The sequence below is a fragment of the Streptomyces sp. NPDC046465 genome (genome assembly GCF_040646035.1).
GTDB lineage: Bacteria > Actinomycetota > Actinomycetes > Streptomycetales > Streptomycetaceae > Streptomyces.
On sequence record NZ_JBEYZK010000006.1, the window covers coordinates 254,388 to 335,398 of the forward strand.

Consider the following 81,011-nt stretch of genomic DNA (forward strand, 5'->3'; position numbering starts at 1 on the left):
CTTCGACGCATACTTCGGCTGATCACCACCAGCATCACCTGCAGCAGCGCCACGGACAGACACCAGCCCGCCACCACGTCCAGGGGCCAGTGGTAGCCCCTGCGCACCAGCCCGAACCCGACCGCGACGTTCAACAGGCAGCAGGCGATGACCAGTTCGCGGCGGCCGTACGCGCCGCGCAGCCAGGGCAGGACGAGCAGGACCGCCGCGCCGTAGGCGACCGTGGCCGTCACCGCGTGGCCCGAGGGGAAGTAGCCGTCGTGACCGGTCGAGCCGGGTGGCCCCGGGCGGTCGATCAGTGCCTTCAGCGGGGCCACGAGCGCGGGCACCGCGGCCATCGCGACGAGCGCGGCGGCCGCGGGCAGCCACCAGCGGTACGCACCGGACCGCCGCCCGCGCCAGGCCGTGTACGCGAGGACGGCGAGGAGCACCGGCACGGCCACCGTGACGTTGCCGAGGTCGGCGAGGAACTCGGCGGCACGGTCCGGCAGGCGGCTGCCGGTAAGGGTGCGCGCCGCGCGCTCGTCGGCGCGGCGCAGCGGCCCGTCGGCCACGACCTGCCAGCTGAGGAGCGCGAAGAGGAGCGCGCACAGGGAGAGGGTGAGGACGGGCCGCCGCGGCGCGGGGGCCCGGCTCTCCGGCGAGGCAGGCACGCCCCGGGGGCTCGGGGGCGGGGATGCAGACATGGGCCCCAGCCTGGCAGGAATGATCGCCCACGCGCGCGTGCGGGGCACGGCGCGCGGGCGAGGGCGGGATCAGTGCCCGTGGTCGCAGCACTGGCTCCGCAACTTCGCACCCGTACGGTCCCAGTGCGCCCGGTCCTTCGCCGCGACCCGCACCGCGGGCACGGAGTCGACCAGGTCCCGCTGCTCGTACGGCACGCCGCCCCGCATCACCGACACCGTCCGCACCAGCGAGTCGAAGTCGGTGAAGGGGTCGCCGTCGATGACTGCGAGGTCGGCGAGCTTGCCCACCTCAAGGGTGCCGAGGTCGCGGTCGAGGCCGAAGACGCGCGCGGGCGCGGAGGTCGCCGTGCGCAGCGTCCCGGAGACCGACATGCCGCCGCGCCGCAGGGCGCGCAGCCCGATGTGCACGCCCAGGCCGGTCGGGATGCCCGGGGAGTCCGTGCCGATGGCGATGAGCCCGCCGGCCGCCGAGATCCTGCGGTAGATGTCGATCTCCCGCGTGAGGGTGGCCAGTTGTGCCTCGGTGGGCGGCTGCGCCGCAAGGCCCTGAACCTGGGAGGTCTCCCACGGCGGCATGAGCCGGGTGACCCGCGGGTCCTTCGCGAGGCCCGGTGCCGCGCCGATCAGCGGGGTGGCCGAGAACGGCGTGGCGACCAGGTGGAAGTCGCCGGTGGCGGTGTAGATCTCCGTCACGTCCTGGTAGGCGAGCTCGCCCGCGGTGGTGGCGTGGCCGAACTCGGCCCGCTGCGTAGCCTGGAGGTGCGTCGTCAGGTCGTGGCCGAGCTGGATGCCGGGGGAGAGGTTGTGGCTGCCGCAGCGCACGCCGAGCTCCTCGTGCGCGAAGCGCGCGGCCTCCTCCATCACCCAGCCCGGGGCCCGGACGTAGGTCTTGACGAAGTCCCAGTCGAGGGCCTTGCCGCGCGAGAGGGTCCGGCGCAGGCCCTCGCGGGTCGCGTGGACACGGTTGTCCCAGGCGACGCGCGTCCCGTCGAGCACTTCGCTCGCGGTCACGAGCCGGGGCCCGGCCAGCTCACCGGCGGCGATGGCCTCGCGCAGCCGGGCCCCCTCGTATCCGGCGCCGCCCATCGACACGGTGCTCGTGACGCCGTAGGCGAGGAACAGGGCGGCCTGCCTGCCGCCGTAGACGTTCGGCTGCGGGTGCATGTGGGCGTCCCACAGACCGGAGATCACGGTGTGCTCCGCGGCGTCCACGCGGCGGGCGGCGGCGCGGCCGGGGCGGTGCGGTTCGACGGCGGCGACGCGGCCGCCGCGGATGGTGATGTCGACGTTCTCGCGGACGGTGTCGTCGTCGCCGCTGCCGTCCCAGAAGCGACCCGCGTGCACGACGGTGTCCTCGGCCGCGGGGCGCCGGTGGTCGAGCGGCAGCTTGACCGTGCGGACGCTGCCGTCGGCGACGGTGAGGAGCCGGAGACGGCCCGCCGACAGGTAGAGGACGTGGCGGCCGTCGCCCGACCAGGTGGGGTGGTCGGCCGCCTCGCCCGGGAAGGTGCGGGGCTTGCCGTCGGGGGTGCCGTCGGCGCGTACCGGCAGCAGCCACAGCGCGGACTCGACGACGGCGGCCATGTACCGGCCGTCGGGGGACCAGACCGGGCCGTTGCTGGTGCGGTCGGAGAGGGAGGTGTGCGGCGCCACCGCGTGGGTCTCGGCGGAACCGTCGGCGGTGTCGATGACCCGGATGAGGTTGTAGCCCTCGCGGAAGCGCTGGTTGATGCGGTTGCGAACGCTGACCGCGATCCGGCGGCCGTCGGGGGACCAGCTGGGCCTGCCGGATATCTCGCCGCCGGGCGGACCGGCGGCGAGCTTCTCCTCCTCGCCGGTGCGCAGGTCCCGTACCAGCAGGTTCGTCGCGAGGTCGAAGCAGGCGAGGCGGTTGCCGTCGGGGGAGAGCACCGGCTGGATCCGGCCGCCGGAGGCGAGCACCGTCTCCTTGCCGTCGGCCAGCTCCCGTCGGCGGACGGCGGGCATGCCGTCGCGGTCGTCGCAGTACAGCAGGGCCTTGCCGTCGGGCGTCCACGATGCCGCGTACAGGTATCCGGTCGCCTTGGCCCGGGTCACCCGGCGCGGTGCCCTGCCGCCCGAGACGTCTCCGATCCAGAGGGAGTTGAGGGCGGTGAAGGCGACCTGCTTGCCGTCGGGCGAGAGCACGGGCAGGTCGAAGGCGCGCACCGGGCGGCTTACGGCGCCGTCCAGATCGAAGGACTTGACCCGGTAGTCCGGGCGGTCGAGCGGCAGGGGCGCGGTGAAGGCGATGTCCTCACGGGTGCCGGGGGCGGCGGGCCGTACGACGGTGAAGTGGCCGTCGACCGTGAGGAGCAGCTCCCTGGAGGAGATCCAGCGGGGCGGCACGGGCGCGATGTCGCCGCCCACCGCCACGGTCTCGCCTGCCACGACGAGGGCGCAGCCCGCGTTCGGCGCGGCGGTCGTCCGCAGGTAGGCGAGCGTGCCGTCCGAGGAGACGGCCGGTGCGAGGAGCTGGTCGGTGCTGGTGTCGGTGTGTTCCACGGTGACGGAGCCGCTGCCGTCGGCGGCCACGGAGACGACGCCGCGGGCGTCGAGCGCGCCCGCCGTCACCGCCCCGCGGACGAACAGCACCCGCTTGCCGTCCGGCGCCCAGACCGGATCGAAGTCCTCCCACGCGCCGTCCTGCGCGGGCCCGGTCTGGCCGGGGCGGCCGGTCAGCCGGGTCAGCTCGCCGGTGGCCAGTTCCAGGGTCCAGATGCGGAAGGGGGCACCGGCCACCGGATCGCCGTCGCGCTCGGAGGCGAAGGCGATCCGCTTGCCGTCCGGCGACCAGGCGGGCCCGCGGCAGTCCCACGGGCCCTCGGTGCGCTGGGTCAGCTCGGAGCCGTCCGGCTTCAGCGTCCAGATCTGGAAAGCGCCCGAGCGGTACGCGCAGACGGCGATGAGCCTGCCGTCGGGCGAGTGCACGGGACGCGTCGGCTCCAGGTCGGCAGGGGTGAGCGGCACGGCCTCGCCGCCCTTGCGCGGCAGGGACCACAGCACGCCCTGCACCTCGGCGATCAGCCGGTCGCCCGCGAGGGATGCGGATCCGGTGGTGGCGGCGGTGAAGCGCAGCGAGGACCCGGGCGCGACGGCGCTCGCGGGCCCGCCCACGGGAACGGCGGCGGGAACCGCGTGTGCGGTCTGGAAGGGGTGCAGATCGCGGACCGCTGCATCACGCTGCGCACCGTCAAGCGCGCGGGGTACCTGCTGGACGCGCAGGGGCGGCGGTCCGGCCGGGGCCCGGTGTGAACGCGCCGAAGGGCTAGCGCAAGGGGGGGAGTGCGCTAGCCCTTCGGTGGTCGACCGGCCCGGCCTGTCCGAGCCGCTCCGCTTGCGCGAGTCCGGCGGGTGAGGCGTCGAGGCGGTCTTCCGGATCGGTGGTCCGCGCGCCCCGGGGGGTTTGGGGCGAGCGGCCGTCCGATCGGTGAGGAGTTCCGGAGTCGAAGACCCCGGGCGTGCGCTGAGGCACGACCAGGGCGGGGCTGGGGAAGCTCCGCCATGGTGCCGCTCACAGTCCCCTGTGGGCGGGTGTTTCTCTCATCTGCAGAAACCGTACGGCAGGTCATCGCGGGCCGACCAGACGCAACAGCAACCCGACATGGGGCCCCCACACCTTCTTCACATGCCCCGACGCCCGCCCCGGCCGGTACGGGGATCCGTGCGGAGATCCGTACGGGTCCCGCACGCCGGGTCGAGCGCCCCCGGGGTTCAAGGACAGGCCCTCAGACGCGGGAGAAGGCGCCCTCGATGATGTCGAGGCCCTCGTTCAGGAGGTCGTCACCGATGACCAGCGGCGGCAGGAAGCGCAGGACGTTGCCGTACGTGCCGCAGGTCAGCACGAGCAGGCCCTCCGCGTGGCAGGCCTTGGCCAGGGCGGCGGTGGCCTCCGGGTGCGGCTCCTTGGTCGTGCGGTCCTTGACCAGCTCGATGGCGATCATCGCGCCGCGGCCGCGGATGTCGCCGATGATGTCGAACTTCTCGGCCATGGCGGTCAGCCGGGCCTTCATGGTGGCCTCGATGTGCTTCGCCTTGGCGTTGAGGTCGAGCTCCTTCATGGTCTCGATGGCGCCGAGCGCACCGGCGCAGGCCACCGGGTTGCCGCCGTAGGTGCCGCCGAGGCCGCCCGCGTGCGCGGCGTCCATGATTTCGGCGCGGCCCGTGACGGCGGCGAGCGGCAGGCCGCCCGCGATGCCCTTGGCCGTGGTGATCAGGTCCGGGACGATGCCCTCGTCCTCGCAGGCGAACCACTGGCCGGTGCGGCAGAAGCCGGACTGGATCTCGTCCGCGACGAAGACGATGCCGTTGTCGTTCGCGTACTTCACGATCTCCGGCAGGAAGCCCTTGGCGGGCTCGATGAAGCCGCCCTCGCCGAGCACCGGCTCGATGATGATCGCGGCGACGTTCTCGGCCCCAACCTGCTTGCCGATCATGTCGATGGCCTGCTTGGCGGCCTCGACACCGGCGTTCTCGGCGCCGGTCGGCCAGCGGTAGCCGTAGGCGACCGGCACGCGGTACACCTCGGGCGCGAACGGACCGAAGCCGTTCTTGTACGGCATGTTCTTCGCGGTCAGCGCCATCGTGAGGTTCGTGCGGCCGTGGTAGCCGTGGTCGAAGACGACGACGGCCTGGCGCTTGGTGTGCGCGCGGGCGATCTTGACGGCGTTCTCGACGGCCTCGGCGCCGGAGTTGAACAGGGCCGACTTCTTCTCGTGGTCACCCGGCGTGAGCTCCGCGAGCGCCTCGGCGACGGCGACGTAGCCCTCGTACGGCGTGACCATGAAACAGGTGTGGGTGAACTGCTCGAGCTGCGCGGACGCCCGGCGCACCACGGCCTCCGCGGACGCGCCGACAGACGTCACGGCGATGCCGGAGCCGAAGTCGATCAGACGGTTGCCGTCGACGTCCTCGATGATCCCGCCCCCGGCGCGCGCGGCGAAGACGGGCAGTACGGAGCCCACGCCACCGGCGACCACGGCGGTACGGCGGGCCTGCAGCTCCTGCGACTTCGGACCGGGGATGGCGGTGACGACGCGGCGCTCCTGCGGAAGGGCAGTCATGGGGGCTCCTGGGGGGTGGGGCGACGATACGGACGCCGATACGGACGCTCTACTGCTTTCTTCGCAGGTTAGGGGCGAGGCCAAGGAGCGGGCATGCTCCATCGGGGAGTCGTCGGGCGTGGCGGTTGTCCGTGGTGGACATAGCGGGCCGGGCCGAGACGAGAGGCGCGGTGGATAGACGAGAGGCGCGGTGGATATTGGATCACCGCAGGTCCGGGCGCGTATTCGGTGAACTGGCCCTGCTGGGGCACTAGATTGACCCGCGAAACGACAGATCGGCTGGTCAGGGGGCAAGGGGCATGGACTCCGACGGCACGCACGACGCTCGCGGCACACACGCCACACCGGTGCCGCGCCCGGCGGCGCCTCCGCCCGGGTCCGCGGCGCCTCGGGCAGGGGCAGGGGCGCCTCGGACAGGGGCCGGGACCGGGACGCCCGGGGCGGGGCCGCGGTCGCCCGGGGTGCCGCCCAGGCCCGCGCAGGCTCCCGGGGCGGCTCCGCTGCCCGACGGGGCCGCCTTCCTCACCTGGCTGCGCGCGCCGCGGCCCACGGCCCTGCCCGGCATCTGGCGCTACGCGCACAAGCCGCGCCCGGAGCAGGAGCCGGAGGTCACCCCGACGCGGCAGCTCCTGAGCGGGGCGCTGATCGCCTTCCTCGTGGGGTGGCTGCTCTGGTCGCTGCTCTGGAACGGGTACCTGGGCGGCTGGTGGGTGCTGCCGCTCGAACTGTTCCTGCCCGACGCCTGGCTCCACAACGGCCGGATCGGCAACGCCTTCCTCTGGTACGGCTACTACACCGTCATCGTGCTCGGCATCATGATCGGCGTCGGCCGGATCGGCCGCTGGTCCGAGGTCTGGCGCCGGTTCGTCGCCCCCCGGCTGCGCCGCCCCGCCGCGCCCCCGCCGCCGCCCGCCCCCGAGGAGGACCCCGCCCACTGGCCGCAACTGCGGGCCGCGGGCGCGCAGGACGCCGCCGACCGGCTCGCCGCCGACGCGCGGGCCGGGCTGATGCGCGATGTCGACCACGCCCGGATCGCGCGGGCCTGGCGGTCCGTGCGGGCCGGTCGCAGCCCGCTCGACGCCTTCAGCGACGCGGTCGTACGGGACGGGGCCGGCGCCTGCATGCATCCGTCCGGCGACCGGGACCTGCCCCAGCGCGCCGCGCGCCACGACCTCGCCACGGCGCAGGTGCGGATCGGGACGACGGTCGACGACCCCCGTAACCCGTATGCCTACCGGGACACCGGGCTCGCGCTCGGGCCCGACCTGCTCGGCACCTCGCTGGTCGCCGTCGGTCCCGGCGGGTCCGGCAAGACCGCCCGCGTGGTGTGGCCGCTCGCCGAGTCGCTCTGCCTCGGCGCCCTCGCCGGGCGGGCCGCCGTCGTGGTGGTCGGCGCGGCGGGCGCGGGGCTCGGGCCCGCCGAGGACTACGACGTGGTGGTGCGGGTCGGGCACCCCGACTCCCTGTACGACCTCGACCTGTACGGCGGCACCGACGACCCGGACGAGGCCGCGGCCGTGCTCGCCGAGGCCCTCGTCGGCGACCTCGTCGACCCCCACCCCAGCGGTGACAGCCGCCGCTCCACGACCTGCCTCGCCCAGCTCCTCGGCCCCTGGCTCGCCGTCCACCGGCGCTTCCCCTCCGTACCCGAACTGCGCGCCCTGCTCGACGGCTCGCCCGGCCCGCTCGGCGCGCTGCGCAAGGCGCTGCAGCAGGCGGGACACGATGCGATGATCCGCGAACTCGACGCCCGCGAGCGCCAGTTGGGGCACCCCGGCGACCCCGGCGCGGTCCTCGCCGACCGCATCGCCCTGCTCGACAGGCCCGCCTTCGCCGCCTTCTTCGACACCTCGGGCCGCAGCACCCCCTTCTCGCTGCGGGCCCTCGACCACCCCGTCCGCGTCCGCATCGACCTCCCCGAGCGCGGGCACGCCGACGCCTCGCGCATCCTCGCCCGCCTCGTCCTCGCCCAGTTCACGGCCAGCGCCGCCGCCCGCGATGACCGCTCGCTCTTCGCCTGCCTCGTCCTGGACGACGCGTCCGGCACGGTCACCCCGGAGTCCGTACGCCGCATCCAGCGGCTGCGGTCCGCCAACGCGGGCGTCGTCATGACCCTGCGTACGCTCGACGACGTACCCCGTCCGCTGCGCACCCCCCTGCTCGGCGCGACCGGCTGCCGCATGGCGCTCTCCGGTCTCACCCCGTGGGACGGCCAGGACTTCGCGGAAGTCTGGGGCAAGGAGTGGACAGAGGCACGCGATGTCACCGACCGGCAGATCATCGCCGAGACCCCACTGGGCAAGACCGTGCACGCGTTGCGCCGTGTCATCACCGGCAACGCCCCGACGGCCCGCGCCGTCACCGTCCGCCAGGTCGAGCGCGAGCGGTGGTCCGCGTCCGAGCTGGCACACGGGGTGCCGCCGGGGCACGCGGTGCTCTCCCTGACCGACGTACGGGGCGAGTACGCGCCGCCGCTCCTCGTGGACCTGCGGGGCTGACGCCGCGCTGGAGTCTGAAGCAGGGAGGGAGGGGTACCCGGAGGGTCCATCGCGGGAGGGCTTCCGGATCGTCCCGTACGTGGTGTTCGGTCCCTGGCGCACCGTACGGTGAGGCAGAATCGACACAGGTCGTTCATACGGACCGGCCAAAAGATCCACATCGCGAAGATCCACATCGCGAAGATCGATATCACCAAGATCGATATCACCAAGATCGATATCGCGACGATCCACATCCCGGCACCCGCTCCCCGGGGGGCCGGGAAGCCCGCCCGCCCCGCCTGCCGCAGACCTGAAGGTCCCATGCCGCCCACGCTCGCCTCCCTCGTCCACCACTCCGCGCTCAAGCTGACCGTGCGCGCGGGCGAGGAACGTCTGGACGCCCCCGTGCGCTGGGCGCACGCGAGCGAACTCGCCGACCCCGTGCCCTACATGGAGGGTGGCGAGCTCCTCCTCATCACCGCGCTGAAGCTGGACGCCGAGGACCCGGAGGCCATGCGGCGCTATGTGAAGCGGCTCGCGGGCGCCGGTGTCGTCGGGCTCGGCTTCGCCGTCGGCGTGCACTACCCCGACATCCCCGAGGCACTCGTGGACGCCGCCACCGACGCGGACCTGCCGCTCCTCGCGGTGCCGCGGCGCACCCCGTTCCTCGCCATCAGCAAGGCCGTGTCGGCCGCCATCGCCGCCGAGCAGTACCGCGCCGTGACCGCGGGCTTCGCCGCCCAGCGCGAACTGACCAAGCAGACGCTGAGCGACGGCCCCGAAGGGCTGCTGCTCGCGCTCGCCGGGCAGGTCGACGGCTGGGCCGCGCTCTACGACGCGTCCGGCGCCGTCGTCGCCACCGCGCCGGAGTGGGCCACCCGCAGGGCCGCCCGGCTCACCGCCGACGTCGAACGCCTCAGGGAGCGTCCGGCGCCCGCCAGTTCCGTCGTCGCGGGCGCCGAGGACCGCGTGGAGCTGCACTCGCTCGGCGCGGGCCGCAGGCCGCGCGCCGCGCTCGCCGTCGGCACGGCGTCGACCCTCGGCACCGCCGAGCGGTACGCGGTGCACTCCGCCATCGCGCTGCTCACCCTCACCACCGAGCGCTCCCGCTCGCTGCACGCCGCCGAGCAGCGGATCGGCGTGGCCGTGCTGCGGATGCTGCTCGCGGGCGAGCCGGACCACGCGCGGACCGTCGCCGGGGACCTGTACGGCGGGCTCCTGGACGCGCCCTTCCGCCTGGTCGTCGCCGAGGTGGCGTCCGCGTCGGCGGCCCGGGTGCGGGCGGGCGCCGATGACAACGGCGACGGCGCGGGCGGGCAGGAGGGCGGCGCCGCGTCCGCCGCGGTCCTGGCCGCGGTGGCCGACGTCTCGGGCGGCGGCGACCCGCTCGCCGCGCTCGTCGACGTCGTCGAGGCCGCGGCCGCGCGCTCCGGCGAGGCGCTGCTCGTCGTCCCGTACGGGGAGCGGCTCGTGCTGCTCGTGGTGGACGGCGGCGCGGGCGCGCGGGCCTGCGCGCAGTACGCGGCCGCGCTGGAGGCGGGGCGCGGCGTCGCGGGGCGCGAGCCCGCCGCGTCGGGTGAGCAGGCCGAGCTGGTCATGGGGCTCTCCGCACCGGCCGGGCCGATCGCCGCGGCCACCGCGTACAAACAGGCCGAGCAGGCGCTGTCCGTCGCGCGGCGGCGCGGCCGTGCCCTCGTCGAGCACGAGGAACTGGCCGCGGGGTCCGTCCTGCCGCTGCTCGCCGACGACGCGGTGCGGGCCTTCGCGGACGGTCTGCTGCGGGCGCTGCACGAGCACGACGCGACCGGCCGCGGCGACCTCGTCGCCTCGCTGCGGGCGTGGCTCTCCCGGCACGGCCAGTGGGACGCGGCGGCGGCAGACCTCGGCGTCCACCGGCACACGCTGCGGTACCGGATGCGCAGGGTCGAGGAGATCCTCGGCCGCTCCCTCGACGACCCAGACGTCCGCATGGAGCTGTGGCTGTCGCTGAAGGCGACGTCGATGGGCTCGGACTGACGAGCGAGCCCCCGCAAGGGGCGCCCCTGAGGGGCGCGGGGAACTGCGCGCTCAGCCCCCACCGGCCCGAGGCCGAAAAGAATTGGGGGGCCGCCCCACCACACAAGGGGCGCGGGGAACTGCGCACCCAGCCCCCGCGGGCCCGCCGCCGAAGAAAAAGGGCGACACATACAAAGCGGCGCGAGGCCCCCGGCCAGTACTCCGCGTCGGACAAACGCCAGCCCCTCCGCCTACCCCTACCGTGAGGGACGTACCCCCAGACACACCACCGCGGAAGGGCCGGGAATCGACATGACTTCCATCCACGCCTTCTGGCTCGCCGGTCGCCAGACCACCGGCGAGACCACCCTCGACGTCACCTCGCCCTGGGACGGACGGATCGTCGGCAAGGCCGCCGTCCCGACCGACGCCCAGGTCGAGGAGGCCGTCGCCGCCGCGTACGCCGTGCGCGACGAGTTCGCCGCGACCCCGGCCCACGTCCGCGCCGCCGCCCTCGCCCACGTCTCGGACCGCCTCGTCGAGCGCACCGAGGAGATCGCCCAGCTGATCTCCGCCGAGAACGGCAAGCCGATCAAGTGGGCCCGCGGCGAGCTCGGCCGCGCCGTCTCCGTCTTCCGGTTCGCCGCCGAGGAGGCCCGCCGCTTCAACGGCGGTGAGGCCCAGCGCCTGGACACCGACGCCGGTGGCCAGGGCCGCCTCGCGCTGACCCGCCGCTTCCCCAAGGGCGTCGTCCTCGGCATCGCGCCGTTCAACTTCCCGCTGAACCTCTGCGCGCACAAGATCGCCCCGGCCATCGCCGTCGGCGCGCCGATCATCCTGAAGCCCGCGCCTGCCACCCCGCTCTCGGGGCTGATCCTCGGCGAGCTGCTCGCCGAGACCGAGCTGCCGGCCGGTTCGTGGAGCATCCTGCCGGTCGCCAACGACAAGATGCCCGCCCTGGTCCAGGACGAGCGCATGCCGGTCATCTCGTTCACCGGCTCCGAGAAGGTCGGCTACGCGATCATGGACTCGGTGCCGCGCAAGCACTGCACCCTGGAGCTCGGCGGCAACGGCGCGGCCGTGGTCCTCGCCGACTACGCCTCCGACGAGGACCTCGACTGGGCGGCCTCGCGCATCGCGACGTTCTCCAACTACCAGGGCGGCCAGTCCTGCATCTCCGTGCAGCGGGTCATCGCGGACGCCTCCGTCTACGACCGCCTGGTGCCGCGCGTGGTCAAGGCCGTCGAGGCACAGGTCACCGGCGACCCGTCCGACCCGAAGACCGAGGTCGGCCCGCTGGTCAACGAGGACGCCGCCAAGCGCGTGGAGTCCTGGGTCGACGAGGCCGTCGCCGCGGGCGCGCGGCTGCTCGCGGGCGGCAAGCGGGACGGCGCCGCGTACGCGCCGACCGTGCTCGCCGACGTACCGGCGGACACCACCCTCGCGTACGAGGAGGTCTTCGGCCCCGTCCTCACGCTGAAGAAGGTGGACGGCGAGGACGCCGCGTTCGACGCCGTCAACGACTCCAAGTACGGCCTCCAGGCGGGCGTCTTCACGCACGACCTGCAGACCGCCTTCCGCGCGCACCGCGCCCTCGAGGTCGGCGGCGTGGTCATCGGCGACGCCCCCTCCTACCGCGCCGACCAGATGCCGTACGGCGGCGTCAAGCAGTCCGGCGTGGGCCGCGAGGGCGTCCGCTTCGCGATGGACGACTACACGTACGAGCGCGTCATGGTTCTGACGGGCCTCGCCCTGTAGCCCCCACGCCCCCGAGGAACAACGGCCGGAGCCCACTGTGCGGGGGCTCCGGCCGTTCTCGTAGGGCGAGTGGGCGGGCGCGGCCGCACGGGTGCGCAATGCGCCGAACGCTGCGCGAGGACTGGTGGGCTCGGGGCGGATCGGGTACCAACGATCCAGTAGCACCAGTCAGTAACCGACCGGGCACAGCCGGGCCGATGGGTCCGGTGGCCCCACTCCGCGGCGAGGTGAGCTCCTCATGACCGCACCAACCCCCAAGCCGTCCGTGAGCGAACGCGAGGCCCGGCAGGTCGCCGAGGCCGCCCGTGAGCAGGACTGGCGCAAGCCCAGCTTCGCCAAGGAACTCTTCCTCGGCCGATTCCGGCTCGACCTGATACACCCGCACCCGATGCCGCCCGACGAGGACGCGCAGCGCGGCGAGGAATTCCTGGCCAAGCTCCGCGACTTCTGCGAGACGAAGATCGACGCGGCCCGCATCGAGCGCGAGGCGAAGATCCCCGACGAGGTGATCCAGGGGCTCAAGGAGCTCGGCGCGCTCGGCATGAAGATCGACACGAAGTACGGCGGGCTCGGCCTCACGCAGGTCTACTACAACAAGGCCCTGGCCCTCGTCGGCTCCGCGAGCCCCGCGATCGGCGCGCTGCTCTCCGCGCACCAGTCGATCGGCGTGCCGCAGCCCCTGAAGATCTTCGGGACCCAGGAGCAGAAGGACGCCTTCCTGCCCCGGTGCGCGCGCACCGACATCACCGCGTTCCTGCTGACCGAGCCGGACGTCGGCTCGGACCCGGCGCGCATGGCGATGGCGGCGGTCCCGGACGGCGACGGCGACGATCACTACGTACTGGACGGCGTGAAGCTCTGGACCACCAACGGCGTCGTCGCGGACCTGCTGGTCGTGATGGCCCGGGTGCCGAAGTCCGAGGGCCACAAGGGCGGCATCACCGCCTTCGTCGTCGAGGCGGCCTCCGAGGGCGTCACCGTCGAGAACCGCAACGCGTTCATGGGCCTGCGCGGCCTGGAGAACGGAGTGACCCGCTTCCACCGGGTGCGCGTGCCCGCCGCGAACCGCATCGGCCCCGAGGGCGCGGGCCTGAAGATCGCCCTCACCACCCTCAACACCGGACGGCTCTCGCTGCCCGCCATGTGCGTCGGCGCGGGCAAGTGGTGCCTGAAGATCGCCCGCGAGTGGTCGGCCGCCCGTGAACAGTGGGGCAAGCCCGTCGCGTACCACGAGGCGGTCGGCAAGAAGATCTCCTTCATCGCGGCGACGACCTTCGCACTCGAAGCCGTCCTCGACCTCTCCTCGCAGATGGCCGACGAGGACCGCAACGACATCCGCATCGAGGCGGCCCTCGCCAAGCTGTACGGCTCCGAGATGGCCTGTCTGATGGCCGACGAGCTCGTCCAGATCCGCGGCGGCCGCGGCTTCGAGACCGCCGAGTCGCTCCGGGCCCGCGGCGAGCGCGCCGTCCCCGCCGAACAGGTCCTGCGCGACCTTCGCATCAACCGCATCTTCGAGGGCTCCACCGAGATCATGCACCTGCTGATCGCCCGCGAGGCCGTGGACGCCCACCTGAAGGTGGCGGGCGACCTCATCGACCCGGACAAGACGCTGTCCGACAAGGCGAAGGCGGGCGCGCGGGCCGGTGGCTTCTACGCCCGCTGGCTGCCCAAGCTGGTCACAGGGCCCGGCCAACTGCCGCGCTCGTACGCCGAGTTCCACCCCGAGGGCCACCCGGACCTCTCCGGTCATCTGCGCTACGTCGAGCGGAGCGCCCGCAAGCTGGCCCGCTCCACCTTCTACGCCATGTCCCGCTGGCAGGGGAAGATGGAGACCAAGCAGGGCTTCCTCGGCCGCGTCGTCGACATCGGCGCCGAGCTCTTCGCGATGAGCGCGGCGTGCGTGCGCGCCGAACTCCTGCGCACCACCGAGGAGTACGGGCGCGAGGCCTACCAACTGGCCGACGCCTTCTGCCGCCAGGCCCGCATCCGGGTCGACGAACTCTTCGACCGGCTGTGGACCAACACCGACGAACTGGACCGCAAGGTCGTCAAGGGCGTGCTCTCCGGGACGTACACCTGGCTGGAGTCGGGCGTCGTCGACCCCTCCGGCGAGGGCCCGTGGATCGCGGACACCAAGCTGCCCGAGACCCCCCGCCCCGACGTACGGAGGGTGATCAAGGAGGGGTGATCCGACCGGGCAGTACGGAATGGTAGGCGTCGAATGCCCGCCGAATGCCCGCCGAATGCCCGCCGAATACCCGCCGAATACCCGGCGCACGCGCCAAAGATGGCGCGTGCGCCGCATTCGCCCCGCCCGTCACCGGAGTGCTTGCTGCGGAGATGCGCCCCGCTCACAATGAGCTGACCGGCCAGGGAACCGGGAGGGGATCGCGTTGTCCGTCCTCAAACTGGAACGTCTCACCGGAAAGATCATGCGCGCGGGCGAAGGCAGAATGCTGCGCAGGCTCGAACGCATCAGGGATCAGGTCAATTCCATCGAGGCGGACGTGGAGCGGCTCTCCGACGCCGAACTGCGCGCACTCACCGACGAGTACAGAGAGCGGTACGCCGACGGGGAGCACCTCGACGATCTGCTGCCCGAGGCTTTCGCGACCGTCCGCGAGGCCGCCCGGCGCACCCTCGGCATGCGCCACTTCGACGTCCAGATCATGGGCGGCGCCGCGCTCCACCTCGGCAACGTCGCCGAAATGCAGACGGGCGAGGGGAAAACGCTCTCCGCCACCCTGCCCGCCTATCTGAACGCCCTGACCGGCAAGGGAGTTCACCTCGTCACCGTCAACGACTACCTGGCCGCGCGCGACGCCCGGTGGATGGGCCGCGCCTACCATTTCCTCGGCCTGACCGTCGGCGTCATCAAGGCGGAGATGACCCCGGACGAACGCCGCGCCGCATACGCCTGCGACATCACGTACGGCACCAACAACGAATTCGGCTTCGACTACCTGCGCGACAACATGGCATGGTCGAAGAGCGAACTGGTGCAGCGCGGGCACCACTTCGCGATCGTCGACGAGGCGGACTCCATCCTGATCGACGAGGCCCGCACCCCTCTGATCATTTCCGGCCCCGCCGACCAGCCGACGCACTGGTACGGATTCTTCGCCGACGCCGCACGGCGGATGCGGGGCATCGCGATCCAGGAGGAGAAGTTCACGGCCCCGCAGCGCAAGCTGGAACTCGCCGAACTGCGCGCCGGGTACGACTACGAGTACGACCCGAAGAAACGCACCGTCGCCGTCCTCGACAGCGGCGTCGAATTCCTGGAGGACCAGCTCGGCATAGACAACCTCTACGACTCCGCCCACACCTCCCTCATCGGCCAGCTGAACAACGCCCTGAAAGCGAAGGAACACTTCAAGCGGGACAAGGACTACGTCGTCACCGACGGCGAGGTCCTGATCGTCGACGAGCACACCGGACGCATTCTCGCCGGGCGTCGCTACAACGAAGGCGTCCACCAGGCCATCGAGGCCAAGGAGAACGTCACGGTCAAGGACGAGAACCAGACGCTCGCCACGATCACCCTGCAGAATTTCTTCCGCCTCTACGAGAAACTCTCCGGAATGACCGGCACGGCCATGACCGAGGCCGCGGAGTTCCACCAGATCTACAAACTCCACGTGGTGCCCGTCCCCACCAACAAACCGATGGTCCGCGCGGACCGGCCCGACGTCGTCTACCGCGACGAATCCGTGAAATTCGAGGCCGTCGTCGCCGACATCATCGAACGGCACCGCACCGGCCAGCCGATCCTCGTCGGCACCGTCTCCGTGGCGAAGTCCGAGCACCTCTCCGCCCTGCTCCACGGGCGCGGCGTCCCGCACGAGGTGCTCAACGCCAAGAACCACCGGCGCGAGGCACAGATCGTCGCGCAGGCAGGCCGCAGAGGCGCCGTCACCGTCGCCACCAACATGGCGGGCCGCGGCACCGACATCATGCTCGGCGGCAACCCCGAGGCCATGGCCGAGGCCGAGCTCGGGGCGGCCGGGCTCACCCCGGAGGAGGCCCCGGACCACTACGACGAGGCCCTGCGGCGCATCGAGGCCGCCGCGGCGGCCGAGCACGCCGAGGTCACGGAGCTCGGCGGCCTCTACGTCCTCGGCACCGAACGGCACGAGTCACGCCGCATCGACAACCAGCTGCGCGGCCGCAGCGGCCGCCAGGGCGACCCCGGCCGGTCCCGCTTCTACCTCTCGCTCGGCGACGACCTGATGCGCCTCTTCCGCGCCGAGCTGGTCGAGCGCGTGATGCTCATGGCCAACGTCCCCGACGACGTCCCCATCGAGAACAAGATGGTCACCCGCGCCATCGCCTCCGCCCAGTCCCAGGTCGAGCAGCAGCACTTCGAGACCCGCAAGAACGTCCTCAAGTACGACGAGGTCCTCAACCGCCAGCGCAGCCTCATCTACCGGGAGCGGCGCCGCGTCCTGGAGGGCGAGGACCTGCGCGGGCAGATCCACCACTTCATGGACGACACCGTCGAGGCGTACGTCGACGCCGCCACCGCCGAGGGCTTCGCCGAGGAGTGGGACCTGGACCGGCTGTGGAGCGCCTGCCGCCAGCTCTACCCCGTGCGCGTCACCGCGCGGGACCTCGACGCGGCGGCCGGCGCCCGCTCGGACGTCACCGCCGAGCAGGTGCGCGAGGCCCTGGTCGACGACATCCACGACCGGTACGCGGAGCGCGAGCTCGCACTCGGCACGGACGTCGTGCGCGAACTGGAACGACGCGTCGTGCTGTCCGTCCTCGACCGCAAGTGGCGCGAGCACCTGTACGAGATGGACTACCTCCAGGAGGGCATCTGGATGCGGTCCTACCTGGGCAGGGACCCCCTCTTCGAATTCCAGCGGGAGGGGTTCGAGATGTTCGGCGCGATGATGGACGCCATCAAGGAGGAGTCCGTCGGCTACCTCTTCAACCTGGAGGTCCAGGTCGAGCAGCAGGAGCAGCCCGTGCGGGACGCCGTCGAGATCAGCGCCAAGGGCCTGCGGGCGCGGCAGCCCAGCGGTCGACTCCACTTCACGGCTCCGACGATGGACACGGCGGAAGGCGTCCTGGAGGGCGATTTCGCATCCCTCGGGGAAGGGCCGGAAGACGGCCGGGGGAGTGAGCTGGAAAGCGGGCCGGGGCCACAGCCGCCCGACGGCCCGGCAGGCGCTCGCCGCACACAGTGACGACCCCGCCGCACGCCCCGTACGCCCCTATCGGGGCACGCCCTGTCGGACCGGACGCGTGTTGCGGCCACAATGGGGGGATGAGCGACAGCCCATCTCCCCTCGCCGACCCGCATCTCGTCTTCGACCCCGTCTCCGTCACGGAGGGGGCAGGACCGCGGGACATCGTGATCCTCGGCTCCACGGGCTCGATCGGCACCCAGGCCATCGACCTCGTCCTGCGCAACCCCGACCGCTTCCGCGTCACGGCGCTCTCCGCCGCGGGCGGCCGCGTCGGTCTCCTCGCCGAGCAGGCACGTCAGCTGCGGGTGCGGACCGTCGCGGTCGCCCGCGAGGACGTCGTACCGGCGCTGCGCGAGGCGCTCCGGGGGCAGTACGCCGCGGGGGAGCCGCTGCCCGAGATCCTGGCCGGGCCCGACGCCGCGACACAGCTCGCCGCCTCCGACTGCCACACGGTCCTCAACGGCATCACCGGATCCATCGGCCTCGCCCCGACGCTCGCCGCCCTGGAGGCGGGCCGCACCCTCGCGCTCGCCAACAAGGAATCCCTCATCGTCGGCGGCCCGCTGGTCAAGGCCCTCGCCAAGCCCGGACAGATCATCCCGGTCGACTCCGAGCACGCGGCGCTCTTCCAGGCGCTGGCCGCGGGCACCCGCGCCGACGTGCGCAAGCTCGTCGTCACCGCCTCCGGTGGCCCCTTCCGCGGACGCACCAAGGCCGACCTCGCGCACGTCACCCCCGATGAGGCCCTCGCGCACCCCACCTGGGCCATGGGCCCGGTGATCACCGTGAACAGCGCGACGCTGGTCAACAAGGGTCTTGAGGTCATCGAGGCGCACCTCCTCTACGACATCCCCTTCGACCGCATCGAGGTCGTCGTCCACCCCCAGTCGTACGTGCACTCCATGGTGGAGTTCAGCGACGGCTCGACCCTCGCCCAGGCCACGCCGCCCGACATGCGCGGCCCGATCGCCATCGGCATCGGCTGGCCCGAACGGGTCCCGGACGCGGCCCCCGCCTTCGACTGGACCCGGGCCTCGACCTGGGAATTCTTCCCCCTCGACCACGACGCGTTCCCGTCGGTCGGCCTCGCCCGGCACGTCGGGGAGCTCGCGGGCACGGCCCCGGCGGTGTTCAATGCCGCAAACGAGGAGTGCGTGGACGCGTTCCTGAAGGGCGCGCTGCCCTTCAACGGCATCATGGAGACCGTGACGAGGACCGTGGAGGAACACGGCAGTCCCGCCTCCGCGGCGCCGGGAACCTCCCTGACCGTCGCGGACGTCCTCGAAGCGGAGACCTGGGCACGTGCTCGGGCGCGTGAACTGGCAGGCAAGACGACCGCGGAGGCTCGTGCATGACGACCTTGATGATGATCCTCGGGATAGTCGTCTTCGTGATCGGGCTGCTCTTCTCGATCGCCTGGCACGAGCTGGGGCACCTGTCGACCGCCAAGATGTTCGGCATCCGCGTGCCGCAGTACATGGTCGGCTTCGGCCCGACCATCTTCTCGCGCAAGAAGGGCGACACCGAGTACGGCGTCAAGGCCATTCCCCTCGGCGGCTACATCCGCATGATCGGCATGTTCCCGCCGGGCGCGGACGGCCGCATAGAGGCACGGTCGACGTCCCCCTGGCGCGGCATGATCGAGGACGCCCGCTCGGCCGCGTTCGAGGAGTTGCAGCCCGGCGACGAATCGCGCCTCTTCTACACGCGCAAGCCGTGGAAGCGCGTGATCGTGATGTTCGCGGGCCCCTTCATGAACCTGATCCTCGCCGTGGCGATCTTCCTCGGCGTGATGATGACGTTCGGCATCAGCAGCCAGACGACCCAGGTCGGCAAGGTCTCCGACTGCGTCATCCAGCAGAGCGAGAACCGCGCCAAGTGCGCGAAGGGCGACAAGCCCGCGCCCGCCAAGGCAGCGGGACTGAAGCCCGCCGACAAGATCGTCGCCTTCCAGGGGAAGCCCGTCGGCGACTGGGCCGCGCTCCAGACGAAGATCCGCGACACCATCGGCCCGGCCACGATCACGGTCGAGCGCGACGGCAAGCGGCTCGATCTGCATGCCGATCTGATCAAGAACCAGGTCACCAAGACCGACGGCGACGGTGCCTACGTAGAGGGCAAGTACGTGTACGCCGGGTTCCTCGGCTTCACCCCGGCCACCGGCATCGTCCAGCAGTCCTTCGGCGAATCCGTGGACCGCATGGGCGACATGATGGAGAACGGCGTCGAGTCGATCGTCGCCCTGCCGTCCAAGATCCCCGACCTGTGGAACGCGGCGTTCGGCGACGGCGAGCGCAAGCAGGACTCCCCGATGGGCGTGGTCGGCGCGGCCCGGGTGGGCGGCGACGTGTTCACCCTGGACATCCCGCCGGAGAACCAGATCGCGATGATGCTGTTCCTCATCGCGGGCTTCAACCTCTCCCTCTTCCTCTTCAACATGCTGCCGCTGCTCCCGCTCGACGGCGGCCACATCGCGGGCGCCCTGTGGGAGTCCGTGCGCCGCAACCTGGCGAAGGTCCTGCGCCGCCCCGACCCGGGCCCGTTCGACGTCGCCAAGCTGATGCCGGTCGCCTATGTGGTGGCGGGGATCTTCATCTGCTTCACGATCCTGGTGCTCATCGCGGACGTGGTGAACCCAGTGAGACTCACCTGACCTTCAGATTCGTGAAGTTTGGGGCGGCCCGGCACACTATGTGACGGGCCGCCCTCCATTGAGTGGAGTTTCGGACGGGATGTGTTCGGCCCCCATGGGGTGCCGTAATCTCGAAGCCTGGAGCCCGCCGATCTCGGGACCATGATCCACACCTTGGGGATGCACGCCAGATGACTGCCGTTTCTCTCGGAATCCCGTCCGTACCGACCAAGCTCGCCGACCGAAGGGTCAGCCGCAAGATCCAGGTCGGCGCGGTTGCCGTCGGCGGGGACGCACCGGTGTCGGTGCAGTCGATGACGACCACGCGCACGTCCGACATCGGCGCCACGCTGCAGCAGATCGCCGAGCTGACGGCCTCCGGCTGCCAGATCGTGCGCGTCGCCTGCCCCACGCAGGACGACGCGGACGCGCTCGCCACGATCGCGCGCAAGTCGCAGATTCCGGTCATCGCCGACATCCACTTCCAGCCGAAGTACGTCTTCGCGGCGATCGACGCGGGCTGTGCGGCGGTCCGAGTGAACCCCGGCAACATCAAGCAGTTCGACGACAAGGTCAAGGAGATCGCGCGCGCCGCCAAGGACGCGGGCACGCCGATCCGCATCGGCGTGAACGCGGGCTCCCTCGACGCCCGCCTCCTGAAGAAGTACGGCAAGGCGACCCCCGAGGCCCTCGTCGAGTCGGCCCTCTGGGAGGCGTCCCTCTTCGAGGAGCACGGCTTCCGTGACATCAAGATCTCGGTCAAGCACAACGACCCGGTCGTCATGGTCAACGCCTACCGCCAGCTCGCCGCCCAGAGCGACTACCCCCTGCACCTCGGTGTGACCGAGGCCGGTCCCGCCTTCCAGGGCACGATCAAGTCGGCGGTCGCCTTCGGCGCGCTGCTCTCCGAGGGCATCGGCGACACGATCCGCGTCTCCCTCTCCGCGCCGCCCGTGGAGGAGATCAAGGTCGGCATCCAGATCCTCGAATCCCTCAACCTCCGCCAGCGCCGCCTGGAGATCGTCTCCTGCCCGTCCTGCGGCCGCGCCCAGGTCGACGTCTACAAGCTCGCCGAGGAGGTCACCGCCGGCCTCGAGGGCATGGAGGTCCCCCTCCGCGTCGCCGTCATGGGCTGTGTCGTGAACGGGCCTGGCGAGGCCCGCGAGGCCGACCTCGGCGTCGCCTCCGGCAACGGCAAGGGCCAGATCTTCGTCAAGGGCGAGGTCATCAAGACGGTGCCCGAATCCAAGATCGTGGAGACCCTCATCGACGAGGCGATGAAGATCGCCGAACAGATGGAAAAGGACGGCGTGGCCTCCGGCGAGCCGACGATCTCGGTAGCGGGCTGACCCCTCACCCTCTCCTGTGCCCCGGCAGCTCTCCGAGCGCCGGGGCACAGGTGTGAGCGCGGGGGCCGGGGGGCCTTCCCCGGCGAGACCGGGGCGCGGCCGTACGGGCATTGCTGACGCGGCTTGGGTGCGGCGCCCTCGACCGGGTGGCTTCTGCTACGAGGCGTCGCTCCCGCAGCGCGGGTGCGCCGCCCCGAGGGGTAGAGGCCTGTTCTGCCGCGTCCGCCGCGTCTGCCGCGTCCGCCGCGTCGCTCCGTGGCGCGGGCGCACTTTCCCCGACGGACCGTGGAAGCCGCCGCCCTGTCCCGCCGCCTCGCGGCGGATTCTTCCCACCACCCGCCCGTTCACCCCGCACCGCAACGCTCAGGAAGACCACTCCGCCTTGACGATCACGCGACGTCGCGGCGCGAACGGGCGGGCGGGCGGGTGACCCCCCGCCGCGAAGCAGCGAAGAACGCCCGCACCCACCGGGCGGAACCCGCCCGCGAGACCGCCCAGCCCACGGCCAAAAGGCACCCCCCGCACAAGGCGCCCCCGCCAGGTACAGTGCGGAGATCAGCAGACCGTATGGTGAGGCCCCCGCACGTGTTGACTCAGACCACCACCAGGGTGCTCGAACCGAGCGACCTGGACGCCGCGCTCGCCGTGCTCGACCGCGAGCCGGTCGCGAACGCCTTCGTGGCCGCCCGCGTCCAGGTGGCAGGCCTCGACCCCTGGCGCCTCGGCGGCGAGATGTGGGGCTGGTACGAGGACGGCATGCTGGAGTCCCTCTGCTACGCGGGCGCCAACCTCGTCCCCATCTGCGCGACCCCGCGAGCCGTCCGGGGCTTCGCCGACCGGGCCCGGAGGGCGGGCCGCCGCTGCTCGTCCATCGTCGGCCCCGCACCCGCCACCGCCCAGCTGTGGCGGCTCCTCGAACCGTCCTGGGGCCCCGCCCGCGAGATCCGCGGCCGGCAGCCCCTGATGGTCACCGACCGGCTCCCCGACGACATCACCCCCGACCCGTACGTCCGTCGCGTCCGCAAGGACGAGATGGAGACGATCATGCCGGCGTGTGTGGCGATGTTCACCGAGGAGGTGGGCGTCTCCCCGATGGCGGGCGACGGCGGACTCCTCTACCAGGCCCGGGTCGCCGAACTCGTCGGCTCCGGCCGCTCCTTCGCCCGTCTCGACCGGGACGGCAAGGTCGCCTTCAAGGCCGAGATCGGCGCCGCCACCTCGCAGGCCTGCCAGATCCAGGGCGTCTGGGTGGCCCCCGAGTACCGCGGCCGCGGCCTCGCGGCCCCCGGCATGGCGGCCGTCCTGCGCTACGCCCTCGCGGACATCGCCCCGGTCGCCAGCCTCTACGTGAACGACTTCAACACCGCGGCCAGGGCGGCCTACCGCAGGGTGGGCTTCCAGGAGGTCGGGGCGTTCATGAGCGTCCTGTTCTGAACCGGACCGCCGCGAAGTAGGGTCGCACCATGACAGACGACGTCGTGATCGGGCCCCTCGACCTCGCCGCACGCGTGGACGACGCGCTGCAAGTCCAGGCCCACGCCTTCGGGCTGAGCGAGGAGGAAGTCGCGGTGCGGCGGCAGATCGTCCTGCGCCACATCACGTACCACCGTGCCTGCGCGTTCGGCGCGACCACCCCCGAAGGACGGCTCGTCGGCTTCGTCTACGGCATGCCCAACAACCGCGGCCACTGGTGGTCGACCGTCGTCGAGCCGTATCTGCGCAGCCAGGACCTGGAGGACTGGCTCGACGACTCCTTCGTCATCACCGAGCTGCACGTGCACCCCGGCCACCAGAACCTCGGCATCGGCAGGGCGCTCATCACCACCATCACGGAGGGCGTCCCCGAGCCCCGCTCGATCCTCTCCGCGATCGACGTCGAGAGCCCCGCCCGCGGCCTCTACCGCTCCCTCGGATACACGGACCTGGCACGCCGCGTGCTGTTCCCCAGCGCCCCCAAGCCGTACGCCGTGATGGGCGCCCCGCTGCCCCTGCCGCGCAGGGTCTGAGCCGGTCTGAGCAACAACCGATTTCCGCCCGCCCCCGGCCCCCGGCTAACCTCCTGGCATCACCCTTCCCCGAGCTCCCGGTCAAGCCGGAGCAGGGGGGACCACCTTGTAGCAGGAGTTCATCATGGCCCAGGTCCAGCGCATGTCCCGATCGATGGTCAAGACACTGCGCGACGACCCCGCGGACGCCGAGACGCTCAACCACAAGCTGCTCGTCCGGGCGGGCTACGTCCGCCGTACCGCCGCCGGCATCTGGACCTGGCTGCCGCTGGGCAAGAAGGTCTACGAGAACATCGCCCGCGTCGTCCGCGAGGAGATGGACGCCATCGGCGGCCAGGAGGTCCTCCTCCCGGCGCTGCTCCCCAAGGAGCCCTACGAGGCGTCCGGCCGCTACGAGGAGTACGGCGACCTGCTCTTCCGCCTCAAGGACAGGAAGGGCGCCGAGTACCTCCTCGGTCCCACGCACGAGGAGATCTTCACCCAGGTGGTCAAGGACCAGTGCTCGTCCTACAAGGACCTGCCGGTGATCCTCTACCAGATCCAGACCAAGTACCGCGACGAGGCCCGTCCGCGCGCCGGTGTGCTGCGCGGCCGTGAGTTCCAGATGAAGGACTCGTACTCCTTCGACACCTCCGACGAGGGCCTCGCAGAGTCGTACGCGCTGCACCGCGGCGCCTACCAGAAGATCTTCGCGCGCCTCGGCCTCGACTACCGCATCGTGTCCGCCGTCGCGGGCGCCATGGGCGGCTCCAAGTCCGAGGAGTTCCTGGCCCCGGCCCCGGCCGGCGAGGACACCTTCGTGGACTGCCCCGCCTGTGACTACGCCGCCAACACCGAGGCCGTCACCTTCAAGCTCGCCCCCGTCGACGGCGCCGCGCACGGCCCGGTCGAGGAACTGGACACCCCCGACACCCCGACCATCGAGACCCTCGCCGAGCACCTCGGCGTCCCGGCCTCCGCGACCCTGAAGAACCTCCTGGTCAAGGTCGACGGCGAGATCGTGGCCGTCGGCGTCCCCGGCGACCGCGAGGTCGACCTCGGCAAGCTCGGCGAGCACCTGGCCCCGGCCGAGGTCGAGCTCGTCACCGCCGAGGACTTCGAGGGCCGCGAAGACCTCGTACGCGGCTACGTGGGCCCGCAGGGCCTGGCGAAGGTCCGCTACATCGCCGACCCGCGCATCGCGCCGGGCACGGCCTGGATCACCGGCGCCAACCAGCAGGACAAGCACGCCAAGAACGTGGTCTGCGGCCGCGACTTCGAGGTCGACGACTACCTCGACGTCGTCGTGGTCGAAGAGGGCGACCCGTGCCCGAACTGCGGCACCGGCCTCAAGCTGGACCGCGCCATCGAGATCGGCCACATCTTCCAGCTCGGCCGCAAGTACGCCGACACCTTCCAGCTCGACGTCCTCGGCAACCAGGGCAAGCCGGTCCGCGTGACCATGGGCTCGTACGGCATCGGCGTCTCCCGCGCGGTGGCGGCGCTCGCCGAGCAGACCGCCGACGACAAGGGCCTGTGCTGGCCCAAGGAGATCGCCCCCGCCGACGTCCACGTGGTCGCCGCGGGCAAGGCCCTCCAGACGGAGCTGGCCCTCGACGTCGCCGAGAAGCTGGGCGCCGCGGGCGCACGCGTCCTGGTGGACGACCGGGCCGGGGTCTCCCCGGGCGTGAAGTTCACCGACGCCGAGCTGATCGGTGTCCCGCAGATCCTGGTCGCGGGCCGCCGCTCCGCCGAGGGCGTCGTGGAGCTGAAGGACCGCCGCACCGGCGAGCGCGAGGAGCTCACCGTCGACGAGGCCATCGCCCGCCTCACGGCCTGACCTGACCGCGTGCGCGAGGGCGCACCCCGTCGTACGGGGTGCGCCCTCGCGCGCAACGTCGCCTTCGCTACAGCCAGCCCGCGAACTCGAGCAGCAGCTCCGCGTCCTGGCCGCGCCCGACCCGCTGGGCCCGCACCCCCGACTCGACGGCCCGGAACAGGGTCCAGCCCCGCAGCCGCTCCTGGTCCACCTCCAGGGCCTCCGCCAGCTTCTTCACGCGCCGCCGCGTGATGGAGGCGCCCGACGGCGACGCGATCAGGTCCTCGACCCGGTCGCGCACGAGACGCGCCAGGTCGAAGGCGGTGTCGCCGACCACCGGGTCGGGCCCCACGGCCAGCCACGGCAGCCGGTCCCCGGCGAGGACCTTGCTCTGCCGGAACGTGCCGTGCAGCAGCCGCGGCTCCACCTCCGCCGCGAGCAGCTCGTCGCGGGCCGCGAGCGCCGCGTCGACCAGCGGCGCGACATCGGCCCGCGCGGCGGCGGAGGCCCGCATCGCGTCGGCCTGCCGCCCGGTCCGCTCGGCGACCGTCTCGAAGCGGTGCCCGGCGGGCGGCGCCACCCACAGCCGCCGCAGCGTCCCCGCGGCCTCCAGGAGCGCCTTGGCCTCGGGCAGGGACCGCACCGACACATCGCGGTGCAGCCGTTCCATGAGCAGCGCCCCGTCCGAGCCCTCGGGGTCGAGCAGCCGCGCGGCGCCGAGCCCGTTCCAGTGGGCGAGCGCGGCCCGCTCGCTCTCCGGCCGCGAGCGGGGCGGCACCAGCTTCAGTACGGCGGGGGTGTCCCCGGCCTGCCGCACCATCAGCACGAGGCTGCTGCGGCCGCCGGGCACGTGTACCCGCTCGACGGTCAACTCGCGTAGAGCGACGGCCTGTTCGGCTGCCTCGGGCAGCTTCTCCAGCCAGTCGTCGCCGTCCTGCGCCGTCTCGCCGAGTGCTGTGACGAGGCGCTGCGGCGGTTCGAAAGCCATGCGCGAGTGGTTCCCTTCCTGAGCGCGTTACGCCTTGGGTGTCGCCGGTGCGGACGAGGATGCCGACCGCTCCGCGAGCCCAGGGAAGGCTACGCTCCCGCCGCGCCAGCGCGCCGCCCGGACCGCGGCCTCCCGCAGCGCATGCGCCGCGCTGCCCCGCCGGGCGCCCGATGCGGCCCGTACGAGATCGGAGTAGACCCCGGCGACCCGGTCCTCGAGGTCGGTGGCGAGCCGCACGGCCGCCGCGGAGTCCGGCACCGGGAACGGCAGCGAGTACGCCGCGTCGGCGGCCTGCGGTTCGCCGCCGAGGTCGCGCACCGCGCGCTGCAGCTCGTCGCGCCGGGCGCGGTGCGCGTCGTACGCCGTGCGCGCCTCGGCCCTGCGCTTGTCGCCGATCCGGCCGCCGACGACCCCGTAGCCGTACACGGCGGCGTGCTCGGCGCCGAGCACGGCCTGCAGGGCCTTCAGCTCCGCGTCCTTGGACGTGCCGTCCGAACCCTTGCCGTCGCTCACTTGCGGTCCTCCGTCTCCGTTAGCAGGTAGGCGTGGGCGGCGCCCGCGGCGGCCACCGAGGCGAGCAGCCTGCCGTGTTCGGCGGGTGCGTCAAGGAGGGCCGCGCCCCGGCGCTCCGCGAGCTCCCGCTCGGCCCTGGCGAGCTCGCGTACCGCCTTGCCGGGGTCCGAGGCCACGGCGGGTGAGGGCTTCGGCGCGGGGGAGGCCGAGGCGGCCGGGGTGCGGTCGTCGTCGAACGCCTCGGCGTGCTGCTTCACCTCGGCCCGCAGCGGCCCGAGCCGCTTTTCGAGCGAGGGGTGCGCCGCGAGCACGGCGTCGTACTGCCGCAGGAGCTTCCTGCTGTCCGCGGTGGCCTCGGCGCGCGGTCGCCGGGCGGCGTCCGGCCGCTCGTCGGCGTCGGAGCCGGAGTCCGAGCAGCCCGCGAGCAGCGCCGCCGACGCGAGGCCGGCGGCCCCGGTGAGCAGGCTCCTTCGACGCGGTCCTGGGTGGGACCGCGGGGCGGTGAGATACGACGGCACGGCAGACATCCTCGGAAGGAAGGCCAAAAGGCGTGAGCGAGAAAGGAACGGAAAGGAGCACAAAGGGAGATCGGTGGGCAAGGGCCCGGTGATCACCGTACCTTCGGACCGCCCCGCCTCTCGCGAGCGGCTCGGAACGGAGCGGCGCACCGCCCGGTCCGTTCGTCCTGTCCGCAGGCGGCAACCGTGGGCGGCAACACCCCTCGGGACCGGATACCCTTTGACCTGACACGCAGACTTGCAACGCACCCACAACAGCACACGCGGCCGAGGAGTCACCCGGATGAGCACCACCCAGAGCGAGAGGCTGCGGCAACTACTGGAACCGCTCGTCAGCTCCCAGGACCTGGATCTCGAAGAGATCGAAGTGGCCCCGGTCGGACGCAAGCGAGTGCTGCGAGTCGTCATCGACTCCGAGGACGGCGTGGATCTGGACCAGATCGCGGAAGTGAGCCGCCTGCTCTCCGCGAAGCTCGATGAGACGGACGCCATGGGCGAGGGGGAGTACGACCTGGAGGTCGGTTCCCCCGGCGCCGAGCGAGCCCTCACCGAGCACCGTCACTACGTGCGCGCCGTGAGCCGCCTGGTGAAGTTCCAGCTGACCGAGGGCGGCGAACTGACCGCCCGCATCCTGACCGTGGACGACGAAGGCCTCGACCTCGAAGTGCCCGGCGTGAAGGGCCGCAAGCCCACCTCGCGCCGCCTCGCCTTCGACGAGTTCGACAAGGCGCGCGTACAGGTCGAGTTCAACCGCAAGGACAAGAAGGAAGAGGAGGCGTAGCCGTGGACATCGACATGAGTGCCCTGCGGGGTCTGGTCCGGGAGAAGGAGATCTCCTTCGACCTGCTCGTCGAGGCGATCGAGTCCGCCCTCCTCATCGCCTACCACCGCACCGACGGCAGCTTCCGCCGTGCCCGCGTGAAGCTGGACCGCGACAGCGGCCACGTGACGGTGTGGGCGACGGAGGACCCGGCGGACCTCGAAGAGGGGCAGGAGGCCAAGGAGTTCGACGACACCCCGTCCGACTTCGGCCGGATCGCCGCGAGCACGGCCAAGCAGGTCATCCTGCAGCGGCTGCGCGACGCCGAGGACGACGTGACCCTCGGGGAGTACGCCGGCCGTGAGGGCGACATCGTCACCGGCGTCGTCCAGCAGGGCCGCGACCCGAAGAACGTGCTGGTCGACATCGGCAAGCTCGAGGCCATCCTGCCCGTCCAGGAGCAGGTGCCGGGCGAGGAGTACCCGCACGGGCTGCGCCTGCGCAGCTATGTGGTCCGCGTGGCGAAGGGCGTCCGCGGCCCGTCCGTGACGCTGTCGCGCACCCACCCCAACCTGGTGAAGAAGCTCTTCGCGCTCGAGGTCCCGGAGATCGCCGACGGTTCCGTCGAGATCTCGGCGATCGCCCGTGAGGCCGGTCACCGCACCAAGATCGCGGTCCGCTCGACGCGCTCGGGGCTCAACGCCAAGGGCGCCTGCATCGGCCCGATGGGCAGCCGTGTGCGCAACGTCATGGCCGAGCTCAACGGCGAGAAGATCGACATCGTCGACTGGTCCGACGACCCGGCCGACATGGTCGCCCACGCGCTCTCCCCGGCCCGCGTCAGCAAGGTCGAGATCGTCGACCTCGGCGCGCGCTCGGCCCGGGTGACCGTGCCGGACTACCAGCTGTCGCTCGCCATCGGCAAGGAGGGGCAGAACGCCCGCCTGGCCGCGCGGCTCACGGGCTGGCGCATCGACATCCGGCCCGACACCGAGCAGCAGGACGACCAGTAGCGAGCCGCGGTGGAGCCGCCGCCGGGAATAAATTCCGGGCGGCCACCGCTTGGATCACGACAGTATGTGGCGAGTAGCCGTTCGATTGTTGCCCCAAAGGGGTGAGGTCGGTGCGGGGAGGTAGACTTAAGCGTGTCTGGCCGGACGCATGCCCGCGCATGCCCTGAGCGCACCTGTGTGGGGTGCCGGGAGCGAGCGGCCAAGAGCGAACTGCTGCGCATCGTGGCGAAAGAGGGCGCTTGCGCCCCCGATCCAAGCGGTACGCTGCCCGGCCGGGGTGCGTATGTACACCCCGCCCTGGTCTGTCTAGACCTGGCGGTCCGCCGCCGGGCGTTCCCGCGGGCCTTTCGAGCCCAGGGGCCGCTCGACACGGAAGCGCTGCGCCGGGCTGTCGAGACGGTTGCCCAGTAGGCAACAAACGCAAGACGTGGCTGTACGGAACCCCGTGCGGCCCTGGTACCCCGCGAGTTGGAAGTAGGTCGAGATTGCGATGAGCACTCGATGAGCACGCGATGAGTACGCCCATGAAGTAGCGACGGTCCGGCGTAACCCGGACCTAAAAGGAGCGAAGTGGCTAAGGTCCGGGTATACGAACTCGCCAAGGAGTTCGGAGTAGAGAGCAAGGTCGTCATGGCCAAGCTCCAAGATCTCGGTGAATTCGTACGTTCGGCGTCCTCGACGATCGAGGCGCCTGTGGTACGCAAACTGACTGACGCATTCCAGCAGGGTGGCGGCAACGGCAAGTCCGCCGCCAAGCCCGGCGCGCCGCGCAAGCAGGCCGCCCCCAAGCCGGCGACGCCGTCGGCGCCCTCTCCCGCGCAGGCCGCCCGTCCGGGTCCGGCCGCGCCCAAGCCGCCGGCGCCCAAGCCCGCCGCGGCCGAGAAGCCCGCAGCTTCGCCGGCGACCCCGGGCCCGCGCCCGACGCCCGGCCCGAAGCCGCCGGCCCCCAAGCCCGCGCCGGCCTCGCCGGCTCCGGCCGCCCCGGAGTTCACCGCTCCGCCCGCCGCCCCGGCTGCTCCGGCAGCCCCCGCGGCCCCGCAGACCCCCCGCCCGGCGAGCGCCGCTCGCCCGGGTGCCCCGAAGCCCGGTGGCCGTCCGGCCCCCGGTCAGGGCCAGGGTCAGGGTCAGCAGGGCCAGGGTCAGGGTCAGAGCCGTGGTGACCGCGGTGACCGCGGTGACCGTCAGGGCGCCCCGCGCCCCGGCGGCCAGGGCGGTGCCCCGCGCCCCGGCGGCCAGGGCGGTGCCCCGCGTCCCGGCGGCTCCCGTCCCGCGGGTCCGCGTCCGGGCAACAACCCCTTCACCTCTGGTGGCTCCACCGGTATGGCGCGCCCGCAGGCGCCCCGTCCGGGCGGCGCACGTCCCGGCCCCGGTGGGCCCGGCGGCCAGGGTGGCCCCGGCGGTCCTGGTGGCGCCCCGCGCCCGCAGGGCCAGGGTGGCCCCGGTGGCGCTCCCCGTCCGCAGGGTCAGGGCGGCGCCCGTCCGACCCCGGGCGGCATGCCTCGCCCGCAGGGCGGCGCTCCGCGTCCCGGCGGCGGTCCCGCCGGTAACCGTCCGAACCCGGGCATGATGCCGCAGCGTCCCGCTGCGGGCCCGCGTCCCGGTGGTGGCCCCGGCGGCGGTCGTGGTCCCGGCGGTGGCGGCGGTCGTCCCGGCGGTGCCGGCGGCGGTCGTCCCGGTGGCGGCGGCGGCTTCGCCGGTCGTCCCGGCGGTCCCGGTGGCGGCGGTGCGGGTCGTCCCGGTGGCGGCGGCGGTTTCGCCGGTCGTCCCGGTGGTGGCGGCGGTTTCGCCGGTCGTCCCGGTGGCGGTCGTCCCGGTGGTCCCGGTGCCCGTGGTGGCACGCAGGGTGCGTTCGGCCGTCCCGGCGGGCCCGCCCGTCGTGGTCGCAAGTCGAAGCGGCAGAGGCGCCAGGAGTACGAGGCCATGCAGGCCCCGTCGGTGGGCGGCGTCATGCTGCCTCGCGGCAACGGACAGATCGTCCGCCTGTCGCGCGGTGCCTCGCTGACCGACTTCGCCGAGAAGATCAACGCCAACCCGGCGTCGCTCGTCGGCGTGATGATGAACCTCGGCGAGATGGTCACTGCCACGCAGTCCGTCTCCGACGAGACGCTGAAGCTCCTCGCGGACGAGATGAACTTCGTCCTGGAGATCGTCAGCCCGGAGGAGGAGGACCGCGAGCTCCTCGAGTCGTTCTCCATCGAGTTCGGTGAGGACGAGGGCGGCGAGGAGATGCTCGTCTCCCGTCCGCCGGTCGTGACCGTCATGGGTCACGTCGACCACGGTAAGACCCGACTTCTGGACGCGATCCGCAAGACGAACGTCGTTGCGGGCGAGGCCGGCGGTATTACGCAGCACATCGGTGCGTACCAGGTCGGCGCCGAGGTCAACGGCGAAGAGCGTCGCATCACCTTCATCGACACCCCCGGTCACGAGGCGTTCACCGCCATGCGTGCCCGTGGTGCGAAGTCCACCGACATCGCGATCCTCGTGGTCGCGGCGAACGACGGTGTGATGCCGCAGACGATCGAGGCGCTGAACCACGCCAAGGCGGCCGACGTGCCGATCGTGGTCGCGGTCAACAAGATCGACGTCGAGGGTGCCGACCCGACCAAGGTGCGCGGTCAGCTCACCGAGTTCGGTCTGGTGGCCGAGGAGTACGGCGGCGACACGATGTTCGTCGACATCTCCGCGCGCAAGGGCGAGAACATCGAGCAGCTGCTCGAGGCCGTGGTCCTGACCGCGGACGCCTCGCTCGACCTGCGGGCCAACCCGGAGCAGGACGCGCAGGGCATCGCGATCGAGGCCCACCTCGACAAGGGCCGCGGCGCTGTCGCGACCGTCCTCGTCCAGCGCGGTACCCTCCGCGTCGGCGACACGATGGTCGCCGGTGACGCGTACGGCCGAGTCCGCGCGATGCTCGACGACAAGGGCGAGAACGTGGAAGAGGCGACCCCGTCGACTCCGGTCCTCGTGCTCGGTCTCACCAACGTCCCGGGCGCCGGCGACAACTTCCTGGTCGTCGACGAGGACCGTACGGCCCGTCAGATCGCCGAGAAGCGTGCCGCCCGTGAGCGCAACGCCGCGTTCGCCAAGCGCACCCGCCGGGTGTCCCTCGAGGACCTCGACCAGGTGCTCAAGGCCGGTCTCGTGCAGGACCTCAACATCATCATCAAGGGCGACGCGTCCGGTTCGGTGGAGGCTCTCGAGTCCTCGCTGCTCCAGCTCGACGTCGGTGAAGAGGTCGACATCCGCGTCCTGCACCGCGGTGTGGGTGCGGTCACGGAGTCGGACATCGACCTGGCGATGGGCTCCGACGCCATCGTCATCGGCTTCAACGTCCGTGCGGCCGGTCGTGCCGCGCAGATGGCGGAGCGCGAGGGCGTCGACGTCCGCTACTACTCGGTGATCTACCAGGCCATCGAGGAGATCGAGGCGGCCCTCAAGGGCATGCTCAAGCCGGAGTACGAGGAGGTCGAGCTCGGTACCGCGGAGATCCGCGAGATCTTCCGCTCGTCCAAGCTCGGCAACATCGCGGGTGTCCTCATCCGTTCCGGCGAGGTCAAGCGCAACACCAAGGCCCGACTGCTGCGCGATGGCAAGGTCATCGCGGAGAGCCTCAACATCGTGGGCCTGCGCCGCTTCAAGGACGACGTCACCGAGATCCGCGAAGGGTTCGAGGGCGGTATCAACCTCGGCAACTTCAACGACATCAAGATCGACGACGTCATCGCGACGTACGAGATGCGCGAGAAGCCGCGCGGCTGATCGACTGCCTCACAGCAGTCCGATCTGCGCGGTAGAGCGTCGGGGCCGGTCGACGGGGAAAATCCCGTCGATCGGCCCCGGCCGTTCCGTGTACGGTTCTTGTGTCCCTGCCAAGCGGTTGGCGGGGCCTCGACCCCGTACCGGCGGGACATCCGGACACATATGTATGTGGGGACTCTGTCCTTCGATCTGCTCCTCGGCGACGTACATTCGCTGAAGGAGAAACGCTCCGTCGTCCGTCCGATCGTCGCCGAACTCCAGCGGAAGTACGGAGTGAGCGCGGCGGAAGTGGGCGGTCAGAACCTGCACCGCAGAGCCGAGATCGGCCTCGCGGTGGTGTCCGGCGACGCGGGCCACCTCCATGACGTACTGGACCGGTGCGAGCGCCTCGTCGCCGCCCGGCCCGAAGTGGAGCTGCTGTCGGTCCGACGGCGGCTGCACGGCGACGATGACTGAACACAGCAAGACAAGCCCAGGGAATGCCCGGGGATAAGGGAGACGGAGCAGTGGCCGACAACGCGCGGGCGAAAAGGCTGGCGGACCTCATCCGAGAGGTGGTTGCTCAGAAGCTGCAGCGCGGGATCAAGGACCCGCGGCTCGGCACGCACGTGACGATCACGGACACCCGGGTGACCGGTGACCTGCGGGAGGCCACGGTCTTCTACACGGTCTACGGCGACGACGAGGACCGGGCGGCCGCGGCCGCGGGCCTGGAGAGCGCCAAGGGCGTACTCCGGTCGGCGGTCGGCCAGGCGGCGGGCGTGAAGTTCACGCCGACCCTCGCCTTCGTCGCGGACGCCCTGCCGGACAACGCCAGGGCCATCGAGGACCTGCTGGACAAGGCACGGATCTCGGACGAGAAGGTACGCGAGGTCTCGGCAGGCGCCGAGTTCGCCGGTGGGGCCGACCCGTACCGCAAGCCCGAGGACGAGGCCGACGAAGAAACGGACGGCGACGCCCGCGCATGAGCAAGAGCAGCACCACAACGCCGGACGGACTTGTCATCGTCGACAAGCCGTCCGGCTTCACTTCGCACGACGTGGTGGCCAAGATGCGCGGGATCGCCAAGACCCGCCGCGTCGGGCACGCGGGCACCCTCGACCCGATGGCGACGGGTGTCCTCGTGCTCGGCGTCGAGCGCGCCACCAAGCTCCTCGGCCACCTGGCGCTGACCGAGAAGGAGTACTTGGGCACCATCCGCCTCGGACAGAACACGATCACCGACGACGCCGAGGGCGAGATCACCTCGTCCACCGACGCGTCCGCGGTCACCCGTGAGGGCATAGACGCGGTCATCGCCAAGCTCTCCGGCGACATCATGCAGGTGCCGTCGAAGGTCAGCGCCATCAAGATCGACGGAAAGCGGTCGTACGCGCGGGCCCGCAAGGGCGAGGACTTCGAGATCCCCGCCCGGCCCGTGACGGTCTCCGCCTTCACGGTGTACGACGTCCGCGAGGCCGTGGCCGAGGACGGCACGCCCTGCCAGGACCTGGTCGTCTCGGTCGTCTGCTCCTCCGGTACGTACATCAGGGCGCTCGCCCGCGACCTGGGCGCGGACCTCGGCGTCGGCGGCCACCTGACCGCGCTGCGGCGCACCCGCGTCGGCCCCTACAAGCTGGACGCGGCCAAGACCCTCGACCAGCTCCAGGAGGAGCTGACGGTGATGCCCGTGGCCGAGGCCGCGGAGCGCGCCTTCCCGCGCTGGGACGTGGACGAGAGGCGCGGCCGGCTGCTCCTGAACGGCGTCCGGATCGACATGCCCGAGGAGTACGCGGGCGTGGGCGCCGTCGCCGTCTTCGACCCGGAGGGCCGCTTCCTGGTCCTGGCGGAGGAGTCGCGGGGCAAGGCCAAGAGCCTGGCGGTCTTCGCGTAACGCCGTCCTGGCTGGTCCTGGCCGGACGAGAGCAGTGATCTCGCTGTGGAGCGGCGGACTCAGGTCCGCCGCTCCCGCGGTCCCCCATAGAGGTGTATCCACCGCCACGCGCCCTTTCACCCCATCGGGCAGGCGCTCGGAGTGAACCGCGGGGTCGGAAGGGGGCGCGTTCGCGTCGCCGTCTGTCCCGCTGATCACCCCCGACCTACGGTCGGTACATACGGGACATGGTGGGGAGGTTCGAGCATGGCGGGACGCAACCCCCGGCCCGGGCGCGCCGGGGACGCGGGGGAGCCGGGCGGCCTCCCGGACCCGATGCCCGACCGCTCGTTGGTGCGGGTGTGCGATCTCGCGGGACGCCCGCGGGGCACGGGGTTCGCAGCCGACGAGGACGGCACGGTCGTCACGAGCCACGAAGCGGTCGACGGCCTCGCCCGGATCGTCCTGCACGCACCGGGCGGACGCACCTGCGTGGTGCCCGCCGACGCGGTGCAGGCCCTGCCCGCCGCGGGCCTCGCGCTCATCCGCACCGAAGGACTCGGACTGCGGCCCCTGCCCGTCACCGTGCGGGACTCCGTCGCCACCGGCACGTATGTGCGGATCGCCGCGCACGGCTGGCGCGAGGCGCGCGTCCTCGGCTCCTCGGCGGTGACGTACACGGCGACGGACCGCTTCCATCTGGTGGACGCCGCCCTGGAACTGGCGATCGGCACGGACGGCGCCGACGCGCTCCGGCTCGGCGGCGGAGCGGCCGGCGGCCCGGTCGTCGACGCCTCGTCCGGCGCCGTCCTCGCCGTCCTCGGGACCGCCCTGCTGCCGCAGGCCCCCGAGCCCGCACCGCCCGGCCAGGACGCCTGCACCCACCGCCCCGCGGGTTACGCGCTCTCGCTGCGGGCCGCGGCCGCCGCCGACCCGGACGGGCCGCTCGCCGCACTCCTCGGCCGCAACGCGGCGACCGTTCCCGCGTACGGCGAGGACCTCAACCTCGCGGGCGCGCTGCACCTGACCGCCACCTCGGCGGGCTCCGACGGGCCGCGCACCCCGCTCCGCGAACCGGTCGAACGACCCGACACGGCACATGAGTTCACCGCCTTCACGGCCGGGCCCGCGCGCGTGCTCGGGCTCGTCGGCGACCCCGGCACGGGCCGCACCACGGAGCTGGCCGCACTCGCCGCGCGGCGGGCACGGGGCGCCGAGCCCGCCCCCACGCTCTGGCTGCGCGGCGCCGACCTGCGGAGCACGGACACCTCCGTGGCCGACGCGGTGGAGCGGGCCCTCGACCGCGCCGGGCGGATCCTGCAAGCGGCGGACGAGACCCCCGCGGACCGCGGCCTCGGCGACATCTCGGCAGGCCGGACCGCACGGCTCGTACGGGACGCGGGGCGGCCCCTGCTCCTGCTGCTCGACGGCCCCGAAGAGATGCCGCCCGCGCTCGCACACCTCCTCGCGCGGTGGAGCGAGGGCACCGCCCGCTGGCTGCGGGAGACGGGCACGCGCCTCGTCGTCGCCTGCCGCGCGGAGTACTGGGAACAGGCCGGAGCCCACTTCGACGCGGCAGCGCTGCACGCGGCCGAGGAGAGCGCGGGGCTCCCCGGCTGCGTACGCCTCAGTGATCTGCCAGAGCCCCAGGCCCGCCGGGCCCGCGCGGAGTACGGCCTCCCGGACGGCGCGCTCGCCCCCGCCGACGCGCGCCATCCGCTGGCGCTGCGGCTGCTCGCCGAGGTGCGGGCCGCCCGGCCGGACGCGCCGCCGCCGGGCACCCCGGACCGGGCGGAGATCTTCGCGGCCCACCTCGACCTGCTCTGCCTGCGCGTCGCGGTCCGGCTCGCGGCGGCGAACGGACTGCGCGGGAGCGCGGTGCGCCGCCTCGCCGCGACGGTGTCCGGGCAGGTCCACGAGGCGGCGCGGCGGTGTCTCGGGCCAGGCCAGGGGGGACTGGACACGGCCGCCTTCGAAGCGGTGTTCCCGTGGGGGGCACTGTCGGGCTGTACGGGGTGGGCGCCCGCCGTCCTCACGGAGGGGCTGCTCGTACCCGCCGGTGCGGGTTACCGCTTCGCGCACGAGGAGCTGGCCGACTGGATCCAGGGGGCGCACCTCGACGTGGACGGCGCGCTGACGTCGCTGGTCCACCGGCACCGGGGCCCGGCCCACACCCCGGCCCATACCCCGGCCCACACCCCGGCCCATACCCCGGCCCACACCCCGGCCGTCCCGGAACAGCGGCGCCGCGGGCGGGCCCCGGCACCGGTCCCGGCCCCCCGCCCGCTGCCGGTGCCGAGGCACCGCATCGGCCCGGTGATCCAGGCGCTGCTTTCGCTCGGCCGCCAGCGGGGCGCCGCGGAGCTGGCCTCGCGCCTGGTCGGCCTGGCGGACGCGCTGGTGGACTTCGCCGATGAGCCGGTGCGGACGGCCGCGGCGGCTGACGCTGACGACTCCGACGACTCCGACGACTCCGGGGACGCCGCCTGGTGGGCCGCCCACCTGCTCGGCGAAGTGCTCCTTCGCGTGCCCGACGCGTCCCCGTACCTCGCCGTGCTCGAACCGCTCGCCGAGCGGGGGCAGTTCGGGCCCTCCTTCTGGCTGACGCTGCCCCTGGGCGAGGACGCCCGCTTCGCGCTGCTGCGGCGCCGCGTCGTGCACGACGGCCCGCCGGGCGCCCCGGACCGCTGCCTCGACGCCGTCGCCGAACTGCTCGCCGCCGACCCCGCGGGCGTACAACCGCACCTCGCGCACTGGTTCACCGACGAACGGCCGCTGGCCGCCGCGCCCGACGCCACCGTCGCCTCCGCCGCGCAGGCGCTGCTCCACACCCACCGGCACCGCGCCATCGACGACCTCACCGAAACCCTGGCCGACTGCGCCGACACGCACGCCGTCGAACTGCTCACCGCGCTCGCCGAGGAAGAGCCCTCCGCCGTCTGCCGCGCCGTCGCCCGCTGGGCCCGCGACGAGCGCCCCGCCCGCCGCGTCGCGGCCGCCGCCTACGGCCCGCTCGCCGCCCCGCACACCACCACCCGCGCCGACCGCGAGCTCCTGCGGCACGCCGCCTTCGCGCTGCTCGCCCCCGCCGACGACACCCTGCACGGCTCCGCGCTCGCCCTCCTCGTCCACGACCCGCAGACCCGCTCGCGTCACCTGCCCCACGCCCTGTGCCGCTTCGCCGCCGGAGACCCCCGGCTGCCCGCGACCGCCCTGGCCGCCGCCCTTGCCACCCATCCCGATCTCGTGCTCGACGCCTTCCGCGGCCGCCTGCACGCGCCGGGACCGGTGCCCGAGGACGTGCTGTGCGCCCTCGCCGACGTGACCACTCCCCCGCTCGCGCGCCGCGTGGCCGACCTCGTGCACGACCTCCTGGAAGCCCGCCCCGAGGCGGCGGGCCCCGCCGCCGCGTACATCGACCGGCGGCTCGAACACGGCCCCGCCGTGCGCCCCGTCCTCTTCCCGCTGGTCGCCCGGCTGCTGCACAGCCGCCCCGCAGGGGTACGGGCCGCCCTCGCCCCCGTGCTCGCCGCCCCCGGCACCGCCGCCTCGCGCGACCTGCGGGGCGAGCTCCTCGACGTACTGCTCAGCGAGGAGCGGGACTCCGCCGTCCTGGAGAGCGTCCTGCGGGCGGTGGCCGACGGCAGGGGGGAGTGCGGCGAGGCCCGCACCCGCGAGCGCGTGCACCGCACCGGACTGCTGCTCGTGCGCACCCCGGAGGGCGCCTCCCGCTTCGACCGGCACCTGGTGGAACTGGCCCGCACCCGGCCGGGCTTCGCCGCGCTCGTCGCGGGCTGGATCGGCGCGGCCCCGCAGGACTGGGCCGCGGTGGTCGGCCCGAGCGCCGGCCGCACCATCGAGGGTCTCGCGGGCGGGGTCCGGGTCCCGGCCTAGGTTCAGCGGTCCGAACCCGGGCAAGTGACCCCCGCCACTCCCTCCGGTGCGAGCCCCGACCCGTCGGCATGGCAGTCTTAGTCCTGCGCAATCGGCAATGGGAACGTACAGATGTACGTGACGTATACGGGTTCGGCGAGGAGCAAAGAAGTGCAGCGCTGGCGTGGCTTGGAGGACATCCCCCAGGACTGGGGGCGCAGCGTCGTCACCATTGGTTCCTACGACGGCGTGCACCGCGGTCACCAGCTGATCATCGGGCGTGCCGTGGAGCACGCGCGTGAGCTCGGCGTGCCCGCCGTGGTCGTCACCTTCGACCCGCACCCCAGCGAGGTCGTGCGCCCCGGCAGCCATCCGCCGCTGCTCGCCCCGCACCACCGGCGCGCCGAGCTGATGGCTGAGCTGGGTGTGGACGCGCTCCTGATCCTGCCCTTCACCGCGGAGTTCTCGAAGCTGTCGCCCGCCGACTTCGTCGTCAAGGTCCTCGTCGACAAGCTGCACGCGCGCGTGGTCGTCGAAGGCCCCAACTTCCGCTTCGGCCACAAGGCCGCGGGCAACGTCGACTTCCTGGCCGAGCTCGGCCGGAAGTACGACTATGAGGTCGACGTCATCGACCTCTACGTCAGCGGCGAGGCCGGCGGCGGCGAGCCCTTCTCCTCCACCCTGACCCGGCGCCTGATCGCCGAGGGCGACGTGACGGGAGCGGCGGAGATCCTCGGCCGCCCGCACCGCGTCGAGGGCATCGTCGTGCGCGGCGCGCAGCGCGGCCGCGAGCTGGGCTTCCCCACCGCCAACGTGGAGACGCTGCCCCACACCGCCACCCCCGCCGACGGCGTCTACGCCGGATGGCTGCACGTCGAGGGCGAGGCGATGCCCGCCGCGATCTCCGTCGGCACGAATCCGACGTTCGACGGTACGGAGCGGACGGTCGAGGCGTACGCGATCGACCGGGTCGGCCTCGACCTCTACGGCCTGCATGTCGCCGTCGACTTCCTCGCCTTCGTCCGCGGCCAGGCGAAGTTCGACTCGATCGACTCGCTCCTCGTCGCCATGGCGGACGACGTGAAGCAGTGCGGGGAGCTCGTCGAGGCGGCGCGGGGCGCGTAGATGCCGTGGGCGGTGCGGTGACGGTGCGGCTGCGGGCGCGTCGTGGTTGCTCGCGCAGTTCCCCGCGCCCCTGGAGAGCGCCCGTAGGGCGCTTCGCTCAGGGGCGCGGGGAACTGCGCGACAAGCCCCCACCGGGCCGGCACCCGCCGAAGAGCCAGCCCTGGCACCCGCTAAGGCGTCGCCGCCCAGTGACAGGCGACCTGCGTCCCGCCCCCACCCGAAAGCACTGCCAGATCCTCACCGCGGCAGCGGTCCGCCACCCCCGCCCGCTCCGCCTCGCCCGAGGCAAGCACCTGACACCGTGCGTGGAACCGGCAGCCGCCGGGAATGCGGGACGGGTCCGGCGGCTCGCCCGTGAGGACCACCGGGTCACCGGGAGCCTCGGGCAGAACAGACAACAGGGCCTGCGTATACGGGTGTTGAGGCGCCGTAAGGACCTCCTCCACCGTCCCCGTCTCGACGATCCGGCCCAGATACATCACCGCGACGCGGTCCGCGATGTTCCACGCGAGCCCCAGATCGTGCGTCACTACCAGCGCGGAGAGGCCGAGTTCGTCGCGCAGCCGGAGCAGCAGGGCGAGGATCTCGCCGCGCACGGACGCGTCGAGGGATGCCACCGGCTCGTCGGCGACGATGAGTTCGGGGTCGAGGACCAGCGCGCCCGCGATGACGACGCGCTGGCGCTGACCGCCCGACAGCTCGTGCGGATAGCGCAGGAAGAAGCGCTCCGGCGGCCGCAGCCCGGCCCGTGAGAGCGCCTCGGCGACCGCGGTCCGCTCGTCGCCCGGGTACCCGTGGATGCGCAGCCCCTCCGCCACGGCGTCGTACACCGTGTGCCGGGGGTTGAGCGAGCCGCTGGGGTCCTGGAGGACCAGCTGGACGCGCTTGCGGTACGCCTTGAGGGCGCGGCCCGAGTAGTCGAGAGGCTTGCCGCCGAACGTCACCCGCCCGGCGGTCGGCGGCACCAGGCCGAGCAGCGAACGGGCCAGTGTCGTCTTGCCGCACCCCGACTCGCCGACCAGGGCCACGATCTCGCCGCCCTTGATGTCGAGGTCGACGCCGTCCACGGCCCGTGCGGTCGGCGCGCCGCGGCGGCCGGGGAAGGCGATGTGCAGATCGGCGGCGGACAGCAGCGGGCCGTCGGCCGCGGGCGGGGTCGTGGACGCGGTCATGCGCGGTTCCTTTTCGCGGGGGCTCTCGGTCACGGCGTGCGCTCCGCCGCCGCGGGCGCCGCCGTGGGCTGCGCGGGGAGCGGCGCGCCCGCGTGGACGCAGGCCGCGCGGTGGTGCGGCCCCGCGTCCCGCAGGGCCTGGTCCTCCGTGGCGCAGGTGTCGAGCGCGACCGGGCACCGGAGGTGGAACGTGCAGCCCGTCGGCAGGTCGGACGGGTCGGGCGGGTCGCCGGGCAGGCCGCGCGGGGCGAACCGCGATGCCGGGTCGCCGATGCGCGGGAAGGCCGCCGACAGGGCCTTTCCGTACGGGTGCCGGGCGTTCTCGTAGACCTGGGAGGCGGGTCCCTCCTCGACGACGCGGCCCGCGTACATCACGGCGAGCCGGTCGCAGGTGTCGGAGAGCACCGCCAGGTCATGGCTGATCATCATCAGCCCGAGGTCCTGATCGCCCACCAACTGCTCGATCAGGCGCAGGATCTGAGCCTGGATCATCACATCGAGGGCGGTGGTCGGCTCGTCGGCGATGATCAGGCGGGGGTCGCAGGCGAGGGCCATCGCGATCATGACGCGCTGCCGCTGGCCGCCGGACAACTCGTGCGGGTAGGCCTGCGCGCGGGCCGCGGGCAGCCCCACCTGTTCGAGGAGCTCGCCGACCTTCCGCTTGGCGCCCGCCTGCGTCGCCTTCTTGTGCAGCAGGATCGGCTCGGCGATCTGGTCGCCGATGCGGTGCACGGCGTTCAGCGAGTGCATCGCGCCCTGGAAGACGATCGACGCGCCCGCCCAGCGCACCGCACGGACCCGCCCCCACTTCATGGCGAGGACGTCCTCACCGTCGAGCAGGATCTCGCCGGACACCTTCGCTCCGGCGGGCAGGAGGCGCAGCAGGGCCAGCGCGAGCGTGGACTTGCCGCACCCCGACTCGCCGGCGACGCCCAGCTTGTGACCCGCTTCGACGTGCAGGCTGACGCCTCGGACGGCGGCGGCGCCGTTGGCGTACGTCACTTCGAGGTCGCGCACGTCGAGGAGGCGATGGGGCTCAGTGGTCTGTACGTCGTTCAACGGGAGGCCCCCAGCCTGGGGTTGAGCACGGATTCCACGGCGCGGCCGCACAGCGTGAACGCCAGCGCGACGATCGCGATGGCGAGACCGGGCGGGGCGAGGTACCACCAGTGCCCGGCGCTGACCGCGCCCGCCTCGCGCGCGTCCTGCAGCAGGCCGCCCCACGAGACGTTGGTCGGGTCGCCGAGGCCGAGGAAGGCGAGCGTGGCCTCGGTGAGGATGGCGCTGGAGATGACCAGGGTGGTCTGGGCGAGGACGAGCGGCATGACGTTGGGAAGCACGTGCCGGGTCATGATGTGGCCGTGGCCGCCGCCGAGGGCCTGGGCGCGCTCGATGTAGGGGCGGGACTCCACCGCGAGGGTCTGGGCGCGCACCAGGCGCGCCGTCGTCGGCCAGGTCGTCACGCCGATCGCCAGGATGATCGTCCAGATCGAACGGGACATCACGGAGGCCAGGGCGATGGCGAGGACCAGCGTCGGCATCACGAGGAACCAGTCGGTGACGCGCATGATGACGGTGGCGTACCAGCCCTTGAAGTGCCCGGCCGTGATCCCGACGAGCGTGCCGATGGCGACGGAGAGGACCGCGGCGAGCAGCCCCACGGAGAGCGAGATGCGCGCGCCCCACACCAGGAGGCCGAGCAGGTCGCGCCCGAACTGGTCGGTGCCCAGCGGGAATTCGCCGCTCGGTGACTCCATCGGCTTGCCCGGCGCTTCGGTCACGCTCTGCGCGTCCGAGCCGACGAGCAGCGGCGCGAAGACCGCCGCGAGGCCGATCAGGACGAGCGCGGCGAGGCCGAAGAGCCCGGCCTTGTGCGTGCGGTACTCGCGCCAGAAGCGGGCGGCGGAGTGCCGCCTGCGCGTCCAGGCCAGCGACCGCGCGCTCTTCGCGGTCGCCCCGGGGGTGGTCGGTGCGGATTCGGTCGTCATCGGCCCACCCGGGGATCGAGCAGCGGATAGATCACGTCGGCCAGGGTGTTCATCAGGATCACCGCGGTGGAGAAGACGAAGAAGAGCCCCTGCACCAGCGGCAGGTCGGGCACGCTCAGCGCCGAGTAGAACAGTCCGCCGAGGCCCGGCCAGGAGAAGACGGTCTCGACGAGGATCGCGCCCGCCACCACCGTGCCGAGATTGACGAACATGAGCGTGACGGTCGGCAGCATCGCGTTCGGTACGGCGTGCCGCCGCCGTACGAGATCGTCCCTGAGGCCCTTGGCGCGCGCGGTCGTCAGATAGTCGCTGCCCATCTCGTCGAGCAGCGAGGACCGCATGACGAGCAGGGTCTGCGCGTACCCGACGGCGACCAGTGTGATCACCGGGAGCACCATGTGGTGCGCGACGTCGACGACGTACGCGAAACCGGTCTCGCCCCCGGACTCCAGACCACCGGTCGGGAACATCCCGGGGATCGGTCCGATCCCCACCGCGAAGACGATGATCAGGAGCAGGCCGAGCCAGAACGACGGCACCGAGTAGAGCGTCAGGGCGAGCCCGGTGTTGAAGCGGTCGCCGAGCTTGCCGTTGTGCCAGGCGGTGCGCGTGCCCAGCCAGATGCCGATGACGGTATAGAGCACGTACGCCGTTCCGGTGAGGAGCAGCGTCGCGGGCAGCGCATCGGTGATCTTGTCCATGACGGGGGCGTGGAACTGGTACGACGTGCCGAAGTCGCCGCCCAGGACATTGCCGGTGTAGTCCCAGAACTGGGCCATGACCGACTTGTCGAGGCCGAACTCCTTGCGCATCGCGGCCAGTTGCTCGGCCGAGACGCGCTTGCCGCCCGTCATCTGCTTGACGGGGTCGCCGGGGATCAGCCGGAACAGGAAGAAGCTGGTGACGAGCACGGCGAACAGCGACACGATCGCGCCGCCGAGCTTGCCCGCCACATAGAGGAGGTAGGCACGGGTGTCGCGGGCGCGCGGCCCGCGGGCCGACGGCGGCCCGGCCTCGGCCGGATCGCCGTCGGCCCCGGGGCCCGGCGGGCCCTCGGTGTCGAGCAGAGCGGGATTGCTGTCAGCGGTCATGCGTTACTCGCGGTCCTCTGCGGTCGAACGGCGGCGCAGGGCGAACAGGACTCCGCCGCCCACGAGCACCACCGCGGCAGCGGCGATACCGATGATGACACCGGTCGAGCTGCCGTCCTTGGAGGAACTCTTCCCATCCGCGGGCACGGCGGACCACCAGCTCCAATATCCGTCCTGGCCGAAGATGTTGCCCGCGGCCGTCGGCATGGTGGTGATGGACTTGATCTGATCGGTGCGGTAGGCCTCGACGGCGTTCGGGTACGCGAGGACGTTCATGTAGCCCGAGTCGTACAGCCACGACTGCATCTGCTTGACGGTGTCGGCCCGCTTGCCCTGGTCGTACTCGGCGAGCTGCTTGTCATACAGTCCGTCGAACTTCTTGTCGCAGATGAAGTTGTCGGTGGACGCGCTCTCCTTGGCCTTCACCGGCAGCGCGGCGCAGGTGTGGATGCCGAGCACGAAGTCGGGGTCGGGGTTGACGGACCACCCGTCGAAGGCGAGGTCGTACTCACCGGCGTACCAGGGCACGGACACGTCGTCGAGGCAGTTGACCTTGAGCCCGATCCCGATGTCCCCCCACCACTCCTTCAGGTACTTGCCCACGGCCTTGTCGTTCGGGTCGGTGGCGTGGCACAGGATGCGGAACTCGAGCGGCTTGCCGTCCTTGCCGACGCGCTGGCCGTTGTCGTTCTTCTGGTAGCCCGCCTCGTCGAGGAGCCGGACGGCCTTCTTCGGGTCGTACGTCAGCTCCTGCTCCGCCGACGGCTTCCAGGCGTACTCGGAGAAGCGCGGCGGAATGTACCCCGCGCCCTCGACGGCGTGTCCCTGGAACACCTTGTCGACGAGCGCCGCGCGGTCGACGGAGAGGAAGAGCGCCTGGCGGACCTTCTTGTCCAGGAGGGCTGGGTTCCCGTCGCCGAACTTCTTGCCGTCCTTGGTCTTGGCCCCCGGGTTCGTGGCGAGCGCGAAAAAGCGCCGCCCCGGACCCTCGTTGACCTTGATGTTGTCCTCGTTCTTCAGGGAGGCGGCCTGCGCCGGCGTGAGCGCGGGCTGCCCGGCGACGAACGACACCTCACCCTTCCTGAGGGCGGAGACGGCCGCGTCCTGGTCCTTGTACGTCCGGAAGACCAGCTCGTCGAACTTGGCCGGACCACGCCAGAAGTTCTTGTTGGCCTTCAGCTTCACGTACTGGTCGACCTTGTAGTCCGTCAGGATGAACGGGCCGTTGCCGACGACGGGGAAGTCCTTGTCGTTGTTGAACTTCGAGATGTCGTCGACCTTCTCCCAGACGTGCTTGGGAACGATCGGCACATCCAGCGCGGCCATCGTGGCCTGCGGCTTCTTGAGCTCGATGACCAGCTTGGTGGGGCTGGGGGCGGTCACCTTCCTGAAGTTGGTGACGAAGTTGGAGTTCGCGGTGGCGGTGCCTTCCCTGGACATCACCTTGTTGAACGTCCAGGCGGCGTCCTCGGCGGTGGCCTGCTTGCCGTCCGACCACTTGGAGTCGCCCCGGATGGTGTACGTCCAGGTCAGCTTGTCGGCGGACGGCTTCCAGTCGGTGGCGAAGCCGTCGATCGCCTTGTTGGTCTTCGCGTCGTAGTTCGTCAGATACTCGTACGTCAGCCGGTGCAGGCTGGTGCTGAGCAGCCGCTGGGCGAGGAATGGGCTGAGCGAGTCGACGCTCTGGGCCACGGCGACGGTGAGGACCTTCTTGCCGCCGTCCTTGGCCGCCGCCTGCTGAGGTGCCGGATTGAGAGGCGTGGCAAGACCGGCCGTCAGAGTGAACGCGGCGGCCCCACCGGCAATCACGATCCGCAGACGGCCGCGCGGGCGGGGCGGGCGTGCCGCTCTCTTCGGTACTGCTGATCTGCCGTGCTGTTCTTGTGTGTCCATGGGTCGGTGACCTCGCGTCATCGCTCGCGCAGGGATGGCTGGTTGCACGCTGGTGGATCAAGAAACGTCAGCTGGTTGATGTGTGTTTACCAGCGCCAGTCTGCGCACGTCAACGGCGGGTGAACCCCATGTGGCCTGCGGAAACAACGAGTTGACCGAGACGTTCCCCGCATTGGTAGAGACCGGTGACGCTTGGCTGGTGAGGGGGTGGCGGGTGGGGTTGCCGCTGTCGGCTCCCGCTGTGGGCAGGCGTTCCGGAACGCCGGTGGGCCCGCACCGGGGGACGGTGCGGGCCCACTAGGGGTCTGGCGGCGGCTACTGCTGCTGCTGCGGAGGGGGCGGCGGCTGCTGAGGCCCACCCGGCTGGAACGGCGCCCCGGGCTGGAACGGCGCCCCGGGCTGCACGGCCTGCGGCGGCTGGCCTTGCTGAGGCTGCTGGGCCTGCGGCGGCTGAGCGGGCCACCCCTGCGGAGCACCCGGCTGCTGCGGATAGGGCTCCGGATCGGGCTGCGGTTGCTGAGGCACCTGAGGCTGCGGCTGAGCGTACGGCTGCGGCTGCCCCGGAGCGTACGGCTGAGGCTGCTGCCCCGGCTGGGGCTGAGGCTGCGCTTGCGGCTGCGGCACCTGCCCCCCGTACCCCTGCTGCCCCTGCTGCCCCGGCATCGGCGGAGCCAGATGCGGCGGCGGATTCCCGTCCGACGTCCACAGCCCCTGCTTCTGCTGAGCCCGCACGAAGTCCTCGGCAACCATCGCGGAGAGGTTGAAGTACGCCTCCCGCACCTTCGGCCGCATCATGTCGAGATCGACCTCGGCGCCGGCGGCGAGATGCTCGTCGAATGGAATGACGACAACACCCCGGCACCGCGTCTCGAAGTGCGACACGATGTCGTCCACCTTGATCATCTTCCCGGTCTCGCGCACACCGGAGATGACGGTGATGGACCGCGAGACGAGGTCCGCGTACCCGTGCGCGGACAGCCAGTCCAGCGTCGTCGACGCACTGCTCGCGCCGTCCACGGAAGGCGTCGAAATGATGATCAGCTGATCGGCGAGGTCCAGAACGCCCCGCATGGCGCTGTACAGCAGCCCCGTACCGGAGTCGGTCAGGATGATCGGGTACTGCTTCCCCAGTACGTCGATCGCGCGCCGGTAGTCCTCGTCGTTGAACGTGGTCGACACGGCCGGGTCGACGTCGTTGGCGATGATCTCCAGCCCGGACGGCGCCTGCGAGGTGAAGCGCCGGATGTCCATGTACGAGTGGATGTACGGGATCGCCTGGACGAGGTCACGAATGGTGGCCCCGGTCTCGCGCCGCACGCGACGGCCGAGCGTACCGGCGTCGGGGTTGGCGTCGATGGCGAGGATCTTGTCCTGCCGCTCGGTGGCGAGGGTGGAGCCGAGGGCGGTGGTGGTCGTCGTCTTGCCGACGCCGCCCTTGAGGCTGATGACGGCGATCCGGTAGCAGGACAGCACGGGCGTCCGGATCAGCTCCAGCTTGCGCTGCCGCTCGGCCTCTTCCTTCTTGCCGCCGAGCTTGAACCGCGAGCCGCCGCCTGCGGGCCTGCTGCTCTTGGCCTTCGGCTTGTTGTTGCGCAGCAGCCGGTCGGAGGACAGCTCGACTGCGGCGGTGTAACCGAGTGGGGCGCCGGGGTTGGTCCGCTCCCGCTGGTCGTGCTGGACGGGCTGCGGCCAGGCGGCACCGGTACGGGGGTCGACGGGCGGCTGCGGCTGCGGTTCCTGCGGCGGCTGCGGCTGCTGAGGGAAGCCGTACCCACCGGGCTGGGGGGCGGGCGGCTGAGGCTGAGGGGTCGGATACGGCTGGGACTGCTGCGGCTGCTGCTGCGGCTGAACAGGCGGCTGTCCGGGGAAGGGTTGCTGCTGCCCCTGCGGCACGGGCGGCTGGGGGAACCCGTAACTACCGCCCTGTACGGGCGGGTTGGGCGCGACGGGAGCGGGCGGGGCCGGAGCGGGCGCGGGAACGGAGCCCTGAGCGGGCGGCGGCGGCGCGGAGGCGAAGGGCGCGCCGGGTACGACGGGTGAGGCGGGCGGGACGGGTGCGGACTGCGGGAATCCGTAGCCCGCCTGCGGCGTCTCGGGCGTCGGCGTCTCGGCCGGGGTGACCGGGGTGACCGGGGTGACCGGGGCGGCCGGGGTGACCGGGGCGGTGGGCGTGGTCCAGGCGCCCGGCGCCGGTTGCGGCGCCTGGGCCTGTACGGGCTCGGGTGCGGGTGCGGGCGGCGCGGGCTGGACCGGCTGCTGCGCCGGGGGCGGAGTCGGCTGGGGCGCGGGCCACTGGGGCGCCGAGGCCGGAGCCGCGGGCTGGTAGGCGGGCGGCAACGGCGGAAGCCCGGTCTGCGGCGAGGGCGGCGGCGGAGTCCACGAGGGCGGCACGGAATCCTGCACGGGGGCGTCGCCCGCGGCAGGCGCGACGTCCTGAGGCACGGCATCGCTGACGGAACCAGTGGAATCGGCGTCGACAGCTACGACGCCGGAGTCGGCCTCGTCCGCGCCACTGTCGCCGTCACCGTCACCCGCCTCCTGCCCCTCGTCGAGCCCATCCGGACCATCAGCGTCTTCGTCATCGCCAACGCCATCGAGGGACTCACCCTCATCGGAACCCTCAGCGGCCTTGGGCGCCTCAGCAGCGGCGGCACGCTCCTCGATCTCCTGCTTGAGGGCGTGAGCGGAGAACCGCATGGTGGCGCCACTCTCAAGATCACCACTTCCGAAGCTCTCATCGACGGGTGCGACGGGTGCGACGGGCCCGTCACCAGCCGCGACCTCATCCTTGGCCTCGACCAAAGCGTCAACCTCGTCCTTCGGCACGACGCCCGTCACGTGCACCGAGGCGGCAGGTCCGGCAAGGGCCCCGCTCCAGTCGGCGGCACCGGAAGCCACAGACGGCGCAGGCGCCGCGGCAACCTCCTCCGCAACTTCGCCACCCGCCTCGTCCGGAGCAGGAGCAGGAGCAGGAGCAGGAGCAGGAGCCGGAGCCGCAAGCTGAAACCCACTCCCCACAGGCAGCTTCGGAACGACACTGGGCACACCGGCCGAAGGCGGACTCACAGGCGGTGCCGGAGGGGCGGAGAAGGAAGGCAGAGGCCCGGAGGCAGCCGGATCCGACGAGACCGGCGGCGACACCGGAGCAGACGGCACAGACGGGGCAGCCGGTTCCGACGGGGCAGCCGGTTCCGACGAGACAGCCGGTTCCGACGAGACAGGCGGAGAAGAAACGGGCGACGCGGAAGGCGTCTCCCCCGCACTCCCCGAAGCGTTCTGCGTGTACCAGGCGGGCGCCGCATAGTCGATGGTGAACTCGCCCGTCGTCTCGGCAGCGGACTCCGCGTCGGACTGATCATCGACGGGTGATTCCCAGCCCCCGCGGATCTCGTCCCGATCGCTGTTCACAATGCCTCCTGGTGTGGTCGAGCACCCTCGTGCCGTGGTGGGGGGCGACCGTTCCTGTCGTCCGATCCGCCTGGCTCTCCCCGTTGAGGGACGCGCCGACCCGCTCACGGGTTCTGGCGTCGCGCCCCGTCCCAGCCTAATCACCAAAACCACGAGCACGGCAGGGCAGTCCACCCCACCGTGCTGTCCATTGCGTCACGTCCCGCCCAGAGGGGACCGGCACACACCAAACGGCCCCGGACAAAAGCCCCAACGGGCGACACCGCACCCCGAATTGCCCCCGCCTGGGCCGACTCAGTCCATCCGCCGAGCGGTACCCAACAATCCGGTCTCGGCGTCGGTGGCCTGCGTCATCACGTACTGCCGGTCACGGTCGGCACACCACAAGGTCACACCGTCCGCGAGCGTGGGCAGCGAATCGACGTCCCCGCCGGGCAACCCCAGCGACCGCCCGATCTGCACGGCTTCGTCCGGCGACACCCGCTGCACCCCCACGAGCCGGGCCTGCCGGATGAGCCGGGGGGCGACGGGACTCAGATAGGGCAACACGGTCAGCACCGACTGCCATGGCCCGGACACGACCCGCCCCCGAGGCGGCCGCATGCCGCAGTCCCGCACAACAAGCACAGGACTCCCCGCCGAAGCCCCCAGGGGCGGCACCCGCCCCACATCATGCACAGCCATCCCACTGGGCCCGACCCCCAGCGCCCGCACCAACTGCGCCCAAGCCCCGGCCCGCCCGGTCTCCACGGCCACCCGCGCCCCGGTAGCGGCGGCCCGGAAAGCGATGACCTGTGCCGTCCACAGCCCTCCGATGAAGAGAATGTCGTAGGGCGTGGGCCGATTGACGCCAAGGGTCGCGGGCCGACCCTGCGCGTCCGCGCCTATCACGACCCCGTCGTCACCGATCGGCAGCGCGAGCGCGTCCACCTGGTCGGCGGAGAGCGCGTGCCTTCCGTGGCGAGGGCCGATCAGCCCGAACCCGCCGCGCATGGCGGCCGCGAACGAGCCCCTGGCCCGCTCGCCCGGGGAACCCGTGACCGCGGGAGTCGGGACAGCCATCAGCGAGCACCCCCGAGCGGCAGCGTGGCGAGCATCCCCGGCAGCTGTTCACGATCCAGGCGCACCAGCCCCGTTCCGGCCTGCCGGGCAGCCTGCTCCAAAGAGCGCCTAGCGGTGACGAGTTCGGCATCGCCGCGCCCGGTCACCCGTAGGTGACCGCGCAGAGCGATCTCCTGCCGCGCGCCGTGTCCGAGGGTGAGACTGAAGGTTGTGGTCAGCGCCGGAACTGCGGTGAGCAGGGCCACGAGCTGCGGCAGCGCGGGCCCTCCGGAGCCCCCCAATTGCGGCCAGCGCTTCACCCAGTACGTGGTATGGCGCCGGTTGTCACAGCGCCACGTGCGCGGGGATTCCTCTGTTCTGCGCTCCGGAGCCTCGGTCCGGTTGGCCTGGGCCGTCACCAAGGGATTGGCGCAGGCAGAGGTGGCGATGGCGGAGGCCACCTCTTCCTCGTTCAGGACGGTCACGTGGAATCCGGCCCCCTTCATGCGGCTCGCCAGTTGGTCGGCGGCGCGCACCACGCATTTCTGAGCCCCGGCCAGACCTCCCCCGCGCGCTGCCACGGCCTCGGGGCACAGCTCGGGATCGAGCTTGAGGGCGACCCAGGTGATCCGTACGGCGGGCGCACCCGTGAGGGCCTGCAACGGGGCGTAGTTGCTGACGGCCAGGGATTGTTGGGGCAGGTTCAGGGCGGGGGCGGGCTGAGTGTGCAGCACGATCTGAGCGGATGCGAGCCGGATGCCGTCCACATCGAGGGCGTCCCGCACCAGGCTCACCGGCAGCGGCTGCCTGCTGCGCTCGGGCCGCAGCGCCGTCACGTCCGACTCCACCTGAAGCACCGCGGTGACGAACGTCCCGTCGCCGACCATTCCGACCTGACGACGGTCCCGGCCGCTGTATGCGTATGTACGCAGGGCAGGATCGCACTCGACCGCCGGGGCGAAAGCAGGGTCTGTCCCCGGTGGTATCGCTCTCTCCGCGACGCCGCGTTGTCGGGACCGCAACGCCCGTGCAGTACGCAGCCATTCATGCAAGGGCCGACCGCGGCGCCGGGCGACGGCGAACAGCACCAACACCGCGGCGACAACGGATGCCGTGGCGAGCGCCAGTGGCCCGATGATCCAGGCCACGACGAGCAGAGCGGCGGCGACCTGCAGCAGCACGAGACGTAGCAGGCGGAATGACCCCAACTGGCGTGATGGCGACCGTAAATGGAGTGAAGGGTCCCCGGGTGTGCTTGACGTCCCTGGCGAGGTGCTCCCTGACGGCGTCTGCGTCTGCGTCCGCATCCTGGTCGCGGACTCCGTGCGTTGTCCCGTACGTCCCCCCGTACGGGACAACGCACGTCTGTCCGTCCGCCTGCGCGACGTAGAAGCCAAGAGACCAACCCCCGCAATTCTCCCGAACCACCCTTGTGGGCAAGGCGCTTGAGGCCCAATAACCTCACCCAGCCCGCACGTGCGATTACTCAACAGGCATAGTAGGGCCCGGCCCGACAGCGGAGTACGGGGGCGTGGCCCGCCACCGCACGGGGGAGCAGCAGCCACTCAGGTCGCTCACGGGGAGAACCGGACACGCATGGCATCACGGCGGGACGAACTCAACGCGTACATCTTCGCGAAGCGCCGCACGCTGGCCGCATTCATCCAGCCCTCACCCTCGGGCTCGGAGGAGGGAGCGCCTCGCCCGCTGCGTGCGGTGGTGCCCGGCCTCATCGTCGCGGTGATCGTCCTGGCCGTCTTCGGCGCGTGGGGAATGTTCCGGCCGGCGGCCAAACCGGGTTGGGACGATCCCAAGAAACACGTAATCATCGCGAGCGACTCGACGACCCGCTACGTCGTCCTGGAGACCCACGGCAAGCCCCAACTGCACCCGGTCCTCAACATGGCCTCGGCGAAGCTCCTCCTCGACTCCGACAAGGGCGAGGTCATCAACGTCGACGAGTCCGTGCTCGACAAGGGCAAGATCCCGCACGGCGCCACCATCGGCATTCCGTACGCCCCCGACCGGCTGCCCTCGGCGTCGGAAGCCGGCTCCGCCAAGCGCTGGGCGGTCTGTGAACGCCCGGTCGAGGGCGGCAGCAGCATGCAGAAGGCGGCGTTCGTTCTCGGGGACCGGGACCGGAGCAGGACCGAGGGCCGTGAACGCCTGCGGGGCGGCCAGCTGTTGTACGTCGTGGGTCCGGACAGGACACGCTACGTGGTCGACGCCCGCGGCAGGGCGTACCGGATCTCGGAGAAGGAGGAGCGCGGTCTCCTCCTGCGCGTCCTCGTGGGGTCCGGTCGCGAACCGCAGAAGGTCTCCAAACAGTGGCTCGACACCCTGCGCCAGAGAGACGGGATCGCCTTTCCCGAGATCGATGGCACCCCGGGCACCGACGCCAAGGTGCCGGGCCTGCAGGACGATGCGGCGGACAAGGTCGGCATGATTCTCAAAGCGACCGACGGCGAAGGCCCCCAGCACTACGTGGTCCTGCAGGGGCGGATCGCCCCGATCTCCGACTTCACCGCGAAACTGCTCCTCAGCAGCCCCGACCTGGTCGGCCTCGGACAGAACGGCCGGGCCCGGCAATTGAGCGCCGCGGCCTTCAGCCCCGAGACGGAGGAGTTCGGGGCGGGCAACAACTGGCCGCGTGAGGCGCCGAGGGCCGCCAACGAAGCATCCACCACGCACGGCAGCCGCAACACCGTCTGCAACGTCCTGCGCGACGTCGACGCCGACGACGGCACGACCACCCTCAGCACCTGGGTCGGCACCGACTTCCCGGCCACGCTCCCCACCGGTTCGTCCAGTGCGTACGTCACGCCGGGCTCGGGCCAGCTCTACCGCCAGTTCCTCGGCTCCGAGACCAAGGCCGGAGGCATCTTCCTGGTCACCGACACTGGCCTGCGCTACGCCATGCAGTCCAACAGCGACAGCGCGACCGACGATGCGGGCATCGGCACCTCCGCGAAGCAGCGCGAGCAGCAACAGCAGGAGGCGCAACAAGCGCAGACGCGTCTCGGTTACGGGGAGAAGGACGTGACACCGGTCCCTGCGGCCTGGTCGAAGTTCCTGCCCACAGGCCCACGCCTGTCGACGGCCGCGGCACGCCAGCCGCAGGGCTCCTGAGGCATGGGGGCCGCTGAGATGACGAACGCATCCGTCGTACGTTCCCGTGGCGCGAGGAGGGCTGCCGGGGCGGTCACGGCCGCGCTGGCCCTCGCCGTGGCGACGCCGACGCCGGCCGGCGCCGACCCGTCGTCACCGACCGGCCAGTGCACGTTCCCGTCCAAGAAGTACGAGGGACGTCCCTGGTCCCTGCAACGCGTACTCCTGGACGAACTGTGGCGCCAGTCAAGGGGCAAGGGGGTGCGCGTAGCGGTGATCGACACCGGCGTGGACACAAAGAACCCGCAGTTGAAGGCCGCGGTGGACGCGTCCCGTGGCCGCAACTTTCTCCCCGCCAAGAACGGGAAGGGCGAGAAGGTCGACCGGGGCAAGGCGAACGGCACGACGGACCGAGTCGGTCACGGCACCCGCGTGGCAGGCATCATCGCGGCACGCCCCGCCAAAGGCACGGGTTTCGTGGGCCTCGCCCCGGACGCGACGATCATCCCGATCACGCAGAACGACGCGGAGGGCAACGGCACCGCGGCAACGCTCGCCAAAGCCATCGACCACGCGGTCGACGCCGACGCGGACGTCATCAACATCTCCCAGGACACGGCCAACGCGGCGGAGCCCGCGCCGGAACTGAAGCGGGCGGTGGACAGGGCGCTCGACCGGCGACGGGTGGTCGTCGCCTCAGCGGGCAACGACGGCCTGGGCGGCAACATCAAGAAGACCTACCCCGCGTCCTACAAGGGCGTGCTCGCGGTTGCCGCCTCGGACCGCAACAACGAACGGGCCGCCTTCTCCCAGTCGGGCGACTTCGTCGACGTGGCGGCCCCGGGAGTCGACATGATCTCCACGGTCCCGGGGGGCGGTCACTGCGCCGACAGCGGCACGAGCTTCGCGGCCCCATACGTCGCGGGCCTGGCGGCCCTCATCAAGTCCAAGCACCGCACCTGGACTCCCCGTCAGATCACGGCCCAGATCCAACAGACAGCAGAACGCTCGGTGGCCGGCCACGACCGCCTGGTCGGCTGGGGCATCGCAGACCCGACCCGCGCCCTGACGGAGGACGAACGCCCTCTCGAATCTCCGACTCCCCGAGAAGGAGTAACCCGCGCCGATGCCCCAACACCCGCGAAACTCCACCTGGGTGAGACCACAGAGGAGCGAACAGCCCGCCTGGCCACGTACGCCGTGGTGGGGGCGTTGGTTGCGGTGGCGGGGCTCGGTGGGGTGGGGGTGGCTGTACGGGATGCGCGGCGACGTCGACGGGTCTGAATTATCTTCTCCGCCAAGAATCCTAGATTCTCGATGGCAGCGTGCATTTGGATGACTTGTGTGCGTAATTAGCGGCGCTGAGCGTCAAACTGATCAGGTCCTCCCTCAGCTTGGCATCGCTGACATCACCGCGCTCCTTCAGGTCTACGACGACGCTGAGGTTGTAGCCGCCCCCGGGGATCTCTCCTTTTGGCACACAGGGGATGAATACCGCCGCCTTTTCGGGTGATGCAAGTCCTCGGATGCCTGCTGCGAAGCCTGTCACCCGGCGCCCCCCGCTCGATACGTCCTTGAAGACCTCCTCCTCCCAAGTGTTGGGGGGCTCGGCGACCATCATGCGCGCCCTGGCGCTGAGGAGAATGTCTCGGTCGGCGCGGACGAAGCAGCTGTTCGAGTAAGTATCAGTGGCTTCTACCGGCCGGGCTTCCTCGGGGTCTTCATCGAAGGAGTACTCGGATCGGTTCGGGAGTGCTCGGTTCAATGCCGTGATCGCCCGATCCGTCTTGAGTGAACTACAGGAATCGGCCGCTTTTACGGTGGCTCGATCTTCTGAAGTCGAGATGCCCGATAGGTACACGATGCCTACCGCCAGGCTGGCTGCGACCGTCAGAGCGATAGGGGCGCGGTATGTTTTAGGAATGCTGATCACTTAATGTAGCCCTTATCCGAGTTCCCTTGGGAGGCCTTGTCCTTCGATGTAGTCTTTAATGTTCACATGTGCGTTATTAAATCCCTGCTCGGCGGCGGACGCGGCAGATCTCACGATGTGAGGTGAAGGATTGTGTGACCTCTTTCCAGCCTCTCTGGCGGACTCTTCGATCAGGGCATATGTGGAGTTACGAGTGTCATTCAGCTCTTTGCCGTTTCGGTAGAGCACGTCTTCAGCGTTGTCCTTCAATGATCCATCCACCAGGCCACCGATGATTTGGTCTGCTGCAGTTCCGGTGACACCTCCGACGATGACCCCACCTGGTCCGATGAGCGGTGCTGTGCCGAGGCCAATCCCGATGCCTACGGCCGTACCCCCCCAGGTGCCCACTGTATCGATGACCTTGTTGTAATCACTGTCCTTAGTTCCCTGTTCCAATTCGATTTCGTAAGCTCGCCCCGCACCCAGGGTGCCCTCGATTTCGCCTCCGGCGCGTGCGACATCTTCAATTGTTTTCTTCAAGTTTTCGGCGCGCGTGAAATCCGGATCATTGATGTATGCATCCGGATTCTTGAAGTGATATTCCATCATAGAGGCAGTGTAGCCGTGCTGCCCCAGATTCACGGCCGTGTAACCTTCGGGGTTCCTTCCGACGGTGTACAGGAACTGTGTGATGTCGGATTCCTGCAGCTTCGCCGCGGAGCCGGCGACAGGGAACAGCTCTTTCTCTCCTACGGAGCCGGGGTGAAGCCCGCGATGAATGTCAGGCATGTACTCTGCGGCAATCTGTCCCATGCTGTCTGACATATAGCCGTTGTCGGTCAGGCGGCTCGGCTTCTCGGACACCGAGGAGAAGAGACTCTCCACGAGCTTGGCTTGCTCTGCATTGTGGGCTGGAGTATCTGGAGTCGGCATTTCTCCTGCGGGGTGCCCTGTAGCGGCTGCTTCGAGAGCAAGAGCAAAATTGTTGCGCCCCGTGTCACTGCTCTCCCCCTTGCTGTCCGTGTCTGCAGGCCAGTCCCGTTCTTCGAAGAGATACTGGAAATTAGACAGGGTTGCAGGCTTCTTTTCCCCGTCCACCTCACGCTTGAAAGGGTTCCCCTCGTCGTCCTTGGAGATGAACTCGGCGTTGAAGAAGGACGTAGCGGCGTCGGGGCTGTTCGACAGGCCCTTCATGTAGCCGGCCATCGGGTCCCACCCGGTATCGCTCCCCGTACGGTTCAGATGCAGGTCCGTCCCACTGCGCCGCCACGCTCCGCCTTCACCGTTCCCCGTCATCCTCTTCTCGGTCGCCATCAGCCGAGAGCCGTAGTGGGTCAAGAACTGGTCGTCGTAGTTACCCCAACGCATCAGGTTACTCATGACTTGGAATCCCATGGGCCCGTTGCTCCCGACGGGCTTGTTACCCAGGTCCACAACTTTGCTCGTCCACTCGGTCATACCGAGCGAATCGCTCTGGGTAGCGGTGGCCAATGTGAGACTGAGGTTCTTCTGAAGGTCGTCGAACTTTCCGTGCCTCGCGTAGTTCAACTCAGGATTTGCATCCGGGTCGTTGATGTCGGCCCAGAACTCCAACGTCCCCTTCGCGCCCAGCTTGGTGGCGAACTGCTCCGCGAACAGTGCGTCGTCCGCATACTCCTTGAGGCCGAAGTTAAGTCGGTCGAACTCCGCGACGGTCAGGTCGGACGGATCCTTCTTCGCCAGCTTGGAGAGCCTCTCGGCCTCCTCCATGGCCACCACCGCAGTGTCTCTGCTCTTGTACTTGGCGTCGGCGAATCCGAACCTGCTGAGGTCCGCGATCGCCTTGAGCGACTTACCCGCGGAGGTGTCGCTGTTGGTAGCCTGCTCCAAAACCTTCTGAATGTCATCGCGAAGAGTGTCGACCGCAGCCTGGTCATGTTCTGGTACCGATTTGCCCTTGGCGGCGCTATCAGGGTGAATGTTCATGACGACAGTGAAGCTGCTGCCGCTCGACGATACCGTCAAGTTCTTCTTCGCGCCGTCCGAAAGGAGACCGAGGAGCTGTTCCTGGTACTTCTGCAACTCGCCCAGAGTGTCCCGCAGAATCCTGGTGATACTTTGGGCCTGCGTGTGCGCGTCCGTGAACTCTCCCGCCGTCTTGCCAATGAACTCCTTTGAGACGGTAGCGTTGTACCCAGTCCAGTCGGCCTTCTTGGCCGCACCCGTCAGCCCTTTCTCAGCCGCTTCCTTGAGCCGGTCGAGCTTGTCGACCATCTTCAACCAGTCACTGACGGCCTCTTCGAGCAGCTTGAATTCCGCGAAGCGGAGCGCATCGAGATCCATCAGTTGTCCTTATTCTTCGGCGGGCCGTAGATGGGATTGTCTTTGCCGTGCTTGGCGACCTGCTCGTCGAAGCCGGTGTCGAGGGTGTCGATGCTGCTCATCTGGCGTCGGATGTAATGCTCGTCGTTGGCATGCAACTTCTTGGTGACCTGCATGTGGTTGGCGATGTGAGCGCAGGCGTCCCGCAGGGACTTGAGCTGTTCGTCCCAGCGCGTCGACACGTGCTGGAGTGCGGAGCCCAGAGCGAAGCCTTGCCCAGTGAGATCAGCCGCTGCCTTGTCACTGCCGGAAAGTGCGCCCCGGCCCTCCTTCCACAGGCGGTCGTACAGCTTGAAGGCGTGATCACCGATCTTCGCCAGATCGTTCTGGGCGACGCGGAGATCGCCGTAGGAGGCAGGGTCCGGTGTGGTGCTGCCCCCCATGCCCGGCTCGGCTTGGTTCAGCTGCATGTGCGCCGACTGCCGCTCCGCCGCCTGAGACTTCAGCTGCTCCCATTCGTCCCATGCCATGCGCGAGCCCCTTCCCCCGTGCGCTCGATGTGTCTCTCCCGGTTGGGAGCGTGCCATGTCAACGTAGCAACGCCACTGCGCGCAGCCGGTGTTGATCGAACTGAAGCTCGACCTTGATGGCCGACGGCCACCTTCGTCCGCACCCAGTTGTGGTGGGTGGAGGCTTTTGGGGGGCTGCGGTCCGGAGTGACGTGGCTTGATCCCAACCGCCGCACTGTGTAACCCAGTTGGATGTCACACACAGTGTGACTAGAGTGACACATGCACGATAAGTGACCACCAGCCACACCGCGATCACGAGAGGGTCGGGCAGGCGGGTAACGGGGAGGGAAGGCCCAGTGCTTTCTGCGGACGTGCACGGGGGTGCCACGGGGGCGTCAGGCGCCGATGTCAAGCGCGGGCTGGAAGCGTTGAAGACGTTCCGGCAGCGCATCAACACGCTTCTCACAGAGTTCGAGGGCTCAGCCGGCGGTGCGTCGAAGGTCGGCGCGCAGAAGGTCTCCCGCGCATCCTTCAGCGGCGCGGGCAGCTCCTTTCCCGAGGCGGACGGGCTGTACTCGCAGTACGACCAGGTCCACGAGCGGCTGACCTCGCTCTCCAAGATGCTGGGCGACCAGATCGACGCCATGGGGATCGCCGTGCACGGCGCCGACGTGGGCTTCGACAACCTTGAAGAGGACCTGCGGCAGCGCTTCTGGGCGATCCAGACGAGGGTCGGGCGTGAGGAGATGCCGGACGGGCGCGAGCGAAGCGGCAAGCCCGACGCACAGGGCGGCCACGGCAGCGACAAGTCCGATGCAGGGTGGTCCTGATGGGCTTCGAAGGACACCGCCTCAACGACATGATCGACTTGGTCGAGCAGGCCGATCCGGCGGACATGGAGAGCGCGGGGGAGGCGTTGCAGGGCGCGCGGAACGCGATTGCTGCGGCTGCCCGGGAGCTTGGTGGGCACATCGACAGGGTCGACTGGGAGGGCGAGGCGGGGCAGGCGTTTCGTAAGTGGGGCAAGAGTCTGGTCAATGACACCCATAAGCTCTCGGACTTCGCTGCTGCCGCCAGCACCCATATGGCCTCGGCCGGTGCGGGGCTGTCGTCCGTGCGCGCCTCCATGCCGCCCCGGGACACCCGCACCGATCCGAAAGCGGTGGAGGACATCCCCTCTCCGAAGCGGGTCGAGGGGAACGAGGAGTACGGCGCCGCCGTCAGGGCGGAGAAGCACCGTCAAGAAGCGATCAACCAGATGAACAGGTTGGCTTCGTTCTACCAGGTCTCACACGAAGGGATGGCGAGCCAAGAGCCGCCTACGTTTTCGGCGATGCCCGACGTCGGTCTCCCTCCTCCTGCGCGCTTTGCTCCTGAGGCCGGAGAAGGCGGACAGCGGTCCTCCGCCGTATTCACGGGGAACGCTCAGGCGCCCGACTCCGTTCAGAGTCCGGACGACGAGAGGCCTGCTCCGGGCGACAGGAAGGCTTCGGGCGACACGGGCTCGTCGAACGTGCCCTCGGTGGCGCGCAATGAGGCGCCTCTCCCCGTTTCCACTCCGGATCGTCCTGTGGGTACGGAGATCAACAGTGTCGGTACGCTGCCTCCGCAGGATGTGAGTCCGGGGCCCGGACCTCAGCCTGCGACATCCGGCCCCACGCGCAGTGATGGAGTCCCGCCACTGAACGCAGGCCGCTTCAACCCGGTGACCAATGGCCCCACGACCCGCACGCCCGGCCCTGGCGGGGACGCGAAGCGGCCGGTGCCGGCGCAGGGACGAACGGGTACGAGCGGCCCCAAGGGGGTGCACGAGGCCCCTGGGCGCGGCCCTTCTGCGCCGCCCGGACGCACCGGACCGACTGCTCAGGGACGAAGTATCAGTAATCCGGCGGGGCCCGGCCAGCCGCAGGGGCGCAGCGTCACCGGCGGCACCCCGCGACCGCTCGGTGCCCCTGGGCGCCCCTCCGGCTTGCCGCACAGCACGGGAGCGGGGCAGACCCGCGGGGTGGTGGGAGGCAGGCCTGTCCAAAGTCCGGTGTCCGGCTCGAGTGGAGCCAGGGTGCCGCGCGGAGTTGTGGGGCCGGCGCTCCAGGACACCGTCGGTGGGGGGCAGCCTTCACGGCAAGGCACCGGGAACGCCGGCGGTGTGATCGGAAAGGCGAAGGCTCGTGACTCCGCGACACCGGGACGCACCAAAGGCTTCTCCACCGGTGGCGCCGGTCTCGTACGCAGCCCTTCGGGCGGTCGGCGGGCTCCCGCTCGGAAAGAGGACAACGAAGGGCAGCGGCCCGACTATTCGGTCGAGGACGAAGAGACGCATCTGCCTGTCGGGCAGCGGCACGTACCGCCAGTGATCGACTAGTCGTGAGTGAGGGCGTGCGGTACATGGAGTCGGGGTACAGCCGATGCGGGGCTTGGCGGAGAGCCGTCACTGTGGGCTCTGCCGTGGGAGCTCTGGCCCTCTTGTCGGTGGGGCTGGCTCCCGCTGCCGTCGGCGCTGATGTGCAGTCCAAGCAGTGGTACTTGGACGCGATGAGCGCCGAGAGACTGTGGAAGATCAGCACTGGTGAAGGTGTCAAGGTCGCCGTCATCGATTCAGGCGTAAGGGCTACTCCTTCTTTGAAGGGGAATGTGCTGCCCGGCAAAGACGTGACAGGTGCGCCGGGTGGGGCTGAAGACGACTACTCAGGGCATGGCACGACCATGGCTGAGCTCATCGCGGGTTCCGGGCAAGGCGGGGGACTGAAGGGTTTGGCCCCGGACGCCGAGATCATCCCTGTCCGCACCACGACGGGAAAGGAACTGGGCAAAGAGACGGGTGACAGCCCCGCTGCCATCAGAGCCGCAGCCGACAGCGACGCACGGATCATCAATATGTCCTTCGGCAGTGACTTCATGTCCCAGGCCGAGAAGGCTGCGGTGAAGTACGCGTCATCCAAGGGAAAGTTGCTGTTCGCCGGCGTTGGCAATGATGCGAAGACCAAGAACTTCGTTGGGTACCCCGCTGCCTACCCACAGGTCGTGGGGGTGTCTGCCGCTGATCGATCCGGCAAAGTCGCCAAATTCTCCGAGTTCGGAGAGTACGTCGACCTCGCCGCCCCCGGCCTCGACATCCCCCGCTGGTGCGACGACACCTTCCGCTCCTACTGCGACGAAGGTGGCGGCGGCACCAGTGCCGCCACCGCCATCGCCTCCGCCTCCGCCGCCCTCGTCTGGTCCAAGCACCCCGACTGGACCGCCAACCAGGTCCTCCGCGTCCTCATCGATACCGCGGGCCGCGACTGGCCGAAGGACGAGCCCAGTGATTACCTCGGCTATGGGCTGATCCGGCCCGCGCGCAATGTCGTGAAGGGCGAAGGAAAGCCCGGTCCCGCGGACGTCGATCCCATCACTAACAAGAAGACCGCCGGTGCCGGTTCCGATGGCGGCGGCTCGACGCCCGGCGCCTCCGCGCCTGCCGGGACGCCTTCCCAGCCCGGTAAGGGGGCGGCCTCGGACGGCAAGGAGACTGCCGTCGCCGAGCGCGCTTCGGGCGACGACGGCAGCAACCTGTTGTGGCCGGTCCTGGGTGGCCTCGCCGCAGTCGTGGTGATCGGCGGCGGCGCAACCGCGGCCGTGCGCGCTCGACGCCGCGCCTGAATTGTGTACGGCACGACCACTCGCCACATTCACCCGATCCATCCCAACGACAGTTGACGAAGGGAGCCCAGCCGTGGCTGACGGCCAGAAGTTGAACAGCGAGCAAGTGGCGCTTCTGAAGAAAGAGATCGTGGGCAAGTACGACTCGGTCCAGAAGCAGCTCAAGCGCCTCCAGGGCACGCTCGACATGATGGAAGGCAACTGGCGGGGCATCGGAGCACATGCCTTCGACAGGAAGCAGACCGAGATCAACGAGCACATGAGGGCGGTCGGGGTCATCCTGGTGGACTTCCTGGAAGGCATCAGCGGCAACGAGAAGCTCACGGACGGGCTCGAGGATCAGGTGCGGTCGACCATGGACGGAATCGACGTCCAGTACGGCGCCCAGCACTCGGCGATCAACAGCTACTGAACCACTGAGGTCTTCGGGGGACTGGATTCCCCGCAACTACTGAGAGACGGGGCAGGCATGGCAAACGTGCACTTGGATGAACTCGCCGTCAAATACGGTGGCCTTGACGCCATCACGACCGAACTCGGCATTCAGGCCAAGCAGCTTGAGGCCGACCTCGCGGACATCAAGCGGGCCGTCGCCAAGGTGGCTGAGGGCTGGGAGGGCGAGGCCCACACGGCGTACGTCGCCAAGCAGAAGGAATGGGACAAGCACGTCGAGGCGATCCATCGCGCACTCGTCGACATCGGGCAGAAGGTCGGCCAGGCCGGCGGTGACTACCGGGGCGGCGACCTGAAGGGTGCCAGCTACTTCCAGTGAGCTGGGCCAATGCATGGTGGACAGACGGAACGGGGTGGCCGCGCGCGGGAGGCGTCCACCCCGTTCCTCGTGAGGTCGACCCCTTCTCTTTGTAGGGCGGCGTCGAGCCCGGCCGTCAGTCGGCCGCCGTGACTCCGCCATTGCGAACCGAGGGCTCCAGGTCGAACTCCCCGTCCCGGGCACCGAGGACGAACGCCGTCCATTCGGCCTTCGTGTACCGCAGCACCGTCTCCGGATCCAGCGAAGACCGCATGGCAACGGCGCCCTCGGGCAGGTCCGCGATCTCCACCCGCTCCTCGTGCTCCTCTGTGCCCGGCGCGCCGTGCCATTGGGCACCGGAGATGTCGAGGGCGTAGAGCTCCTCCTTCTCGCGCTCCTTACGAGCCTTTTCCTGCGCCTCGGTGTCGGGTGCGTCGGTCATGGCGGAGGGTCCCTTCACAACGTACGAAAGAGCTGTGGACCCACCCTACTTGCGGGCTCCGACGCTGTTCAGGGGTTGGGAAGGATCGTGGGATGCCACTCCGCCCTCAGGCGCGACCATCAGGACTCCTCGGCCACCAACCCCGTCTGCACCATCGGTTTGCCCCGCTTCCGCGACACGAAGATGCCCCGCCCTACCGGCATGGGCCGTGGCCGCACTCCGCCCAGGATGTCGCCCTCGTCCGGGTCACCGGCCAGGACCACTCCCTGTGCCCCGAGCTCCTTGATCCGTTGCAAGAACGGTTCGTAGGACGCCCGCCCCGCACCGGCCGTCGACCGGGCGATGATGAAGCGCACGCCCACGTCACGGGCGAACGGCAGCAGTTCGGTGAGACCACCCAGCGGGTTGCCGCTCGACGTGGACACCAGGTCGTAGTCGTCGACGATCACATACACCGTCGGGCCCTGCCACCAGCTGCGCTCCCGGAGCTGACGAGTGGTGACGTCGGCCGGCGGTGTGCGCCGCTGGATCAGGTCGGCCAGGGCCGCCATGTGATGGTCCATGGCATTGGACATAGGGATGTACTCGGCCAGATGGGAGGCCGGGGCTGCGTCGAGCAGGGCGCGGCGGTTGTCGACCACGAAGAGTTTGCAGGCGTCACCGCTGTAGCGCTCAGTCAGCCGCCTGATGAGCAGCCTCAGCAGGTTGGACTTGCCGGACTCGCTTTCCCCGAAGACGAGGAAGAACGGGTCCTGCTCGAAGTCCACGAAAACCGGCTCGAGGTTGTTCTCGTCGAGGGCGAAGGAGACGCCCCGGTCCGGGAAGGTGTTGCCCGGAGGCAGCTCGCCCGCCGGCAGCTCGCGTGGCAGCAGCCGGACCGCGGGCGCCCCCGGTGCCGTCCAATGCCGGGTGACCTCCGTGGCCAGGGCGGCCGTGGCATCGGCGAGGTCCGTGTCCGAGGACAGTCCGTCGATACGCGGGACGGCCGCCATGAAGTGCTGCTTCTGCGGCGTCTGACCGCGACCGGGTACGCCGGTGGGAACGTTGGCGGCGACCTTCCGGTCGAACTCGGAGTCCATCGTGTCGCCGAGTCGCAGCTCAAGACGGTTCATGAGGTGGTCCTTGAGGTTCGCGCGGACCTCCATGGACCGTGACGCCGTGAGGATCAGGTGGATGCCGTAGCCGAGGCCCCGCGCGGCGATGTCGAGGACGGCCGGTTCCAGTGCCTCGTACTCGGTACGGAAGTTGCCCCACCCGTCGATGATCAGGAAGACGTCACCCCACGGTTGGTCGGTCACCGAGATCTCGCCCCGGGCCCTGCGCGCGCGGAAGTCGGCGATGGACGCGATACCCGTGGTGCGGAAGTACTCCTCGCGACGGGACAGAACGCCGTACACCTCGGCGACCGTGCGTCGCACCCGCTCAGGGTCGAGGCGCGAGGCGACGCCGCCCACCTGGGGGAGCCCGGCGACGGACGCCATCCCTCCGCCGCCGAAATCGAGTCCGTACAACTGCACTTCGTACGGGGTGTGGGTGAGGGAGAAGGCGGCCATCAGCGAGCGCAACAGGGTCGATTTCCCGGACTGGGGTCCGCCGACGATCTGCATGTGACCGGCCGCCCCGGAGAAGTCGCACCACAGGGTGTCGCGCCGCTGTTCGTACGGCTTGTCGACCAGTCCGAGCGGTACGACGAGACGTCCCGCCCCTTCGTACCCGGGCTGGGTGAGTCCGCGCCCCTCCACCGCCGTGAGCCCCGTGAGCAGCGAGTCCAGCGGCGGCGGGCTGTCCAGCGGCGGCAGCCACACCTGATGGGCGCCAGGCCCCTGCGCCTCCAGACGTCGCACGATCACGTCGAGGACGGTGTCGGCGAGAGCGTCGTCCGTCTCCGGGCCCGCTGCGGCACGCGGCTCGGGCACTGTCGCGGCCGCGTATCGCACGGGCACCTCGGCCGCGGTGAACAGCACCGGACGGCGGTCCACGGGGAGCGGCCCGCCCGGAGAGGTGGCCTGCCCCGCTTCCGACCGGTACACCCCGGAGACGTACGCCGCCTTGAAGCGCACCATTTCGTCCGTGCCGAACTTCAGGTATCCGGAGCCGGGCACGTTCGGCAGCTGATACGCGTCCGGCACTCCGAGAGCGGCGCGCGACTCGGCAGCGGAGAAGGTGCGGAGCCCGACGCGGTACGAGAGGTACGTCTCCAGGCCGCGCAGCCGACCCTCCTCCAGGCGCTGCGAGGCGAGCAGCAGATGCACGCCGAGTGAGCGTCCGATGCGGCCGATCTGCACGAACATATCGATGAAATCCGGCTTCGCGGTGAGCAGCTCGCTGAACTCGTCGATGACCAGCACCAAGGACGGGATCGGCTGGAGCGCGGCGCCCGCCGCACGTGCCTTTTCGTAGTCGTGGATGTTCGCGTAGTTGCCCGCGTCCCGCAGCAGTTCCTGGCGGCGGTTGAGCTCGCCCCGGATGGAGTCGCCCATGCGGTCGACGAGCGTGAGGTCGTCCGCCAGGTTGGTGATGACCGCGGCGACGTGCGGCATCTGCGCCATGCCGGCGAAGGTCGCACCGCCCTTGAAGTCCGCGAGGACGAAGTTCAGGCTGGCCGAGGAGTGCGTCACGGCGAGGCCGAGTACCAGCGTGCGCAGCAGCTCCGACTTGCCGGAACCCGTGGCTCCTACGCACAGCCCGTGCGGACCCATGCCTTCCTGGGCGGCCTCCTTGAGGTCCAGCATCACAGGACGGCCGTCCTCACCGACGCCGATGGGAACGCGCAGCCGTTCCGCGAGCGAGCGCGCGCGCCACGTCCGCCTCGTGTCGACCGAGTCGGCGTCACCGAGGTTGAGCAGATCCGTGAACTCCAACTTGGCGAGCAGCGGTTCGTCGTCATCGCCTCCGGACGGCACGCGCAGCGGCGCGAGTTGCCGGGCCAGTGCCTCGGCCCCCTCGTACGAGAGGACATCCGGTGTGCCCTCGTACACCAAACCGTGGTCCGACTCGATTCGCAGGTCACCCGGCCGCACCGCGAGCGACAAGCCGCCACGTCCATGCGCCAGTTCGCCCGGTACGACCTCCACGACCGTCACCCCCTGCAGCCCCTCCGACGACGCGAGCGCCGCCGTAGGGGTGAGCGACAGGCCGTCGAGCACGACAACAAGGTGCGGCTCGTCGGGCAGAGGGGATCCCTCGGGATGGAAGCGTGGCCGTCCCTGGAGCCGGGCGGCGAGCATGGCCTCCAGTTCCATCGGATCACCGGTGATGAGCCGACGGCTGCCCGCTCCGTCGGCGGCCCCGGGCGTCTGGCTGTGCGGCAGCCACTTGGCCCATTCCCAGGCCGGTGCGGCAGCCCGGCCCGCTCCGACGGCGATCACCAGGTCCTGGGGTGAGTGCAGCGCGGCGAGGGAGGCGGTGAGCGCACGCGCCGTGCCCCGCGCCGTCTCGGGGTCCCCGCTGACCGTCACGTGGTAGAAGGCGCGCAGCGAGATGGCCATGGGGAGGTCTTCAAGCGTGCTGTGCGTGGCGAGGAAGCGCTGCATCGCGCCTGCGGTGAGCGGTTCCAATTCGTCCACCGGGGCGGTCTGCGGCGGCACCAGAGGAGTGGCGAGCGACTGTGGCCCCAGACCGATGCGCACCTGCCCGAAGTCGCCGTCGCCCGCGCGGCGCTCCCAGACGCGACTGCCTTCGGCGACGAGGGCCCACAACTGCTCAGGGGAGGGGTGGAGGTAGTACTGCGCGTCGCGCTGCGCCCGAGCTGTGTCGACGGCAGCGCGCCGGGTCTGCTTCAGATAGCCGAGGTAGTCGCGCCGCAAATCCGCCAACTGCCCCTGGTTTCCGCGGCGGTAGCGGATCAGCATGGCCACGGACATGGCCACTGTCGATGCGACCATCACCATGCCCATGACCTTCATGAACGGGTGCGCACTCGGCATGAAGAAGAACACCACCGAGCCGCCCATGCCGAGCATGGGCAGCAGCTGCATCATCGCGCCCTCCTGCTGCCCGCGCGGCAGCTCGGGCGGGGGCTGCAGCACGACCTCGTCGCCCGGGACCGCGGGGGGCAGCATGCGAGGCGGGCGCTTCACGATGATGTGGCTCACTGAGCACCAATTCCCCTGTAGGAGTGGGCGTTCCGTTCGCCGCCCGGTGGCCGGGCGATGCGATCGCCGTGTGATCCTACTGATACCGGTAGTCACCACCCGGGGATAGGGTGCCGGATGTGCACAGGAGTGGCGGTGGTTCCGGACAGCCGCCTCAAGGGGGCAACAGGGCCCGGAGGGCGGGTACTTCGGGTAGGCGGCGGGTGCGCCGACCAAGAATCAGCCAGGTGGGCCGGTTGTCCCGCGCCGCACCACGCAATGCGACACAGTCGGTGAACACGACACGGGCGCCGCATCAGTAAACAGAGGTACCGGAGCCGGCAGCGACCGGCGTCGGCAGTGAAGGGGGAGCAGCAGGTGAGCACGACGGCCTCCACGATGGCCACCGGACTTGGGCGTCCCGGCAGCGGAAACGCCCCTGAAAGCCCATCCGGACACGGCTCCGGAGCCGGCACCGGTACGAGCTTCGGCTTCTGTCGGATCACCATCGTCGCGCCCGACAGCCGCATCGACGTGGCGCTGCCGGACGACGTCCCTGTCGCCGACATCTACCCCGAGATCCTGCGGCTCTCCCGGCAGAGCCCGGCCGAGGGCGCACCGGTCGGCTACCACCTCGTGCGACGCGACGGCACCGTCCTCGAAAGCGCCCGCACTTTCGCAGCCCAGCGCATCCTCGACGGCGAACTCCTCACGCTGCGCCCCTTCTCCGAATCGCTGCCACCCGCCGTCTTCGACGATGTCTCCGAGGTCGTCGCGTCGGCGGTGACCCGCGACCGCGTGCTGTGGACCGACGACCTGACGCGGGGCGCGGGACTCATCGGCGGGACCGTGCTGTCGGCCCTCCTCGCCTACGTGGCCTGGGCCGCCGCTCCACGCCACGACATGCACGGACTGCCGGGCATCCTCGCTGCCGTCGCGGGCATCCTGCTGCTCACCCTCGCCGCTGTCCGCGCGCGGGTGTACGACGATCGGTCCTCGGCCCTCGCTCTCGGTCTCGGCGCGCTGCCGAACGTGGCGGTGGCGGGTTCAGGACTGCTCCCGGCGGCCGACGGACAGGGAGTGGGCAGGCTTCAGCTACTGCTGGCCTGCGCCGCCGTCCTGACGGCGTCCGTGATCCTCGGCATGCTCTCACCGCGCGGCGACGGCCCGTTCGTCGCCTTCGTCTTCGCCTCCGCGGTGGGCCTGTTCGCCACGTTCCTGGCGGCGCTGTGGCAGCTGGAACCCGTGGAGACCGCCGCCCTCTGCTCCCCGTTCGCCGTGGGGGCGCTCGCCTTTCTGCCCGGACTGTCCATGCGGTTCGCCCGCTTGCCCATCGGCTTCGAACCTCCGCACGGCACGCGGGGCAGCTACGGGGCGGACACCGCCCCGCAGGAGCCCGTCGACGCCGAGCGCATCGCGGCCCAGGCCCGCCGTGGTCAGGAACTCCTCGTCGGGCTCGTCGGCGGCTGCGCGGTCGTGGTGATCGGCTCCACCGCGGTGCTGGCCCTGTCCGACGACACGTGGGGACAGGCCCTGGCCCTGGCCACGGGTGTCGCGATGCTGCTGCGCGCGCACCTGTTCCGCTACACCGCTCAGGTCGCCGCCGCGCTGGCCGCCGGCCTGGTGGCTCTGGTCCTGCTCGGCATCGGCCTCTGCCTCGACCTGCCCGCCGCCGCGGCCGGTGACAGCGCGGCGCTCGATGTGCGGACGGTCTGGCTGGTCGCGGCGATCGCGGTGACGGCGGCCCTGGTCACCGGAATCGGCCTCGTCGCCTCACGTACCGGGGTGGCTCCGTTCTGGGGCCGCTTCCTGGAAATCGCCGAGACCTTCGTTCTGTTGACCCTGGTCCCGCTGACCCTCGCGGTCTTCGACGTGTACGCCAAGGCCAGGGCCATGACCAGCTGACGAGCCGGTCCATATCCCCTTCCCCGCCCCGCAGAGAGGTCCCGTCAGCGTGAGCTTCGGCCCGCCCCCGTCCCGTTTCACCCAGTCCGTGGTCGCGGCGGCCGAAGGCAGGAAGAGACGTACGTCGCTTGTCGTCGGCGTGCTCCTGGCTCTGGTCGCGGCCCTGTGCTCCGGTGCCTGGGCCCTCTGGGGGAGCGGCGGCGAAGCATCGGATGCGGCACCGGCCTCTGCCCGGCCGTCCCCGGATGCGATCCGCGAGACGGTCGAGAGGACCCCCGGGACCCCTGAGGGCGGCACCGTCGCCGAATACACGCTCAAGACGCTCAAGGAGGGTGAGGAAGCCCCGGCGCCCGGCTTGTGGGCGACGGACAAGATCGTCGCGAAGGGGACGGCCAACGTCATCAGAGGTATCAGCGTCAAGGATGCCGAAGAAGAGTGGAAGATCAAGTTCCGCGGGCCCCTCTGCGCTGTGACCCGGCACGTCAGCGTGGATGGCAGGACCGCCGTCATCTACTCCGGGCAGGGCCCGGCGAAGGCTGACAAGAAGGGCGGCACGGGACGGGACAGCGCGGCAGCGCCCTGCGACCGCGTAGCTGTGTTCGACGTGGACACCGGCAGGAAGCTCTGGGACAAGAAGCTGCCCGGTGAGAGCGCTGCGGCCATGAGCGTCAACATCACGATGACGCAGGGCACCGTGCTCACCGCTACGGGACAGGTCTCGGTGGGGTACGACATGACCACTGGCAAACGCCTCTGGTCCGATACGAGACCCTCGGACTGCGTCGACGTCGGATTCGCCGGAGGCCGCGGCCTGCTCGCCCTGGTCCAGTGCGGGGACAGCACCGACCCCGAGTTCCGGATACAGCGGATCGCCCCGCGCTCGGGCAAGTCCTTGTGGACGTACAAGGTCGCCCCGGGGATCCAGGGTGTCAGGATCGCTTCCTCGAAGCCGCCCGTTATCGCGGTCGCGGCCGGGGATATACAAGTCACCACCCTGATCGCTCTCACCGACCGGGGTAAGCAGCGGAGCACGATCCGTCTGGAGGACGACCGATACGTCCACGGCTGCGACGGGACCTTCAGCTCCCAGGTGGAGCTCTGTACTGGAGTGGTCGTCGGGGATCGGCAGCTCTACATGGCGACAAAACCGCGTGATTTCTCTCCCGAGACCTCACGGGGCCTGCCGTCCAATGAGGTCGTGGCCTTCGACTTGAGCACCGGCAACGGCGTGCGCAAATTCGCCGCCAAGCCGGGGCGGCCCATGTTTCCCCTGCGGATGAGCGGCGACAAGGTCATCGCCTACCGGGAAGCGGCGAATGCGCCCTCCGCGGCCGTCAGCCTCGACCCGAAGTCGGGCAAGGAGGCCCTCCTGCTGCTGTTCGGCAACCCCGAGATGTCGGAGATGACCGCCTTGGATCCTCCGGACGTGGTGTACGAGCGCGGGAGGATCTTCCTGGCGGCCACCCGCGTCGAGCGGCCGAAGGGCGACGGCCCGCATCAGCTGGTGATGAGAGGATTCGAGAGCAGCGGCTGACCGCGGCTCCGAGGCCGGCACGCCGACTGGTAACCTGTGTAACGACCGTCAGTCTGCTTACCCCCGGATTCCGCAAGGGCCCGGGTCGGAAACGCAGGGATCCAGGCCCCTAGGGGCCCGTCCCGACGGCTCATCCCCGCCTCCCGAGTCCCGTAAGCCCCCCTGAGATGTAGACCAGGGGCACTCGGAGGCACACGAAGACATCACGAGGAGTACGCGTGTCGCTCGACGCCGCTACGAAGAAGCAGATCATGACCGAGTTCGGCCAGAAGGAGGGCGACACCGGCTCCCCCGAGGTCCAGGTCGCCATGCTCTCGCGCCGTATCTCGGACCTGACCGAGCACCTCAAGACCCACAAGCACGACCACCACTCGCGTCGTGGTCTGCTGATCCTGGTCGGTCAGCGCCGCCGTCTGCTGCAGTACCTGGCCAAGAAGGACATCAAGCGTTTCCGTACGCTGGTGGACCGGCTCGGCATCCGTCGCGGTGCGGCGGGCGCGAAGTAAGACGTCGTGAAGGGAGCGGTTCCCACTCGAAGGGGGCCGCTCCCTTTGCTGTACATGCGCGGTGTCACCGACGCTTTGTAGTCTGGTGACGTACGCACGTCCTCACGGGTTCGTAAGAGAGCCCCAGGGACATCAGGCACACCAAGCACCACCCCGATGAGGGAGAGGCGCACCTGGCCGCCGCCGGTCCTCGGTAGTGGCGCCCGGAACATCCCGGGTGCTTCGATCGAAGACCGGCCCGCACAGACGGCGCGCCTCTCCGCCCGGTCCCGGTCCACGCAGGACGCATGGACGTACGGGACACCGTCCCGGGCCACACGGGCCCAGGGGCGAGAAGACGAAACGTAGACACGTAGGAGAACAGTGGAGAACGAGACCCACTACGCCGAGGCCGTCATTGACAACGGCACGTTCGGCACCCGCACCATCCGCTTCGAGACGGGCCGCCTGGCCAAGCAGGCCGCCGGCTCCGCCGTCGCGTACCTGGACGACGACACCATGGTGCTGTCGGCCACCACCGCTTCCAAGCGGCCCAAGGACAACCTCGACTTCTTCCCCCTGACGGTGGACGTCGAGGAGCGGCAGTACGCCGCCGGCAAGATCCCCGGTTCGTTCTTCCGTCGTGAGGGCCGCCCCTCCGAGGACGCGATCCTGACCTGCCGCCTGATCGACCGCCCGCTGCGTCCTTCCTTCAAGAAGGGCCTGCGCAACGAGATCCAGATCGTCGAGACGATCATGGCGCTCAACCCCGACCACCTGTACGACGTGGTCGCGATCAACGCCGCCTCCTGCTCCACGCAGCTGGCCGGCCTGCCCTTCTCGGGCCCGATCGGCGGCACGCGCGTGGCGCTCATCAAGGGCCAGTGGGTCGCCTTCCCGACGCACACCGAGCTTGAGGACGCCGTCTTCGACATGGTCGTCGCCGGTCGCGTCCTCGAGGACGGCGACGTCGCGATCATGATGGTCGAGGCCGAGGCCACCGAGAAGACCATCCAGCTGGTGAAGGACGGCGCCGAGGCCCCGACCGAAGAGGTCGTCGCCGCCGGTCTGGAAGCCGCGAAGCCCTTCATCAAGGCCCTCTGCAAGGCCCAGTCGGACCTCGCCGCCAAGGCTGCCAAGCCCACCGGCGAGTTCCCGGTCTTCCTGGACTACCAGGACGACGTCCTGGAGGCCCTGACCAAGGCCGTGAAGTCGGAGCTCACCCAGGCGCTGACCATCGCGGCCAAGCAGGAGCGCGAGGCCGAGCTCGACCGCATCAAGGAGATCGCGGCCGAGAAGCTTCTCCCGGCCTTCGAGGGCCGCGAGAAGGAGATCTCCGGTGCCTACCGCGCGCTGACCAAGAAGCTGGTCCGCGAGCGCGTCATCAAGGACAAGGTCCGCATCGACGGCCGTGGCGTCACGGACATCCGTACGCTCGCCGCCGAGGTCGAGGCCATCCCGCGCGTGCACGGCTCGGCGCTGTTCGAGCGTGGCGAGACCCAGATCCTGGGCGTCACCACCCTCAACATGCTCCGCATGGAGCAGCAGCTCGACACCCTCTCCCCGGTGACGCGCAAGCGCTACATGCACAACTACAACTTCCCGCCGTACTCGGTCGGCGAGACCGGCCGCGTCGGTTCGCCGAAGCGCCGCGAGATCGGCCACGGCGCGCTCGCCGAGCGCGCGATCGTGCCGGTGCTCCCCTCGCGCGAGGACTTCCCGTACGCGATCCGTCAGGTCTCCGAGGCCCTCGGTTCCAACGGCTCGACGTCCATGGGCTCGGTCTGCGCCTCGACGATGTCGCTGCTCAACGCCGGTGTGCCGCTGAAGGCCGCCGTCGCCGGTATCGCCATGGGCCTGATCTCGCAGGAGATCGACGGCCAGACGCACTACGTGGCCCTCACCGACATCCTCGGTGCGGAGGACGCGTTCGGCGACATGGACTTCAAGGTCGCCGGTACGAAGCAGTTCGTGACCGCGCTCCAGCTCGACACCAAGCTCGACGGCATCCCCGCCTCGGTCCTGGCCGCCGCGCTGAAGCAGGCCCGTGACGCGCGTCTGCACATCCTCGACGTGATGAACGAGGCGATCGACGTTCCGGACGAGATGTCCCCGAACGCGCCGCGCATCATCACGGTCAAGATCCCGGTGGACAAGATCGGTGAGGTCATCGGCCCCAAGGGCAAGATGATCAACCAGATCCAGGAGGACACCGGCGCCGACATCACGATCGAGGACGACGGCACCATCTACATCGGTGCCCAGCAGGGCTCGCAGGCCGAGGCCGCGCGCGCCACGATCAACGGCATCGCCAACCCGACCATGCCGGAGGTCGGCGAGCGCTACCTGGGTACGGTCGTCAAGACCACCACCTTCGGCGCGTTCGTGTCCCTCATGCCGGGCAAGGACGGTCTGCTGCACATCTCGCAGATCCGTAAGCTCGCCGGCGGCAAGCGCGTGGAGAACGTCGAGGACGTCGTCGGCGTGGGCCAGAAGGTCCAGGTCGAGATCGCCGAGATCGACTCCCGCGGCAAGCTGTCCCTCATCCCCGTCATCGAGGGTGAAGAGGACGACGACAAGAAGGACGACACCGACAAGTGACGTCGCGTAGCACCACGACGACGGCCCGCACCTCTTCGGAGGCGCGGGCCGTCGCCCGTACCCAAACCCTCATCAAGGGCGAGCACGGCATCGGCACCGTCCGCAGGACGACCCTCCCCGGCGGCCTGCGCGTCGTCACGGAGACCCTGCCCTCCGTGCGCTCGGCGACCTTCGGAATCTGGGCCAACGTCGGCTCCCGCGACGAGACCCCGTCCCTGAACGGCGCCACGCACTACCTCGAACACCTCCTCTTCAAGGGCACCAAGAAGCGCAGCGCCCTCGACATCTCGGCCGCGCTCGACGCGGTCGGCGGCGAGATGAACGCCTTCACGGCGAAGGAGTACACGTGCTACTACGCGCGCGTGCTCGACACCGACCTGCCGCTGGCCATCGATGTCGTCTGCGACATGCTGACGGGCTCCCTGATCCTCCAGGAGGACGTCGACGCCGAGCGCGGCGTCATCCTCGAAGAGATCGCGATGACCGAGGACGACCCGGGCGACTGCGTGCACGACCTGTTCGCGCACACGATGCTCGGAGACACTCCCCTCGGCCGCCCGGTCCTCGGCACGGTCGACACGATCAACGCTCTCAACGCCGACCGCATCCGCCGCTTCTACAAGAAGCACTACGATCCGACCCACCTCGTGGTCGCGGCCGCGGGCAACGTGGACCACAACAAGGTCGTACGCCAGGTCCGTGCCGCCTTCGAGAAGGCCGGCGCGCTCCACCGCACCGACGCGACCCCGATGGTCCCGCGCCAGGGCTCCCGGGCCCTGCGCACGGCGGGCCGCGTCGAGGTCGTCAACCGCAAGACCGAGCAGGCCCACGTCATCCTCGGCATGCCGGGCCTGGCCCGCACCGACGAGCGCCGCTGGGCCCTCGGCGTCCTGAACACCGCCCTCGGCGGCGGCATGTCGTCCCGCCTCTTCCAGGAGGTCAGGGAGAAGCGCGGCCTGGCCTACAGCGTGTACTCGTACACGTCCGGCTTCGCCGACACCGGGCTCTTCGGGGTGTACGCGGGCTGCCGCCCGAGCCAGGTGCACGACGTCCTGAAGATCTGCCGCGACGAGCTCGACCAGGTCGCGCAGCACGGACTGAGCGACGACGAGATCGGCCGTGCCATCGGCCAGCTCGCCGGCTCCACCGTCCTCGGCCTCGAGGACACCGGCGCCCTGATGAACCGCATCGGCAAGAGCGAGCTCTGCTGGGGCGAGCACATGTCGGTCGACGACATGCTGGCCAGGATCTCCGCGGTCACCCCCGACGAGGTCCGCGAAGTGGCCCGCGACGTGCTCGGCCACCGCCCGTCCCTGTCGGCCATCGGCCCGCTCAAGGACAAGCAGGCGGCCCGCCTCCACGAAGCGGTCGCATAGCCGCGTGAGGGCCCAACTCCCGTAAGGAATGAAGGACATGAGCAAGCTGCGCGTGGCGGTCATCGGCGCGAGGGGCCGCATCGGCTCCGAGGCCGTGAAGGCCGTCGAGGCCGCCGACGACATGGAACTGGTCGCCGCACTCGGCCGCGGCGACAAGCTGGAGTCGCTGGTGGACGCCGGCGCCCAGGTCGCGGTCGAGCTGACCAACCCCGACTCGGTGATGGACAACCTCGACACTTGCGTACGGCACGGGATCCACGCCGTCGTCGGTACGACGGGCTGGACCGACGAGCGCCTCGCGCGGCTGCGCACGTCGCTGGCGGCGTCCCCGGAGACGGGCGTGCTCATCGCCCCGAACTTCTCCATCGGCGCGGTCCTCACGATGAAGTTCGCGCAGCTCGCGGCGCCCTACTTCGAGTCCGTCGAGGTCGTCGAGCTGCACCACCCGAACAAGGCCGACGCCCCCAGCGGCACCGCCACGCGCACCGCCCAGCTCATCGCCGAGGCGCGTCGGGAGGCGGGCAGCGCCCCGCAGCCCGACGCCACGACGACGGCCCTGGACGGCGCCCGCGGCGCGGACGTCGACGGCGTGCCGGTCCACTCCGTGCGCCTGCGCGGCCTCCTCGCGCACCAGGAGGTCCTGCTCGGCGGCGAGGGCGAGACCCTGACCGTGCGCCACGACTCGCTGCACCACAGCAGCTTCATGCCGGGCATCCTGCTCGGCGCGCGCCGCGTGGTGAGCACGCCGGGCCTGACGTTCGGCCTGGAACACTTCCTGGATCTGAACTGACGCGGACCGGCTGACCCTCATGCGCGCAAAGATCACTTACGCCGTCACGGCTGCCGTCCTGGTCGTCTACTTCGTCCTGGTCGGCAGCCGCGGCGTGCTCCTGATACAGCACGGCACCGTACTCACCGTCACTTTCGGTGTGGCAGTGCTCATCCTGCCGGTCATCGGCGTCTGGTTCCTCTGGAAGAACACGCAGTTCGTCCAGCGCGCCAACCGCCTAGCCGCCGAGCTCGAGGCCGAAGGCGGCCTGCCCGTGGACGAGTTGAAGCGGACCCCCGGCGGCCGTATCGACCGCGACTCGGCCGACGAGGTCTTCGCCCGGCGCAAGGCCGAGACCGAGGACTCACCGGACGACTGGCGCTGCTGGTTCCGGTTGGCCGTCGCCTATCACGACGCCCGGGACACCCCCCGCGCGCGGCAGGCCATGCAGCGAGCCATCGCCCTGCACGCGGGCAGACCGGTGAACGTCTAGAGCCGGTGGTGGTTCAGGCGGTGGGCCGGTACTCGTCGGCCCACACCTCGATGGAGTCGGCCGCGCGGTTGAACGCCTCGTGCCGCGTCAGGAAGTCCGCGTTCCGGTCGGTCAGCAGCGCCTGCGGCCCGCCGTCCTGCGCCCCCTGATCACGGCGTACGAGAATGAGCGCCTGCCCCTGCACTGTCCGGGGCAGCCCCAGCCAGCGCACCGGCTGCTGCGCGGTCCGCACGGCCGACACCTGCGCCCACGCGACCGTCTGCGTGGTCAGGAAACGGACCCTGCGCAGCCCGTGGGCGCTCACCCAGGTGCCCATGCGCAGCAGCCGCAGGGAGGCGACGATGACGAGGACGGCGAGGCCCGCGCAGACCGCGGCGCCGATGAGAGAGCCCGCGAACGCGATGATCACCGCGGCGAAGAGGACGAACGAGGCGAGCAGCAGCAGGAGCGCGGAGGCCCCGACCCGCCAGGGACCGGGGCGGTAGGGCCGGCGCCACTGGTCGCGGTCGTCGAAGGGCAGCGCGGCGTCGTCCGCCACGTCGTCGAAAGCGTGGTCCGCGGTCAGGAAGGGCAGGGGCACGGGCTGATCCTCACTCGATCCACACAGGGGCTGTGCCCGGTGAGGCTATCGAGCCGTGTCCCCTGCTACCACCCTTAGGGGTCCGGACGAGTCAGGGCCGGACGGGGGAGGACACGCGCTACGGTCAGCGTCCGTCAGAGGCTTCGGACTGCTGGTGGTGCGCGGGTGACTGGTCGGCCGACATCGCGGGCATCCCGAAGAGCAGGGATCCCACCAGACCGGCCACCACGGTGAGCCCGATGAGCGTGCGGCCCATGATCTGACTGGCCGACGCACGTTCTCGGGGCGGGGGAGTGACGTTACTGCGGAACTTCTCGGCTTCGGCGATGAAGGCGAACGGGACGGGCTCTCGCCGACGGAACATGGGGTGCGCTTCTCCTCACGGGTCTCGAACGGAGCTCTGTGAACTCTGTTACTTGGATAGACGCGTGAATCGCCCAAAAGGTGCCCTGTTTCGGCAAATTAGTCGAAGAATGTCGTGGCGGGTCACCGATCGGCCGGTTGTCAGTGCCGGGCCATAGAGTGGGCGCCGCCCGAGTGATGCACCTGGAAGGACCCCGCCAGTGAGCGAGACCCACACCGAAGACCTCAAGCCCAGCTTCCGCAGCGAGGTCACCGTCGAGCTGGTGAAGCATGCCGCCACCGACTCCGACGTCCTGTGGGCCGCCCGAGTCTCCACGGCGGGCGAGCAGTCCCTCGAAGAGCTCCAGAAGGACCCGGAGCGCTCCAAGGGCCTGATCAACTACTTGATGCGGGACCGCCACGGCAGCCCCTTCGAGCACAACTCGATGACGTTCTTCATCAGCGCCCCCATCTTCGTCTTCCGCGAGTTCATGCGGCACCGCGTCGGCTGGTCGTACAACGAGGAATCGGGCCGGTACAGGGAGCTGCAGCCCGTCTTCTACGTCCCCGGAGAGTCCCGCAAGCTCGTCCAGGAAGGCCGCCCCGGCAAGTACGTCTTCGTCGAGGGCACCCAGGCTCAGCAGGAGCTCACGGGCCGCGTCATGGAGGACTCCTACCGCCAGGCGTACGAGGCGTACCAGGAGATGCTGGCCGCAGGCGTCGCCCGCGAGGTCGCCCGTGCGGTGCTGCCCGTCGGACTCTTCTCCTCGATGTACGCGACGTGCAACGCCCGTTCGCTGATGCACTTCCTCGGCCTGCGGACGCAGCACGAGCTCGCCAAGGTCCCCTCCTTCCCGCAGCGGGAGATCGAGATGGTGGGCGAGCTGATGGAGAAGGAGTGGGCGGAACTGATGCCTCTCACCCATGCGGCCTTCAACAAGAACGGACGTGTGGCGCCCTGAGGCACTGATGTGCGGGTGCACAGAGTGAAGTGTCCGTATTGCGGCACTTCGTGAAGTTCATCTAGCCTGATCAAACGGACCCGGCACTGCTTGAACCCCCGAGCAGGCAGTGCCGGGCTCCACACTTGTCAGGTCCGCACACATCCCCCGAGGGGCGACCCCGCGCTGAGCAGCGAGTAGCGTGTTACCCATGGCTCCGACCTCCACTCCGCAGACCCCCTTCGGGAGGGTCCTCACCGCCATGGTCACGCCCTTTACGGCGGATGGCGCACTTGACCTCGACGGCGCGCAGCAGCTCGCCGCCCACCTGGTGGACGCAGGCAATGACGGCCTCGTCATCAACGGCACCACCGGTGAGTCCCCGACCGTCAGTGACGCGGAGAAAAACGATCTCGTACGAGCCGTACTGGACGCCGTCGGAGACCGCGCCCACATCGTCGCGGGCGTCGGCACGAACGACACCCGCCACAGCATCGAGCTCGCCCGCGCCGCCGAGCAGGCCGGCGCCCACGGCCTCCTGACCGTCACGCCGTACTACAACAAGCCCCCCCAGGAGGGCCTGCTCCGGCACTTCACGGCGATCGCCGACAGCACCGAGCTGCCGGTCATGCTCTACGACATCCCGGGCCGCAGCGGCGTACCGATCAACACCGAGACGATCGTCCGCCTCGCCGAGCACCCCCGGATCGTCGCCAACAAGGACGCCAAGGGCGACCTCGGCCGCGCCAGCTGGGCCATCGCCCGTTCGGACCTGGCCTGGTACTCCGGCGACGACATGCTGAACCTCCCGCTCCTGTCCGTCGGCGCGTGCGGCTTCGTCTCCGTCGTCGGCCACGTCGTCACCCCGGAGCTGCGCGCCATGCTCGAGGCACACCTCTCGGGCGACGTGCAGAAGGCCACGGAGATCCACCAGAAGCTGCTCCCGGTCTTCACCGGCATGTTCCGCACCCAGGGCGTGATCACGACCAAGGCGGCACTGACCCTCCAGGGACGTCCCGCGGGTCCGCTCCGCCTGCCGATGGTGGAGCTGTCGCCCGAGGAGACGCACCAGCTCAAGATCGATCTCGCCGCCGGCGGGGTACAGCTGTAACCACAGACTTCACAACTGAATAAGCGAGACACCGCGGGCGCGACACCAGCTGTCGGCCGCCCGCACCCCACACGACAACTGCTACTGCACGAACGTCATGCGCGCCACGTGCCCCGGAGGTACGTGGCGTGCGTGGTTGAGGAGAGTCTTTTGAGTCATCCGCATCCTGAACTCGGCGCTCCGCCGAAGCTCCCGAAGGGCGGCCTGCGGGTCACCCCGCTCGGCGGCCTCGGCGAGATCGGCCGCAACATGACCGTCTTCGAGTTCAACGGTCGTCTTCTGATCGTTGACTGCGGAGTGCTCTTCCCCGAGGAGGAGCAGCCCGGAATCGACCTGATCCTGCCGGACTTCACGTCCATCAGGGACCGCCTCGACGACATCGAGGGCATCGTGCTCACGCACGGTCACGAGGACCACATCGGTGGCGTCCCCTATCTCCTGCGCGAGAAGCCGGACATCCCGCTGATCGGCTCCAAGCTGACGCTGGCCCTCATCGAGGCGAAGCTCCAGGAGCACCGCATCCGGCCGTACACGCTGGAGGTCGTCGAGGGCGACCGCGAGGCGCTCGGCCCGTTCGACTGCGAGTTCGTCGCCGTCAACCACTCCATCCCGGACGCCCTGGCCGTCGCCATCCGCACCCCCGCGGGCATGGCCGTCGCCACCGGCGACTTCAAGATGGACCAGCTCCCGATGGACGGCCGCCTGACCGACCTCCACGCGTTCGCACGGCTGAGCGAGGAAGGCATCGACCTTCTCCTCTCGGACTCCACGAACGCCGAGGTCCCGGGGTTCGTCCCGCCCGAGCGCGACATCTCGAACGTGATCCGTGGCGTCTTCGCCGGCGCCCAGAAGCGCATCATCGTCGCGAGCTTCGCCAGCCATGTGCACCGCATCCAGCAGATCCTGGACGCCGCACATGAGTACGGCCGCAGGGTCGCCTTCGTCGGCCGCTCGATGGTCCGGAACATGGGCATCGCCCGCGACCTCGGCTATCTCCGCGTACCCGCGGGTCTGGTCGTCGACGTCAAGACGCTCGACGACCTGCCCGACAGCGAGGTCGTCCTGGTCTGCACGGGCTCCCAGGGGGAGCCGATGGCCGCTCTCTCCCGGATGGCCAATCGCGACCACCAGATCCGCATCGTCCAGGGCGACACGGTGATCCTGGCGTCGTCGCTCATCCCGGGCAACGAGAACGCGGTCTACCGCGTGATCAACGGTCTGACCCGCTGGGGCGCGAACGTCGTCCACAAGGGCAACGCGAAGGTGCACGTCTCGGGCCACGCCTCGGCCGGCGAGCTGCTGTACTTCTACAACATCTGCAAGCCCAAGAATCTGATGCCGGTCCACGGCGAATGGCGCCACCTGCGTGCCAACGCCGAGCTCGGCGCCCTCACCGGCGTCCCGCACGACCGCATCGTGATCGCCGAGGACGGCGTCGTCGTCGACCTCGTCGAGGGCAAGGCGAAGATCGTCGGCAAGGTCCAGGCGGGATACGTCTACGTGGACGGCCTTTCCGTGGGCGATGTCGGCGAGCCCGCCCTGAAGGACCGCAAGATCCTCGGTGACGAGGGCATCATCTCGGTCTTCGTGGTGGTGGACTCCAGCACCGGCAAGATCACCAGCGGCCCGACCATCCAGGCGCGAGGCTCCGGCATCGAGGATTCGGTGTTCAACGCCGTCATGCCTCGGATCCAGGAAGTCCTGGACAAGTCGGCCCAGGACGGGGTCGTCGAACCGCACCAGCTGCAGCAGCTCATCCGCCGCACGCTGGGCAAATGGGTCTCGGACAACTACCGCCGACGTCCGATGATCCTGCCCGTGGTCGTCGAGGTCTGACCCTCTCGACTGCGCGAGCTCCGGAGCGGGGCGCCTCGATTTGCATCGGGGCGCCCCGCTCCGTTAGGTTTACGGCTCCGCCAGCGAGGGAAGCCCCGAGCACTCACGTGCCTGGGACCGACCGAGCGGGGCGGGAAATCCGACTCAGAACTTCTGATAAAGTCGGAACCGCCGGAAAGGGAAACGCGAAAGCCGAAAGGCCGGAGCGGGAACCGGAAAGGCACCGAGGAAGTCGGACACGAAAGAGTCTGATAGAGTCGGAAACGCAAGAACGAAGTAACGAAGAACAAAAAGAAACACCGAAGGGAAGCGCCC

At 70.4% G+C, this 81,011-nt stretch carries 57 protein-coding genes and 1 pseudogene (2 of these 58 cut by a window edge); 37 read left to right on the forward strand and 21 right to left on the reverse strand.

The window, feature by feature from the left end; genetic code table 11:
• A pseudogene (locus tag ABZ953_RS12100) lies at positions 1-22 on the forward strand (chitinase) (its annotated part extends 983 nt beyond the left edge of the window); the annotation flags it as partial.
• Here the strand turns inward: ABZ953_RS12100 and ABZ953_RS12105 are convergent.
• The 3 genes from ABZ953_RS12105 to gabT all read right to left on the reverse strand — a co-directional run.
• On the reverse strand, positions 1-686 hold the 5' portion of the coding sequence (locus ABZ953_RS12105; protein ID WP_361720835.1) for a phosphatase PAP2 family protein. It extends 25 nt beyond the left edge of the window; 686 of the gene's 711 nt are visible here — the first part of the coding sequence; its start codon is at positions 684-686; its stop codon lies off the left edge, out of view. The pseudogene ABZ953_RS12100 and the gene ABZ953_RS12105 overlap by 47 nt on opposite strands.
• A gap of 69 nt (positions 687-755) precedes the next feature.
• Positions 756-3,821 (reverse strand): amidohydrolase family protein, encoded by a 3,066-nt coding sequence (locus ABZ953_RS12110; RefSeq protein ID WP_361720837.1) that lies wholly within the window; start codon positions 3,819-3,821, stop codon positions 756-758.
• Between the two features lie 611 nt (positions 3,822-4,432).
• Positions 4,433-5,767, reverse strand: a complete 1,335-nt coding sequence (gene gabT / locus ABZ953_RS12115) for a 4-aminobutyrate--2-oxoglutarate transaminase (protein ID WP_361720839.1) — start codon at positions 5,765-5,767, stop codon at positions 4,433-4,435.
• A 299-nt stretch (positions 5,768-6,066) separates the two neighbouring features.
• Between gabT and ABZ953_RS12120 the strand changes: the two genes are divergently transcribed.
• The 11 genes from ABZ953_RS12120 to ABZ953_RS12170 all read left to right on the forward strand — a co-directional run bounded on the left by ABZ953_RS12120 (position 6,067) and on the right by ABZ953_RS12170 (position 25,007).
• On the forward strand, positions 6,067-8,265 hold the full coding sequence (locus ABZ953_RS12120; RefSeq protein WP_361720841.1) for an ATP-binding protein: 2,199 nt from the start codon (positions 6,067-6,069) through the stop codon (positions 8,263-8,265).
• A gap of 303 nt (positions 8,266-8,568) precedes the next feature.
• Positions 8,569-10,263, forward strand: coding sequence for a PucR family transcriptional regulator (locus ABZ953_RS12125; protein ID WP_361720843.1), 1,695 nt, complete (start codon positions 8,569-8,571; stop codon positions 10,261-10,263).
• A 291-nt stretch (positions 10,264-10,554) separates the two neighbouring features.
• A complete protein-coding gene (locus ABZ953_RS12130) occupies positions 10,555-12,000 on the forward strand; it encodes an aldehyde dehydrogenase family protein (RefSeq protein ID WP_361720846.1) in 1,446 nt (481 codons plus the stop codon).
• A 238-nt stretch (positions 12,001-12,238) separates the two neighbouring features.
• Entirely contained in the window at positions 12,239-14,191 is a 1,953-nt protein-coding gene (locus tag ABZ953_RS12135; protein WP_361720849.1) for an acyl-CoA dehydrogenase family protein, read from the forward strand.
• Positions 14,192-14,435: 244 nt separating this feature from the next.
• The gene (secA, locus tag ABZ953_RS12140; RefSeq protein WP_361721022.1) at positions 14,436-17,198 is read left to right on the forward strand and encodes a preprotein translocase subunit SecA; all 2,763 of its coding nucleotides are present in this window, start codon (positions 14,436-14,438) and stop codon (positions 17,196-17,198) included.
• Positions 17,199-17,278: 80 nt separating this feature from the next.
• Complete coding sequence (dxr, locus tag ABZ953_RS12145; protein ID WP_361720852.1) at positions 17,279-18,556, forward strand: 1-deoxy-D-xylulose-5-phosphate reductoisomerase; 1,278 nt, start codon at positions 17,279-17,281, stop codon at positions 18,554-18,556.
• The gene (locus ABZ953_RS12150) at positions 18,553-19,854 is read left to right on the forward strand and encodes a site-2 protease family protein (RefSeq protein WP_361720855.1); all 1,302 of its coding nucleotides are present in this window, start codon (positions 18,553-18,555) and stop codon (positions 19,852-19,854) included. Before dxr ends, ABZ953_RS12150 begins: the two co-directional genes overlap by 4 nt.
• A 170-nt stretch (positions 19,855-20,024) precedes the next feature.
• Positions 20,025-21,182 carry a flavodoxin-dependent (E)-4-hydroxy-3-methylbut-2-enyl-diphosphate synthase gene (gene ispG, locus ABZ953_RS12155; RefSeq protein ID WP_361720858.1) on the forward strand — a complete coding sequence of 386 codons (1,158 nt, stop codon included), beginning with the start codon at positions 20,025-20,027 and terminating at the stop codon, positions 21,180-21,182.
• Between the two features lie 585 nt (positions 21,183-21,767).
• On the forward strand, positions 21,768-22,616 hold the full coding sequence (locus tag ABZ953_RS12160) for a GNAT family N-acetyltransferase (protein ID WP_361720861.1): 849 nt from the start codon (positions 21,768-21,770) through the stop codon (positions 22,614-22,616).
• A gap of 29 nt (positions 22,617-22,645) precedes the next feature.
• Positions 22,646-23,188 (forward strand): GNAT family N-acetyltransferase, encoded by a 543-nt coding sequence (locus ABZ953_RS12165; RefSeq protein ID WP_361720864.1) that lies wholly within the window; start codon positions 22,646-22,648, stop codon positions 23,186-23,188.
• Positions 23,189-23,312: 124 nt separating this feature from the next.
• Complete coding sequence (locus tag ABZ953_RS12170) at positions 23,313-25,007, forward strand: proline--tRNA ligase (RefSeq protein WP_361720867.1); 1,695 nt, start codon at positions 23,313-23,315, stop codon at positions 25,005-25,007.
• Between the two features lie 67 nt (positions 25,008-25,074).
• Here ABZ953_RS12170 and ABZ953_RS12175 read toward each other — a convergent pair whose 3' ends face one another.
• From ABZ953_RS12175 to ABZ953_RS12185, 3 genes are read right to left on the reverse strand one after another with little or no spacing between them, the layout of a single operon-like run.
• Positions 25,075-25,974, reverse strand: a complete 900-nt coding sequence (locus ABZ953_RS12175) for an aminoglycoside phosphotransferase family protein (RefSeq protein ID WP_361720870.1) — start codon at positions 25,972-25,974, stop codon at positions 25,075-25,077.
• Positions 25,975-26,001: 27 nt separating this feature from the next.
• Complete coding sequence (locus tag ABZ953_RS12180) at positions 26,002-26,487, reverse strand: ferritin-like domain-containing protein (RefSeq protein ID WP_361720873.1); 486 nt, start codon at positions 26,485-26,487, stop codon at positions 26,002-26,004.
• The gene (locus tag ABZ953_RS12185; RefSeq protein WP_361720876.1) at positions 26,484-27,014 is read right to left on the reverse strand and encodes a hypothetical protein; all 531 of its coding nucleotides are present in this window, start codon (positions 27,012-27,014) and stop codon (positions 26,484-26,486) included. The genes ABZ953_RS12180 and ABZ953_RS12185 overlap by 4 nt, the downstream gene beginning before the upstream one ends.
• Before the next feature lie 274 nt (positions 27,015-27,288).
• Between ABZ953_RS12185 and rimP the strand changes: the two genes are divergently transcribed.
• The 9 genes from rimP to ABZ953_RS12230 all read left to right on the forward strand — a co-directional run bounded on the left by rimP (position 27,289) and on the right by ABZ953_RS12230 (position 39,390).
• On the forward strand, positions 27,289-27,786 hold the full coding sequence (rimP, locus tag ABZ953_RS12190; protein WP_361720878.1) for a ribosome maturation factor RimP: 498 nt from the start codon (positions 27,289-27,291) through the stop codon (positions 27,784-27,786).
• Between the two features lie 2 nt (positions 27,787-27,788).
• Positions 27,789-28,778 (forward strand): transcription termination factor NusA, encoded by a 990-nt coding sequence (gene nusA / locus ABZ953_RS12195; protein ID WP_361720881.1) that lies wholly within the window; start codon positions 27,789-27,791, stop codon positions 28,776-28,778.
• Between the two features lie 132 nt (positions 28,779-28,910).
• Positions 28,911-29,189, forward strand: coding sequence for a YlxR family protein (locus ABZ953_RS12200; protein WP_361720884.1), 279 nt, complete (start codon positions 28,911-28,913; stop codon positions 29,187-29,189).
• Between the two features lie 159 nt (positions 29,190-29,348).
• Positions 29,349-32,540, forward strand: a complete 3,192-nt coding sequence (infB, locus tag ABZ953_RS12205) for a translation initiation factor IF-2 (RefSeq protein ID WP_361720887.1) — start codon at positions 29,349-29,351, stop codon at positions 32,538-32,540.
• A 162-nt stretch (positions 32,541-32,702) separates the two neighbouring features.
• Positions 32,703-32,996, forward strand: coding sequence for a DUF503 domain-containing protein (locus tag ABZ953_RS12210; protein ID WP_361720890.1), 294 nt, complete (start codon positions 32,703-32,705; stop codon positions 32,994-32,996).
• Positions 32,997-33,046: 50 nt separating this feature from the next.
• Entirely contained in the window at positions 33,047-33,508 is a 462-nt protein-coding gene (gene rbfA / locus ABZ953_RS12215; RefSeq protein WP_361720893.1) for a 30S ribosome-binding factor RbfA, read from the forward strand.
• Positions 33,505-34,413: a tRNA pseudouridine(55) synthase TruB gene (gene truB, locus ABZ953_RS12220; protein WP_361720896.1), complete on the forward strand. Its 909-nt coding sequence runs from the start codon at positions 33,505-33,507 to the stop codon at positions 34,411-34,413. The genes rbfA and truB overlap by 4 nt, the downstream gene beginning before the upstream one ends.
• 315 nt (positions 34,414-34,728) lie before the next feature.
• Entirely contained in the window at positions 34,729-38,286 is a 3,558-nt protein-coding gene (locus ABZ953_RS12225) for a trypsin-like peptidase domain-containing protein (RefSeq protein ID WP_361721025.1), read from the forward strand.
• Positions 38,287-38,436: 150 nt separating this feature from the next.
• Positions 38,437-39,390, forward strand: a complete 954-nt coding sequence (locus tag ABZ953_RS12230) for a bifunctional riboflavin kinase/FAD synthetase (protein ID WP_361720899.1) — start codon at positions 38,437-38,439, stop codon at positions 39,388-39,390.
• 170 nt (positions 39,391-39,560) lie between these two features.
• On the opposite strand, the gene ABZ953_RS12235 is transcribed toward ABZ953_RS12230, so the two are convergent.
• The 8 genes from ABZ953_RS12235 to eccE form a co-directional block, all read right to left on the reverse strand.
• Positions 39,561-40,562: an ABC transporter ATP-binding protein gene (locus tag ABZ953_RS12235; RefSeq protein ID WP_361720902.1), complete on the reverse strand. Its 1,002-nt coding sequence runs from the start codon at positions 40,560-40,562 to the stop codon at positions 39,561-39,563.
• 29 nt (positions 40,563-40,591) lie between these two features.
• Positions 40,592-41,620: an ABC transporter ATP-binding protein gene (locus tag ABZ953_RS12240; RefSeq protein ID WP_361720905.1), complete on the reverse strand. Its 1,029-nt coding sequence runs from the start codon at positions 41,618-41,620 to the stop codon at positions 40,592-40,594.
• Positions 41,617-42,549, reverse strand: coding sequence for an ABC transporter permease (locus ABZ953_RS12245; RefSeq protein WP_361720908.1), 933 nt, complete (start codon positions 42,547-42,549; stop codon positions 41,617-41,619). The genes ABZ953_RS12240 and ABZ953_RS12245 overlap by 4 nt, the downstream gene beginning before the upstream one ends.
• Positions 42,546-43,640 carry an ABC transporter permease gene (locus ABZ953_RS12250; protein ID WP_361720911.1) on the reverse strand — a complete coding sequence of 365 codons (1,095 nt, stop codon included), beginning with the start codon at positions 43,638-43,640 and terminating at the stop codon, positions 42,546-42,548. Before ABZ953_RS12250 ends, ABZ953_RS12245 begins: the two co-directional genes overlap by 4 nt.
• A gap of 3 nt (positions 43,641-43,643) precedes the next feature.
• Complete coding sequence (locus tag ABZ953_RS12255) at positions 43,644-45,533, reverse strand: ABC transporter substrate-binding protein (protein ID WP_361720914.1); 1,890 nt, start codon at positions 45,531-45,533, stop codon at positions 43,644-43,646.
• Between the two features lie 315 nt (positions 45,534-45,848).
• Positions 45,849-48,941: an SCO5717 family growth-regulating ATPase gene (locus ABZ953_RS12260; protein ID WP_361720917.1), complete on the reverse strand. Its 3,093-nt coding sequence runs from the start codon at positions 48,939-48,941 to the stop codon at positions 45,849-45,851.
• A gap of 294 nt (positions 48,942-49,235) precedes the next feature.
• Positions 49,236-49,934, reverse strand: coding sequence for a hypothetical protein (locus ABZ953_RS12265; RefSeq protein WP_361721028.1), 699 nt, complete (start codon positions 49,932-49,934; stop codon positions 49,236-49,238).
• Between the two features lie 68 nt (positions 49,935-50,002).
• Positions 50,003-51,289 carry a type VII secretion protein EccE gene (gene eccE / locus ABZ953_RS12270; RefSeq protein ID WP_361720920.1) on the reverse strand — a complete coding sequence of 429 codons (1,287 nt, stop codon included), beginning with the start codon at positions 51,287-51,289 and terminating at the stop codon, positions 50,003-50,005.
• A gap of 289 nt (positions 51,290-51,578) precedes the next feature.
• On the opposite strand from eccE, the gene eccB reads away from it, so the two are divergent.
• Together eccB and mycP are read left to right on the forward strand one after the other, a co-directional pair.
• Positions 51,579-53,111, forward strand: coding sequence for a type VII secretion protein EccB (eccB, locus tag ABZ953_RS12275; protein WP_361720923.1), 1,533 nt, complete (start codon positions 51,579-51,581; stop codon positions 53,109-53,111).
• Between the two features lie 18 nt (positions 53,112-53,129).
• Positions 53,130-54,374, forward strand: a complete 1,245-nt coding sequence (mycP, locus tag ABZ953_RS12280; RefSeq protein ID WP_361720926.1) for a type VII secretion-associated serine protease mycosin — start codon at positions 53,130-53,132, stop codon at positions 54,372-54,374.
• 22 nt (positions 54,375-54,396) lie between these two features.
• On the opposite strand, the gene ABZ953_RS12285 is transcribed toward mycP, so the two are convergent.
• The 3 genes from ABZ953_RS12285 to ABZ953_RS12295 are packed head-to-tail and all read right to left on the reverse strand — an operon-like array spanning position 54,397 to position 57,836.
• Complete coding sequence (locus tag ABZ953_RS12285) at positions 54,397-55,023, reverse strand: hypothetical protein (protein WP_361720929.1); 627 nt, start codon at positions 55,021-55,023, stop codon at positions 54,397-54,399.
• A gap of 12 nt (positions 55,024-55,035) precedes the next feature.
• Complete coding sequence (locus ABZ953_RS12290; protein WP_361720932.1) at positions 55,036-57,327, reverse strand: DUF6571 family protein; 2,292 nt, start codon at positions 57,325-57,327, stop codon at positions 55,036-55,038.
• A complete protein-coding gene (locus ABZ953_RS12295; protein ID WP_361720935.1) occupies positions 57,327-57,836 on the reverse strand; it encodes a hypothetical protein in 510 nt (169 codons plus the stop codon). The genes ABZ953_RS12290 and ABZ953_RS12295 overlap by 1 nt, the downstream gene beginning before the upstream one ends.
• 338 nt (positions 57,837-58,174) lie before the next feature.
• On the opposite strand from ABZ953_RS12295, the gene ABZ953_RS12300 reads away from it, so the two are divergent.
• From ABZ953_RS12300 to ABZ953_RS12315, 4 genes are all read left to right on the forward strand, one after another.
• The gene (locus ABZ953_RS12300; protein ID WP_361720938.1) at positions 58,175-58,648 is read left to right on the forward strand and encodes a hypothetical protein; all 474 of its coding nucleotides are present in this window, start codon (positions 58,175-58,177) and stop codon (positions 58,646-58,648) included.
• 1,672 nt (positions 58,649-60,320) lie between these two features.
• On the forward strand, positions 60,321-61,457 hold the full coding sequence (locus tag ABZ953_RS12305; protein WP_361720941.1) for a S8 family serine peptidase: 1,137 nt from the start codon (positions 60,321-60,323) through the stop codon (positions 61,455-61,457).
• A 73-nt stretch (positions 61,458-61,530) separates the two neighbouring features.
• Positions 61,531-61,869, forward strand: a complete 339-nt coding sequence (locus ABZ953_RS12310; RefSeq protein ID WP_361720944.1) for a WXG100 family type VII secretion target — start codon at positions 61,531-61,533, stop codon at positions 61,867-61,869.
• Positions 61,870-61,926: 57 nt separating this feature from the next.
• Positions 61,927-62,229 carry a WXG100 family type VII secretion target gene (locus tag ABZ953_RS12315; RefSeq protein WP_361720947.1) on the forward strand — a complete coding sequence of 101 codons (303 nt, stop codon included), beginning with the start codon at positions 61,927-61,929 and terminating at the stop codon, positions 62,227-62,229.
• Positions 62,230-62,344: 115 nt separating this feature from the next.
• Here the strand turns inward: ABZ953_RS12315 and ABZ953_RS12320 are convergent, their stop codons facing one another.
• Both ABZ953_RS12320 and eccCa read right to left on the reverse strand, forming a co-directional pair.
• On the reverse strand, positions 62,345-62,650 hold the full coding sequence (locus ABZ953_RS12320) for a DUF397 domain-containing protein (RefSeq protein ID WP_361720950.1): 306 nt from the start codon (positions 62,648-62,650) through the stop codon (positions 62,345-62,347).
• Positions 62,651-62,769: 119 nt separating this feature from the next.
• A complete protein-coding gene (gene eccCa, locus ABZ953_RS12325) occupies positions 62,770-66,744 on the reverse strand; it encodes a type VII secretion protein EccCa (protein ID WP_361720953.1) in 3,975 nt (1,324 codons plus the stop codon).
• Positions 66,745-67,101: 357 nt separating this feature from the next.
• Between eccCa and eccD the strand changes: the two genes are divergently transcribed.
• The 7 genes from eccD to ABZ953_RS12360 all read left to right on the forward strand — a co-directional run bounded on the left by eccD (position 67,102) and on the right by ABZ953_RS12360 (position 75,886).
• Positions 67,102-68,628, forward strand: a complete 1,527-nt coding sequence (gene eccD, locus ABZ953_RS12330) for a type VII secretion integral membrane protein EccD (RefSeq protein WP_361720956.1) — start codon at positions 67,102-67,104, stop codon at positions 68,626-68,628.
• A 49-nt stretch (positions 68,629-68,677) separates the two neighbouring features.
• Entirely contained in the window at positions 68,678-70,162 is a 1,485-nt protein-coding gene (locus tag ABZ953_RS12335; RefSeq protein WP_361720959.1) for a PQQ-binding-like beta-propeller repeat protein, read from the forward strand.
• 218 nt (positions 70,163-70,380) lie between these two features.
• A complete protein-coding gene (gene rpsO, locus ABZ953_RS12340) occupies positions 70,381-70,668 on the forward strand; it encodes a 30S ribosomal protein S15 (RefSeq protein ID WP_361720962.1) in 288 nt (95 codons plus the stop codon).
• 363 nt (positions 70,669-71,031) lie between these two features.
• Positions 71,032-73,248 carry a polyribonucleotide nucleotidyltransferase gene (locus ABZ953_RS12345; protein WP_361720965.1) on the forward strand — a complete coding sequence of 739 codons (2,217 nt, stop codon included), beginning with the start codon at positions 71,032-71,034 and terminating at the stop codon, positions 73,246-73,248.
• A complete protein-coding gene (locus tag ABZ953_RS12350) occupies positions 73,245-74,624 on the forward strand; it encodes a pitrilysin family protein (protein ID WP_361720968.1) in 1,380 nt (459 codons plus the stop codon). Before ABZ953_RS12345 ends, ABZ953_RS12350 begins: the two co-directional genes overlap by 4 nt.
• A 37-nt stretch (positions 74,625-74,661) precedes the next feature.
• A complete protein-coding gene (gene dapB, locus ABZ953_RS12355; protein WP_361720971.1) occupies positions 74,662-75,414 on the forward strand; it encodes a 4-hydroxy-tetrahydrodipicolinate reductase in 753 nt (250 codons plus the stop codon).
• 19 nt (positions 75,415-75,433) lie between these two features.
• A complete protein-coding gene (locus ABZ953_RS12360; RefSeq protein WP_361720974.1) occupies positions 75,434-75,886 on the forward strand; it encodes a hypothetical protein in 453 nt (150 codons plus the stop codon).
• A 13-nt stretch (positions 75,887-75,899) separates the two neighbouring features.
• Here ABZ953_RS12360 and ABZ953_RS12365 read toward each other — a convergent pair whose 3' ends face one another.
• Positions 75,900-76,466, reverse strand: a complete 567-nt coding sequence (locus tag ABZ953_RS12365) for a hypothetical protein (RefSeq protein ID WP_361720977.1) — start codon at positions 76,464-76,466, stop codon at positions 75,900-75,902.
• Positions 76,467-76,590: 124 nt separating this feature from the next.
• Positions 76,591-76,830 carry a hypothetical protein gene (locus tag ABZ953_RS12370; protein ID WP_361720980.1) on the reverse strand — a complete coding sequence of 80 codons (240 nt, stop codon included), beginning with the start codon at positions 76,828-76,830 and terminating at the stop codon, positions 76,591-76,593.
• A 199-nt stretch (positions 76,831-77,029) separates the two neighbouring features.
• On the opposite strand from ABZ953_RS12370, the gene thyX reads away from it, so the two are divergent.
• The 3 genes from thyX to ABZ953_RS12385 all read left to right on the forward strand — a co-directional run bounded on the left by thyX (position 77,030) and on the right by ABZ953_RS12385 (position 80,696).
• Entirely contained in the window at positions 77,030-77,770 is a 741-nt protein-coding gene (gene thyX / locus ABZ953_RS12375) for an FAD-dependent thymidylate synthase (protein WP_361720983.1), read from the forward strand.
• Positions 77,771-77,960: 190 nt separating this feature from the next.
• On the forward strand, positions 77,961-78,860 hold the full coding sequence (dapA, locus tag ABZ953_RS12380) for a 4-hydroxy-tetrahydrodipicolinate synthase (RefSeq protein WP_361720986.1): 900 nt from the start codon (positions 77,961-77,963) through the stop codon (positions 78,858-78,860).
• 150 nt (positions 78,861-79,010) lie between these two features.
• Entirely contained in the window at positions 79,011-80,696 is a 1,686-nt protein-coding gene (locus tag ABZ953_RS12385) for a ribonuclease J (RefSeq protein ID WP_361720989.1), read from the forward strand.
• Positions 80,697-81,011 lie beyond the last annotated feature (315 nt).

Excerpts from the sequence above, each read along its gene's own strand:
- ABZ953_RS12185 (WP_361720876.1), bottom strand. The coding sequence starts at position 27,014 with ATGTCTGCCGTGCCGTCGTATCTCACCGCCCCGCGGTCCCACCCAGGA.
- ABZ953_RS12210 (WP_361720890.1), top strand. The coding sequence starts at position 32,703 with ATGTATGTGGGGACTCTGTCCTTCGATCTGCTCCTCGGCGACGTACAT.
- ABZ953_RS12290 (WP_361720932.1), bottom strand. The coding sequence starts at position 57,327 with ATGGATCTCGATGCGCTCCGCTTCGCGGAATTCAAGCTGCTCGAAGAG.
- ABZ953_RS12165 (WP_361720864.1), top strand. The coding sequence starts at position 22,646 with ATGACAGACGACGTCGTGATCGGGCCCCTCGACCTCGCCGCACGCGTG.
- eccB (WP_361720923.1), top strand. The coding sequence starts at position 51,579 with ATGGCATCACGGCGGGACGAACTCAACGCGTACATCTTCGCGAAGCGC.
- ABZ953_RS12130 (WP_361720846.1), top strand. The coding sequence starts at position 10,555 with ATGACTTCCATCCACGCCTTCTGGCTCGCCGGTCGCCAGACCACCGGC.
- ABZ953_RS12135 (WP_361720849.1), top strand. The coding sequence starts at position 12,239 with ATGACCGCACCAACCCCCAAGCCGTCCGTGAGCGAACGCGAGGCCCGG.
- ABZ953_RS12235 (WP_361720902.1), bottom strand. The coding sequence starts at position 40,562 with ATGACCGCGTCCACGACCCCGCCCGCGGCCGACGGCCCGCTGCTGTCC.
- ABZ953_RS12245 (WP_361720908.1), bottom strand. The coding sequence starts at position 42,549 with ATGACGACCGAATCCGCACCGACCACCCCCGGGGCGACCGCGAAGAGC.
- ispG (WP_361720858.1), top strand. The coding sequence starts at position 20,025 with ATGACTGCCGTTTCTCTCGGAATCCCGTCCGTACCGACCAAGCTCGCC.
- ABZ953_RS12250 (WP_361720911.1), bottom strand. The coding sequence starts at position 43,640 with ATGACCGCTGACAGCAATCCCGCTCTGCTCGACACCGAGGGCCCGCCG.
- ABZ953_RS12125 (WP_361720843.1), top strand. The coding sequence starts at position 8,569 with ATGCCGCCCACGCTCGCCTCCCTCGTCCACCACTCCGCGCTCAAGCTG.
- ABZ953_RS12370 (WP_361720980.1), bottom strand. The coding sequence starts at position 76,830 with ATGTTCCGTCGGCGAGAGCCCGTCCCGTTCGCCTTCATCGCCGAAGCC.
- mycP (WP_361720926.1), top strand. The coding sequence starts at position 53,130 with ATGACGAACGCATCCGTCGTACGTTCCCGTGGCGCGAGGAGGGCTGCC.
- dxr (WP_361720852.1), top strand. The coding sequence starts at position 17,279 with ATGAGCGACAGCCCATCTCCCCTCGCCGACCCGCATCTCGTCTTCGAC.
- ABZ953_RS12265 (WP_361721028.1), bottom strand. The coding sequence starts at position 49,934 with ATGCGCGGCGGGTTCGGGCTGATCGGCCCTCGCCACGGAAGGCACGCG.
- ABZ953_RS12255 (WP_361720914.1), bottom strand. The coding sequence starts at position 45,533 with ATGGACACACAAGAACAGCACGGCAGATCAGCAGTACCGAAGAGAGCG.
- ABZ953_RS12360 (WP_361720974.1), top strand. The coding sequence starts at position 75,434 with ATGCGCGCAAAGATCACTTACGCCGTCACGGCTGCCGTCCTGGTCGTC.
- eccE (WP_361720920.1), bottom strand. The coding sequence starts at position 51,289 with ATGCGGACGCAGACGCAGACGCCGTCAGGGAGCACCTCGCCAGGGACG.
- truB (WP_361720896.1), top strand. The coding sequence starts at position 33,505 with ATGAGCAAGAGCAGCACCACAACGCCGGACGGACTTGTCATCGTCGAC.
- ABZ953_RS12175 (WP_361720870.1), bottom strand. The coding sequence starts at position 25,974 with ATGGCTTTCGAACCGCCGCAGCGCCTCGTCACAGCACTCGGCGAGACG.
- gabT (WP_361720839.1), bottom strand. The coding sequence starts at position 5,767 with ATGACTGCCCTTCCGCAGGAGCGCCGCGTCGTCACCGCCATCCCCGGT.
- ABZ953_RS12170 (WP_361720867.1), top strand. The coding sequence starts at position 23,313 with ATGGCCCAGGTCCAGCGCATGTCCCGATCGATGGTCAAGACACTGCGC.
- ABZ953_RS12120 (WP_361720841.1), top strand. The coding sequence starts at position 6,067 with ATGGACTCCGACGGCACGCACGACGCTCGCGGCACACACGCCACACCG.
- dapA (WP_361720986.1), top strand. The coding sequence starts at position 77,961 with ATGGCTCCGACCTCCACTCCGCAGACCCCCTTCGGGAGGGTCCTCACC.
- secA (WP_361721022.1), top strand. The coding sequence starts at position 14,436 with ATGCGCGCGGGCGAAGGCAGAATGCTGCGCAGGCTCGAACGCATCAGG.
- ABZ953_RS12320 (WP_361720950.1), bottom strand. The coding sequence starts at position 62,650 with ATGACCGACGCACCCGACACCGAGGCGCAGGAAAAGGCTCGTAAGGAG.
- dapB (WP_361720971.1), top strand. The coding sequence starts at position 74,662 with ATGAGCAAGCTGCGCGTGGCGGTCATCGGCGCGAGGGGCCGCATCGGC.
- rimP (WP_361720878.1), top strand. The coding sequence starts at position 27,289 with ATGAGCACCACCCAGAGCGAGAGGCTGCGGCAACTACTGGAACCGCTC.
- ABZ953_RS12150 (WP_361720855.1), top strand. The coding sequence starts at position 18,553 with ATGACGACCTTGATGATGATCCTCGGGATAGTCGTCTTCGTGATCGGG.
- ABZ953_RS12225 (WP_361721025.1), top strand. The coding sequence starts at position 34,729 with ATGCCCGACCGCTCGTTGGTGCGGGTGTGCGATCTCGCGGGACGCCCG.
- ABZ953_RS12295 (WP_361720935.1), bottom strand. The coding sequence starts at position 57,836 with ATGGCATGGGACGAATGGGAGCAGCTGAAGTCTCAGGCGGCGGAGCGG.
- ABZ953_RS12315 (WP_361720947.1), top strand. The coding sequence starts at position 61,927 with ATGGCAAACGTGCACTTGGATGAACTCGCCGTCAAATACGGTGGCCTT.